Annotated in this window: 90 protein-coding genes, 1 tRNA gene, 1 other RNA gene and 1 pseudogene (1 of these 93 running past the window's edge); 61 read left to right on the top strand and 32 right to left on the bottom strand. The window is 71.9% G+C overall.

Annotated elements, in window-relative coordinates; all coding sequences use genetic code 11:
* Positions 1-135: 135 nt before the first annotated feature.
* From ACFWWU_RS31410 to ACFWWU_RS31430, 5 genes are read right to left on the bottom strand one after another with little or no spacing between them, the layout of a single operon-like run.
* A complete protein-coding gene (locus ACFWWU_RS31410) occupies positions 136-1,446 on the bottom strand; it encodes a DUF58 domain-containing protein (RefSeq protein ID WP_384150556.1) in 1,311 nt (436 codons plus the stop codon).
* A gap of 12 nt (positions 1,447-1,458) precedes the next feature.
* Positions 1,459-2,442 carry an AAA family ATPase gene (locus ACFWWU_RS31415; RefSeq protein WP_384150559.1) on the bottom strand — a complete coding sequence of 328 codons (984 nt, stop codon included), beginning with the start codon at positions 2,440-2,442 and terminating at the stop codon, positions 1,459-1,461.
* Positions 2,439-3,641 carry a DUF4350 domain-containing protein gene (locus tag ACFWWU_RS31420; protein WP_384150562.1) on the bottom strand — a complete coding sequence of 401 codons (1,203 nt, stop codon included), beginning with the start codon at positions 3,639-3,641 and terminating at the stop codon, positions 2,439-2,441. The genes ACFWWU_RS31415 and ACFWWU_RS31420 overlap by 4 nt, the downstream gene beginning before the upstream one ends.
* Entirely contained in the window at positions 3,638-4,330 is a 693-nt protein-coding gene (locus ACFWWU_RS31425) for a DUF4129 domain-containing protein (RefSeq protein WP_384150565.1), read from the bottom strand. The genes ACFWWU_RS31420 and ACFWWU_RS31425 overlap by 4 nt, the downstream gene beginning before the upstream one ends.
* 4 nt (positions 4,331-4,334) lie before the next feature.
* Positions 4,335-5,549: a hypothetical protein gene (locus ACFWWU_RS31430; protein WP_384150568.1), complete on the bottom strand. Its 1,215-nt coding sequence runs from the start codon at positions 5,547-5,549 to the stop codon at positions 4,335-4,337.
* Between the two features lie 330 nt (positions 5,550-5,879).
* Between ACFWWU_RS31430 and mtrA the strand changes: the two genes are divergently transcribed.
* From mtrA to ACFWWU_RS31460, 6 genes and pseudogenes are all read left to right on the top strand, one after another.
* Positions 5,880-6,557, top strand: coding sequence for a two-component system response regulator MtrA (mtrA, locus tag ACFWWU_RS31435; RefSeq protein WP_024758631.1), 678 nt, complete (start codon positions 5,880-5,882; stop codon positions 6,555-6,557).
* Between the two features lies 1 nt (position 6,558).
* A complete protein-coding gene (gene mtrB / locus ACFWWU_RS31440) occupies positions 6,559-8,574 on the top strand; it encodes an MtrAB system histidine kinase MtrB (protein WP_384150572.1) in 2,016 nt (671 codons plus the stop codon).
* Positions 8,564-10,426, top strand: coding sequence for an LpqB family beta-propeller domain-containing protein (locus ACFWWU_RS31445; RefSeq protein WP_384150574.1), 1,863 nt, complete (start codon positions 8,564-8,566; stop codon positions 10,424-10,426). The genes mtrB and ACFWWU_RS31445 overlap by 11 nt, the downstream gene beginning before the upstream one ends.
* Positions 10,427-10,775: 349 nt before the next feature.
* The gene (locus tag ACFWWU_RS31450) at positions 10,776-11,591 is read left to right on the top strand and encodes a ComF family protein (RefSeq protein WP_384150577.1); all 816 of its coding nucleotides are present in this window, start codon (positions 10,776-10,778) and stop codon (positions 11,589-11,591) included.
* A 294-nt stretch (positions 11,592-11,885) separates the two neighbouring features.
* Positions 11,886-12,566 (top strand): ribosome hibernation-promoting factor, HPF/YfiA family, encoded by a 681-nt coding sequence (gene hpf / locus ACFWWU_RS31455; RefSeq protein ID WP_317595863.1) that lies wholly within the window; start codon positions 11,886-11,888, stop codon positions 12,564-12,566.
* A 314-nt stretch (positions 12,567-12,880) separates the two neighbouring features.
* A pseudogene (locus ACFWWU_RS31460) lies at positions 12,881-13,549 on the top strand (response regulator); the annotation flags it as partial.
* Between the two features lie 44 nt (positions 13,550-13,593).
* Here the strand turns inward: ACFWWU_RS31460 and ACFWWU_RS31465 are convergent.
* Both ACFWWU_RS31465 and ACFWWU_RS31470 read right to left on the bottom strand, forming a co-directional pair.
* Positions 13,594-14,763 (bottom strand): winged helix-turn-helix domain-containing protein, encoded by a 1,170-nt coding sequence (locus ACFWWU_RS31465; protein WP_384150580.1) that lies wholly within the window; start codon positions 14,761-14,763, stop codon positions 13,594-13,596.
* A 107-nt stretch (positions 14,764-14,870) separates the two neighbouring features.
* Positions 14,871-15,458 (bottom strand): GNAT family N-acetyltransferase, encoded by a 588-nt coding sequence (locus ACFWWU_RS31470; protein WP_384150582.1) that lies wholly within the window; start codon positions 15,456-15,458, stop codon positions 14,871-14,873.
* A 239-nt stretch (positions 15,459-15,697) separates the two neighbouring features.
* Here ACFWWU_RS31470 and secA point away from each other — a divergent pair, with 239 nt between their 5' ends.
* The gene (gene secA / locus ACFWWU_RS31475) at positions 15,698-18,511 is read left to right on the top strand and encodes a preprotein translocase subunit SecA (protein WP_384150585.1); all 2,814 of its coding nucleotides are present in this window, start codon (positions 15,698-15,700) and stop codon (positions 18,509-18,511) included.
* Between the two features lie 116 nt (positions 18,512-18,627).
* Here secA and ACFWWU_RS31480 read toward each other — a convergent pair whose 3' ends face one another.
* Positions 18,628-19,119, bottom strand: coding sequence for an Rv3235 family protein (locus tag ACFWWU_RS31480; RefSeq protein ID WP_384150587.1), 492 nt, complete (start codon positions 19,117-19,119; stop codon positions 18,628-18,630).
* Positions 19,120-19,392: 273 nt separating this feature from the next.
* On the opposite strand from ACFWWU_RS31480, the gene ACFWWU_RS31485 reads away from it, so the two are divergent.
* Together ACFWWU_RS31485 and ACFWWU_RS31490 are read left to right on the top strand one after the other, a co-directional pair.
* Positions 19,393-19,899 carry a DUF6912 family protein gene (locus ACFWWU_RS31485; protein WP_384150590.1) on the top strand — a complete coding sequence of 169 codons (507 nt, stop codon included), beginning with the start codon at positions 19,393-19,395 and terminating at the stop codon, positions 19,897-19,899.
* 58 nt (positions 19,900-19,957) lie between these two features.
* Complete coding sequence (locus tag ACFWWU_RS31490) at positions 19,958-20,614, top strand: HAD family hydrolase (protein ID WP_384150593.1); 657 nt, start codon at positions 19,958-19,960, stop codon at positions 20,612-20,614.
* 579 nt (positions 20,615-21,193) lie between these two features.
* Here ACFWWU_RS31490 and ACFWWU_RS31495 read toward each other — a convergent pair.
* Complete coding sequence (locus tag ACFWWU_RS31495; RefSeq protein ID WP_384150596.1) at positions 21,194-21,748, bottom strand: DJ-1/PfpI family protein; 555 nt, start codon at positions 21,746-21,748, stop codon at positions 21,194-21,196.
* A gap of 431 nt (positions 21,749-22,179) precedes the next feature.
* Between ACFWWU_RS31495 and ACFWWU_RS31500 the strand changes: the two genes are divergently transcribed.
* On the top strand, positions 22,180-27,147 hold the full coding sequence (locus ACFWWU_RS31500; RefSeq protein WP_384150599.1) for an NAD-glutamate dehydrogenase: 4,968 nt from the start codon (positions 22,180-22,182) through the stop codon (positions 27,145-27,147).
* Positions 27,148-27,195: 48 nt separating this feature from the next.
* On the opposite strand, the gene ACFWWU_RS31505 is transcribed toward ACFWWU_RS31500, so the two are convergent.
* The 3 genes from ACFWWU_RS31505 to ACFWWU_RS31515 are packed head-to-tail and all read right to left on the bottom strand — an operon-like array spanning position 27,196 to position 30,381.
* Positions 27,196-28,608 (bottom strand): glycosyltransferase 87 family protein, encoded by a 1,413-nt coding sequence (locus ACFWWU_RS31505; RefSeq protein ID WP_384150601.1) that lies wholly within the window; start codon positions 28,606-28,608, stop codon positions 27,196-27,198.
* Positions 28,609-28,634: 26 nt separating this feature from the next.
* Entirely contained in the window at positions 28,635-29,468 is an 834-nt protein-coding gene (locus ACFWWU_RS31510; RefSeq protein ID WP_384150604.1) for an ABC transporter ATP-binding protein, read from the bottom strand.
* The gene (locus ACFWWU_RS31515) at positions 29,461-30,381 is read right to left on the bottom strand and encodes an ABC transporter permease (protein WP_384150607.1); all 921 of its coding nucleotides are present in this window, start codon (positions 30,379-30,381) and stop codon (positions 29,461-29,463) included. Before ACFWWU_RS31515 ends, ACFWWU_RS31510 begins: the two co-directional genes overlap by 8 nt.
* 139 nt (positions 30,382-30,520) lie before the next feature.
* On the opposite strand from ACFWWU_RS31515, the gene ACFWWU_RS31520 reads away from it, so the two are divergent.
* Positions 30,521-31,120, top strand: coding sequence for a TetR/AcrR family transcriptional regulator (locus ACFWWU_RS31520; protein WP_384150610.1), 600 nt, complete (start codon positions 30,521-30,523; stop codon positions 31,118-31,120).
* Between the two features lie 94 nt (positions 31,121-31,214).
* Here ACFWWU_RS31520 and ACFWWU_RS31525 read toward each other — a convergent pair whose 3' ends face one another.
* From ACFWWU_RS31525 to ACFWWU_RS31540, 4 genes are all read right to left on the bottom strand, one after another.
* Complete coding sequence (locus tag ACFWWU_RS31525) at positions 31,215-32,156, bottom strand: carbohydrate ABC transporter permease (protein WP_384150612.1); 942 nt, start codon at positions 32,154-32,156, stop codon at positions 31,215-31,217.
* Entirely contained in the window at positions 32,153-33,514 is a 1,362-nt protein-coding gene (locus tag ACFWWU_RS31530; RefSeq protein WP_384150615.1) for a carbohydrate ABC transporter permease, read from the bottom strand. Before ACFWWU_RS31530 ends, ACFWWU_RS31525 begins: the two co-directional genes overlap by 4 nt.
* 7 nt (positions 33,515-33,521) lie before the next feature.
* Positions 33,522-34,883, bottom strand: coding sequence for an ABC transporter substrate-binding protein (locus ACFWWU_RS31535; protein ID WP_384150618.1), 1,362 nt, complete (start codon positions 34,881-34,883; stop codon positions 33,522-33,524).
* Positions 34,884-35,007: 124 nt separating this feature from the next.
* On the bottom strand, positions 35,008-39,093 hold the full coding sequence (locus tag ACFWWU_RS31540) for an FHA domain-containing protein (RefSeq protein WP_384150621.1): 4,086 nt from the start codon (positions 39,091-39,093) through the stop codon (positions 35,008-35,010).
* A 447-nt stretch (positions 39,094-39,540) separates the two neighbouring features.
* On the opposite strand from ACFWWU_RS31540, the gene ACFWWU_RS31545 reads away from it, so the two are divergent.
* From ACFWWU_RS31545 to ACFWWU_RS31560, 4 genes are all read left to right on the top strand, one after another.
* Complete coding sequence (locus ACFWWU_RS31545; RefSeq protein WP_384150624.1) at positions 39,541-41,277, top strand: serine/threonine-protein kinase; 1,737 nt, start codon at positions 39,541-39,543, stop codon at positions 41,275-41,277.
* Positions 41,278-41,384: 107 nt separating this feature from the next.
* Complete coding sequence (locus ACFWWU_RS31550) at positions 41,385-42,641, top strand: serine/threonine-protein kinase (RefSeq protein ID WP_384150627.1); 1,257 nt, start codon at positions 41,385-41,387, stop codon at positions 42,639-42,641.
* Between the two features lie 116 nt (positions 42,642-42,757).
* On the top strand, positions 42,758-43,861 hold the full coding sequence (gene prfB / locus ACFWWU_RS31555; RefSeq protein ID WP_384150630.1) for a peptide chain release factor 2: 1,104 nt from the start codon (positions 42,758-42,760) through the stop codon (positions 43,859-43,861).
* A 410-nt stretch (positions 43,862-44,271) separates the two neighbouring features.
* Entirely contained in the window at positions 44,272-45,093 is an 822-nt protein-coding gene (locus tag ACFWWU_RS31560; RefSeq protein ID WP_384150631.1) for an LPXTG cell wall anchor domain-containing protein, read from the top strand.
* Between the two features lie 117 nt (positions 45,094-45,210).
* Here the strand turns inward: ACFWWU_RS31560 and ACFWWU_RS31565 are convergent, their stop codons facing one another.
* Entirely contained in the window at positions 45,211-45,393 is a 183-nt protein-coding gene (locus ACFWWU_RS31565) for a hypothetical protein (protein WP_317595836.1), read from the bottom strand.
* A 235-nt stretch (positions 45,394-45,628) separates the two neighbouring features.
* Between ACFWWU_RS31565 and ftsE the strand changes: the two genes are divergently transcribed.
* From ftsE to ssrA, 5 genes are all read left to right on the top strand, one after another.
* Positions 45,629-46,318: a cell division ATP-binding protein FtsE gene (gene ftsE, locus ACFWWU_RS31570; RefSeq protein WP_317595834.1), complete on the top strand. Its 690-nt coding sequence runs from the start codon at positions 45,629-45,631 to the stop codon at positions 46,316-46,318.
* A gap of 23 nt (positions 46,319-46,341) precedes the next feature.
* A complete protein-coding gene (gene ftsX, locus ACFWWU_RS31575; protein WP_384150634.1) occupies positions 46,342-47,259 on the top strand; it encodes a permease-like cell division protein FtsX in 918 nt (305 codons plus the stop codon).
* A 78-nt stretch (positions 47,260-47,337) separates the two neighbouring features.
* Entirely contained in the window at positions 47,338-48,510 is a 1,173-nt protein-coding gene (locus ACFWWU_RS31580) for a S41 family peptidase (RefSeq protein WP_384150637.1), read from the top strand.
* An 18-nt stretch (positions 48,511-48,528) separates the two neighbouring features.
* Positions 48,529-49,071, top strand: a complete 543-nt coding sequence (gene smpB / locus ACFWWU_RS31585) for an SsrA-binding protein SmpB (protein WP_384150640.1) — start codon at positions 48,529-48,531, stop codon at positions 49,069-49,071.
* Positions 49,072-49,181: 110 nt separating this feature from the next.
* Positions 49,182-49,574: a transfer-messenger RNA gene (gene ssrA, locus ACFWWU_RS31590) on the top strand.
* A gap of 50 nt (positions 49,575-49,624) precedes the next feature.
* On the opposite strand, the gene ACFWWU_RS31595 is transcribed toward ssrA, so the two are convergent.
* Complete coding sequence (locus ACFWWU_RS31595) at positions 49,625-51,007, bottom strand: MFS transporter (RefSeq protein ID WP_384150643.1); 1,383 nt, start codon at positions 51,005-51,007, stop codon at positions 49,625-49,627.
* 83 nt (positions 51,008-51,090) lie between these two features.
* Here ACFWWU_RS31595 and ACFWWU_RS31600 point away from each other — a divergent pair, with 83 nt between their 5' ends.
* The 7 genes from ACFWWU_RS31600 to ACFWWU_RS31630 all read left to right on the top strand — a co-directional run bounded on the left by ACFWWU_RS31600 (position 51,091) and on the right by ACFWWU_RS31630 (position 60,410).
* Positions 51,091-52,086: a LysR family transcriptional regulator gene (locus ACFWWU_RS31600; RefSeq protein WP_384150646.1), complete on the top strand. Its 996-nt coding sequence runs from the start codon at positions 51,091-51,093 to the stop codon at positions 52,084-52,086.
* Positions 52,087-52,337: 251 nt separating this feature from the next.
* Complete coding sequence (locus ACFWWU_RS31605) at positions 52,338-53,720, top strand: nitrate/nitrite transporter (protein WP_384150649.1); 1,383 nt, start codon at positions 52,338-52,340, stop codon at positions 53,718-53,720.
* 84 nt (positions 53,721-53,804) lie between these two features.
* Entirely contained in the window at positions 53,805-54,944 is a 1,140-nt protein-coding gene (locus tag ACFWWU_RS31610) for a uroporphyrinogen-III synthase (RefSeq protein ID WP_384150652.1), read from the top strand.
* A 33-nt stretch (positions 54,945-54,977) separates the two neighbouring features.
* A complete protein-coding gene (locus tag ACFWWU_RS31615; RefSeq protein ID WP_384150655.1) occupies positions 54,978-55,532 on the top strand; it encodes a GNAT family N-acetyltransferase in 555 nt (184 codons plus the stop codon).
* A 63-nt stretch (positions 55,533-55,595) separates the two neighbouring features.
* Complete coding sequence (locus ACFWWU_RS31620) at positions 55,596-57,953, top strand: HelD family protein (RefSeq protein WP_384150657.1); 2,358 nt, start codon at positions 55,596-55,598, stop codon at positions 57,951-57,953.
* Between the two features lie 390 nt (positions 57,954-58,343).
* The gene (locus ACFWWU_RS31625; protein WP_384150660.1) at positions 58,344-59,768 is read left to right on the top strand and encodes an NAD-dependent malic enzyme; all 1,425 of its coding nucleotides are present in this window, start codon (positions 58,344-58,346) and stop codon (positions 59,766-59,768) included.
* Between the two features lie 360 nt (positions 59,769-60,128).
* Positions 60,129-60,410 (top strand): HU family DNA-binding protein, encoded by a 282-nt coding sequence (locus ACFWWU_RS31630; RefSeq protein WP_017237029.1) that lies wholly within the window; start codon positions 60,129-60,131, stop codon positions 60,408-60,410.
* 127 nt (positions 60,411-60,537) lie between these two features.
* Here the strand turns inward: ACFWWU_RS31630 and murA are convergent, their stop codons facing one another.
* On the bottom strand, positions 60,538-61,878 hold the full coding sequence (murA, locus tag ACFWWU_RS31635) for a UDP-N-acetylglucosamine 1-carboxyvinyltransferase (protein ID WP_150269760.1): 1,341 nt from the start codon (positions 61,876-61,878) through the stop codon (positions 60,538-60,540).
* Between the two features lie 286 nt (positions 61,879-62,164).
* On the opposite strand from murA, the gene ACFWWU_RS31640 reads away from it, so the two are divergent.
* The 15 genes from ACFWWU_RS31640 to ACFWWU_RS31710 all read left to right on the top strand — a co-directional run bounded on the left by ACFWWU_RS31640 (position 62,165) and on the right by ACFWWU_RS31710 (position 79,806).
* Positions 62,165-62,725 carry a YqgE/AlgH family protein gene (locus tag ACFWWU_RS31640; RefSeq protein ID WP_329623175.1) on the top strand — a complete coding sequence of 187 codons (561 nt, stop codon included), beginning with the start codon at positions 62,165-62,167 and terminating at the stop codon, positions 62,723-62,725.
* A 30-nt stretch (positions 62,726-62,755) separates the two neighbouring features.
* Positions 62,756-63,043 carry a DUF3039 domain-containing protein gene (locus ACFWWU_RS31645; protein WP_024761666.1) on the top strand — a complete coding sequence of 96 codons (288 nt, stop codon included), beginning with the start codon at positions 62,756-62,758 and terminating at the stop codon, positions 63,041-63,043.
* 250 nt (positions 63,044-63,293) lie between these two features.
* Positions 63,294-64,604 carry an extracellular solute-binding protein gene (locus ACFWWU_RS31650; RefSeq protein ID WP_384150665.1) on the top strand — a complete coding sequence of 437 codons (1,311 nt, stop codon included), beginning with the start codon at positions 63,294-63,296 and terminating at the stop codon, positions 64,602-64,604.
* A gap of 5 nt (positions 64,605-64,609) precedes the next feature.
* A complete protein-coding gene (locus ACFWWU_RS31655; RefSeq protein ID WP_384150667.1) occupies positions 64,610-65,578 on the top strand; it encodes a carbohydrate ABC transporter permease in 969 nt (322 codons plus the stop codon).
* Positions 65,575-66,414, top strand: a complete 840-nt coding sequence (locus tag ACFWWU_RS31660; protein ID WP_384150670.1) for a carbohydrate ABC transporter permease — start codon at positions 65,575-65,577, stop codon at positions 66,412-66,414. The genes ACFWWU_RS31655 and ACFWWU_RS31660 overlap by 4 nt, the downstream gene beginning before the upstream one ends.
* A gap of 4 nt (positions 66,415-66,418) precedes the next feature.
* Complete coding sequence (locus ACFWWU_RS31665; RefSeq protein WP_384150673.1) at positions 66,419-68,209, top strand: beta-N-acetylhexosaminidase; 1,791 nt, start codon at positions 66,419-66,421, stop codon at positions 68,207-68,209.
* Between the two features lie 80 nt (positions 68,210-68,289).
* Positions 68,290-69,165, top strand: coding sequence for a xanthine dehydrogenase family protein subunit M (locus ACFWWU_RS31670; protein WP_024761671.1), 876 nt, complete (start codon positions 68,290-68,292; stop codon positions 69,163-69,165).
* Positions 69,162-70,520, top strand: a complete 1,359-nt coding sequence (locus tag ACFWWU_RS31675; protein WP_384150676.1) for a 2Fe-2S iron-sulfur cluster-binding protein — start codon at positions 69,162-69,164, stop codon at positions 70,518-70,520. The genes ACFWWU_RS31670 and ACFWWU_RS31675 overlap by 4 nt, the downstream gene beginning before the upstream one ends.
* Positions 70,517-72,844, top strand: a complete 2,328-nt coding sequence (locus ACFWWU_RS31680) for a xanthine dehydrogenase family protein molybdopterin-binding subunit (RefSeq protein ID WP_384150679.1) — start codon at positions 70,517-70,519, stop codon at positions 72,842-72,844. The genes ACFWWU_RS31675 and ACFWWU_RS31680 overlap by 4 nt, the downstream gene beginning before the upstream one ends.
* 119 nt (positions 72,845-72,963) lie before the next feature.
* Entirely contained in the window at positions 72,964-73,434 is a 471-nt protein-coding gene (locus ACFWWU_RS31685) for a hypothetical protein (RefSeq protein ID WP_384150682.1), read from the top strand.
* A 44-nt stretch (positions 73,435-73,478) separates the two neighbouring features.
* Positions 73,479-75,041 carry a hypothetical protein gene (locus tag ACFWWU_RS31690; protein ID WP_384150685.1) on the top strand — a complete coding sequence of 521 codons (1,563 nt, stop codon included), beginning with the start codon at positions 73,479-73,481 and terminating at the stop codon, positions 75,039-75,041.
* Positions 75,042-75,058: 17 nt separating this feature from the next.
* Complete coding sequence (mycP, locus tag ACFWWU_RS31695; protein ID WP_384150688.1) at positions 75,059-76,303, top strand: type VII secretion-associated serine protease mycosin; 1,245 nt, start codon at positions 75,059-75,061, stop codon at positions 76,301-76,303.
* Positions 76,304-76,348: 45 nt separating this feature from the next.
* Positions 76,349-76,768, top strand: coding sequence for a hypothetical protein (locus tag ACFWWU_RS31700; RefSeq protein ID WP_384150691.1), 420 nt, complete (start codon positions 76,349-76,351; stop codon positions 76,766-76,768).
* Positions 76,769-76,819: 51 nt separating this feature from the next.
* Positions 76,820-79,138 (top strand): hypothetical protein, encoded by a 2,319-nt coding sequence (locus tag ACFWWU_RS31705; RefSeq protein ID WP_384150694.1) that lies wholly within the window; start codon positions 76,820-76,822, stop codon positions 79,136-79,138.
* A gap of 38 nt (positions 79,139-79,176) precedes the next feature.
* On the top strand, positions 79,177-79,806 hold the full coding sequence (locus ACFWWU_RS31710) for a hypothetical protein (protein ID WP_384150697.1): 630 nt from the start codon (positions 79,177-79,179) through the stop codon (positions 79,804-79,806).
* Between the two features lie 22 nt (positions 79,807-79,828).
* Here ACFWWU_RS31710 and ACFWWU_RS31715 read toward each other — a convergent pair whose 3' ends face one another.
* From ACFWWU_RS31715 to ACFWWU_RS31725, 3 genes are all read right to left on the bottom strand, one after another.
* Positions 79,829-81,931: a protein kinase gene (locus ACFWWU_RS31715; protein WP_384150699.1), complete on the bottom strand. Its 2,103-nt coding sequence runs from the start codon at positions 81,929-81,931 to the stop codon at positions 79,829-79,831.
* Positions 81,932-81,994: 63 nt separating this feature from the next.
* Positions 81,995-84,196: a protein kinase gene (locus tag ACFWWU_RS31720; protein WP_384150702.1), complete on the bottom strand. Its 2,202-nt coding sequence runs from the start codon at positions 84,194-84,196 to the stop codon at positions 81,995-81,997.
* Positions 84,197-84,270: 74 nt separating this feature from the next.
* Positions 84,271-85,191, bottom strand: a complete 921-nt coding sequence (locus tag ACFWWU_RS31725; protein WP_384150833.1) for a serine/threonine protein kinase — start codon at positions 85,189-85,191, stop codon at positions 84,271-84,273.
* A 569-nt stretch (positions 85,192-85,760) separates the two neighbouring features.
* Here ACFWWU_RS31725 and ACFWWU_RS31730 point away from each other — a divergent pair.
* The 3 genes from ACFWWU_RS31730 to ACFWWU_RS31740 are packed head-to-tail and all read left to right on the top strand — an operon-like array spanning position 85,761 to position 89,237.
* A complete protein-coding gene (locus ACFWWU_RS31730; protein WP_317595790.1) occupies positions 85,761-86,189 on the top strand; it encodes a hypothetical protein in 429 nt (142 codons plus the stop codon).
* A 14-nt stretch (positions 86,190-86,203) separates the two neighbouring features.
* Positions 86,204-88,537, top strand: a complete 2,334-nt coding sequence (locus tag ACFWWU_RS31735) for a hypothetical protein (RefSeq protein WP_384150706.1) — start codon at positions 86,204-86,206, stop codon at positions 88,535-88,537.
* A 25-nt stretch (positions 88,538-88,562) separates the two neighbouring features.
* Positions 88,563-89,237: a hypothetical protein gene (locus ACFWWU_RS31740; RefSeq protein ID WP_384150708.1), complete on the top strand. Its 675-nt coding sequence runs from the start codon at positions 88,563-88,565 to the stop codon at positions 89,235-89,237.
* Between the two features lie 15 nt (positions 89,238-89,252).
* On the opposite strand, the gene ACFWWU_RS31745 is transcribed toward ACFWWU_RS31740, so the two are convergent.
* Both ACFWWU_RS31745 and ACFWWU_RS31750 read right to left on the bottom strand, forming a co-directional pair.
* A tRNA-Cys gene (locus tag ACFWWU_RS31745) sits at positions 89,253-89,324 on the bottom strand.
* Between the two features lie 153 nt (positions 89,325-89,477).
* On the bottom strand, positions 89,478-90,239 hold the full coding sequence (locus tag ACFWWU_RS31750) for a helix-turn-helix domain-containing protein (protein ID WP_384150711.1): 762 nt from the start codon (positions 90,237-90,239) through the stop codon (positions 89,478-89,480).
* A 246-nt stretch (positions 90,240-90,485) separates the two neighbouring features.
* Here ACFWWU_RS31750 and ACFWWU_RS31755 point away from each other — a divergent pair, with 246 nt between their 5' ends.
* From ACFWWU_RS31755 to ACFWWU_RS31790, 8 genes are all read left to right on the top strand, one after another.
* The gene (locus tag ACFWWU_RS31755) at positions 90,486-91,160 is read left to right on the top strand and encodes a DUF4097 family beta strand repeat-containing protein (RefSeq protein WP_384150713.1); all 675 of its coding nucleotides are present in this window, start codon (positions 90,486-90,488) and stop codon (positions 91,158-91,160) included.
* Positions 91,161-91,196: 36 nt separating this feature from the next.
* On the top strand, positions 91,197-92,159 hold the full coding sequence (locus ACFWWU_RS31760) for an ATP-binding cassette domain-containing protein (protein ID WP_384150715.1): 963 nt from the start codon (positions 91,197-91,199) through the stop codon (positions 92,157-92,159).
* On the top strand, positions 92,156-92,941 hold the full coding sequence (locus tag ACFWWU_RS31765; RefSeq protein WP_384150718.1) for an ABC transporter permease: 786 nt from the start codon (positions 92,156-92,158) through the stop codon (positions 92,939-92,941). The genes ACFWWU_RS31760 and ACFWWU_RS31765 overlap by 4 nt, the downstream gene beginning before the upstream one ends.
* Positions 92,942-93,130: 189 nt before the next feature.
* Positions 93,131-94,624: an MFS transporter gene (locus tag ACFWWU_RS31770; RefSeq protein WP_384150721.1), complete on the top strand. Its 1,494-nt coding sequence runs from the start codon at positions 93,131-93,133 to the stop codon at positions 94,622-94,624.
* A 43-nt stretch (positions 94,625-94,667) separates the two neighbouring features.
* On the top strand, positions 94,668-94,868 hold the full coding sequence (locus ACFWWU_RS31775; RefSeq protein WP_384150724.1) for a CopG family transcriptional regulator: 201 nt from the start codon (positions 94,668-94,670) through the stop codon (positions 94,866-94,868).
* Positions 94,865-95,254 (top strand): type II toxin-antitoxin system death-on-curing family toxin, encoded by a 390-nt coding sequence (locus tag ACFWWU_RS31780; protein WP_384150727.1) that lies wholly within the window; start codon positions 94,865-94,867, stop codon positions 95,252-95,254. Before ACFWWU_RS31775 ends, ACFWWU_RS31780 begins: the two co-directional genes overlap by 4 nt.
* A gap of 103 nt (positions 95,255-95,357) precedes the next feature.
* The gene (locus tag ACFWWU_RS31785; protein WP_384150729.1) at positions 95,358-97,148 is read left to right on the top strand and encodes a DEAD/DEAH box helicase; all 1,791 of its coding nucleotides are present in this window, start codon (positions 95,358-95,360) and stop codon (positions 97,146-97,148) included.
* 415 nt (positions 97,149-97,563) lie between these two features.
* Complete coding sequence (locus ACFWWU_RS31790) at positions 97,564-98,205, top strand: IclR family transcriptional regulator (protein WP_056641151.1); 642 nt, start codon at positions 97,564-97,566, stop codon at positions 98,203-98,205.
* A 22-nt stretch (positions 98,206-98,227) separates the two neighbouring features.
* On the opposite strand, the gene ACFWWU_RS31795 is transcribed toward ACFWWU_RS31790, so the two are convergent.
* Positions 98,228-99,421: a winged helix-turn-helix domain-containing protein gene (locus ACFWWU_RS31795; protein ID WP_384150733.1), complete on the bottom strand. Its 1,194-nt coding sequence runs from the start codon at positions 99,419-99,421 to the stop codon at positions 98,228-98,230.
* 86 nt (positions 99,422-99,507) lie between these two features.
* Here ACFWWU_RS31795 and ACFWWU_RS31800 point away from each other — a divergent pair, with 86 nt between their 5' ends.
* Both ACFWWU_RS31800 and ACFWWU_RS31805 read left to right on the top strand, forming a co-directional pair.
* Positions 99,508-100,662, top strand: a complete 1,155-nt coding sequence (locus tag ACFWWU_RS31800) for an alpha/beta hydrolase family protein (RefSeq protein WP_384150735.1) — start codon at positions 99,508-99,510, stop codon at positions 100,660-100,662.
* 9 nt (positions 100,663-100,671) lie between these two features.
* Positions 100,672-101,466 carry a S16 family serine protease gene (locus tag ACFWWU_RS31805; protein WP_384150738.1) on the top strand — a complete coding sequence of 265 codons (795 nt, stop codon included), beginning with the start codon at positions 100,672-100,674 and terminating at the stop codon, positions 101,464-101,466.
* Here the strand turns inward: ACFWWU_RS31805 and ACFWWU_RS31810 are convergent.
* The 4 genes from ACFWWU_RS31810 to ACFWWU_RS31825 all read right to left on the bottom strand — a co-directional run bounded on the left by ACFWWU_RS31810 (position 101,399) and on the right by ACFWWU_RS31825 (position 104,183).
* Positions 101,399-102,829: an MFS transporter gene (locus tag ACFWWU_RS31810; protein ID WP_384150741.1), complete on the bottom strand. Its 1,431-nt coding sequence runs from the start codon at positions 102,827-102,829 to the stop codon at positions 101,399-101,401. The two genes, ACFWWU_RS31805 and ACFWWU_RS31810, sit on opposite strands and share 68 nt — an antisense overlap.
* Entirely contained in the window at positions 102,826-103,023 is a 198-nt protein-coding gene (locus ACFWWU_RS31815) for a hypothetical protein (protein WP_384150744.1), read from the bottom strand. Before ACFWWU_RS31815 ends, ACFWWU_RS31810 begins: the two co-directional genes overlap by 4 nt.
* Before the next feature lie 19 nt (positions 103,024-103,042).
* Entirely contained in the window at positions 103,043-103,624 is a 582-nt protein-coding gene (locus ACFWWU_RS31820) for an ArsR/SmtB family transcription factor (RefSeq protein WP_384150747.1), read from the bottom strand.
* 91 nt (positions 103,625-103,715) lie between these two features.
* Entirely contained in the window at positions 103,716-104,183 is a 468-nt protein-coding gene (locus ACFWWU_RS31825) for an Lrp/AsnC family transcriptional regulator (protein ID WP_384150749.1), read from the bottom strand.
* A 121-nt stretch (positions 104,184-104,304) separates the two neighbouring features.
* Between ACFWWU_RS31825 and hppD the strand changes: the two genes are divergently transcribed.
* Positions 104,305-105,450 carry a 4-hydroxyphenylpyruvate dioxygenase gene (gene hppD / locus ACFWWU_RS31830; RefSeq protein WP_384150752.1) on the top strand — a complete coding sequence of 382 codons (1,146 nt, stop codon included), beginning with the start codon at positions 104,305-104,307 and terminating at the stop codon, positions 105,448-105,450.
* 172 nt (positions 105,451-105,622) lie between these two features.
* Here hppD and ACFWWU_RS31835 read toward each other — a convergent pair whose 3' ends face one another.
* On the bottom strand, positions 105,623-107,143 hold the full coding sequence (locus tag ACFWWU_RS31835) for a tetratricopeptide repeat protein (protein ID WP_384150755.1): 1,521 nt from the start codon (positions 107,141-107,143) through the stop codon (positions 105,623-105,625).
* Between the two features lie 98 nt (positions 107,144-107,241).
* Here ACFWWU_RS31835 and ACFWWU_RS31840 point away from each other — a divergent pair, with 98 nt between their 5' ends.
* Positions 107,242-108,609, top strand: coding sequence for an FAD-binding oxidoreductase (locus ACFWWU_RS31840; protein ID WP_384150758.1), 1,368 nt, complete (start codon positions 107,242-107,244; stop codon positions 108,607-108,609).
* Between the two features lie 44 nt (positions 108,610-108,653).
* Here ACFWWU_RS31840 and ACFWWU_RS31845 read toward each other — a convergent pair whose 3' ends face one another.
* Positions 108,654-109,145 carry an SsgA family sporulation/cell division regulator gene (locus ACFWWU_RS31845; protein ID WP_384150761.1) on the bottom strand — a complete coding sequence of 164 codons (492 nt, stop codon included), beginning with the start codon at positions 109,143-109,145 and terminating at the stop codon, positions 108,654-108,656.
* A gap of 329 nt (positions 109,146-109,474) precedes the next feature.
* Between ACFWWU_RS31845 and ACFWWU_RS31850 the strand changes: the two genes are divergently transcribed.
* Both ACFWWU_RS31850 and ACFWWU_RS31855 read left to right on the top strand, forming a co-directional pair.
* Positions 109,475-110,998, top strand: a complete 1,524-nt coding sequence (locus ACFWWU_RS31850) for an RDD family protein (RefSeq protein ID WP_384150764.1) — start codon at positions 109,475-109,477, stop codon at positions 110,996-110,998.
* Positions 110,999-111,090: 92 nt separating this feature from the next.
* Positions 111,091-111,822 carry an RDD family protein gene (locus ACFWWU_RS31855; protein ID WP_384150767.1) on the top strand — a complete coding sequence of 244 codons (732 nt, stop codon included), beginning with the start codon at positions 111,091-111,093 and terminating at the stop codon, positions 111,820-111,822.
* A 63-nt stretch (positions 111,823-111,885) separates the two neighbouring features.
* Here ACFWWU_RS31855 and ACFWWU_RS31860 read toward each other — a convergent pair whose 3' ends face one another.
* The gene (locus ACFWWU_RS31860) at positions 111,886-112,185 is read right to left on the bottom strand and encodes a hypothetical protein (protein ID WP_384150770.1); all 300 of its coding nucleotides are present in this window, start codon (positions 112,183-112,185) and stop codon (positions 111,886-111,888) included.
* A 328-nt stretch (positions 112,186-112,513) separates the two neighbouring features.
* On the opposite strand from ACFWWU_RS31860, the gene ACFWWU_RS31865 reads away from it, so the two are divergent.
* Both ACFWWU_RS31865 and ACFWWU_RS31870 read left to right on the top strand, forming a co-directional pair.
* Entirely contained in the window at positions 112,514-114,949 is a 2,436-nt protein-coding gene (locus ACFWWU_RS31865; RefSeq protein WP_384150773.1) for an immune inhibitor A domain-containing protein, read from the top strand.
* Positions 114,950-115,071: 122 nt separating this feature from the next.
* Positions 115,072-115,343 carry the 5' portion of a hypothetical protein gene (locus ACFWWU_RS31870; protein WP_024756391.1) on the top strand. 40 nt of this gene lie beyond the right edge of the window, so the window shows 272 of its 312 coding nt (coding positions 1-272); it begins with the start codon at positions 115,072-115,074; the stop codon falls past the right edge of the window.

Here is a 115,343-nt window from a genome sequence, read left to right on the forward strand (position 1 = left end):
GGGGGGACCCTGTGGGAGAGTAGGACGCCGCCGAACAATCATTGTGGGAAAGCCCCGCACCTTATGGTGCGGGGCTTTTCTGCGTTCTGGGGCCGGTATTCCTTTCGGTGGAGTGGGCCGAAGGCGGGATGGTTGTCAGAGGCGGCCGGCTGCTTTCAGGGCGAGGTAGGCGTCCGCCATGGCCGGAGCGAGGGTCTCGGGGGAGGCGTCGACGACAGTGACGCCGTGGCGGCGGAGCTGGTCCGCGGTACGGACACGCTGGGACTGCGTCTGAGTGGCCGCGGCGGCTTCGTAGACGCCTTCGATCGTGCCGCGGGTGCCTGCCATGGCGACGATCTGCGGATCGGCGACGGAGGCCACCAGGACCGTGTGGCGCTGCGCGAGCTGCGGCAGCACCGGGAGGAGGCCCTCTTCGATCGGGGCCGCGTCGAGGGACGTCAGAAGGACGACGAGTGAGCGGCGTGGGGCGCGGGACAGGGCCGTGGCGGCGAGGCCGCGGGCGTCCGTCTCCACCAGCTCCGGTTCGAGCGGGGCGAGGGCGTTGACCACCGCGGGCAGGACGTCACTGGCGGACCGGCCCTGGACCTGGGCGCGGAGACGGCGGTCGTAGGCCACGAGGTCCACGCGGTCGCCCGCTCGGGAGGCGAGCGCGGTGAGGAGGAGGGCGGCGTCCATCGCCGCGTCCAGTCGGGGAACGTCGCCGACGCGGCCGGCCGAGGTGCGGCCGGTGTCGAGGACGATGAGGATGTGGCGATCGCGCTCGGGGCGCCAGGTGCGGACGGCGACCGCGGTCTGTCGGGCGGTGGCGCGCCAATCGATCGAGCGGGTGTCGTCACCCGGGACGTACTCGCGGAGACTGTCGAACTCGGTGCCCTCGCCGCGGGTCAGCACACTGGTGCGGCCGTCCAGTTCGCGGAGGCGGGCCAGGCGGGAGGGCAGGTGCTTGCGGCTGGTGAAGGGCGGCAGGACGCGGACCGTCCAGGGGACCTCGTGGTTGCCCTGCCGGGCGGCGAGGCCGAGAGGGCCGTAGGAGCGGACGGTGATCCGCTCGGCCCGGCGATCGCCGCGGCGGGTGGGGCGCAGGCTGGTGGTGAGGCGGCGGCGTTCGCCGGCGGGGACCGTGAGCTTCTGGCGCGAGGCGGCCTGCTCGGTGCGGGGGAGCCAGCTACTGGGCGGCCAGGCATCGCGGAGCTGGGCGCGGAGGCGGCGGCGGGACGGGTTGGTGACCGTGAGCTGCACCTCTGCCGCGTCACCGAGTCGAACGGATGTGTCACCACTTCGGGTGAATTGGAGCGTTCGTACTGGCGCGGCCAGGGCGTAGTCGCACAGAATTGCTAGTGAGAGGGGCGCGTTCACCGCGAGCATCCCCGCCCAGCTGGGGGCGAGGATGCCGACGGGGAGCGATCCGAGGGCGGCGAGCAGCGCGGTTCGTCCGGTGAGGGCCATGGGGCGCTCTTCTCAGCGGGGGACGGGGACGTGGGCGAGGATCGAGTTGATGACGGAGTCACCGGTGACTCCCTCCATCTCGGCCTCGGGCCGCAGGTGGATGCGATGACGCAGGGTGGGGAGCGCGAGGGCCTTCACGTCGTCCGGGGTGACGTAGTCCCGGCCGGTGAGCCAGGCCCAGGCACGGGCGGTGGAGAGCAGGGCGGTGGCGCCTCGGGGGGAGACCCCGAGCGTGAGCGAGGGGGATTCACGCGTGGCACGACAGATATCGACGACATAGCCGGCGATCTCGGGGGAGACCGCGACCTTGGCCACGGCGGCCCGGGCCGCTTCGAGTTCGGCGGGACCCGCGACCGGGCGGACGCCGGCGGCCTTCAGGTCGCGAGGGTCGAAGCCCTCGGCGTGCCGGGTGAGGACCTGAATCTCGTCGGTGCGTGAGGGCAGAGGGACCGTCAGCTTCAGCAGGAAGCGGTCCAGTTGGGCCTCGGGGAGAGGGTAGGTGCCCTCGTATTCGACGGGATTCTGGGTCGCGGCGACCAGGAAGGGCTCGGGGAGTGGGCGCGGGGTGCCGTCGACGGTGACCTGATGCTCCTCCATGGCCTCAAGGAGCGAGGACTGGGTCTTCGGGGGGGTGCGGTTGATCTCGTCGGCGAGCAGCAGGTTGGTGAAGACCGGGCCGGGCTGGAAGGAGAACTCGGCGGTCCGGGTGTCGTAGACCAGAGAGCCGGTGACGTCGCTCGGCATGAGGTCGGGGGTGAACTGGACGCGCTTGGTGTCGAGTTCGAGAGCAGCGGCGAGTGAGCGAACCAGCAGGGTCTTGGCGACTCCCGGGACGCCTTCGAGGAGTACGTGTCCCCGGCAGAGCAGGGCGACGACGAGACCGGTGACGGCGGGGTCCTGGCCGACCACGGCCTTCGCGATCTCGGTGCGCAGGGCCTCCAGGGAGGCGCGGGCGCTGTCCGAGTTCGTAGCGGTCTCGGGGGTCGGGGCGCTCATGAGGTGCGTACCTCTCTTTCGAGGGCGTCGAGTTGGTCCGCCAGGCGGATGAGGGTGGTGTCGTCGGCGGGAGCCGGGCCGAAGAGAAGCGTTCGGGGGTCCGCTGCGGTCTCGGGGAGACGGGCGGAGAGAGCGGAGAGGAGGTGCTCGGGGGAGTGGGCGTCCTGGACGGGGACGCCGAGGAGGGGGGCGATGCGGGTGCGGGTTGCCGTGCGGAGGACGGTGGCGGCGCGGTCGCGGGCGTTCGCCTTGCGGTAGAGGCGGGCGCGGCCCTCGGTGGTCTCGGAGGCGCGGACGGCGACGGGGAGTCGTTCGGTCACCAGGGGGCCGAGGCGGCGGCCGCGCCAGATGGCGGCGAGCAGGGCGGCGACGGCGAGTTGGAGCGTGCCCCACAGCCAGCCGGAGGGGACGAGCGCGAGGAAGTTGTCCGTGGTGTCGCCGGTAGGTACGTCGGCGGTGGCCGAGGTGTCGGCGAGGGAGGGGAGGTACCAGACGAGATGAGGCCGGGAACCGAGGAGTTGGAGGGCGAGCGAGGCGTTGCCCTGCTGGTCGAGACGGTTGTTGTAGAGGATGTCGGGCGAGCCGAGGAGGACGGTGTCGGCGGTGCCGTCGCCGGGGAGGCGGACCAGGGTCGGTCTGCCGTCGGAGGGGTAGCAGGCGTCGGCCTCGGTGCCGGGGGCGATGACGTAGCGCTCACCGCCGAGCTCGACGCCGCCGGCGCGGGTGGCGGCGGGCAGAGTGCAGGCGGGGGCGCGGTTCGCCACCGGGGTGTCGGCGGCGCTGGTGACTTCCGGGGCCAGCGTGGGGAGGGAGGCACGGCCTGCGCCGAGGAGGACGGTGCGGGCGGCCGAGTGCGTCATCAACGCGCGCAGGGCGGCTTGTTGAGACTCCGTCAGCAGGTCGGGTGTGGTGACCAGGAGGGTGGCTCGGGTGTCCATGGCCGCCGTCGCCTCGTCGAGCGTGGTGGCTGTGGTGACCGTGACGCCGCGGTCCCTGAGGAGCTCGGCTACGGCACGGCTGCCGGTGGGGTCGGCGGAACGGGGGTCGAGGGCGCCGTGGGATTCGGTGGAGCGGACCGTCGCGAGAGCGAGGCCGCCGATGAGGATCAGGGCGAGGACGAGGGCGGCGCCGCGGACGCGGGTCCAGATTTGGCGGGCGGACAGGGCGGTCGAGGTGGACTCGACGGCCGGTCGGCTCATGAGGGCGCCCCTGGGGAAGCGGTGTCGAGGGTGGGGCGGGTCCGCTCCAGGGCGGTGTCCAGTTCCTCGATGCGGCGGTACGCGGGCTCGTCGGCGGTGCGGCCGCCGTATGTCACGTCGTCGAAGGCGCGGGCCGCGAGGCGCAGGTCGTCCGCGTGGGAGGGGATTGAGCGGCTGGCTTCGGCGGCGGCCTCGTCGGCGGTGCGGCCGGGGCGGGGGTCGAGCAGGACGCGCTCTTCGAGGGAGCGGACGATGGCCCGCATCCGTTCCTGGACGGCTTGGTTCCAGTGGCCGGCGGTGGCGTGGCGGGCGGCGGCCGCGCGGTGCTCGTCCGCGGTGCGGGGGCCGTCGGCGAAGAGGGAGTCGCCGGTGGTGCCAGGCGACCGGTGGGGGGTGCCGAGTCGCCACCACAGGGCGGCGACAAGGGCGATGACGACGAGGAAGACGGCGACGAGTCCCACGGCGCCGCCTGGAGTGGCTCCGGAGGCCGCGCCGAACAGGTCGTCGACCCACTCCCAGAAGCGGTCGAGCCCGCGCTGGAGGAGGTTCGGATCGTTCGCGTGGTACATCGGCTCGGACAGCTCCCGCTCCGCCGCCTCGCGGGCGGGGATGCGGGAGCTGTCCACCGGTACGTCGCCGTCGGCGCGCAGGAGCGTGAGTGGTGCGGTCGTTCCCCCCGGGACCGTCACGGCATCAGCCCCCGGTGGTCTCGGCGCCCGGAGTCGGGCCGTAGCCGGGGAGGCCGGCGGCCCGTGCCAGTTCGAGGTCCAGGGCTTCGCGGCGGATGCGCTGGTCCACGTAGAGGAGGACCGTCACGCCGGCCGAGATCGGGTAGGTGACCGCGCTGGTGATCACGCCGCCGATGCCGGTGACGATCAGGAACGGCCAGCCGAAGGAGGTGGACGCACCGGCGAGCAGGCCGGCGAAGCCGTCGCCGTCGACCGCGATGCCGGCGATGGTGAACGGGATCGCGATGATCATGGCGAACACGAAGATCAGCAGCTGGGTGAGCATCGTGATGCCGAAGATCCGCCACCACGAGCCCTGCACGAGCTTGGCCGAGCGCTTCAGCGAGGTCATGATGCCCTGGCGCTCCAGCATCAGGGCGGGGGAGGCGAGGCTGAAGCGGATCACCAGCCAGACCATCGCCGCCGTGGCGCCGAGCCCGAAGAGCAGGATCAGGGCCGCGCCGAGGGCGCCGCCGGTCAGGAGGCCGGGCAGCAGCCCGACCAGCAGGGTGCCCGCGCTCAGTGCTGCCAGCAGCAGGGTCAGCCCCGTGAGCTGGAGCAGGCGCGGTCGGGCCTCGCTCCAGGCCTCGCGGAGCGAGACCGGGCGGCCCACGACGGCGCGGCTGATGACGACCGTCAGCAGGGCGGCGCAGAACAGGGAGGCCATCAGCGTGACGAGCAGGACCGGGCCGAGACCGATCAGGGAGTTCTCGGCCGACTGGATCGACTGCTCCAGCTTCTCGGCGGGTGTCGCGTCGGGGCTGATCGCCGGCGTCGCGGGGACGAGGTACCGCTCGGCCAGAATGCTGGCGATCTGGGAGATCACGGCGACCGTGACCGAGAAGGACAGCACGGTGCGCCAGTAGGTGCGCAGGGTCTTCACCGAGCCGTCGAGGATCTCGCCCATGCCCAGGGGGCGCAGCGGGATCACGCCCGGCTTCGCGGCCGGCGGCTTGCCCCAGTGGGTGTTCGGGGGAGGGGGCCCCCAGTTCCGGCCTGGAGCCGGGGGTGGCGTCTGGCCGGTGGGAGGGGTCCACTGACCGGCGGGCGGCTGGTCCTTGGACCACTGAGGGGTGGAACCGTTCGCGTCGGCGGGAGTGGTGGGCCGGGGGATACCGGAACCGTCCTGGCCGTCGGAGGGAGCGGATCCGGGCGAGGTCCAGCCCGGAGTGTCGTTCACGGTCGTCCACCTCGGGAAAATGGTCGCGGCGCCGGATCGGCGAACCGGCTCGGTCACGGCGGCCGACACCTGACACGGCGGCGGGCCGGGTGCCATCGTGCCACGCGGGGCCCACCTGTGGGCGGGAGCGGCCTTGTCGTTCGTACCTTTGTCCGGACCTTCATTGTCCGGCCGGTAGGCGGCACACTGTGCGAATACCCGACCAGGACGCGCGATCCGTGCGACGGCGGGCCGAGGGGAGCGCGATCCACGAGGTCGTGGCCCGGGCTGAGGGAGTCGCTGTGGGACAGGTCACGGCAGGTAACGATTGGCTAATGGGATGATGTCGATATGAAGGGACGCGTTCTTGTCGTCGACGACGACACCGCACTGGCCGAGATGCTCGGCATCGTGCTGCGGGGTGAAGGGTTCGATCCGTCGTTCGTCGCGGACGGTGACAAGGCGCTTGCCGCATTCAGGGAGGCCAAGCCTGACCTGGTGCTGCTGGACCTGATGTTGCCCGGGAGGGACGGCATCGAGGTGTGCCGGCTCATCAGGGCCGAGTCGGGTGTGCCGATCGTCATGCTGACCGCGAAGAGCGACACCGTCGATGTGGTGGTGGGCCTGGAGTCGGGGGCCGACGACTACATCGTCAAGCCGTTCAAGCCGAAGGAGCTCGTCGCCCGTATCCGGGCGCGGCTGCGGCGGTCCGAGGAGCCGGCTCCGGAGCAGCTCACCATCGGTGACCTGGTCATCGACGTGGCCGGGCACTCCGTGAAGCGGGAGGGGCAGTCCATCGCCCTGACCCCGCTCGAGTTCGACCTGCTTGTCGCCCTGGCGCGCAAGCCGTGGCAGGTCTTCACCCGTGAGGTCCTGCTGGAGCAGGTCTGGGGCTACCGGCACGCGGCGGACACGCGGCTGGTGAACGTGCACGTCCAGCGACTGCGCTCGAAGGTCGAGAAGGACCCCGAGCGCCCGGAGATCGTGGTGACCGTCCGTGGCGTCGGTTACAAGGCGGGGCCGAGCTGACATGACTACAGGCAGTACTGCTCCGGAGCCCGGGGACCCGGGAGTCCGTTCGGGGCGGGCTGCCGGACCGGGGCGGGGGGGCCCGCGTTTCGGCCGTCCGCTGGGCGGGCGGCTCCTCAACGACGGGGCACCTGGTGGACCGGTGTTCCGACTCCTCGCTCGTTGGCTCCGCCGACCGCTGCTGCCCGCTGTGCGGCTGTGGCGGCGGAACATCCAGCTGAGGGTCGTCGCGGGCACGCTCCTGATGTCTCTCGGAGTGGTGCTGCTGCTCGGGCTCGTCGTCATCGGCCAGGTCCGTAACGGGCTGCTCGACGCCAAGGAGAGGGCCGCCCAGAGCCAGGCCGCCGGCGGGTTCTCCGCCGCCCAGGACCGGGCGGCGACGACGCCGTCCGCGCCCGGCCAGCAGGCCGGCGGGCGGACCGGCGCGTCCGTGAACTGGCGCTCGACGCTCGTCGAGCAACTCGCCAGTGGCGGCCAGAGCGCCTTCAACGTGGTCGCGCTCTCCCTCGACAGCGGTGACACCGTGAGCCGTGGCGCCCGCGCCTCCGGCGAGGTCGACCCCACCACGAGCATCCCCACCGACCTGCGGCACTCCGTCGCCCAGGGCGCGAACACCTTCCAGAAGTCGACCCGGATCCACTACACCAGCGGCAAGGCGTCCGAGGCCGGGCTGGTGATCGGCAAGCGGCTGAACGACGCCGACGGCACCCCGTACGAGCTGTACTACCTCTTCCCGCTCACCCAGGAGGAGGACTCGCTCACCCTCGTCAAGGGCACCCTCGCGACCGCCGGGCTGTTCGTCGTGGTGCTGCTCGGCGCCATCGCCTGGTTCATGGTCCGCCAGGTCGTGACGCCCGTCCGGATGGCCGCGGGGATCGCCGAGCGGCTCTCGGCCGGCCGCCTCCAGGAACGGATGAAGGTCACCGGCGAGGACGACATCGCCCGGCTCGGCGAGGCTTTCAACAAGATGGCCCAGAGCCTCCAGCTCAAGATCCAGCAGCTGGAGGAGCTGTCGCGGATGCAGCGGCGGTTCGTCTCCGACGTCTCGCACGAGCTGCGCACCCCACTGACCACGGTCCGGATGGCCGCCGACGTCATCCACGAGGCCCGTGTCGACTTCGACCCGGTCACCGGGCGCGCCGCCGAACTCCTGGGCGACCAGCTCGACCGTTTCGAATCGCTGCTCTCCGACCTCCTGGAGATCAGCCGCTTCGACGCGGGAGCGGCGGCCCTGGAGGCGGAGCCGATAGACCTGCGCCAGGTCGTGCGCCGGGTCATCGGCGGCGCCGAACCCCTCGCCGAGCGCAAGGGCACCCGGATGGTCGTCCTCGGCGACGAGCAGCCCGTGGTGGCCGAGGCGGACGCCCGCCGGGTCGAGCGGGTGCTGCGCAACCTCGTGGTCAACGCCGTCGAGCACGGTGAGGGCCGGGACGTGGTGGTGAAGCTCGCCGCCGCCGGCGGGGCCGTCGCCGTCGCCGTCCGCGACTACGGCGTCGGACTCAAGCCGGGCGAGGCGACCCGGGTGTTCAACCGCTTCTGGCGCGCTGACCCCGCCCGCGCGCGCACCACCGGCGGTACGGGCCTCGGTCTGTCGATCGCCGTGGAGGACGCCCGGCTGCACGGCGGCTGGCTCCAGGCCTGGGGCGAGCCCGGCGGCGGTTCGCAGTTCCGGCTGACCCTGCCGAGGACCGCGGACGAGCCGTTGCGGGGCTCCCCGATCCCGCTGGAGCCCGAGGACTCGCGGCGCAATCGTGAGCAGGCCGCCGACGGACTCGTACAGGAGAGCGCGCGCCGCGTGGCGGTTCCGGCGCAGCCCGTCGGGGACCGGCCGTCGCTCCCCGTATCGCCGAGGCTGCCCGCACCGCCGCGAGCGACCGTCGACCTGACGGCCCTGCCCGGCAGCGGAGCCCGGGTGGTGCCGCGAGCGGCGACGGAGAGCGACGGTGGTGGGGCGAGCACGGCGACGGCCGGGGGATCCGGGAACGCGGAGCGGGAGGACGGGACACGTGGGCGCTGACTCCCGAGAGGGGCGCGCGGGGCGGGGCCGGAGCACACGGGCGGTGGTGCTCGCCGTGTGCGGCGGGCTCGTCGTCACCGGGTGCGCGACCATGCCCGACAGCGGGGACGTGGAGCCGGTCAAGGGAGCGAACCTCGGCGACTCGCAGGTGCGGGTCTACGCCGTCGCCCCGCGGGAGAACGCCCACCCGGACGATATCGTCGACGGCTTCCTGGAGGCCATGACCAGTGACGACCCCGGCTTCGCCACCGCCCGCAAATACCTGACGAAGCAGGCCGCGCGGACGTGGAAGCCGGAGCAGAGCATCACCGTGCTCACCAGCGCGCCCGACCGTGAACCGGCCGACCGCAACGCCGACCCGGACAACCAGGGCCGCGCCTACCCGCTCTCCGGCCGCAAGATCGCGACGGTGGACGCCCGCCACGCCTACCAGCCGAACAGCCCCGCCAAGTACGTCCAGTCCATCCACGTCGTGCAGCAGCCCTCCGCGGACGGGGGCAAGGAATGGCGCATCGACAGCCTGCCGTCCGGCCTGGTGCTCGGCGAGGCCGATTTCCTGCGCAACTACCGGTCGGTCAACAAGTACTACTTCGCCTCCGGGGAGGACTGGGTCGTGGCCGACCCGGTCTACATCCGGCAGCGGCAGGACCCGGTCACCCGGATGGACCCGGTGACACAGACCGTCAAGGCGCTGCTCGAAGGGCCGACGAACTGGCTGAAGTCGGCCGTCGACTCGCAGTTCCCCTCCGGTACGGAGCTGAAGGCGGGCGTCACCTCGCTGACGACGGACGACCAGTCCACGCTGAAGGTGCCGCTCAACGCCAAGGCCGAGCTGGTGAGCGGCGAGGCGTGCCGGCGGATGGCGGCGCAGCTGCTCTTCACGCTGGGCGACCTGACCTCCGTACGCGTCGAGCAGGTCGAGCTCCTGAAGCCGAGCGGGGACTCGCTGTGCCGCCTGGGCAAGGGGCAGGCGGCCGAGTTCGCGGCGGTCCGCAACACCGTGCCGGAGGAGCACCCGTACTTCCTCGACGAGCACGGCAAGCTGATGATGCTCGCGGTCCAGGGCAAGGAGGCCGACGATCCGGCCGAGCTGCCGGGGCCGTTCGGCAGCGGGACGACCCCGCTGTCCTCGGTCGCCGTCGACCACGGCGAGACCCGGGCCGCCGGGGTAGGGGCGAACGGACGCGATCTGTTCGTCTCCTCGATCACCACGGAGCAGGACCCGCTGCCGGCGGTGCTGTCGAGCAAGGCGGCCCGTCCCTCGGACCGGCTCTCGGCACCGAGCTGGGACGGCCGGGGTGACCTCTGGGTCGCCGATCGCAACCTCGCTGAGCCGCGCCTGTGGATGGTGCCGGACGGCTCCGGCGACCCCGTCGAGGTCCGTACGCCGTGGCTGGTGGAGGGCACGCGCGTGGAGGCCCTGCGGGTCTCGGCGGACGGCGTGCGGATCGCCCTGCTGGTCAAGCAGGGGGAGCGCACCACCCTGCAGATCGGCCGGGTCGAGCGGCAGAAGGCGGGGGCGGAGGCCACGGTGTCCGTCGAGGCCCTGCAGCCCGCCGCGCCGCGCATGGAGTCGGTCACGGCCGTCTCCTGGGCCGGGCCGAGCCGGCTGGTCGTCGTCGGCAAGGAGGCGGGCGGCGTCCAGCAGATCCGTTACCTCCAGACCGACGGCTCGACCTCGGCGAGCTCGGTGCTTCCGGGCCTGAACGGGGTGACCTCGGTCGCCGCGCCCAACGGCGACGGGGCACCGGTGGTGGCGAACTCCGGGAACGACGGCATCGTCCGGCTGGCGCCGGGGACGAACTGGCAGCCGGTGGTCAAGGCGGGCGCTTCGCCCGTCTACCCCGGGTAGGGGAGCGGGGAAGGCCCGGCCCGGTCTCCGGGGCCGGCCGGTTTCCGGGCTGTCAGGTCTGCGGGGCCGGCCGGTCTGCGGGCTGTCCGGTCTGCGGGCTGTCCGGTCTCCGCGGCCGTGCCGTGGGTGGATCCCGGACGGACCACCGGGTGTGACCGCGGGCCGTGTCGTACGCCGGGCCGGGAGGCGACCTGACGGACTCGGGGCGTCCGGGCGGGAATCCCCGTGCGGTCCGGCGCGCCCGGCCCGTGGGTCGCCGCGTCCCGCCGCCGTCCCGCTCACGGGAGGGGTGCGCGACCGGTTTTCCACAGGGGTGGTCCGCGGCGCCGGGAGCGCGCACAGTGGAGTCATGCGGGGGTGGTGGCGCGAGATCGCCGGGCTGGTGCTGCCGGTCGCCTGCGGAGGCTGCGGCGGGTCGCGCACCGTCCTGTGCCCGGAGTGCGCGGGCGCGCTGGCCGCGGCCGGACCGCGCAGGGTACGGCCCGCGCCCGAGCCGACGGGGCTGCCGGCGGTCCATGCCGCCGCGCCGTACGCCGGCGCCGTACGGGAACTCCTCCTCGCTCACAAGGAACGCGGGGCGCTGGCACTCGCCGGGCCCCTGGGCGGCGCGCTGGCCGCCGCTGTGGCGGCCGCTGCCGGGCCCGCCACGGGCCTCGTCTCCCCGCCGCTGCTCCTGGTACCGGTGCCGTCCTCACGGCGCTCCGTGCGGGCGCGTGGCCACGATCCGACGCGACGCATCGCGCTGGCCGCGGCCGCCCGGCTGCGGCGCGCGGGACGGGCCGCCCGGGTCGTGCCCGTACTGCGTCAGCGGCGGTACGTGGCGGACCAGGCGGGTCTCGGAGCGCGCGGGCGGCTGGCGAACCTTTCGGGCGCGCTGGAGGTCGTACCGGGTGGTGCGCGTCTTCTCGGGACCGGAAGGGTGGTTCTCGTGGACGACCTGATGACGACGGGCGCTTCGCTCGCGGAGGCGGCGCGCGCACTCGAAGACGTACACCTTCCGTTCATTCCCGGATTACCGCAGGCATGGACGGAAAGATCGCCGGAACGTTCCGCGCAGCATGGATTCGAACAGCGGCGGGCGGCTGTGATCGCATCCTCTCCCGCCTCGTTCGAAATAAACCGGAACTCGTCAGGAACTTGGATCGTTGCAGGTGGTGAGAGGTGAAAGCACCCGAACGCAGGTATGTCGCGGTAGCGGGTGCCGACACCCGTCCGAAGGGGCTATGTTCGGTTGTGAGGAATGGCGAACGCCACTGCCTCGCCGAATACATGGTTGCGCCTACAGGACAGGAGTTCAGGGCGAATTAACCTCTTGTCGATGGGGTGGGGATCTTGTCGACTGGGGAGGAGGAGGTGAAAGTCGCCAAGTCCGAGCTCCGGTAACCACCGGAGTCTGGTGCAAAGGGAGATGCCCGGCGGCCAAGGAGCCGATCAGGGCGATCCGGGAACGGAGTTCTGCGTGGACATCGTCGTCAAGGGCCGCAAGACCGAGGTGCCCGAGCGGTTCCGCAAGCACGTGGCCGAGAAGCTGAAGCTGGAGAAGATCCAGAAGCTCGACGGCAAGGTGATCAGCCTCGACGTCGAGGTGTCCAAGGAGCACAACCCGCGGCAGGCCGACAGGTCCGACCGCGTGGAGATCACCCTCCACTCCCGAGGCCCGGTGATCCGGGCGGAAGCTGCGGCAGGCGACCCGTACGCAGCCCTCGACCTCGCCAGCGACAAGCTGGAGGCCCGGCTGCGGAAGCAGCACGACAAGCGATACACCCGCCGTGGCAACGGCAGGCTGTCGGCAGCGGAAGTCGGGGACGTGGTGCCCGGCGCCGCCCAGCTCAACGGAGACGGCCAGCTGGTCGCCGACGAGTCCGACAAGGTGCCCACCACGATGATGGGCTCGATCGAGGTTCAGGGCGAAGGCCCGCTGGTGGTGCGCGAGAAGACCCACCGGGCCGCCCCCATGACGCTCGACCAGGCGCTCTACGAGATGGAGCTGGTCGGCCACGACTTCTACCTGTTCGTCGACGCCGACAACAAGCAGCCGAGCGTCGTCTACCGGCGACACGCGTACGACTACGGCGTCATCCACCTGGAGAGCGACCCGCTCGCCGAGGGCGGCGGCGCCGGCGGTGCGCTCGGCGGCTGACAGACCGCCACCGCATCACCCACATACACCTCAGGTGTCCCTCACGGTGCCCCTGGAGCGCGGTTCGCGCCCCCAGGGGCACCCCCGTGCGCTCATGGGTAACCCCGCGCGCCGCCAGGGCATGAAATCATGTCGTGTACGCCAACCGGTGCTCGTCGAGCACCGGTTGGAGGACCGGAAACGAATTCAGGCCACGGCCTTCAGGGGGAGGAACGATGGCGGACAGCTTCGGACCGGTGCTCAGGGGACGTGAGCCCTATGGCGCGGTCACTCCGGAGAGCACGTCGGAGGGATTGGATTCGGACAGCGGCGACTGCCGCAAAGAGCCGATTCGGGTCCTCGTCGTGGACGATCACGCCCTCTTCCGTCGAGGCCTGGAGATCGTCCTCGCCCAGGAAGAGGACATCCAGGTCGTCGGCGAGGCCGGTGACGGGGCCGAGGCGGTCGACAAGGCCGCCGATCTGCTGCCCGACATCGTCCTGATGGACGTGCGGATGCCCCGGCGCGGCGGCATCGAGGCGTGCACCTCCATCAAGGAGGTGGCCCCCAGCGCGAAGATCATCATGCTGACGATCAGCGACGAGGAGGCCGACCTCTACGAGGCGATCAAGGCCGGGGCTACCGGCTACCTCCTCAAGGAGATCTCCACCGACGAGGTCGCGACGGCGATCCGCGCGGTCGCGGACGGGCAGTCGCAGATCAGCCCGTCGATGGCGTCCAAGCTCCTCACCGAGTTCAAGTCGATGATCCAGCGCACCGACGAGCGCAGGCTCGTGCCCGCGCCCCGGCTGACGGACCGTGAGCTGGAGGTCCTCAAGCTCGTCGCGACCGGGATGAACAACCGGGACATCGCCAAGGAGCTGTTCATCTCCGAGAACACGGTGAAGAACCACGTGCGGAACATCCTGGAGAAGCTCCAGCTCCACTCCCGCATGGAGGCCGTGGTGTACGCGATGCGGGAGAAGATCCTCGAGATCCGCTGAGGCTCCGGCCCTGGAGATCCGGTAGCCCCGCGGGCCCCGGCCGGTCAGCTCAGGGCCCGTACCAGCTCCGGTACGAGCTCGGGGTGGTTCACACGCTCCGGGACCACGGACACCGCGTCGCAGCCGACCCACTCGGCCGCCTCGCGCAGTGCCCGCGCCACCGCCGGTACGGCCTTGGGGCCGTCCAGGGTGATCTGCCGGGCGACCAGGGTGCCGCCCTCGCGCGCCGGGTCCACCCGGCCGACCAGACGGCCTCCGGCCAGGACCGGCATCGCGAAGTAGCCGTGCACCCGCTTCGGCTTCGGCACGTACGCCTCCAGGCGGTGCGTGAAGCCGAAGATCCGCTCCGTCCGCGCCCGCTCCCAGACCAGCGAGTCGAACGGCGAGAGCAGCGTCGTCCGGTGCCGGCCGCGCGGCTCCGAGGCCAGCGCCGCCGGGTCCGCCCACGCCGGCTTCCCCCAGCCCGCCACCGTCACCGGAACGAGCCCCGACGCCTCGACCACCGCGTCGAACTGCTCCCCCTTGATGCGGTGGTAGTCGGCGATGTCCGCGCGCGTGCCCACACCCAGCGCCTCGCCCGCCTGCCGCACCAGGCGCCGCACGCACTCGGTGTCGTCCAGCTCGTCGTGGAGCAGCGCCCGCGGGACCGCCCGCTCCGCCAGGTCGTAGACCCGCTTCCAGCCGCGCCGCTCGACCACCACCACCTCGCCGTGCATGAGCGCCCGCTCGACGGCGATCTTCCCGTCCGACCAGTCCCACCACTCGCCCTTGTTCTTCGCGCCGCCCAGCTCCGTCGCGGTCTGCGGGCCCTCGGCCCGCAGCTGGTCGATCACCTTGTCGTACGCCCCGGCCGACAGGTCGTGGTGCCAGTGCGGGCGGTCGCGGTAGGCGCGGCGGCGGAACGCGAAGTGCGGCCATTCCTCGATCGGCAGGATGCAGGCGGCGTGCGACCAGTACTCGAAGGCGTGAGCGTCGGTCCAGTAGGCGTCCTCGACCGTCTTACGGCCCACGGCGCCCAGGCGCGCGTACGGGATGAGCTCGTGCGAGCGGGCCAGTACGGAGATCGTGTCGAGCTGGACCTGGCCGAGGGCGCGCAGCACCCCGCGGACCCCGGACCTGCGGTCGGGCGCGCCCAGGAACCCCTGAGCGCGCAGCGCGATCCGGCGGGCTTCGTCGGCGGACAGTTCGGCGGCGGGGCGCGGCGCAGTCGTCATGGAACGCACCCTAGGGCCCGGCACTGACAGTCACGGCTGGGTTCAGGCCTGGGGATCAGGCCTGGGGATCAGGCCTGGGGATCAGGCCTAGGGATCAGGTCTGGGGTTCAGGTCTGGGCGGGCTGCTCGCGGGCCGGGAGGTACGGCAGCGGGCTCGGCAGGCCGAAGTCCGAGGGGAGCAGGGCGCCCACCCAGCAGTCGCGCAGCGTGCCCTTGTTGACCAGGCCGGCGCGCTGGACGCCCTCCAGGGCGAAGCCGACGCGCTCGGCGACCGCGCGCGACCCGGCGTTGCCGAGCTCCGCGCGCCAGACGAGACGCGTACAGCCCAGGCCCGTGAACGCCCAGTGGGCCAGGGCCCGGACGATCTCCGTCATGTAGCCGCGGCCCCGTTGTTCCTGGCGCGTCCAGTAGCCGACCTCCCAGACCCCGGAGCCGCGGCTGGTCAGCGAGACCGCCGCGAGCAGCGGGCCGCCGGCCAACGGCTCGACGGCGAAGGTGTAGTCCGAGTCCTCGCGCCAGCCGTCGGGCACGAGCCGGTTCAGGAAGAACTCGGCGTCCTGCCGGGTGTACGGGTCCGGGACGACCGTCCAGCGCCGAATGTCCGGGTCCTGGCAGATGTCGTAGACGGCGTCGGCATCGCCGGGGACGAAGTTCCGCAGGCGCAGTCGGTCCGTGGTGAGGGTGATCGGCTCCATGCCTGGATTGTGGTGAGCCGCCCGACCGGAAGCGAACACTTTTCGGGTGGGGCGGCACCTTCCGCCCACCTCGTGCGTTCTCTTTGAGGGTGGCCTTGCGGCTCGGGCACTGCGGGCCTCCCTTCGCGAGGGCGGTCTCGCTTACGATGGCCGTTGCGGTGGGGACCACCTGCCGTGCCCGCGCTCGCGTCGATCACAAGACCCAGTGCCAGGCCCGACCGGCAAGGAGACCAGCCTCAGTGTCCGTCTTCAACAAGCTCATGCGTGCAGGCGAAGGCAAGATCCTGCGCAAACTGCACCGCATCGCGGACCAGGTCAACTCCATCGAAGAGGACTTCGTCAACCTCTCCGACGCCGACCTGCGGGCGCTCACCGATGAGTACAAGCAGCGGTTCGCCGACGGCGAGAGCCTCGACGACCTGATGCCGGAAGCCTTCGCGACGGTGCGCGAGGCCGCGAAGCGCGTCCTCGGACAGCGCCACTACGACGTCCAGCTGATGGGCGGCGCCGCGCTGCACCTCGGCTACGTCGCCGAGATGAAGACCGGTGAGGGCAAGACCCTCGTCGGTACCCTCCCGGCGTACCTCAACGCGCTCTCCGGCAAGGGCGTGCACCTGATCACGGTCAACGACTACCTGGCCGAGCGCGACTCCGAGATGATGGGCCGCGTCCACAAGTTCCTGGGTCTGAAGGTCGGCTGCATCCTGGCCAACATGACCCCGGCCCAGCGCCGTGAGCAGTACGCCTGCGACATCACGTACGGCACGAACAACGAGTTCGGCTTCGACTACCTCCGCGACAACATGGCGTGGTCCCAGGAGGAGCTCGTCCAGCGCGGCCACAACTTCGCCTGTGTCGACGAGGTCGACTCGATCCTCGTCGACGAGGCCCGTACGCCGCTGATCATCTCCGGCCCGGCCGACCAGGCCACCAAGTGGTACGGCGACTTCGCCAAGCTGGTCACCCGCCTCACCAGGGGTGAGCCCGGCAACCAGCTCAAGGGCATCGAGGAGACCGGCGACTACGAGGTCGACGAGAAGAAGCGCACCGTCGCCATCCACGAGGCCGGTGTCGCCAAGGTCGAGGACTGGCTGGGCATCGACAACCTCTACGAGTCGGTGAACACGCCGCTCGTGGGCTACTTGAACAACGCCATCAAGGCGAAGGAACTGTTCAAGAAGGACAAGGACTACGTCGTCATGGACGGCGAAGTCATGATCGTCGACGAGCACACCGGCCGTATCCTCGCCGGCCGCCGCTACAACGAGGGCATGCACCAGGCGATCGAGGCCAAGGAGGGGGTGGCGATCAAGGACGAGAACCAGACCCTCGCCACGATCACCCTGCAGAACTTCTTCCTCCTGTACGACAAGCTCTCCGGCATGACCGGTACGGCCATGACCGAGGCCGCCGAGTTCCACCAGATCTACAAGCTGGGCGTCGTCCCGATCCCCACGAACAGGCCGATGATCCGCAAGGACCAGTCCGACCTGATCTACCGGACCGAGGTCGCCAAGTTCGCCGCCGTCGTCGACGACATCGCGGAGAAGCACGAGAAGGGTCAGCCGATCCTCGTCGGCACGACCTCCGTCGAGAAGTCCGAGTACCTCTCGCAGCAGCTCTCCAAGCGCGGTGTGCAGCACGAGGTCCTCAACGCCAAGCACCACGACCGCGAGGCCAGCATCGTCGCCCAGGCCGGCCGCCGCGGCGCCGTCACCGTCGCCACGAACATGGCCGGTCGCGGTACGGACATCAAGCTCGGCGGCAACCCGGACGACCTCGCCGAGGCCGAGCTGCGCCAGGCCGGTCTGGACCCGGTCGACCACGTCGAGGAGTGGGCCGCGGCCCTCCCCGGCGCCCTGGAGCGCGCCGCGAAGGCCGTGAAGGCGGAGTTCGAGGAGGTCAAGGACCTCGGCGGGCTGTACGTGCTCGGCACCGAGCGGCACGAGTCCCGCCGTATCGACAACCAGCTCCGCGGCCGTTCCGGCCGTCAGGGCGACCCCGGCGAGTCCCGCTTCTACCTCTCGCTCGGCGACGACCTGATGCGCCTGTTCAAGGCGCAGATGGTCGAGCGCGTGATGGCCATGGCCAACGTGCCGGACGACGTGCCGATCGAGAACAAGATGGTCACCCGGGCGATCGCCTCGGCCCAGTCGCAGGTCGAGACGCAGAACTTCGAGACGCGTAAGAACGTCCTGAAGTACGACGACGTCCTCAACCGGCAGCGCCAGGTCATCTACGGTGAGCGCCGCCGCGTCCTGGAGGGCGAGGACCTGCACGAGCAGATCCAGCACTTCATGGACGACACGATCGACGACTACATCCGCCAGGAGACCGCCGAGGGCTTCGCGGAGGAGTGGGACCTCGACCGTCTGTGGAACGCCTTCAAGCAGCTCTACCCGGTGAAGGTCACCGTGGAGGAGCTGGAGGACGCGGCCGGGGACCGGGCGGGCATCACCGCCGAGTTCATCGCCGAGTCCATCAAGGGCGACATCCACGAGCAGTACGACGCCCGTGAGAAGCAGCTCGGCTCGGAGATCATGCGTGAGCTGGAGCGGCGCGTGGTCCTGTCGGTCCTGGACCGCAAGTGGCGCGAGCACCTCTACGAGATGGACTACCTCCAGGAGGGCATCGGCCTGCGCGCCATGGCGCAGAAGGACCCGCTGGTCGAGTACCAGCGCGAGGGCTTCGACATGTTCACCGCCATGATGGAGGGCATCAAGGAGGAGTCCGTCGGCTACCTGTTCAACCTGGAGGTCCAGGTCGAGCAGCAGGTCGAGGAGGTCCCGGTGCAGGCGAGCGCTCCCTCGCTCGACAAGACCGACGCGGTGCCGTCCGCCGCCGGGAACGGGCGTCCGGAGATCCGCGCCAAGGGGCTCGACGCGCCGCAGCGGCCGGACCGGCTGCACTTCTCCGCGCCGACCGTCGACGGTGACGGCGGGGTCGTCGAGGGCGACTTCGAGTCCGGCGACGACTCCGGCGACGGGATGACGCGGGCGGAGCGTCGCAAGGCGCAGAAGAACGCGAGCGGCGGGCGTCGTCGCAAGAAGTGAGGCGCTGCCGCCGAGGGCCCTGACGAAGGGTCGCTGACGCGGCGGGTTCGATGTGAGGGGTCGGTCGCCCGATGGGTGGCCGGCCCCTTCGTCGTGCCTGGAGAGGGCGTCGCGAGTCAGGCGTGGTGGGGCGTCACGCCGAGACCGTCGAGCTCGACGGCGGCGCAGCGCCAGCGCTGATCGGCGCCGAGCTCCAGGCGGAACGCCATGGCCCGGACGCGACGGCCGGTGGCGATGCTCGCGAAGGCCTCCATGCTCGTGCGGTGGGGGTCCAGCTGTACGGAGCAGCGGCGCAGGACGGGGCGGGGGCCGAGCGACCGCAGGGGCGTCGCCGGGGCGAGCCGGACGAGCTGCTCGTACGCCTCGCCGACGGTGTGGCCGAGCATCCAGTGGACCGGCCGCTCCCCGCTGAGCACCGCGAGCAGGCGCTCCGCGAAGACGGTGTGCGGGGGGAGTGCGCGGGGCGGGGTGCGGGGGTGGGTGCCCGCGCCGCCGCGGGGGCGGGTGCCGGCGGGGCCGCCGGGGGCGGTGCGAGGGCGTGGGGTGCGGGGGCGGGTGGTGGCCGCGTAGCTGTTGGCCGTGTAGCTGGTGGCCGGGTAGCTGTTCATGGTGAGCCCCTGTCGTTGCGTAACCGATTGGTACCAGTCGGTAACTTCCGTTGGGGATCTTGTACGGGTGGGCTCCGAGCCCCCGCAAGGAGCCCCCGGTCGCGGGGCGCCCCTGTGGGTGAATCACCTATCAGGGTGACGCGGGGGAAAAACCGCTCTTCAGGGCCTTGGCGGGGCGTGGACGGGGTGGACGGGCGGTGCGTTCGGCCCGCCACCCCGAAGGGGGACTCCGCACGTATCCTGAGGGCTCTCCGTCTACGAAAGCGGTCAGCCATGCGCGTGTACGTCCCCCTGACCCTCCCCGGACTCGCACAGGCGCACAAGGCGGGCGAGCTGGGCCCCGGCCCGCTGACCGCCTACGCCGTCACCCCGGCGCTGCGCGAGTGGTACGTCTCCGACGACATCGAGGAGCTGGAGTACGCGGCGCTCAACCGGGCCGCCTCCGCCTCCCTGCGGCTCCTCGCCGGTGACCCCCAGGCGCCCCGGCGCCGGGTCGTCGTCGCCGTCGACGTGGCCGACAAGGACGCCACCGCGGATCCCGACCGCGGGCTCGACGCCGGGTCGGTGGGCGAGGTGCGGATCGCCGGTGCCGTACCGCTGGCCAAGGCCGCGGCGGTGCACGCCGACGCGGACGACGCCGAGGCGGACGTCACCGCGGCGGCTGCCGCGCTCGGGGCGGCGGACCAGGGTGACGACGACGCGCGCTTCGTGGTGGACGGGGCCGAGGACCACGAGCTGCTGTGGTTCGGGGTGCAGGAGATCCCCGGGCTGCTGGGGTAGGCCGGGGCAGCGGGACCGGGTGGGGTCCGCTGTCGGAGGGGGCCGGTACCGTCTTTCCATGGGGAAGCACGGTAAGCATCTGGTCTGGGACTGGAACGGGACACTGCTCGACGACATCGGCGCGGTGATCGGGGCGTCGAACGCGGCCTTCGCCGAGATCGGGCTCGAAGCGATCACGCTGGAGCGGTACCGCGAGCTGTACACGGTGCCGGTGCCGAAGTTCTACGAACGGCTCATGGGGCGGCTGCCGACGGATGAGGAGTGGACCGTCATGGACGGCGCCTTCCACCGGCACTACTGGGCGCGGGCGGAGGCGTGCGCGCTCACGCTCGGAGCGGCGGAGCTGCTCGCGGCGCGGCAGGCCTCCGGTTTCACGCAGTCGCTGCTGTCGCTCGCGCCGCACGCGGAGCTCATACCGCTCGTGCGGCGCCACGGGATCGCCGAGCGCTTCGTCCGGATGGACGGGCGGGTCGGCCACTCGACGGACGGGAAGTCCGGGCACATGGTGCGCCACCTGGAGGCGCTCCGCGTCGCGGCGGACCGGGTCGTCGTCATCGGCGACGCGGCGGACGACGCGGTGGCGGCGGCGCACGTCGGTGCGAAGGCGGTGCTGTACACCGGGGGGTCGCACAGCCGGGCTTCGCTGGAGCGGGTGGGGGTGCCGGTGGTCGACTCGCTGGCGGAGGCGGTGTCCGTGGCGGAGGAGTTGGTGTAGCCGAGGTGGGTGGGGTGCGGGCCGGTGTGGTGCGGGCCGGTGGGGCCCGTGCGGGCCGGTGTGGTGCGCCCGGCCTTCGGCCGGACTGGGGTTCCCACCCGCACCACCCGTACTGCTTTGACGTCGGCCTCGGGTCTTCCCGTGGTGGGCTCGGCGCCGTCGGCGGCTGCCGGTCGACGGCCGGTAGGGCGCGGGGGCCGGGTACGGCCCGGTGGGTGGTTGTGCCCACCCTCCCCCAGAGGGGGACCCCCGGGCCCGGCGGAACGCATGCCCGCCCAGCCACCCGGCGAGTGCATGCCCACAGTCACCCGGCGAGTGCAGGTCCGCAGCCACCTGGCGAGTGCGGGCCCGTAACCACCTGGCGAGTGCATGCCCACGGTCACCTGGCGAGTGCATGCCCGCAGTCACCTGTCGAGTGCCGGTCCGCAGCCACCTGGCGAGTGCGGGCCCGTAACCACTTGGCGAGTGCATGCCTACAGTCACCCGGCGAGTGCTGGCCCGCAGCCACCTGGCGAGTGCAGGTCCGCAGCCCCCGGCGAGTGCGGGCCCGCGGTCACCCGGCGCCGGCCGCTTCGGGGGTCAGGCCTTGGTGCGGAGGACCTTCAGGAATTCGCGCATCCAGGTCGGGTGGTCCGGCCAGGCGCGGGAGGAGACCAGGAGGCCGTCGACCACGGCCGCCGAGTCCTGGAAGGTGGCTCCGGCCGCCTGCATGTCGAGTTCCAGGGCCGGGTACGCCGTGACCCTGCGGCCCTCCAGGCCGCCGACCGCCGCCGTCAGGAGCGGGCCGTGGCAGATCTGGGCCACCGGCTTGTCCGCGTCGAAGAAGGCCTTCAGGATCTTGCGGAGCTCCGGGTCGTTGCGCAGGTACTCCGGTGCCCGGCCGCCCGGGATCACCACCGCCACGTACGCGCCCGGGTCGACCTCCGAGAAGGCCAGGTCCGCCGGCCAGGTGTAGCCGGGCTTCTCGGTGTACGTGTCGAAGCCCGGCTCGAAGTCGTGGACGACGAAGCGGAGCTGCTTGCGGGCGGGGGCGGCGATGTCGACCTCGTAGCCCTCTTCCAGCAGCCGCTGGTAGGGGTACATCACCTCCAGCGACTCCGCCGCGTCCCCGGTCACGATCAGGATCTTCGCCATTGGCTCTCCCAGGTCACAGATGGTCGGTCTGTCGTGCTGTGCCCATGTTCGCGCACACGCCGCCTCCGACGGGCCGCTTTGCCAAGAGGACACGTGTCGCTGTCCATAACGTCAAACTTGGCCCGCTCTTTTGTACGCATACGGCTCATGACGGTTCGGGGGGCGGGGGCGATAGGCTTTTGCCGTGATCAGCGCGATACGCCGTGGGGGCAGCGAAGCCCCCGGCTGCCGCCCGGACCGCGACAGCGGCCGGGTCGACCGTACGTTCGCCGATCCCTCCCGTCCGGACGCGCCACGTTCCGTGGCCGATAACGATCCGGGCATCTCTCATCCGGGCATAACGTCGTCTTCGACCGGAATCACCGCGTCGTGGCGTTGTGCCCTTTCTTCCACCGACGTCACGCAACGGCGCGCGACAGGAGTCAGAGGACATGCAGACCAAGCTGGACGAAGCCAAGGCCGAGCTGCTCGAGAGGGCCGCTCGGGTAGCTGAGCACAGCCCGGTCGGGGGGCGACTTCCGACGGGGCCGGAGGGTGCCGGGGAGCGCCCGGACCGGGACCCCGTGCTCGAATACCTCCAGCGCTACTACCTGCACACCGCGCCGGAGGACCTCGGCGACCGCGACCCGGTCGACGTGTTCGGCGCCGCGCTCTCTCACTACCGGCTCGCGGAGAACCGCCCGCAGGGCACCGCGAACGTGCGCGTCCACACCCCGACGGTGGAGGAGAACGGCTGGACCAGCAGCCACTCCGTCGTCGAGGTCGTCACCGACGACATGCCGTTCCTCGTGGACTCCGTCACCAACGAGCTCTCCCGCCAGGGCCGCGGCATCCACGTCGTGATCCACCCGCAGGTCCTCGTCCGCCGTGACGTCGCCGGCAAGCTCATCGAGGTCCTCGCGGCCCAGATCCAGGGCGAGCTGCCGCACGACGCGATCACCGAGTCGTGGATCCACGTCGAGATCGACCGCGAGACCGACCGCGCCGACCTCAAGCAGATCACCGCCGACCTGCTGCGCGTCCTGTCCGACGTCCGCGAGACGGTCGAGGACTGGGACAAGATGCGCGATGCCGCGGTGCGCATCGCCGAGGGCCTCCCGGCCGAGCCCACCGCCTCCGACCTGCGGCCCACCGAGGTGGACGAGGCCCGCGAGCTGCTGCGCTGGCTCGCCGACGACCACTTCACCTTCCTCGGCTACCGCGAGTACGAGCTCGTCAACGGCGACGCCCTGTCCGCCGTGCCCGGCACCGGCCTCGGCATCCTGCGCTCCGACCCGCAGCACGCCGGCGGCGACGAGGGCCACCACGCGCACCCCGTCTCGCCCTCCTTCAGCCGGCTGCCCGCCGACGCCCGCGCCAAGGCGCGCGAGCACAAGCTGCTGATCCTGACGAAGGCCAACAGCCGCGCGACCGTGCACCGCCCCTCGTACCTCGACTACATCGGGGTGAAGAAGTTCGACGCGGACGGCAACGTCGTCGGTGAGCGACGGTTCCTCGGACTGTTCTCGTCCGCCGCGTACACCGAGTCCGTCCGCCGCGTCCCCGTCGTCAAGCGCAAGGTCCAGGAGGTCCTGGCGGGCGCCGGCTTCTCGCCGAACAGCCACGACGGCCGCGACCTGCTCCAGATCCTGGAGACCTACCCGCGCGACGAGCTCTTCCAGACCCCGGTCGACCAGCTCCGGTCCATCGTCACCAGCGTCCTGTACCTCCAGGAACGGCGCCGGCTGCGGCTCTACCTGCGCCAGGACGAGTACGGCCGCTACTACTCGGCCCTCGTCTACCTGCCGCGCGACCGCTACACCACCCGCGTCCGGCTGCGGATCATCGACATCCTCAAGGAGGAGCTCGACGGCACCAGCGTCGACTTCACCGCCTGGAACACCGAGTCGATCCTCTCCCGGCTCCACTTCGTCGTCCGCGTCAAGCCCGGCACCGAGCTCGCCAAGCTGACCGACGCCGACGTCGACCGCATCGAGTCCCGGCTCGTCGAGGCCGCCCGCTCCTGGGCCGACGGCTTCGGCGAGGCGCTCAACGCCGAGCTGGGCGAGGAGCACGCCGCCGAGCTGCTGCGCCGCTACGGCAACGCCTTCCCCGAGGGCTACAAGGCCGACCACTCGCCGCGCGCGGCCGTCGCCGACCTGGTCCACCTGGAAGCCCTCGCCCGTACGGACAAGGACTTCGCGCTCTCCCTCTACGAGCCCGTCGTCGCGGGCCCCGGCGAGCGCCGCTTCAAGATCTACAAGACCGGCGACCCGATCTCCCTCTCCGCCGTCCTGCCGGTCCTCAACCGGCTCGGCGTCGAGGTCACCGACGAGCGCCCGTACGAGCTGCGCTGCTCCGACCGCACCCACGCCTGGGTCTACGACTTCGGTCTGCGGATGCCGGCCCCGACCGGCAACGGCGGCGACTACCTCGGCGACGACGCCCGCGAGCGCTTCCAGGAGGCCTTCGCCGCCACCTGGACCGGCGAGGCCGAGAACGACAACTTCAACTCCCTCGTCCTCTCCGCCGGGCTCACCTGGCGCGAGGCGATGGTGCTGCGCGCCTACGCCAAGTACCTGCGCCAGGCCGGTTCCACGTTCAGCCAGGACTACATGGAGGACACCCTCCGCAACAACGTCCACACCACCCGGCTGCTCGTCTCCCTCTTCGAGGCCCGGATGGCGCCGGAGCGCCAGCGCGCCGGCACCGAGCTGATCGACGCGCTCCTCGAGGAGCTGGACGCCGCCCTCGACCAGGTCGCGAGCCTGGACGAGGACCGGATCCTGCGGTCCTTCCTCACCGTCATCAAGGCCACCCTGCGGACCAATTTCTTCCAGAACGCGGTGGGCGGGAAGCCGCACTCCTACGTGTCGATGAAGTTCGACCCGCAGGCCATCCCCGACCTGCCGGCGCCGCGCCCCGCCTTCGAGATCTGGGTGTACTCGCCGCGCGTCGAGGGCGTCCACCTGCGCTTCGGCAAGGTCGCCCGAGGCGGCCTGCGCTGGTCCGACCGCCGTGAGGACTTCCGTACGGAGATCCTCGGCCTGGTCAAGGCGCAGATGGTGAAGAACACCGTCATCGTGCCCGTCGGCGCCAAGGGCGGTTTCGTCGCCAAGCAGCTCCCGGACCCGTCCGTGGACCGCGACGCCTGGCTCGCCGAGGGCATCGCGAGCTACAAGACCTTCATCTCGGCGCTGCTCGACATCACCGACAACCTGGTCGCGGGCGAGGTCGTGCCGCCGGTCGACGTGGTCCGCCACGACGAGGACGACACCTACCTCGTCGTCGCCGCCGACAAGGGCACCGCGACCTTCTCCGACATCGCCAACGGGGTCGCCGAGTCGTACGGCTTCTGGCTCGGCGACGCCTTCGCCTCCGGCGGCTCCGCCGGCTACGACCACAAGGGCATGGGCATCACCGCCCGCGGCGCCTGGGAGTCCGTCAAGCGCCACTTCCGCGAGCTGGGCCACGACACCCAGACCGAGGACTTCACGGTCGTCGGCGTCGGCGACATGTCCGGCGACGTCTTCGGCAACGGCATGCTGCTGAGCGAGCACATCAGGCTCGTCGCCGCGTTCGACCACCGGCACATCTTCCTCGACCCGAACCCGGACGCGGCCGTCTCGTACGCCGAGCGCCGCCGCCTCTTCGACCTGCCCCGCTCGTCCTGGGCCGACTACGACACCTCGCTGCTCTCCGCGGGCGGTGGCGTCCACCCCCGAAGCGCCAAGTCCATCCCGGTCAACGCGCAGGTCAGGGCCGCCCTCGGCATCGAGGACGGCGTCACCAAGATGACCCCGGCCGAGCTGATGAAGGCCGTGCTCCACGCGCCCGTCGACCTGCTGTGGAACGGCGGCATCGGTACGTACGTCAAGTCCGCGGTCGAGTCCAACGCGGACGTCGGCGACAAGGCCAACGACGCCATCCGCGTCGACGGCCAGGACGTGCGCGCCCAGGTCATCGGCGAGGGCGGCAACCTCGGCGCGACCCAGCTGGGCCGCATCGAGTTCGCCCGCACCGGCGGCCCCGAGGGCCAGGGCGGCAAGGTCAACACCGACGCCATCGACAACAGCGCCGGCGTCGACACCTCCGACCACGAGGTCAACATCAAGATCCTGCTGAACGGGCTCGTCGCCGAGGGCGACATGACCGTCAAGCAGCGCAACAAGATCCTCGCGGAGATGACGGACGAGGTCGGCACGCTCGTCCTGCGCAACAACTACGCGCAGAACACGGCCCTCGCCAACGCCGTCACCCAGTCGCCCTCGCTGCTCCACGCCCACCAGCGCTTCATGCGCCGCCTGGGCCGCGACGGCAGCCTCTCCCGGGACCTGGAGTTCCTGCCCAACGACCGGCAGATCCGCGAGCTGCTCAACAACGGCCGGGGCCTGAGCCAGCCGGAGCTCGCCGTCCTCCTCGCGTACACCAAGATCACGGTGGCCGACGAGCTGATCGGTACGGAGCTGCCGGACGACCCGTACCTGCGCGGGCTGCTCCACGCGTACTTCCCGACGCTGCTGCGCGAGAAGTTCACCGAGGCCGTCGACAACCACCCCCTGCGCCGGGAGATCATCACCACGGTCCTGGTCAACGACACCGTCAACGCCGGTGGCTCGACCTTCCTGCACCGCCTCCGCGAGGAGACGGGCGCGTCGATCGAGGAGATCGTCCGCGCGCAGACCGCGGCCCGGATGGTCTTCCGTCTCGGCCAGGTCTGGGACGCCGTCGAGGCCCTCGACAACCAGGTGCCCGCCGACGTCCAGACCCGGATGCGGCTGCACTCCCGCCGGCTCGTCGAGCGCGGCACGCGCTGGCTGCTGAACAACCGGCCGCAGCCGCTCCAGATCGGCGAGACCATCGAGTTCTTCGCCGACCGGGTGGAGGAGGTCTGGGGCCGGCTGCCGGAGCTGCTGCGCGGTGCCGACCTGGAGTGGTACCGGTCGATCGTGGCCGAGCTGACCGAGGTCGGTGTGCCGGAGGAGCTCGCGCTGCGGGTCGCCGGCTTCTCGTCCGCCTTCCCGATCCTCGACGTCGTCGCGATCGCGGACCGGACGGGCAAGGAGCCGCTCGCGGTGGCCGAGGTCTACTACGACCTGGCCGACCGGCTGCGGATCACCGACCTCATGGACCGGATCATCGAGCTGCCGCGCAGCGACCGCTGGCAGTCGATGGCCCGCGCCTCGATCCGTGAGGACCTGTTCGCGGCGCACGCCGCGCTCACGCAGGACGTCCTGACGGCGGGCAACGGCACGTCGAGCCCGGAGGAGCGGTTCAAGGCCTGGGAGGAGAGGAACGCGGCGATCCTGGGCCGCGCGCGGACGACCCTGGAGGAGATCCAGGGCTCGGACACCTTCGACCTGGCGAACCTGTCGGTGGCCATGCGGACGATGCGCACGCTGCTGCGTTCGCACAGCTAGGCATGACATGAGGAAGGGCCCCGCCGGTGTTCCGGCGGGGCCCTTCCGTCATTCCGCCGCCGGGGTGGTGACCGTCGAGGTCCACAGGCGGCGGGCGGCGAGCAGCGCCGCCGCGAGGAGCAGGGCGTTGCGGAGCGCCATGACGGTGAGGCCGGCGGGGGTGCCGGCGAGGACGTCCAGGTACAGGACGGGGTACGCGAGCGAGCTCAGCGCGGCCGCCGGGAGCAGCAGCAGGGCCGCCGGGCGCATCACGGTCCTGCGGGAGGTCAGGCAGACGGCGGCGAGCCCGAGCAGCCAGATCATGTACTGGGGGCTGATGACCCGGCTGGTGACGGTGAACAGCAGGACGGCGGCGAAGGCCGCGTCGAGCGGGGTCGCGGGGGTCCAGCGCCGGGCCCGGACGCGCCAGAGCAGCAGCCAGCCGAGGGCGATGACGGTGAGCAGCAGGGCGACGTGGCCGAGGCTGGAGACGTACGGGCCGACGTACTCGAAGGAGCCGTAGCGGAACTCGACCCGGCCCGGCCAGACGCCGGCGGCCCGGGCCAGCGCGAGGGCCGTGCCGCCCAGGGACTCGATCTGGATGCCGCGGTTGCCCTGCTGGCGGAGGAAGCCGAACGACCCGGAGAAGAACAGCGCGAGGGTGGCGACGAGGGCGACCGCGGCGGTGACGGCGGCGGTCCAGGCCTCGCGGGTGGTACGGCCCCGGGGGGTGCCGATCAGGGTGAGCGCCGGCCACACCTTGACCATGGCGCCGATTCCGGCGAGCGCCCCGCCGAGCTGGTGGGCGCCCGTCGAGCGGGCGTTGACGGCGAGCAGGGCGACGACGGCGAGGGCGGTGGTGTGGACGTCGTACCGCGCGAGGGGGAGGTGCAGGAGGAGCGGGAGGCCGCAGACCCAGTACCAGGCGCCGTGGGTGACGCGTTCGCTGTCGGCGCGGGCGAGGGCGAGGGTGATGACCGCGTCCGCGAGGAAGGCGAGGGCGACGAAGGCCTGGAAGTACGTGAGCGAGGGCAGGATGCCCGGGGCCATGATCACGAGGCCCGCGCCGGGCGGGTACTGCCAGGTGACGTCGCCGGGCGGGAAGGTGCCGGTCGCGAACTGCCCGTACCAGTGCTCGTAGAGGGCCACCTCGCGGCCGACCCCGCCGATGCCGAGGTCGTCGCGGAGGAGCAGCAGGAGCATGCCGACGCGGGTGAGGAGCCAGACGGCGGCGAGGGCGAGGGTGGGGCCGCGGCCGACCGTGACGAAGGTGGCGGAGGTGAAGGTGTCCGACGTGAAAGGGGATCCGGTCAGGGAGGGCGGAGGGGGCGCGGTGGCGGGTGGGGGCGCGGGCGCTGGTGCGGGTGCCGGCGCGAGTGGAGCGGCGGGGGATGCGGGCGCGGCGGAGGATCGGGGCTCGGTGGGTGACGGTGGGGCGTTCCGGGCCCGGCGGTGCGGCGGCTGCGGGTGATCGTTCGTCATCCCTCGGCACTCTAGTCCGGTATGCCCTATTTCTTGGGTGTTGTCGCCCTCGTACCCGTGAACTCCTCGTACGCCGCCACCACCTCCTTCGCCGGGCCGTCCATCCGCAGCGTCCCCGCTTCCAGCCACAGCGCCCGCTCACAGGTCTCCGTGATGGTGGAGTTCGAGTGGCTGACCAGGAAGACCGTCCCCGCCTCCGCCCGCAGCTCGTCGATCCGCCGACTGCTGCGCCGGCGGAAACGCGCGTCGCCGGTCGACAGGGCCTCGTCGATGAGCAGGACGTCGTGGCTCCTGGCCGCGGCGATGGAGAAGCGCAGCCGGGCCCCCATCCCGGAGGAGTACGTCCGCATGGGGCGGGAGATGGCGTCGTCCTTCTCGTTGATGCCGGAGAACTCGACGATCCCGTCGTAGCGCTCCCGGACCTCCGCGCGGCTCATGCCCATCGCGAGGCCGCCCAGGACCACGTTCCGTTCGCCGGTCAGATCGCTCATCAGGGCCGCGTTGACGCCGAGGAGGGCGGGCTGCCCGTGGGTGTAGACCTGGCCGTGCTCGACGGGCTGGAGGCCCGCGATGGCTTTCAGGAGCGTCGACTTGCCCGACCCGTTCGAACCGATCAGGCCGATCGCCTCGCCCCGGTACGCGGCGAAGCTCACGCCCTTCACGGCGTGGACCCGCCGGCCGGCCGGAGCCGTACGGCCGCGGCGCAGCATGCGGCCGAGGGCGGCGGTGGCGCTGCCGCGACCGCCGGGGTGCCCGCCGTGGACCGTGTAGGTGATGTGGACGCCGTCGACGACGACGGTGGGGGTTCGGGGGTCTTCCGTGATCTTCGTGAACTCCGTGCACTCAGCGCTCTCAGCCACGGCCGTACGTCTCCTCCGCCTTCCAGAACCAGATGAAGCCGCCCGTGAAGGCCAGCAGGGCCCAGCCGACGGCCAGCGCCCAGACGTGCGGCGGCAGCCGGTCCGCCGTGTAGCTCTCGATCAGCGCGAAGCGCATGAGGTCGATGTAGACCGCCGCGGGGTTGCACTGGAGGGCCAGCACCACGGCGTCCGGGAAGCGGCCGGCGCTCGCCAGGTTCCGGATCGACCACATGACGCCCGAGGCGTACAGCCAGGTGCGCAGGACGAACGGCATCAGCTGGCTGACGTCCGGGGTGCGGGCCGCCAGCCGTGCGAGGACGAGGGCCGCGCCGGTGTTGAACAGGGCCTGGCAGAGGAGCGCGGGAACGGCGAGCAGCCAGCTCCAGGTGGGGAACTCGCCGCAGCAGACGAGGATCACGCCGAGCGCGGTGAGCGAGAGGAGCAGCTGCTGGAGCTGCTGGAGCGCGAGGGAGATCGGGAGGCTCGCGCGCGGGAAGTGCAGAGCGCGGACCAGGCCCAGGTTGCCGCTGATCGCACGGGTGCCGGCCAGGACCGTGTCGGAGGTGAAGGTCCACACGAAGATGCCGGTGAGCAGGAACGGGACGTAGTCGGGGACGCCGTGCTGGGCGTTCATGAGGACGCCGAAGATCGCGTAGTACACGGCCGCGTTGAGCAGCGGCGTCATCACCTGCCACACCTGGCCGAGCCGGGCCTGGCTGTACTGGGCGGTGAGACGGGCGGTCGCGAAGGCGGCGATGAAGTCGCGGCGGGACCAGAGCTGCCGGACGTAGGCGGGGAGGGAGGGGCGCGCCCCGCTGACGGTCAGGCCGTGGCGCAGGGCGAGCGCGCGGAGGTCCTCGGGCGGGGGTCGCCGCCGGTCTTCTCGTACGGGTGGGGCGAGGGTCGTGGTCACGCGGGCCGCTTTCGGCGAAGGGTGCGGGTGTCGTCGGCGATGGAACGGGTCCGTATCGTCGCTACGGGGAGGTTAGGACGTTGGTACGTCGGAACGCAACCGTATCGTCGTGACGTCGCCGTTGGTTAGGATGCCGTTCATGACCGAACCGACCCCCCGCCGCGCCCCCGCCGGAGCCGCCGTACTCCGCGAGGACGTGACCGAGGCCATCCGAGACGCCGTCTTCGAGGAGCTCGCGTCCGTCGGCTTCGCGCGGATGTCCATCGAGGGCATCGCGCGCCGCGCGGGCGTCGGCAAGACCGCCGTCTACCGGCGGTGGAAGTCCAAGCTCTCCCTCGTCCTCGACCTCGTCGGCGCCTTCGCCGCCCAGGGCGTGCCGGTGCCCGCCACCGGGTCCCTGGACGGGGATGTGCGCGCGCTCCTGGAGATGGCCTCGTACGCCCTGCGCCACCCGGTCGCCTCGCAGGTCATTCCCGATCTGCTGGTCGAGGCCGCGCGGCAGCCGGAGATCGCCGACGCCATCCGGGAGGCGCTGCTCGACGGCCAGCAGGGCGTCATGGCCCGGATCGTCCGCGAGGCCGTCGCGCGCGGCGAGCTCCCCGAGGGCACCGACCCGGCCGAGGCCCTCGACCTCGTCGTCGGTCCGCTCTACTGGCGCCTCGTCGTCGTCCGCACGCCGCTGCCCGAGGGGTACGTGGACGGGCTCGCGCGCGCGGCGGTGGCGGCGCTCAAGGCCTGAGGCCGCGACCGACGACCGCCGACGACCGCCGACGACCGCCGACGACCGCCGGGGAGCACGGGGAGCGCGGGGAGCGCGGGGAGCGCGGGGAGCGCTACTTCACCGCGCCCGCCATCACCCCGGACGCGAACTGCCGCTGGAACGCGAAGAACACCGCCAGCGGCACCACCATCGACAGGAACGCCCCCGGCGCCAGCACGTCCACGTTGTTGCCGAACTGCCGGACCTGCTGCTGGAGCGCCACCGTGATCGGCGGCGACTGCGAGTCCGCGAAGATCAGCGCGATCAGCATGTCGTTCCACACCCACAGGAACTGGAAGATCCCCAGCGAGGCGATCGCCGGACCGCCGAGCGGCAGCACCACCCGCGTGAAGAGCCGCACCTCGCCCGCCCCGTCGAGCCGCGCCGCCTCCAGGAGCTCGCGCGGGATCTCCGCGAAGAAGTTCCGCAGCAGGAAGATCGCGAACGGCAGGCCGAACGCGGTGTGGAAGAGGACGACCCCGAGCGTCGTCTCGAAGAGCCCGACCGCGCCGAAGAGCTTCGACACCGGGACCAGCGCGACCTGCACCGGGACCACGAGCAGGGCCACCACTCCCAGGAACCACCAGTCCCGGCCCGGGAACTCCAGCCACGCGAAGGCGTATCCGGCGAACGAGCCCAGGACGAGGACGAGGAGCGTCGCCGGGACGGTGATCAGGACGGTGGAGAGGAGCGATCCGGTGATCGTCCCGTTCGAGAGCAGCTGGGTGTAGTTCTCGGTGGTCAGCTGTGCCGGGGCCGTGAGCACCTCCCACCAGCCGCTCGCCGCGATGTCGGCGGGCGAGCGGAAGGAGGAGAAGAGCAGCCCGGCCGTCGGCAGCAGCCAGAACAGGCCGGCCAGGACGAGGAAGACGCGGACCGCGCCGCCGGCCGCGCGGGCCGCGATCCGGGAGGCGGGTGAGGTCTTCGGGGCGGGTGAGGTCGCTGGGGCAGCTGAGGTGGTCGAGGCGCGTGGGGGCGTCGGGGCGGGAGCGGGCGTCGGGGCGGGCGCGGTCATCGGCGGGTCTCCCTTCGGATGCGGCGGATGTTGACCGCCATCACCGGCAGCACCAGGAGGAGCAGCACGACGGCGATGGCCGAGCCGACCCCGAGGTCCGCGTCCGTGCCGAAGGACGAGCGGTACAGCTGGAGCGCGAGCACGTTCGCGTCGTCCTGCGCCGAGCCCGGCGCGATGACGAAGACCAGGTCGAAGACCTTGAGCACGTTGATCATCAGCGTCACGAGGACGACAGCGAGGACCGGGGCCAGGAGCGGGACCGTGATCCGGCGGAACACCTGCCACTCGTTCGCCCCGTCCACCCGCGCCGCTTCGAGGAGTTCGCGCGGTACGGCCGCGAGCCCGGCGCCGATCAGCACCATCGCGAACCCGGCCCACATCCACACGTACGCCCCGATCACGGCCGGCGTGACGAGCGAGGGGCCGAGCCACTCCACGCCGTTGTACTGCTCCCGGAAATTGCTCGCGGGGAGGCGGAGTACGGCTCCGTCGGCGCGGTCGGCGGGCAGGGTGAAGGTGCCGTCGGCCGCGGCCGTGGCCGTGGCGACCACCTTTCCGTCGCGTACGGCCTCGATCCGCAGGCCGGCGAGGCCCAGTTCGGCCGGGTCGACGACGTTCGGCTTCCCGCCGCCGCCCCGGGTGAAGTCCAGCCAGGCCGTTCCGCCGATCGTGCCCCCGGCGGTCGGCGGCGCCGTCGGCGGCGTGCTCGGTTCGCGGGCCGGGCGGGCCTCCTCCGGCATCCGGCCCGGAGCCACCCCGACGAGCGGGAGCCGGACGGGCTCCCCGGCGCGTACCGCCTCCTTGGTGACGTACGCGCCGCCGCCGGCCGCCGTGAGCGGGTGCACGGGGAGCGGCCGGGCCCGGGGGAAGCCCGAGGACTCGGCGAAGGTGTCGTGGACCCCGACCCAGACGGCGTTGGCGACCCCCCGGTCCGGGTCCTGCTCGTAGACGAGCCGGAAGATGATCCCGGCCGCGAGCATCGAGATGGCCATCGGCATGAAGACGACCAGCTTGAACGCCGTGCCCCAGCGGACGCGTTCGGTCAGGACGGCGAACAGCAGACCGAGGGCGGTGGCGACCGCGGGGGCGAGAACCAGCCAGATCAGATTGTTCTGTACGGCGGTGCGCAGCGAGTCGTCGGTGACGAGCGCGAAGTAGTTGTCCAGGCCCACGAAGGAGGAGCCGGAGCGGTCGAAGAACGAGCGCTGGACGGAGTACCCGATCGGGTAGACGACCAGCGCCCCGAGCAGGAGCAGCGCGGGGAGCAGGAACCCCGCCGCGACCGCCCTGCTTCTGCTGTTGGTCTTGGCGTTGCTTTTGGTCTTGCTCGTGGTGGGGATGCGGGCGGCCTTCGGCATGCGGGCCTCAGCTCTTCGCGGCGGCCCGGTACGCCTTCGCCGCGTCCGCCTCCAGGCGCGCCTGGGCCCCGGCGACGTCCTTCGGGTTCTTCAGGAAGTCCTGGAGCGCCTTCCACTCGCCCTTGCCCGGGGTCCCGCCGAACGACTGCGGCATCTGGTCCGACATGTCGAAGCGGAAGTCGTCACCGGCGCCGATGAGGGCCTTGGCGATCTCGCGCTGGACGTCGTTCGGATACGCGGCCGGGTCCAGGTTCTTGTTGGGGGAGAGGAAGCCGCCCTCGGCCGCCCAGATCCTCGCCGCGTCAGGGGAGGCCAGGAAGGCGAGCAGCGCCTGCGCGCCCTTGGTGTCCTTCAGCGCCACGGCCGCGTCGCCGGCCGTCACGACGGGAGCGATGCCGTCGCCGACCGTCGGGAACGGGAAGGCCTTCGCGTCCGTGCCGATCTTCGCCTTCGTCTGGGCGATGTTGACGGCCGCGAAGTCGCCCTCGAAGACCATCGCCCCCTTGGGCTGGTCGCCGCCCGTGAAGGTCTGGGTGACCGAGACCGGGTACTCGGTCTGCAGCGCGCCGCTCGTCCCGCCCGCGAGCAGCGCCGGCTTCCCGAACAGCTCGGCGAGCGTGGTGAGGGCCGCGGCGACGGACGGGTCGGTCCACTTGATCTCGTGCTTCGCCAGCTGGTCGTACTTGGCCGGGCCCGCCTGGGAGAGGTAGACGTTCTCGAACCAGTCGGTGAGGGTCCAGCCGTCCGCGCCGCCGACCGAGACCGGGGTGACGCCGGACGCCGAGATGGTCTCGGCGGTGGTGAGGAACTCCTTCCAGGTCTTCGGCTCGGTCGCGCCCGCGTTCTCGAAGACCGCGGTGTTGTACCAGACCAGGGACTTGTTGGCGGCCTTGAAGTAGACCCCGTACTGGGTGCCGTCGACCGCGCCGAGCTTCTGCCAGCCGGGCGAGTAGTTCGCGGCGAGCTGGGCCTCGGCCTCGGGGCCGACCGGCTTCAGCCACTTCTGGGCGGCGGCCTGCTGGATCGCGCCGACCTGCGGGAGCATCGCCACGTCGGGCGGCGAGCCGCCGGCGATCTTCGTCCCGAGGAAGTTCACGATCGGGTCCTGGGCGGGCACGAACGTGACGGTCGCGCCGGTGCGCTTCTCGAACTCCTTGAGGACCTTGGTGAAGTTCTCCTGCTCGGGGCCCGTCCAGACGGCGGCGACCTCGATCTTCTCGCCCTTGAGCGAGGTGCCGGGCGTGGCGTCCCCCGGGTCCGGGCGGGCCTCACCGTCGCCCCCGCCGCAGGCCGCGAGGACCAGTGCGGTGAGCGCCGTGAGCGCCGTGGTGGTCACTGCGGCCTTGCGTGGACGAAGAGTTGTCCGCATCGCTGCCCCGTCTCTCCCGTGCGCTTCGCTGTCCCGTGCCGACAGGTCTACGCCGGATGCCGGAGCTCCCGCAATACCGCCTTCCGTGTCAAGTGGGCGATCGTAATGCCGTCGTGACGTGCCGTCAGGCGCGGGTGGCGGGTGCGAGCGGCGGTATCGGCGTCGCCTCGACCGAACGGGCCGCCCGGTCCAGGGCGCTCGCGAGGAGGGCCAGATCCGTCGGGCCGTTGCCCAGCTCACGGACCGGGCGGCGGGTGGGCGGGTCGCCCATCCGCTCCCACTCCAGCGGGACGACCACCGGGCGGAGCGTCGCCGTTCGCGGGATGCGGCCGGTGACGCGGCCCGCCTGGAAGGGGGTCACGCGGCCGTCCGGATGGCCGAGCCTGCCGCGCCCGGCCGCCGGGACGTCCGGGCCCGCGGCCACCGGGGGCGGGTCGAGCACGATCCGCAGCCGGGCCCCGTGGGCCAGCTCCGTGTCGGCGGTACGGTCCGGGCGGGCCGAGGTCGCGACGAGGTGCACCCCGAGCCGCTCGCCGTGCCGGGCGACGGCCTCCAGGGCCCGTACGACGGACCCGGCGGCCGGCCGGCCGGAGGCTCCGAGCGCGGGGGCGACCAGGGCGTCGAAGTCGTCGACGAGGACGACGAGCCGCGGCAGCGGCCCGGCACCCGCCGGCCGGGCGGACCCGGACTCCCCGACGGCGGGCCGCGGAATCCGCCCGCCGGCCTGGTCGCTCGCCCCGGGCTGCCCGCTCGCGGGGTGCGGCACGCGGCCACTCGGGAGGTCGGTGAGGTCGCCGTCGCCCGTGCGGAGGGTGCGGCTGCTCGGGCGGTCGTCCAGGGACCCGCCCTCGCGGCGGGGGAGCCGCCCGCTGGGCGTGTCGGTGAGGAAGACGTCCCCGGCCGCGGACCGCGCCCCACCGTCACGCGCGACGCGCCCGCTGGAACGGCCGCCGAGGTCGTCGGCCCCGGGGTAGGGCACGCGCCCGCCGGCGCGCCCGCCGAGGTCGTCGGCGCCGGGGTACGGGACGCGGCCGCTGGAGCCGTCGTGGAGGCTGCCGTCGCCCGTGCGGAGGGTGCGGCTGCTGGAGCGGCCGTTCAGGTCGTCCGCGCCGGGGTACGGGGCACGGCTGCTGGAGCGGCCGCCGAGGTCGTCCGCGCCGGGGTAGGGCACGCGTCCGTCGTTGCGCCCGCCGCGGTCGTCGGCGCCGGGGTGTTGCGCGCGGCCGCTCGGGCGGTCGCCGATGTCGCCGGCGCCTGTGCGGGGCACGCGCCCGCTGGACCGGCCGCCCAGGTCGTCCGCGCCGGGGTACGGGACGCGGCCGCTGGAGCCGTCGTGGAGGCTGCCGTCGCCCGTGCGGAGGGTGCGGCCGCTGGAGCGGCCGTTCAGGTCGTCCGCGCCCGAGTACGTGATCCTGCCGCTCGGGCGGCCGCCGAGGTCGCCGTCGGGCGTGCGGGCGCCGCGCGCGCTCGGGAGGGAACCGATCGTGCCGTCGCCCGTGCGCAGGGTGCGGCCGCTCGGGCGGTCCGTCAGGTCGCCCGGGTCGGACACGCGGACGGACGCGCGGGCGCCCTGCGGCACGGATTCCGCCGCGCTCGGGGAACGCTGGCCGATCAGCCGGTCGGCTGCGGTGGGCGCGGCACGGGACCCGCGCCGGTCGGCGAAGTGGCCGTCGCCCAGGAGCTCCGCCCTGCGCTTCAGCTCGGCGCCGAGCGCCTGCGCGAACTCCCGCATCCGTACGGGGTCGGAGGCGACGAGGTGCTCGGTGACGTGCGGCAGCTCCGTACAGACCGCGAGGCCTTCGCCGCGGTCGCCGCCCGCCCCGTCCACGAGGAGCAGGCCCAGCCGGTCAGGGCGGCCGCCGGCCGCGAGGGACGCGGCGATCGAGCGGAGCAGCTCCGTGCGGCCGCTGCCGGCGGGTCCTTCGATCAGCAGGTGCGGGCCCTCCTGGGTGAGGTCCACCGACAGCGGACCGCGCGGGCCCGCGCCCAGCACGGCCGTCCCGTCGCCGGCGGAGGCCCAGCGGGCCAGCAGGGAGGCGGGGGTCGCCCGGGCGAGGCCGAGCTCGTCGAGCAGGCGCGCCGACGGGGGCAGCGCGGCGGCCCGGCCGTGCGGCGCCGCCGCCGTCTCCGGACGCAGCGGGGCGAGGGCCCGGCCGAACCGGTCGGCCCAGGCGACGGAGACCGCGTCGACCACGCCGACCGTGCCGTGGCCCGCGACCCGGCCGCCGGAGGTGCGGACCAGCCGCAGCGCCGTCGCCACGTCGCCGCTCAGGAGCGCGGCGGCCCCGCACTCGCGGAAGGCGAGGGACGCGGCGCAGGCGGCCTCGTAGGTGGCGGCCACCGGCGATTCCGGGGTGGCCGAAGGCGCCTCGGCGAGGCACAGGAGGTGGATGCCCGCCGCCGCTCCGGCGCCCGCGAGCCGTGCGACCGTCTCGCGCAGCGCGGCGGAACCGGGGTCGCCGTCGACGATCACGACCGTCGCCGTCCCGGCGTGGCGCGCGGCCGCCTCGGCGACGGACGCGCGGTCGGCGCTGGGCCAGCCGGGGCCGAGGGCACCGTCGTCGAGCCGCCGGGTCAGCTCGGTCGTCCGGGCCTGGGCCTGCTCGCGGTCGTACGCCAGGAGCAGGCGGCAGTCCTGGCCGTGGGCCGGGCGGACGTGCGGGAGCCAGCCGAGCCAGCCCCAGGCGCGGCGCCGCTCCTCAAGGGAGCGGTTCCGGTCGGCGCTGATCAGCACGATCTCCAGATCGGCGGGGGAGTGCAGGGCGGCGAGCTGGGCCACGACCGAGCGGGCGAGCCCGGCGAGCCGGTCGGCGGGGCCGGCGAGACCGAGCGAACCGGCCTCGCGCAGTCCGACAGTGACCGGCACCCCGGAGAGCTCGGCGCGGTCGGTCGTGCCGAGTCGGACCACAAGGGACTCGGCGTGGTCCTGGGCCCGCTCCCAGAGGCGGGGGCCCGGGCCGAGGGCGGTGAGCAGGACGGTGGCCGGGTCGGGCCAGGTGTCGGCCTTGGGGCCGGGGCCGGACCCGGTGGCCGTGCCCCGCCCGCCGGGGCCCGGACGGGCGCCGCTCAGGGCGCCGGCGGGCGTGCCCGCGTGGGTGTCCGGGGCGGACGTGGAGCCGGCGTCCTGGGCCGGGAGGTCCTCGCGGCCGCCCGCGAGGCGCCGGGCCCACGCGCCGAGGCCGCGCTTCCCGCCCGGCCGGCCGGGTGCCGGGGCCGGTTCCGTGCCCTGGCGGCGGGACTGCCGGGTCCTGCTGTGGGCCTCGCCGCCGGTGTGGTCGTGGGGGCCCTGGGGCTCCTCCGCGCGCGCGTGTCCGGCGGAGCCGGGGCGGTCGCCGTAGGCCTCGGCGGCGTACGGATCCGTGTGCGGCTGCGCGTACGGATCCACGTACACGTCGTCGTGCCGGGTGTCCTGGGGGGCGTGGTGAGAGGTGTCGTACGGGACGCCGCGCGCGCCGCCGTGCGTGCTGTCGTCGGCCGCGCGTCCCGAGGGCGCGTCGGGACCGGCGGGCGCCGGCGTCCCGTCAGGCTTGGCCGTCCCGCCCGCGACCCGCAGGTGGCCCTCGCCGTCGGGGGTCGTCGCGACCGTCTCCGTACCGCCGGGTCCGTCGCCGGGGCCGGTCAGTCGGAGGGCGGACTCGCCGAGGCGCAGCAGGGAGCCGGGGAGGAGCCGGACCGGGCGGTCGCCGACGGGCATGCCGTCGAGCGTCGTGCCGTTCGTCGAGCCCAGGTCGGAGACGGTGACGCGGCCGTCGGCGCCGACGGTCACCGTGCAGTGCGCGCGCGAGACGTCCGGGTCGTCGAGCGGTACGTCGGCGTCGACGGAGCGGCCGATTCTGATCGCTCCGCCGTGCAGCAGGTGCACCCCGCCCGCGTCCGGTCCCGCCACCACGTGCAGCCGGACGGAGGCGGCCTCGCCGACCCGGTCGTCGGGGCCGGGGACCTGGAGCGAGAGGACGGCGCCGTCGACGAGCGGAGGCTCGCCGAGCACACAGCGCCTGCTGTCGAGCCGGTCCCCGCCCGCGTAGAGCACGGTCGTGCCCGAGGCGGAGGTGTCGGGGCCGGTGACGGCGGCGGCCAGACCGGAGGCGACGGCGGCGAGCGCCGTCCCGGCGGGGGCCGTGACGAGCACGTCACAGGCGCGCCCGGCGCCGTGGCCGCCGTGGCTGCCATGGCCGGAATGCGGCGCGAGGACGGTCAGCCGGATCTGCATCGCCGTCAGCGGTCCCTTCTGCGCGAGATGCCCGGCAGGGGAACCGCCCTGTGACTCCCCCCACCCGGCACGGACGCGTCGTCCGGTACAGGTCGGCACGGCGCGGGGGGCTCCCGACCCCACCGATGCGACGTGCTGGAGGCATCCTCGCACCTGCCACCGACAACCCGCCCCCGGGTCGGCCACAAGTGATCTTGAATGGTCGGCTGTGGTCCTAAAAATGCCTGGTTGGGCATGCCTTCGGAGCATGCCTGGCAACCGCCGCGGTCCGCGGAGCGTCTTCTTCCGGACAAGTTCGGGGCACGATCCGCCTGTGGACGACCGGCCTGCGACCCGTTCGGCGGCACTAAAGTGGGTCGGACACCCGGACGGGTCACAACAGAGGACAGGGACCCCGGGGACCACACGAGACCACCCCAGGACCACGATCAGCAGGGAGCGCGTGACGTGCGGCCTATCGGCAGCAAGTACCTGCTCGAGGAGCCGCTCGGACGCGGCGCCACGGGCACCGTCTGGCGAGCCCGCCAGCGGGAGACGGCGGGCGCCGAGGCGGCCGTGCCCGGCCAGCCCGGCGAGACCGTCGCGATCAAGGTCCTCAAGGAGGAGCTGGCCAACGACGCGGACATCGTGATGCGCTTCCTGCGCGAGCGGTCCGTGCTCCTCCGGCTCACCCACCCGAACATCGTGCGGACCCGCGACCTGGTCGTCGAGGGCGATGTCCTCGCCCTCGTCATGGACCTCGTCGAAGGCCCCGACCTGCACCGGTACATCAGGGAGAGCGGACCGCTCACCCCGGTCGCCGCCTCGCTCCTGACGGCCCAGATCGCCGACGCGCTCGCCGCCAGCCACGCCGACGGCGTCGTCCACCGCGACCTCAAGCCGGCCAACGTCCTGCTCGCCGAGCAGGGCGGCCAGATGCACCCGATGCTCACCGACTTCGGCATCGCGCGCCTCGCGGACTCCCCGGGCCTGACCCGGACGCACGAGTTCGTCGGCACGCCCGCGTACGTGGCGCCCGAGTCCGCCGAGGGGCGCCCGCAGACCTCCGCCGTCGACATCTACGGCGCGGGCATCCTTCTGTACGAGCTGGTTACCGGCCGGCCCCCGTTCGCGGGCGGCACCGCCCTGGAGGTCCTCCACCGGCACCTCAGCGAGGAGCCGCGCCGCCCCTCGACCGTGCCCGGCCCGCTGTGGACGGTCATAGAGCGCTGCCTCAGCAAGGACCCCGACCGGCGCCCGAGCGCCGAGAACCTGGCCCGCGGCCTGCGCGCCGTCGCCGCCGGCATCGGCGTCCACGCCACGCCCGCCCAGATCGAGGCGGCGGACGGCGTCGGGGCACTCCTCGCCCCGGACCCGGCGCCGGCGCCGGTCCCGGAGACCCCGGGGGCCGCCGACGCCACCCAGGTGCTGCCCAGCGGCGCCGGGAACCCGTTGCAGTACGACCCCGCCGCCGCGACCAGCGTGATGCCGACCAGCGGCCCGGCGGGCGTCGCCGACCCGACGGCCGTCATGCCCCCCGTACCGTCCCAGCCGCCGCAGTCCGAGGACCCGCACCCCTGGCAGAACCAGCTGCGCGCGGCCCGCGACCGCAACGAGCAGACGCAGGTGCAGTACCTCGACCCGAGCGAGGACCCGCTGCGCCGTCGCCCGCAGCGCCCGCAGCAGCAAGGGCAGCCCGGCCAGTACGGGCAGCAGGGCCAGCAGGGCCAGCAGGGGCAACAGGGACAGCAAGGTCAGTACGGGCAGCAGCGGCCGCCGCAGCACCAGCAGCAGCGCCCGGCGCCGCAGCAGTACCAGCAGCAGCACCAGCCGCAGCAGTACGCCCCCCCGCCGCCCCCGCAGCAGTACGCGCAGCCGCAGCAGCCGCCCCAGCAGCAGTACACGCCCCCGCAGCCGCCGCCGCAGGCCCCCGCCCCCCGCGAGCCGCGCCCGCCGCGCCAGCGCAGCGCGAACCCGATGCGGATCCCCGGCCTCGGCTGCCTCAAGGGCTGCCTGTTCACGATCGTCCTGTTCGTGGTCGCGGGCTGGCTCATCTGGGAGCTGACCCCGCTCCAGGACTGGGTCGCCCAGGGCAAGGGCTATTGGGAGGCCATCGGAGACGGCATCTCGACGGTCACGGAGTGGATCTCCACGATCGGCGAGGCCACCGGCTCCGGGGGTACTACCGGCGGTACGGGGCAGTAATACTGCCGATTTATCGACTTCCGAAGGGTGATTTCCGTTCGGAAGTGACGACCGGCGGCTGCGGACGCGTAGCTTTGACGCGAACCGCAGCCGCTGAGGGAGCAGTCTTGGCACGGAACATCGGCAGCCGCTACACCGCCCACCAGATCCTCGGGCGGGGCAGCGCCGGAACGGTGTGGCTCGGCGAGGGGCCCGAAGGGCCCGTCGCCGTCAAACTGCTGCGCGAGGACCTGGCGTCCGACCAGGAGCTCGTCGGCCGCTTCGTCCAGGAGCGCACCGCCCTGCTCGGCCTCGACCACCCCCGGGTGGTCAAGGTCCGCGACCTCGTCGTCGACGGCAACGACCTCGCCCTCGTCATGGACCTCGTGCGCGGCACCGACCTGCGCACCCGCCTGGACCGGGAGCGGCGGCTGGCCCCCGAGGCCGCCGTCGCGATCACCGCCGACGTCGCCGACGCCCTGGCCGCCGCGCACGCCGCCGGGGTCGTCCACCGGGACGTGAAACCCGAGAACATCCTGCTCGACATGGAGGGCCCGCTCGGCCCCGCCGGCGCCCATCCCGCCCTCCTCACCGACTTCGGCGTCGCCAAGCTGATCGACACCCCCGGCCGCACCAAGGCCACCCGGATCATCGGCACCCCCGACTACCTCGCCCCCGAGATCGTCGAAGGCCTCCCGCCGCGCGCCGCCGTCGACATCTACGCCCTTGCCACCGTCCTGTACGAGCTGCTCGCCGGCTTCACGCCGTTCGGCGGCGGCCACCCCGGCGCCGTCCTGCGCCGCCACGTCACCGAGACCGTCGTCCCGCTCCCCGGCATCCCCGAGGAGCTGTGGCAGCTGATCGTGCAGTGCCTGGCGAAGGCCCCCGCCTCCCGCCTGCGCGCCTCCGAGCTGGCCGCCCGCCTCAAGGACGTCCTGCCGCTGCTCAAGGGCATCCCGCCGCTGGACGTGGACGAACCCGACTCGGACCCGGCGCAGGGCACCGCACCGGCGTCGGAGCCGTACGAGGAGGACGCGTACACCGCCGGTACGGGCGCCGGTGAGCCCGGTCCGCGCCGGGCCGCCGTCCCGCTCGTCCCCGGCGCCTCCGCCGACTCCAACCGGGACACCCACACCTCCATGCGGGTCCCGGCCCCCGACGAGCTCTCCGGCGGCCCCCTCGGCACCGCCCGGGCGCCCCGCCCGGCGGGCGCCCGGCGCCCCGGGTCCGCCCGCCACAAGGCGGGCGTGGTCCGCAAGCGCCGGATCACCCTCGCCGTCGCGGCGGTCGTGGTCGCGGGGGCGCTCGGTGCCGGCGGCTACCTGGCGGTCTCCGGCGACGAGGACGCGCCGCCGCAGGACTCGAAGCAGTCCTCCCAGCCGTAAGAGGCAGCCGCACGGCCAGTACGGCCACCAGGGCAGCCGTCCCGCCATAGGGGACGGCCGTACGGCCGTCGCGACCAAAGGTTCGGCTCCTCGCCCGGAGCCGTTACGCTGGACGCGTGGCAGTCGTCGATGTATCCGAAGAGCTGAAGTCCCTCTCCTCGACCATGGGGTCGATCGAGGCCGTCCTGGACCTCGAGAAGCTGAGGGCCGACATCGCCGTGCTCGAAGAGCAGGCCGCGGCCCCGTCCCTGTGGGACGACCCGGAGGCGGCGCAGAAGATCACGAGCAAGCTTTCGCACCTCCAGGCGGAGGTCCGGAAGGCCGAGACCCTGCGCGGGCGGATCGACGACCTCTCGGTCCTCTTCGAGCTCGCCGAGGAGATGGACGACTCGGACGCCCTCGCCGAGGCCGAGACGGAGCTCACCTCCGTCCGCAAGGCCCTCGACGAGATGGAGGTCCGCACGCTCCTCTCCGGCGAGTACGACGAGCGCGAGGCGCTGGTCAACATCCGCGCCGAGGCCGGCGGCGTCGACGCCTCCGACTTCGCCGAGCGGCTCCAGCGCATGTACCTGCGCTGGGCGGAGCGCCACGGCTACGCGACGGAGATCTACGAGACCTCGTACGCGGAAGAGGCCGGCATCAAGTCGACCACCTTCGTGGTGAAGACGCCGTACGCCTACGGCACGCTCTCGGTCGAGCAGGGCACCCACCGCCTGGTCCGCATCTCGCCCTTCGACAACCAGGGCCGCCGTCAGACGTCCTTCGCGGGCGTCGAGGTCCTCCCGGTCGTCGAGTCCTCCGACCACGTCGAGATCGACGAGTCCGAGCTGCGCGTCGACGTCTACCGCGCCTCGGGCCCCGGCGGCCAGGGCGTCAACACGACCGACTCGGCGGTGCGCATCACGCACATCCCGACCGGCATCGTCGTCTCCTGCCAGAACGAGCGCTCCCAGATCCAGAACAAGGCGAGCGCCATGAACGTCCTCCAGGCCAAGCTCCTGGAGCGTCAGCGCCAGGAGGAGCGCGCGCGGATGGACGCGCTCAAGGACAGCGGCAGCTCCTGGGGCAACCAGATGCGTTCGTACGTCCTCCACCCGTACCAGATGGTCAAGGACCTCCGGACGGAGTTCGAGGTCGGCAACCCGCAGGCGGTCCTCGACGGCGAGATCGACGGCTTCCTCGAGGCCGGCATCCGCTGGCGCAAGCAGCAGGACAAGTAGTCTCCCCGGCTGACCCGTTCAGCCGTACGAGTCCGGGCCCCGCACCTTCTCGGTGCGGGGCCCGGACTCGTTCCGTACCGTCGTGCGGATTCGCTGACGCAAGCGGAAGCGGGGCCGTCGAGGTGCTTTGTCGACAAGGGAACTGGTGTCGCCGGGCCCGGAGTTACGGGTTTACGTCACAGTTGCATCGTCTCATGCCGGTCACTAGTGGATCTTTCGGGCATCGCACGCGCAACGGCCTTGACGCTTCATCGGAAACTCGGAAGGGTGACGTACTGGCATGCGCATTTCTGGGGCGCGTGTGAACGGGGGCCGGCCCAGTCGTGACGCCGCCCCTGCTGCGCGGGGCCCCGAGCGCTGCCCCATGACGAGTTTGAGCTACTGGGGGTAGCAGCCAGATGACCAAGCAGATGCGAATCCGATTCGCGCGCATCGCCGCCGGAGCGGTGATCGCCGCCGGAGCTTCGCTGACCGCGGCCGGTGCCGCGCAGGCCGTGGGCGCCTTCGGCGAGAACGAGCCGACCCCGACGGAGACGTGCCTTCCCGGCACCGCCGGTTGCGAAGTCACGCTTCCGCCGACGACTCCGCCGGTCGAGACCACGCCTCCGGTGGAGACGACTCCGCCGGTGGAGACCACTCCGCCGGTCGAGACGACCCCTCCGGTGGAGACGACTCCGCCGGTGGAGACCACTCCGCCGGTCGAGACCACGCCTCCGGTGGAGACCACTCCGCCGGTCGAGACGACTCCGCCGGTGGAGACCACCCCGCCGGTCGAGACCACCCAGCCTGGCGGTGGCGAGACCACCCAGCCCGGCAACGGCAACAACGGCAACAACAACGGCGGCAACAACAACGGCGGCAACGACAACGGCGGCAACGACAACGGCGGTAACGGCAACGGCGGGACCGACCCCGGTTCCACCGAGAGCCCCGTGACCCCGGACGAGGGCACCGACGGTGGCTCCACCGGCTCCGGTTCCGGCGACCCCGGCACCTGCACCGTCGACCTCGACGGCGCCGAGTGCGTGGACACCGGCAACAACAACACCGACACCAACAACGCCGGCTCGCAGCCCGTGCAGCAGGGCCAGGCGAAGGAGGAGCTCGCCGAGACCGGTGCGGCCGAGACCTCGTTCCTGATCATCGGCGCCGCGACCATGATCGCCGGTGGCATCGGCTTCCGCATGCTGCCGCGCCTCGTCGCCGGTGGTGGCGGCGGCGCCGCCGCCTGACGCGACCGCGTGAGCGCGTGAGAGCGCGCGCATGACGAAGGGCCGGGGAGGTCAGTCTCCCCGGCCCTTCGCCGTGCTCCGGCTCGTGTGGCGTCTCTCGGTCCGCCGAGACGCCTCTCAGGCCGCCTGGACCACCGCGAGCAGGGCGATCGCGGCCAGCAGGGCGATCGCCAGCGTCAGCAGCATCGCGGGGGACGGCCCCTGAGGGGTCAGACGCTCCCGGTTCGCGCGGCAGACGGGGCAGCGGCCCTCAGCGACCGGGGCCGCGCAGTTGGCGCACACCAGTCGGTCGTAGGTCATGCGCTCTCCTCCTCCCGCACAGGGATCCACACCAGGACAACGCCCGGAGGGGTCCGGACGTTCCCCCTACCACTGTGCCAGCTCCGGGGCGTTTCGGCGCGCCCCACCGGATTGCCCACCTTCCGCCCCAAAGGGCGAAAAGGATAAAGCACGCAAGCCAGGACCGCGACTGCGCGGGCCATGCCCGTTCGCGTAAGGTCACGCACACCTACTCCCGGCCGACCGTGGTGCATCCGTGATCCGATTCGACAACGTCTCCAAGTCCTATCCGAAGCAGAACCGCCCCGCGCTCCGGGATGTCTCCCTGGAGATCGAGAAGGGGGAGTTCGTCTTCCTCGTCGGTTCGTCCGGCTCCGGAAAGTCGACTTTCCTGCGGCTGCTCCTGCGTGAGGAGCGCGCCAGCCAAGGCCAGGTGCACGTCCTCGGCAAGGACCTGGCCCGGCTCTCCAACTGGAAGGTGCCGCACATGCGGCGCCAGCTCGGCACCGTCTTCCAGGACTTCCGCCTGCTCCCCAACAAGACCGTCGCCGAGAACGTGGCCTTCGCCCAGGAGGTCATCGGCAAGCCGCGCGGCGAGATCCGCAAGGCCGTACCGCAGGTGCTCGACCTGGTCGGGCTCGGCGGCAAGGAGGACCGGCGGCCCGGCGAGCTCTCCGGTGGTGAGCAACAGCGCGTCGCCATCGCCCGCGCCTTCGTCAACCGCCCGATGCTGCTGATCGCCGACGAGCCCACCGGCAACCTCGACCCGCAGACCTCCGTCGGCATCATGAAGCTGCTCGACCGCATCAACAGGACAGGGACCACCGTCGTCATGGCGACCCACGACCAGAACATCGTCGACCAGATGCGCAAGCGCGTCATAGAGCTGGAGAAGGGCCGCCTCGTCCGCGACCAGTCACGCGGCGTCTACGGATACCAGCACTGAGCAGGTAGGGGACAGAACACACCATGCGCGCTCAGTTCGTGCTGTCGGAGATCGGTGTCGGTCTCCGGCGCAATCTCACGATGACCTTCGCCGTCATCATCTCCGTGGCCCTCTCGCTCGCCCTCTTCGGTGGCGCCCTGCTCATGCGCGAGCAGGTCAGCACGATGAAGGACTACTGGTACGACAAGGTCAACGTCTCCATCTTCCTCTGCAACAAGGCCGACGCGGCCGACGGGGCCAAGTGCCCCAAGGGTGCCGTCACGGCGCAGCAGAAGGAGCAGATCAAGGCCGATCTGGAGAAGATGGACATCGTCGAGTCCGTCTACCAGGAGTCGACCGACGAGGCGTTCAAGCGGTACAAGGAGGAGTACGGCGACACCGCCATCGCCTCCGTCATCACGCCGGACCAGATGCAGGAGTCGTTCCGGGTCAAGCTCAAGGACCCGGAGAAGTACAAGGTGGTCGCCACCGCCTTCGCCGGCCGCGACGGCGTCGAGTCCGTCCAGGACCAGCGGGACACCCTGCAGAACCTCTTCGACCTGATGAACGGCATGAACATCGCCGCCCTCTGTGTCATGGGCCTGATGCTGGTCATCGCGCTGATGCTGATCGTCAACACCGTCCGCGTCTCGGCCTTCAGCCGTCGCCGCGAGACCGGCATCATGCGGCTCGTCGGGGCGTCGAGCTTCTACATCCAGATGCCGTTCATCATGGAGGCCGCGTTCGCCGGGCTCCTCGGCGGCGCTGTGGCGTGTGTGCTCCTGATCGTCGGTCGGTACTTCCTCATCGACCACGGCGTCGCGCTCGCCGAGAAGATGCAGCTGGTCCAGTTCATCGGCTGGGACGCCGTCCTCGCGATGATGCCGCTCATGCTCGCCATCAGTCTGCTGATGCCGGCCGGGGCCGCGTTCATCGCGCTGCGCAAGTACCTGAAGGTGTGAGAAGACACCGCTGACGACGGATGGCGCCGTACGGGCAAAGCCCGTACGGCGCCATCCCCTTGTCCTAGAGTGGGCGCCATGCCGGCCGACGCCGATCACCGCCTCTGTATCCGGCCCCGCGGAATGCTCCGTGGGGCCGTTCTGACGCTGGTCTTCACCGGTGTCCTCGCCACCGCCGCCGCCACCGGGTCCCTGCCCCGGCGGGACGCGGGGGACGACCGGTCGCCGGATTCCGCCCGTACGGCCACGGTGGACCGCGCCGCCCTGAACCGGGCCGCCGCCGCGGCCATGGCCGACGGGAAGTCGGGCAAGCAGGCCGCCGAGGAGTTCGTCAGCCGCAGCGGTGACCGCTGGGGCGCGGTGTACGACAAGAAGGAGTACGCCGACTTCGAGCAGGCCCTCGACGGCGCCTACACGGGTGTCGGGCTCTCCGCCGGCCGGGCCGCCGACGGCGGCGCGGTGCGGGTGACCCGGGTCCAGGCGGGCGGCCCCGCCGAGCGGGCCGGGCTCCGGGCCGGCGACCGGCTCGTCTCCGTCGACGGACGCCCGGTCGGCGGGCTCTCCGTCTCCGAGGTCGTCTCCCTCCTCCGCGGCGACGGCGTCCCCGGATCGGCCGTCGCCCTCCGGGTCGAGCGCGGCCGCACCGCCTGGACGGAGACCCTGCGCAGGGCCCGGCTCGCGACGGACCCGGTCACCGTCCGCCGCCTCGACGACGGGGCCGTCCTGATCAAGGTGGCCGCCTTCACCAAGGGCGCGGGCACGCGCGTACGGGACGCGGTACGGGACGCCCCGGCGGGCGCCGGTGTGCTCCTGGACCTGCGGGGCAACTCCGGCGGTCTGGTCGCGGAGGCCGCCGTCGCCGCCTCCGCCTTCCTCGACGGCGGCCTGGTCGCCACGTACGACGTCGAGGGCGAGCAGCGGGCCGTGTACGCGGACGGGGGCGGCGACACCGGCCGGCCCCTGGTGGCGCTGATCGACGGCGGCACGATGAGCGCGGCCGAGCTGCTCACCGGCGCCCTCCAGGACCGGGGCCGGGCCGTCACGGTCGGCTCGCGGACCTTCGGCAAGGGCTCCGTGCAGATGCCGAGCGCGCTGCCGGACGGTTCCGTCGCGGAGCTGACCGTCGGCCACTACCGCACGCCCGCCGGGCACGCGGTGGACGGCCGGGGCATCACCCCCGACCTGACGGCGGCGGAGAAGGCCGAGGAGCAAGCTCGTACGGTATTGAGTGGCCTCGGAGGGGGCTCGTAGTGCGAAAATAGCCGCACTATGGCAAAGGGACTCGTGAACGTGCAGGGCAAGCCTGCGAAGAAGAGCGCGGACAAGGCGCCTGAGCGCAAGCTCATCGCGCAGAACAAGAAGGCGCGCCACGACTACCACATCGTCGACACGTACGAGTGCGGTGTGGTCCTCATGGGCACCGAGGTGAAGTCGCTGCGGATGGGCCGGGCGTCGCTGGTCGACGGCTTCGTGCAGATCGACGGCCACGAGGCGTGGCTGCACAACATCCACGTGCCGGAGTACACCCAGGGCAGCTGGACGAACCACTCGGCGAAGCGCAAGCGCAAGCTGCTGCTCCACCGCGAGGAGATCGACAAGCTGGAGGCGAAGTCGAAGGAGACCGGTCACACGATCGTGCCCCTCGCGCTGTACTTCCTGGGCAGCCGGGTGAAGGTCGAGATCGCGCTCGCCAAGGGCAAGAAGGAGTTCGACAAGCGTCAGACGCTCCGCGAGAAGCAGGACACGCGAGAGACCAGCCGGGCGATCGCGGCGGCGAAGCGGAAGCAGCGGGCGGCCCAGGCCGGCCAGTAGGCGGCCGGCAGCGGCCGGTGGCGGTTAATACGCTGGCGACGGCGGCCGTCGGTCACGTACGATGGGCCGTGCACACCTCGCAAGGGGTGCGCACGTTGAAAACAAAACATGGGGATGATCGGTTTCGACAGCGGATACCGATGCAGAGGAAGCGTGTCGAGGAAGCGGCAATGATCTCGTTAACCATATGTCGCAACCAATAATCGCCAACTCCAAGAGCGATAACTCCCGCTTCGCCCTCGCTGCCTAATTTTAGGTAACGACAAGAAGCCTCTGTGAGGAGCGTCAGCCCGGGGGTGGTCCCGACCCGGATCCTGGCGTCATTTAGGGATCTAAACCTCTCACCCCGGTCACGGGGGTAAGAGGGAAATCAAACAGTGACTGAGCCCGTCGGAGACTTGTCCGCGTGATCTCCGGGGCTGAGAAACTCGTAGCGGACTGCACACGGAGAAGCTCTGCTTCCGTACCGTTGGACGCGGGTTCGATTCCCGCCATCTCCACTCATCCCATGTTGGGCAGAGGCCCGGCAGTCGTCACGACTGCCGGGCCTCTGTCATGCCCGGAGGCGCGGGGCCCGGCCGACCCGCGTGACCGCGCACAGCGCCAGGGCCAGCGTCGCCGCCGTCACCGGGACGAGGAAGCCGAAGCCGGGGAAGGGGGCGTGGTCGGCGGACCAGCCGCCGGTGGCGGAGCCCGCCGCGAGGCCGGCGAGGAGGGCGGTCACCGCGAGGGTCATGCCCTCGTTGAGCTGGGCCGTGGGCGTCAGGCGCTGGACCAGGCCCATGCCCGTGACCAACGTCGGGGCCGTCGCCATGCCCGCCAGCAGCAGGCCGCCCGCGAGCGCGAGGAGCGAGCCGGTCGTGGCGCCGAGCAGCGGCATCGTCATCAGGACGGCCATCGCGGCCAGGCAGGTGCGGAGCCGGGCGGTGCGGCGGGCGCGGCCGTAGAGGAGGCCCGCCGCGCAGGAGCCGGCCGCCTGGAGGGCGAGGACCGGGCCGGCGACGGGGCCGTCCACGTACGCCAGGGTCACCACCTCCATGGAGCCGAAGACCGCCCCGGTGGCGAGGAAGACCGCGAGCAGCGGAACCATGCCCCGGGTCCGCAACGGGGAGCCCGCGGCCGTACGGGGGGCGATCGGGGGCTCGGTGGAGCGCTGGGCGGCGAAGAACAGGACGCCGGTGAGGAAGAGGGCGGCGGCCGCGAGGGTGCCCGCCTCCGGGAAGAGCGTCGAGCAGAGGAGCGCGGCGAGCACCGGGCCGAGCATGAAGCAGAGCTCGTCGGTGGCCTGCTCGAAGGAGTTGGCGGTGTGCAGGGCGTCCGGGTCGCCCCGCAGGAGGTGCGCCCAGCGGGCCCGGGACATGCCGCCCGTGTTCGGGGCGGTGGCGGTGGTGGCGGCGACGAGGAAGAGCGCCCAGACGGGGGCCTTCTCGTGGACGCAGAGGACCAGGAGCAGATGGCCCAGGACCGCGTACGCCGTGGCTGGGACCGCGATGCGGGCCTGGCCGTGCCGGTCGACGAGCCGGGCGATCCAGGGGGCGGCGAGCGCCCCGGCGGCGAGACCCGTGGCGGTCACCGAACCCGCCAGGGCGTAGGAGTCGTAGCGGCCCGCGATCATGATCACGGCGCTCACGCCGAACATGCCCATGGGTAGCCGGGCGATCAGATTGCCGGCGGTGAACGCGCGGGTGCCGGGGAGGGTGAAGAGGCGGAGGTAGGGGTTGCGGGGTGGTCCCTGGCGTTCGGCGGTCCGGCGGGCGGAGGCCGGGTGCTCGGCGGTCCGGCGGGCGGAGGTCGGATGCTCGGAGGCCGGGTGTTCGGCGGTCCGGCGGGCGGAGGTCGGATGCTCGGAGGCCGGGTGTTCGGCGGTCCGGTGTTCGTTGTAGCGAGGGGCGAGAGCCGGGCCCGCCGGGGTGAGGGTGAGGTCCGGTTGCGGCATGGATCAAGGTTCGTGGGCGGGGGGCCGGTGGGTCCAACACCTGATCGGTAGCCATTCACGCACCTGTGTTGTTAAATGCGTCGGTGAGCTTCTCAGGCACCTCGTACGACATCGACCCCCGCCTCCTGCGCGCCTTCACCGCCGTCGCCGAGGAGCTGCACTTCACCCGCGCCGCCGCCCGCCTCTACCTCGCCCAGCAGGCCCTCAGTCGCGACATCCGGCGCCTGGAACGGGAGTTGGGCACCGAGCTCTTCGTGCGGACCACCCGACAGGTCTCCCTCACCCCCGACGGTGAACGCCTCCTCCCGTACGCACGGCGGGTGTTGGCCGCCCACGACGAGCTCGGCGACGCCTTCCGCGCCGCGCCCCGGCCGCTGCTCGTCGACCTCAACACCCCCGGCCTCGCGCAGGAGCGCATCCTGCACCGGGCCCGCGAACTCGCCCCCGAGCAGGAGCTGATGGCCCGCTACGAGAGCGGACTGACCGGCGCCGCGCGGGAGATCATCGCCGGACGCCTCGACACGTCCTTCGGCCGGTACGGAGGGCTGGCCGCCGACCTCAGGGCGCGGCTCGACTTCCAGTTCGTGCGGTACGAGCGGATGGCCGTGATCCTCCCCGAGGACCACGAGCTCGCCGCCCTCCCCGAAGTGCCGCTCGCCGGGCTCGCGGGGGAGCAGGTCTACGCGGGCGCGGGCAACGACCGCACGCCCGAGTGGACCGACCTCGCCGTGCGGCTCTTCGCCGGGCGCGGGATCGAGGTCGCCGCGTCGTGGCCGCTCGCGATCGGCCACGAGGAGTTCCGGCGGATCATGGCCAAGTACCGCAACCCGGTCCTCGCCGTCGTCGACTTCCCGCCCATGCCGGGCTGCGTCCTCCGGCCGCTCGTCGACCCCGTACCCCTGTCACCCGTGAGCCTGGTGTGGCGCAAGGGACTGCGCCACAGCGGCCTGGACGCCCTGCGGACCGCCGCCGCGGAGATCGGCGCCCGCGAGGGCTGGCCGGCCCGCCCGCCCGGCTCCTGGCTCCCGGAGGGGGAGCCGGGGATACCCCGGAACCAGCCACCCAGGGCCGGCGAGTGAGCCGAAGGGGCGCGCCGGGGGAACATCCCCGAGCACGGTCGGGGATGTGAGCCCGGCTGTAGCGCCCCGGAGGCGAACCGAGCCTCGAAATGAAAAGGGAGGCGCTCACAGAGCCGTCGCGCGCCGGGTGAGAGCAAGGTTCCGTCCCCGTCACCTCGCGGCACCGGGCTGAAACGCGGCCTCCCTAGCGTCTGTGTCAGGTGGACCGGGGCTGTGGACGCCCCAGGACCCGACATCCGCGGAGGTACGACATGGGCGGCGGCCGGTGGATCGAACAGTGGGAGCCGGAGGACGAGACCTTCTGGCGTGAGAAGGGGGAACGGATCGCGCGGCGGAACCTGCTCTTCTCCGTGCTCTCCGAGCACATCGGCTTCTCCATCTGGAGCCTGTGGTCGGTCATGGTGCTCTTCATGGGGCCGCAGTACGGCGTCGACCCGGCCGGCAAGTTCTTCCTGATCGCGACCGCGACCTTCGTCGGCGCGCTGATCCGGATCCCGTACACCTTCGCCGTCGCCCGCTTCGGCGGTCGCAACTGGACCGTCTTCAGCGCCCTGTTGCTCCTGCTGCCCGCCGGCTTCGCCTTCGCGGTGATGGAGCCCGGCACCTCGTACACGACGTTCGTCCTGGTGGCCGCGCTCACCGGCGTCGGCGGCGGCAACTTCGCCTCCTCCATGACCAACATCAACGCCTTCTTCCCCCTGCGGAAGAAGGGCTGGGCCCTCGGGCTCAACGCGGGCGGCGGCAACATCGGCGTCCCCGTCGTGCAGCTCGTCGGCCTGCTCGTCATCGGCACCGCAGGGGCCATGCACCCGAGGATCGTGCTCGGCGTCTACCTGCCCCTGATCGTGGTCGCCGCCGTGTGCGCCGCGCTCTTCATGGACAACCTCGCCCCCGTCAAGAACGACACGGGCGCCGCGAGGGAGGCCGTGAAGGCCCGCCACACCTGGATCATGGCCTTCCTGTACATCGGCACCTTCGGTTCGTTCATCGGCTACAGCTTCGCCTTCGGGCTCGTGCTCCAGACGCAGTTCGGACGCACCCCGCTCCAGGCCGCCTCGCTCACCTTCGTCGGCCCGCTCCTCGGTTCCCTCATCCGGCCGATCGGCGGCTCCCTCGCCGACCGGCACGGCGGCGCCCGCATCACCCTGGGGACCTTCGTGGCGATGGCCGCCGCGACCGGGGTGGTGATCTACGCCTCCGTCGTCGAGTCGCTCGCCGTCTTCCTCGTCGGCTTCATCGGCCTCTTCGTCCTCAGCGGCCTCGGCAACGGCTCCACGTACAAGATGATCCCGGCGATCTTCCTCGCCCAGGGGCACCGCAAGGGCCTCTCAGGGGAGGCGGCCGAGGCCTACGGGCGGCGGCTCTCCGGGGCCTCCATGGGCCTCATCGGGGCCGTCGGGGCGCTCGGCGGGCTCGGCATCAACCTCGCCTTCCGCCAGTCCTTCCAGACCGCCGGCACGGGCACCGGCGCCTTCGTCGCCTTCCTCGCCTTCTACGCCGCCTGCATCGTCGTCACCTGGGCGGTATACCTTCGGCGGCCGACGGCCGTGCCCGAGACCGCGGAGGGGGCCGCGGACGGCGCCACCGGAGAGGTCGTCGACGAGCGGACCCGGCCCGGATACGCGAAGGTGTGATCCACGGTGCCCGGCGCGGACCGTAACGACCAGGAAATACGCGCGAACCGAGTCCGTCACGCATCCCCGTCAGGCTCTGGCCCCATGGACGAGCAAGAACACGGCCCTCTCGCCGGCTTCACGGTCGGCGTCACCGCGGCGCGGCGCGCGGACGAACTCATCGCGCTGCTGCGCCGGCGCGGCGCGGCCGTCGTCCACGGCCCCGCCCTGCGGATCGTGCCCCTCGCGGACGACACCGAGCTCCTCGCCGCCACCAAGGAACTCATCGACCACGCCCCGGACGTCGTCATCGCCACCACGGCGATCGGCTTCCGGGGCTGGGTCGAGGCCGCCGACGGCTGGGGGTACGGCGAAGACCTCCTCGCCGTCCTGCGGGAGGTCGAGCTCCTCGCCCGGGGCCCGAAGGTCAAGGGAGCCGTACGGGCCGCCGGACTCACCGAGTCCTGGTCGCCCTCCTCGGAGTCCATGGCCGAGGTCCTCGACCGGCTCCTCGCCGAGGGCGTGGCCGGCCGGCGCGTCGCGCTCCAGCTGCACGGGGAGCCGCTGCCCGGCTTCGTGGAGGCCCTCACGGCCGGCGGCGCCGAGGTCGTCGGCGTCCCCGTCTACCGCTGGATGCCCCCCCAGGACCTCGGCCCGCTGGACCGGCTCCTCGACGCGGCCCTCGCCCGCACCCTGGACGCGGTGACCTTCACCAGCGCCCCGGCCGCCGCCTCCCTCTTCTCCCGGGCGGAGGAACGGGGGGTACGGGCCGAACTCGTCGCCGCGCTCCGGCACGACGTGCTCGCGGTGTGCGTGGGGCCCGTGACGGCGCTCCCGCTCCAGGCCGAGGGCATCGACACGTACCAGCCGGAGCGGTTCCGGCTGGGGCCGCTCGTCCAGCTGCTCTGCAAGGAGCTCCCGGCCCGCGCCCGGGTCCTGCCGGTCGCCGGCCACCGGGTGGAGGTCCGCGGCCACGCGGTCCTCGTCGACGGTGGCCTGCGCCCGGTCCCGCCCGCCGGGATGGCCCTCCTGGGGCTCCTCGCCCGCCGCCCCGGCTGGGTCGTCTCCCGGGCCGACCTGCTGGGCGCGCTGCCCGGCGCCGGCCGCGACGAGCACGCGGTGGAGACGGCGATGGCCCGTCTCCGGACGGCGCTCGGCACCCCGAAACTGATCCAGACCGTGGTCAAGCGCGGCTACCGACTGGCCCTGGACCCGGCGGCGGACGACAAGTACGACACGCCGTAGAGCCTCTCGGGAAACGGGCGTTACGGTACGGGGATGATCGCCGAAGGACTCCGCATCCGCCCCGCCGACGCCGCCGACGCGCCCGCGCTCGCCGCCGCCCTGCTGCGGAACCGGGAGCACATGAAGCCCTGGGAGCCCTACCGGCCCGAGCGGTACTACACCGCCGAGGGGCAGGCCGAGCGGCTCGCGGACGGCGGGGTGCGGTGGTTCGCGGTCGACGGGGACAGGGTGGTCGGCGCCGCGATCCTCTCCGGGATCGTCCTCGGGCCCTTCCGCAGCGGCTCCCTCGGCTACTGGGTCGATCACGAGTACACCGGGCGCGGCGTGGCCACCGCGCTCCTCGAGGAGGCCTGCCGCGCCGCCCGCGAGGAGCTCGGCCTCCACCGGATCGAGGCGTGCACCGTCCTCGACCACCACGTCTCCCAACGGGTCCTGGCCAAGGGCGGGTTCGCGCAGATCGGCACCGCGCCCCGCTACCTCCACATCGCCGGGGAGTGGCGCGACCACCACCTCTTCCAGCGGCTCCTGCACGACGACCCGCCGCCCGGCTTTCCGGGCTCACTCCCCGTGAACGGTGATCGCGCCTGACACGGTGCCTTCCGGTGGCGTACGCTCGACGGCTGCCCAGTGCACGTCAGAAGGGGGCCTTAGGTGGCCGCGCAGGAAGCCGTGGACACGGTCAGAGACCGTGAGATCGGTGTCGAGCAGGAACATCTGGATCAGGTCTACCGCCGGCTGGAGGAGAAGATCCACGAAGCGGAGTTCCTGATGAGCGACGCCGCCCAGCGGGGGCAGGTCGGCACGCCCGGCGCCCTCGCCGAGCGCGACGCCCAGGTGTTCCGCGCCGGCATCCACCTCAACAGGCTCAACAACGAGTTCGAGGACTTCCTCTTCGGCCGGATCGACCTGCTGTACGGCAAGGACGGCAAGAAGGGCCCCGACGGTGCCTACACCTCCGTGGAGCCCGCCGAGGACGCCGTACGCCCGGACAACACGGCCGACATCGGCGAGACCCTCCACATCGGGCGGATCGGCGTCCTCGACTCCGACTACGCCCCCTTGGTGATCGACTGGCGTGCGCCCGCCGCCGCGCCCTTCTACCGGTCGACCCCGGTCGACCCCGGCCGGGTCGTGCGCCGCCGCGTCATCCGCTCCAAGGGCCGCAGGGTCCTCGGCGTCGAGGACGACCTGATGCGCCCCGAGCTGCGGGCCACCCTCGACGGGCGCGAGCTGCCCGTGATCGGTGACGGCGCCCTGATGGCCGCCCTCGGCCAGGCCCGCAGCCACACCATGCGGGACATCGTCTCCTCCATCCAGGCGGAGCAGGACCTCGTCATCCGCGCGCCCGCCGCCTCCGTCACGTACGTGGAGGGCGGCCCCGGCACCGGCAAGACCGCCGTAGCCCTGCACCGGGCGGCCTACCTGCTCTACCAGGACCGGCGGCGGTACGCGGGCGGCATCCTCATCGTCTCGCCGACCCCGCTCCTCGTCTCGTACACCGAGGGCGTCCTGCCCTCCCTCGGCGAGGAGGGCCAGGTCGCGATCCGCGCCGTCGGCAGCCTCGTCGACGGCTGCGAGGCCACCGCCTACGACGAGCCGGCCGTCGCCCGCATCAAGGGCTCCTCCCGCATGCTCCACGTCCTGCGGAAGGCGGCCAGGGGCGCCCTGGAGACCCCGGCGCCCCGCCGGCCGGGCGGGGACCAGCTGGAGTTCGGCGAGGAGCCCGCCGAGCCCACGGGCACGCCCACCCGGCTCCGGGTCGTCGCCTTCGGCCGCCGGATCGAGCTGGAGGCCGACGACCTCCGGCGCATCCGCCACAACGTCCTCGGCGGCACCGCCCCCGTCAACCTGCTGCGCCCGCGCGCCCGCCGGCTGCTCCTCGACGCGCTCTACGCCAAGTCCGGCGCCGTCGGCCGGCACAGCGACCCCGAGCTCGCGGCCGAGTTGCGCTCCTCCTTCGACGAGGACGTCTCCACCGAGGACTCCTTCCTCGGCTTCCTCGACGCCTGGTGGCCCGAGCTCACCCCGCGCAAGGTGCTCGACGCGATGGCCGACGAGCGGCGGCTCGGCCGCTGGGCCCGCCGGATCCTCAACCCGGGCGAGGTGCGGCGGCTCGCCCGCTCGCTGCGCCGCCGGGAGCTCTCCGTCCACGACGTGGCGCTCCTCGACGAGCTGCACACCCTGCTCGGCGCGCCGGCCCGGCCCCGCAAGAAGCGCGAGTACGACCCGCTGGACCAGCTCTCGGGCCTGGAAGAGCTCATGCCCGTACGGGAGGAGACGCAGCGGGAGCGGGCCGAGCGGCTCGCCGCCGAGCGCACCGAGTACGCGCACGTCATCGTCGACGAGGCGCAGGACCTCACGCCCATGCAGTGGCGGATGGTCGGGCGGCGCGGCCGGCACGCGACCTGGACGGTCGTCGGCGACCCGGCGCAGTCCTCCTGGTCGGACCCGGACGAGGCCGCCGAGGCGCGGGACGAGGCTCTCGGCAGCCGGCCGCGGCGCCGCTTCGAGCTGACCGTGAACTACCGGAACCCGGCGGAGATCGCCGAGCTCGCCGCCAAGGTCCTCGCCCTCGCCATGCCGGGCAAGGAGTCGCCGCGCGCGGTTCGCTCGACGGGTGTCGAGCCCCGGTTCGTCCCGGTTCGGGAGGCGGCGGGGAAGGACGGATGGTCGGATTTGGCCGAAACCGTACGGTCCGAGGCCGCCCTGCTCCTGGAGCGGGTCGAGGGCACGGTGGGCGTCGTCGTCGCCATGAACCGGCGCGCCGAGGCCGCCCGCTGGCTCGCCGAGCTGGGCGACCGGGTGGTGGCGCTCGGCTCCCTGGAGGCGAAGGGTCTGGAGTACGACGCGACGGTGGTCGTCTCGCCCGCGGAGATCGCGGACGAGTCGCCGGCCGGTCTGCGGGTGCTCTACGTGGCGCTGACGCGTGCGACGCAGCAGCTCACGGTGGTCGCGGGGGCGGGGGACATGCCGGACGAGGCGGGGGTGCCGGACCTGCTGCGGGACTGAGCTCCCACGCCGCCCCAGGGGTTGATTTCCGGTCAACCTGTGGCGCTGGAATCACTATCCAGGGTGGTTTGTTAGCCTTGTCGTGGCACCGGCTCGATCCAAGCCCCCGGGCCCAACCTTCGTCCCTTAGAGGGACCACTTGCCGCGAGGCGAGCATGGCGGGTCGGTGCCATTTAGACATACGTACAAAGAAGAGGCTCCAGTCACCTCCGGTGACTGGAGCCTCTTCTGTTCCCCCGAGACTTCTCGTATGGTGGAAACTACTTTCCGAAAACAAAATGACCGCATTACCTGCTACCGGCAGGTAGGTGCGACCATCGGAGGGCGCCGCCAGGCAACCAGCCGGGGCGGCGTAGCAACGAAGCTCAGGGAAAGCAGAGGAACTCGGCCATGGCAACGGCGCCCAGCGTCTCGTATTCGATGACGGTCCGGCTGGAGGTTCCCGCGAGCGGAACCGCGGTCTCCCAGCTCACCACGGCGGTGGAGTCCCACGGCGGATCCGTCACCGGCCTCGACGTGACCGCCTCCGGCCACGAGAAGCTGCGGATCGACGTCACCATCGCCGCCACCTCCACGGCGCACGCCGACGAGATCGTCGAGCAGCTGCGCACCATCGAGGGTGTCGTCCTCGGCAAGGTCTCCGACCGTACGTTCCTGATGCACCTCGGCGGCAAGATCGAGATGGCGTCCAAGCACCCCATCCGCAACCGTGACGACCTCTCCATGATCTACACCCCGGGCGTCGCCCGGGTGTGCATGGCGATCGCCGAGAACCCCGAGGACGCGCGCCGCCTCACCATCAAGCGCAACTCCGTCGCGGTCGTGACCGACGGCTCCGCCGTCCTCGGCCTCGGCAACATCGGGCCCATGGCCGCCCTGCCCGTCATGGAGGGCAAGGCCGCCCTCTTCAAGCGCTTCGCCGGCATCGACGCCTGGCCGATCTGCCTGGACACCCAGGACACCGACGAGATCGTCGCGATCGTCAAGGCGATCGCCCCCGGCTTCGCGGGCATCAACCTGGAGGACATCTCCGCGCCCCGCTGCTTCGAGATCGAGGCCCGGCTGCGCGAGGCCCTTGACATCCCCGTCTTCCACGACGACCAGCACGGCACGGCCATCGTCGTCCTCGCCGCCCTCACCAACGCGCTGCGCGTGGTGGGCAAGAGCGTCGGTGACGTACGGGTCGTCATGTCCGGTGCCGGCGCGGCCGGTACGGCCATCCTCAAGCTGCTCATCGCGGCGGGCGTCAAGCACGCCGTCGTCGCCGACATCCAGGGCGTCGTGCACGCGGACCGCGCGGACCTCGTGGACGCCCCGGCCGACTCGCCGCTGCGCTGGATCGCCGACAACACCAACCCCGAGGGCGTCACCGGCACCCTCAAGCAGGCCGTCGTGGGCGCGGACGTCTTCATCGGCGTCTCGGCCCCGAACCTGCTGGGCGCCGAGGACGTCGCCGCCATGGCGGAGGGCGCCATCGTGTTCGCGCTCGCGAACCCCGACCCGGAGGTCGACCCGGCCGCCGCGCGCCAGACGGCCGCCGTCGTCGCCACGGGCCGCTCGGACTTCCCGAACCAGATCAACAACGTGCTGGTCTTCCCGGGCGTCTTCCGCGGTCTGCTCGACGCCCATTCCCGTACCGTCAACACGGAGATGATGCTGGCGGCGGCCTCGGCCCTCGCCGACGTGGTCACCGAGGACGAGCTCAACCCGAACTACATCATCCCGTCGGTCTTCAACGACAAGGTCGCGGGCGCGGTCGCGGGAGCCGTGCGCAACGCGGCCAAGGCCGCGGGCGCGGGGGCGAACGGGCGCTGACGGCCCGTGCCGGGCGCGCGCCGACCGGACGTGTCGAGCGCGCGCTGACGGCGCGTCGCGATTCGCGCTGCCGCAAACCCGCCTTTAGGGTGGCTTTTCGGCTCCGCACGGAATTCGTGGAGTCGACGGAACGTCACCACTACGGGGCTCCGGCGCTTTTCGTGTGACCCCAGGGGGTGCCGGATTGGCGTTCCCGCCGCTGGTGGGGGCAGGATGCGTGTTTGGGCGCGAGGGTCTGTCATTAGACCCGGGTCCGGGGACTGTCCGAAGGCCCTGGCAGCATCGGCTTCGCTGTACCCAAACACGCGGCTTCCGCCGCGTGGCACGCCTCACAGGCAAGAAGAACACGGGAGTAACAACATGAACCGCAGTGAGCTGGTGGCCGCCCTGGCCGACCGCGCCGAGGTGACCCGCAAGGACGCCGACGCCGTGCTGGCCGCTCTCGCCGAGACCGTCGGTGAGGTCGTCGCCAAGGGCGACGAGAAGGTCACCATCCCCGGCTTCCTGACCTTCGAGCGCACCCACCGTGCCGCTCGCACCGCTCGTAACCCGCAGACCGGCGACCCGATCAACATCCCGGCCGGCTACAGCGTGAAGGTCTCCGCGGGCTCGAAGCTCAAGGAAGCCGCCAAGGGCAAGTAAGGCAGCCTGTAGGCACAGAAAGGGCGGCCACCCTGTCAGGGGGTGGCCGCCCTTTCGTTCGCGCCTCAGAAGGCGCTGTACGCGCGCGTGGGGGCCGCGGGGGCCGGCACGCGCGCGTACGGGGCCGCTAGACCAGCGCGCTGCCCGGAAGCTCGACCTTCGCGCCGAGCTCGACGAGCTTCTCCATGAAGTTCTCGTAGCCGCGGTTGATCAGTTCGATGCCGTGGACCCGGGACGTGCCCTGGGCCGCGAGGGCCGCGATCAGGTACGAGAAGCCGCCGCGCAGGTCGGGGATGACCAGGTCGGCGCCCTGGAGCTTCGTCGGGCCGCTCACGACCGCCGAGTGCAGGAAGTTGCGCTGGCCGAAGCGGCAGTCGGAGCCGCCCAGGCACTCGGGGTAGAGCTGGATGTGCGCGCCCATCTGGTTCAGCGCGGAGGTGAAGCCGAGGCGGGACTCGTACACCGTCTCGTGGACGATGGAGAGGCCCGAGGCCTGCGTCAGGGCCACGACCAGCGGCTGCTGCCAGTCCGTCTGGAAGCCGGGGTGCACGTCCGTCTCCAGGGCGATCGCGTTGAGCGAGCCGCCCGGGTGCCAGAAGCGGATGCCCTCGTCGTCGATCTCGAAGGCGCCACCCACCTTCCGGTACGTGTTGAGGAAGGTCATCATCGAACGCTGCTGGGCGCCGCGCACGTAGATGTTGCCCTCGGTCGCCAGCGCCGCCGACGCCCAGGAGGCCGCCTCCAGGCGGTCCGGGAGCGCCCGGTGGGTGTAGCCGTCGAGGCGGTCGACACCGGTGATCCGGATGGTCCGGTCGGTGTCCATGGAGATGATCGCGCCCATCTTCTGCAGTACGCAGATGAGGTCCTCGATCTCGGGCTCCACGGCCGCGTTCGACAGCTCGGTGACGCCCTCGGCGAGCACCGCCGTCAACAGCACCTGCTCGGTCGAGCCGACCGAGGGGTACGGGAGGCGGATCTTGCAACCGCGAAGACGCTGGGGGGCCTCCAGGTACTGCCCGTCCGCCCGCTTCTCGATCGTGGCGCCGAACTGGCGCAGGACGTCGAAGTGGAAGTCGATCGGCCGGCCGCCGATGTCACAGCCGCCGAGGCCCGGGATGAAGGCGTGGCCCAGGCGGTGCAGCAGCGGGCCGCAGAACAGGATCGGGATGCGGGACGAGCCGGCGTGCGCGTCGATGTCGGCGACGTTCGCGGACTCCACGTGCGTCGGGTCGAGGACGAGCTCGCCGGGCTCCTCGCCCGGACGGACCGTCACCCCGTGCAGCTGGAGCAGTCCGCGGACCACGCGGACGTCGCGGATGTCGGGAACGTTGCGCAGTCGGCTGGGACCGCTGCCGAGCAGGGCGGCGACCATCGCCTTGGGCACGAGGTTCTTCGCGCCGCGGACGCGGATCTCGCCCTCCAGCGGGGTTCCGCCGTGGACAAGCAGGACATCGTCTGTGCCGGTCATGAATCTCGCGTTCCGGTGGGGTCGGTCGGGTGGCCAGAGAAAAGGGTAAGGGGCCATGAGACCCCGATCGGGTGTGTCGGGGGGTCTGGCAGATGTAATGAATTCGGCACAACACCCTCTGTTCTCGTGATCTTGCGGAGCGTCACCGTCCGCTTGTGCCGGTTCGTCCGCGCGGGAAGACCTCCCGCGCCCTTCTGAACTGCGAAGGCCGTCGACTTCCCGCCACCGCACCCGTATCGCGCCCGGCGGTGCCCGCGAACGCCGAAGATGCGGGATCATGTGTCGCATGACCGAGGTGTCCTCGCTCACAGGACGGCTGCTCGTGGCCACCCCCGCGCTGGCGGACCCGAATTTCGACCGCGCGGTCGTCCTGCTGCTCGATCACGACGACGAGGGCTCGCTCGGCGTGGTCCTCAACCGGCCGACGCCGGTGACCGTCGGCGACATCCTCGCGCCCTGGGCCGGGCTCGCCGGCGAGCCCGGCGTCGTCTTCCAGGGCGGCCCCGTCTCGCTCGACGCGGCGCTCGGCGTCGCCGTGATCCCCGGCGACGAGGGCCCCCTCGGCTGGCGGCGGGTGTTCGGGGCGATCGGCCTCGTCGACCTGGAGGCCCCGCCCGAGCTGCTCGGACCGGCCCTCGGCTCCCTGCGGATCTTCGCCGGGTACGCCGGCTGGGGCCCCGGCCAGCTGGAGTCCGAGCTGGGCGACGGAGCCTGGTACGTGGTCGAGTCGGAGCCCGGTGACGTCTCCGCGCCGCACCCCGAGACCCTCTGGCGGCAGGTCCTGCGCCGCCAGCGCGGCGAGCTCGCCATGATCGCGACGTACCCCGACGACCCGTCCCTCAACTGACCCCCACGGCTTTCAGTACCCTTGGCGGTTATGAGCACTCTCGAGCCCGAGCGCGGGGCAGGTACGGGAACCCTCGTGGAGCCGACTCCGCAGGTGTCCCACGGTGACGGCGACCACGAGCGCTACGCCCACTACGTCCAGAAGGACAAGATCATGGCGAGCGCCCTCGACGGGACTCCCGTCGTGGCGCTGTGCGGAAAGGTCTGGGTACCGGGGCGCGACCCCAAGAAGTACCCGGTCTGTCCCATGTGCAAGGAGATCTACGAGTCCATGGGCGCCGGCGGTGGCGACAAGGACAAGGGCGGCAAGGACAAGTAAGCGGGGATCCTTCAGGTCCTGACGTCGGGGACGGCCCCCGTCGTGCGTGCTTCGGCACGCGCGACGGGGGCCGTTTCGCGTTTCCCGGCCCCTCGCCGTTGCACAGGGTGCTTTCTCCGGTCACGGAGTGGTTGAGGTGGTCGAGACCTCTTGTCGGCTCACCGGAACCCCGCCTAACCTCACGCGTGTTGTGCAGAACGAAACGCCCATTGCGCATGTTGCAACGCACGCATCCGGAGGGGATCCGCCCATGAAGCTTCCTGCCCGCCTCGCCGCCCCGGCCGCCGTCCTCCTGCTCACCGGCCTCACCGCCACCGCCTGCGCGCCCCAACCGCAGACGTCGCACGGCAAGGCGACGACGGACGAGAAGAGCGGCACCCTGCGCGTCTGGCTCTTCCAGGAGGTGGGCAACACGCCCAAGGAGCAGGTCGTCGACCAGGCCGTCGCCGCCTTCGAGAAGCGCAACCAGGGCGCGAAGGTCGAGATCGAGTACATCCCCGTCGAGACCCGCGCCCAGCGCGTCAAGGCCGCCTTCAACGACCCCAAGTCCGCGCCCGACCTCATCGAGTACGGCAACACCGACACCGCCGGATACGTCAAGGACGGCGGACTCGCCGACATCAGCACCGAGTTCGCCGCCTGGGACGAGGCCAGGGACACCGACCCGACGGCGAAGCAGTCCGTCACCGTCGGCGGCAAGGTCTACGGCGCCCCGCTCTTCGTCGGCCTCCGCGCCCTCTACTACCGCACCGACGTCTTCAAGGAACTCGGCCTCACCGCCCCCAAGAGCCAGGCCGAACTCGTCACCACCGCGAAGAGGATCCGCAAGGCGAAGCCCGACCTGTACGGCATCGCCGTCGGCGGCGCCTACACCTACGGCGCCATGCCCTTCGTCTGGGCGGCGGGCGGCGAACTCGCCACCGAGAACAACGGCTCCTACACGGCGGCGATCAACAGCGAGGCCGCCCTCAAGGGCATCACCACCTACACCTCGCTCTTCGGCGACGACAACTGCCCGGCCGCCAAGTGCGCCCAGATGGGCGGCAACGCGACCGTCACCGCCTTCGCCTCCGGCAAGGCCGCCATGGCCATCGGCGGCGACTTCAGCCACGCGGCCGTCGAGGCCGGCACGGTCAAGGGGAAGTACGCGGTCGTCCCGCTGCCCGGCACGGCCCCCGGCTCGATCGCCCCGGCCTTCGCCGGCGGCAACAACATCGGCGTCCTCAAGAGCACCTCCCACCGGACCCTCGCCGTCGACCTCCTGAAGTCCCTCACCGGCAAGGACACCCAGGGCAAGCTCTTCGACGCGATGGGCTTCCTCCCCACCTACACCGACGTACGGGCCGCCGCCGCACAGCGCCAGCCCTTCGTGAAGCCCTTCATCGACACCCTCGACGCCGGCACCAGGTTCGTCCCCGCGTCCCCCGGCTGGGGCCAGGTCGACTCCTCCCTCGTCCTGCCGACGATGTTCCAGGAGGTCGTGAGCGGCCGTAAGGACGTCAAGGCGGCGGCCGACGACGCCGCGAAGAAGATGGACGCGGCCTTCGCGCCGGCGAGCTGAGACGCATGACGACCCAGCTCGACCTCACCGGGAAGCGGACCGGTACGACCGCGCGCCCGGCCCCCACGGGCCGCGCGCGGACCCCCCGCACCGCCCGGCGCACCAGCCCCTGGACCCCCTGGCTGTACCTCCTGCCCGCCCTCGCCGTCATCGGCGGACTCCTCGTCTACCCCGTCTACCAGCTGGGCCTCATCTCCTTCCTGGAGTACACCCAGGCCCAGGTCAGCGGCGGCGAACCCACGTCCTTCAAGGGGTTCGGCAACTACACGACCCTCTTCACCGACCCCCAGTTCTGGCACGTCCTCCTCGCCACCGTCCTCTTCGCCGCCGCCTGCGTCGTCACCACGCTCGCCGTCGGCTGCGCCCTCGCGGTCCTCCTGACCCGGGTCCGGGCCCTGCCCCGGCTCGCCCTGATGGTGGCCGCGCTCGGCGCCTGGGCCACGCCCGCCGTCACCGGCTCCACCGTCTGGGTCTTCCTCTTCGACCCCGACTTCGGGCCGGTGAACCGGCTCCTCGGCCTGGGCGACTTCTCCTGGACGTACGGGCGGTACAGCGCCTTCGCCCTCGTACTCCTCGAAGTCGTCTGGTGTTCCTTCCCGTTCGTGATGGTCACCGTCTACGCCGGCATCAAGGCCATCCCGTCCGAGGTCCTGGAGGCCGCCGCCCTCGACGGCGCCTCGCAGTGGCGGATCTGGCGCTCGGTCATGGCGCCGATGCTCCGGCCGATCCTCGTCGTCGTCACCATCCAGTCGATCATCTGGGACTTCAAGCTCTTCACCCAGATCTACGTGATGACCAACGGCGGCGGCATCGCCGGCCAGAACCTCGTCCTCAACGTGTACGCGTACCAGAAGGCCTTCGCCTCGTCCCAGTACAGCCTGGGCTCGGCGATCGGCGTCGTCATGCTGCTGATCCTGCTGGCCGTGACCCTGGTCTACCTGCGGCTCCTGCGACGCCAGGGAGAAGAACTTTGACCGCGCTCCGTATACGCCGGCCCGGGCGGCTCGCCGCCGAGGCCGTCACCCTGCTTGTCGCCGCCGCCGTCGCCTTCCCCCTGTACTGGATGGTCCTCTCGGCCCTCAAGCCGGCGGGCGAGATCCAGTCGACCGACCCCCGGCCGTGGACCCTCTCCCCGTCCCTCGACTCCTTCCGGCGCGTCTTCGACCAGCAAGACTTCGGCCGCTACTTCCTCAACTCGCTCATGGTGGCGGGCACGGTCGTCCTCGCGTCCGCGCTCATCGCCTTCCTGGCGGCGACGGCGGTCACCCGGTTCCGCTTCCGGTTCCGGACGACGCTCCTCGTCATGTTCCTGGTCGCCCAGATGGTGCCGGTCGAGGCGCTCACCATCCCGCTGTTCTTCCTCATGCGGGACTTCGGGCAGCTCAACACCCTCGGCTCGCTGATCCTGCCGCACCTCGCCTTCTCGCTCCCCTTCGCGATCTGGATGCTCCGGGGCTTCGTCAAGGCGGTCCCGGAGGCCCTGGAGGAACAGGCCCAGATCGACGGGGCGAGCCGCACCCGCTTCCTGTGGCAGATCCTCTTCCCGCTGGTCTTCCCCGGCCTGGTGGCGACGAGCGTCTTCTCGTTCATCTCGACCTGGAACGACTTCCTCTTCGCGAAGTCCTTCCTCATCAGCGACACCTCGCAGTCGACCCTGCCGATGGCGCTGCTCGTCTTCTTCAAGCCGGACGAGAACGACTGGGGAGGAATCATGGCCGGGTCGACCGTGATGACGATCCCGGTGCTCGTCTTCTTCGTACTCGTACAGCGCCGCCTGGTCTCGGGACTCGGCGGAGCGGTGAAGGACTGACGTGATGACAGCTACGGATCTGATCCCCGCACCCCTGTCGGTCGAGTGCCGGGGGAGCGCCCCCGGGTACGTCTCGCTCGACGAGCGGACGACGCTCGACGCCGGCGCGGGCACCGGGAGCACCGCGCGCTGGCTGCGCGCCGCCCTGGGCGCCGCCACCGGGCTGCCGTTCACCGACGGCGCCGGACCGCACGCCGTCCGGTTGCGGATCAGCGAGGAGGTGGCGCGGGAGCACGGCCCCGAGGGCTACCGCCTCTCCACCGACGGCTCGGTCGCCGACGCGGCCGTCGTCATCGAGGGCGGCGGCCCCGCCGGGGTGTTCTGGGGAGCCCAGACCCTCCGGCAGCTCCTCGGCCCGGACGCGTACCGCAAGGCGCCCGTGACGGCGGGGGAGTGGAGGCTGCCCCGGGTCACCGTCCGGGACGCGCCCCGCTTCGGCTGGCGCGGGCTCCTCCTCGACGTCTCCCGGCACTTCCTTCCCAAGGACGACGTCCTGCGCCAACTCGACCTGCTCGCCGCCCACAAGCTCAACGTCTTCCACTTCCACCTCACCGACGACCAGGGCTGGCGCATCGAGATCAAGCGCCACCCCAAGCTGACCGAGGTCGGCGCGTGGCGGTCCCGCACCAAGTGGGGACACCGGGCCTCGCCCCTCTGGACCGAGGCCCCGCACGGCGGTTTCTACACCCAGGACGACATCCGCGAGATCGTCGCCCACGCCGCCGAACGGCACATCACCGTCGTCCCCGAGATCGACCTCCCGGGGCACGCGCAGGCCGCGATCGCCGCGTACCCCGAACTCGGTAACACCGACGTCGTCGACACCGCCGCCCTCACCGTCTGGGACACCTGGGGCGTCAACCCGAACGTCCTCGCCCCGACCGAGGCCGTCCTGCGCTTCTACGAGGGCGTCTTCGAGGAGGTCCTCGGCCTCTTCCCGGGCACCTTCGTCCACGTCGGCGGCGACGAGTGCCCCAAGGACCAGTGGAAGGCCTCCCCGGCCGCCCAGGCCCGCATCAAGGAGCTCGGGCTCGCCGACGAGGACGGGCTCCAGTCCTGGTTCATCCGCCACTTCGACCGCTGGCTCGCCGCGCGCGGACGCCGCCTGATCGGCTGGGACGAGATCCTGGAGGGCGGCCTCGCGGAGGGCGCGGCCGTGTCGTCCTGGCGCGGCTACGCGGGCGGGATCACCGCCGCCGAGGCCGGTCACGACGTCGTCATGTGCCCCGAGCAGCAGGTGTACCTGGACCACCGTCAGGCGCCGGGCGAGGACGAGCCGATGCCCATCGGGTACGTCCGCACCCTGGAGGACGTCTACCGCTTCGAGCCGGTCCCGCCGGGGCTCTCGCCGGAGGCCGCCGCCCACATCCTGGGAACCCAGGCCAACGTCTGGACCGAGGTCATGGAGAACCGGGCCCGCGTCGACTACCAGGTCTTCCCGCGTCTCGCCGCCTTCGCCGAGGTCGCCTGGTCCGCGCTGCCCGCCCCCGACGACCGCGACTACGCGGGCTTCGAGCGCCGGATGGACACCCACTACCGGCGCCTCGACGCCCTCGGCGTCGACTACCGCCCGCCCGCCGGACCGCACCCCTGGCAGCGGCGCCCAGGGGTGGTCGGCCGGCCCTTGGAAGGGGCGCCCCGATCGTGTGAGGCACCTCGCGTCCCCGGTTCACCCAAGAGCGGCGAAACGGAAGTTACCGTCGCTCCTGGGGCGTCCCGGACGGAACAGTCCTTCGCGGACCCTCGCGCCGGACGGCTCGGAAGATGTGCCAGAGTTGCCACGTCCGGCCTGTGAGCACGTACGGTACGCCCACACGCAGGCGCGACCGCCGGGCACAGTCGGGGACCACCGGGACACCGGGAAGGGGCAGCGGGTTGACCACGCACGCACCACAGACGGCGCAGTCCGTGACGCTGCCCGCCTCGCTCGACGAGGCCGTGGCGGCGCTCACCGCCATGCCGGCCGCCGTGCCCGTCGCCGGCGGCACCGACCTGATGGCCGCCGTCAACCGAGGACAGCTCCGCCCCGCCGGACTCGTCGGCCTGAGCCGCATCAACGAGATCCGCGGCTGGCAGTACCAGGACGGCCACGCCCTCCTCGGCGCGGGCCTCACCCACGCCCGGATGGGCCGCCCCGACTTCGCCGCGCTCATCCCGGCCCTCGCCGCCGCGGCGCGCGCCGCCGGGCCGCCCCAGATCCGCAACGCGGGCACCCTCGGCGGCAACGTGGTCACCGCCGCGCCGACCGGCGACTCGCTGCCCGTGCTCGCCGCCCTGGAGGCCGACCTCGTCGTCCTGGGCCCGCTCGGCACCCGCGAGATCCCCGTCTCCCACCTGCTCGCGGGCCGCGACCTGCTGGCCCCCGGCGAACTCGTCGGCTTCGTCCGCGTACCGCTGCTCCACGCCCCCCAGGTCTTCGTCAAGGCCACCGGCCGCACCGGCCCGGCCCGCGCCACCGCCTCCGTCGCCGTCGTCCTGGACCCGGCCCGGCGCGGGGTGCGCTGCGCGGTCGGCGCCGTCGCCCCGATGCCCCTGCGCCCGCTGGAGGCGGAGCGCTGGATCGCCTCGCTGGTGGACTGGGACAACGACCGGGGCCTGGCCCCGGAGGCGCTCGCGGCGTTCGGCGAGTACGTCGCCGCCGCCTGCATTCCGGACCCGCCGGGCGACGAACAGCTGCCGCCCGCCGTACTGCACCTGCGGCGCACGGTCGCCGCACTCGCCCGACGGGCACTGGGGAGGGCACTGGCATGAGCAACGACGAACAGCACGGGAACCCGGGCGGCTGGGAGCCGATCCCGCAGAGCGAGGGGTACGACGGCGACGCCACCGCCTTCGTCCAGCTGCCGCCCGACTTCATGCTGGACGGCGTGCCCCTGGAGGCGCCGGGCCACGGCTACGTACCGCCGATGATCATGCCGCTGCAGCCGCTCACCCCGACGGCGGCGACCGATCCGTCGGCGACGGGCACGTGGACGGCCTACCTGCCCGCGGATGCGGATCAGGTCCAGCACTTCGACCAGGTCGAGCACGTGGACCACGAATTCGGCCACGGCCGGGGGGCCGAGTACTTCGAGCGGGGCGAGTACGTCCAGCCCGTCGAGGAGTTCGGTCAGGACCCGCACGCGACGGCGGAGTGGAACTTCGCGGGCACGGGGTCCACGGGCCAGTGGGAGATCCCGGTCGCACCCGAGGTGGCCGTACCCGAGGTGGCCGTATCCGAGGTGGCCGAGCCCCCGCTCCCCACCGCGTACGACCAGGCCCCGGCGACCCTGCCGGGCGGCGCGCCCGCGCCCTGGGCGCTGCCGGAGGAGCCGACCGCCGAGGAGCCGGTCGTCGAGGAGCCGGTCGCGGAGACCGAGGTCGTCGACGCCGGCGAGGCGGAAGCAACCGCAGGAGTCGAAGAGGAAGCCGAGCCGGAAGAGGCCCAGGCGGCGGTCCCCGTGGACGCCGCGGCCGACGCTCCGGCCGAGGGGCCCGACGCGACGGCCTCCGTGCCCGGCGGCGCCTACGCCTCCACCGACAGCGACGAGCACCCCCACACCTCGTACACCCTGCGGGTCAACGGCACCGACCGGCCCGTCACCGGTTCCTGGATCGGCGAGTCCCTGCTCTACGTCCTGCGCGAGCGCCTCGGCCTCGCCGGGGCCAAGGACGGCTGCTCCCAGGGCGAGTGCGGCGCGTGCAATGTGAAGGTCGACGGCCGGCTCGTCGCCTCCTGCCTGGTCCCGGCGGCGACCGCCGCCGGCTCCGAGGTGCGGACGGTCGAGGGGCTCGCCACCGACGGCGAGCCGTCCGACGTGCAGCGCGCGATGTCCAAGTGCGGCACCGTCCAGTGCGGCTTCTGCATCCCGGGCATGTGCATGACCGTGCATGACCTCCTGGAGGGCAACCACGCCCCCACCGAGTTGGAGACCCGCCAGGCCCTCGCCGGCAACCTGTGCCGCTGCTCCGGCTACCGGGGCGTCCTCGAAGCCGTACGCGACGTCGTCGCCGAGCGCGAGGCGAGCGCCGCGGCCGCGGCACACGCCGCTCCCGACGCCGCCGGGCCGACCGGACCCCGCGTCCCGCACCAGATTCCCCACCCGCACGACGGAGGCATGGCGTGAGCAGCGACGCGACCACCGCCGTTCCCGGTCCCGTGGTCCTGGACACCCCCGGGGCACTGGACCAGGAACCGGCCGCGCACGGCCTCGGCACCTCGCTCCCGCAGGCCGAGTCACGGGCGAAGACCGAGGGCACGTACCCGTACGCCGCCGACCTGTGGGCGGAGGGCCTGCTCTGGGCCGCGATCCTGCGCTCCCCGCACCCGCACGCCCGGATCGTCTCCGTCGACACGTCGGCCGCGACGGCCATGCCGGGCGTACGGGCCGTGGTGACGGCCGCCGACGTGCCGGGCGCGGCGACGTACGGCCGCCGCGTCGCCGACCGGCCCGTCTTCGCCTCCGACCTGGTCCGGCACCACGGCGAGGCCCTCGCGGCCGTCGCCGCCGACCACCCCGACACGGCCCGGCTCGCCGCGGCCGCGATCAGCGTCGAGTACGAGGTCCTCGACCCGGTGACCGACCCGGAGAAGGCCTTCGCCGCCGAGGCGCTGCACCCCGACGGCAACCTGATCCGGCACATCCCGCTGCGCTTCGGCGACCCGGAGGCCACCGGCGAGATCATCGTCGAGGGCCTGTACCGGATCGGCCGCCAGGACCCGGCGCCGATCGGCGCCGAGGCGGGCCTCGCCGTGCCGCGCCCCGACGGAGGCGTCGAGCTCTACACCGCGTCCACGGACCCGCACACCGACCGGGACCTGGCCGCCGCCTGCTTCGGCCTCCAGCCCGAGCAGGTCAAGGTGGTCGTGACCGGCGTCCCCGGCGCCACCGGAGACCGGGAGGACCCCGGCTTCCAGATCCCGCTGGGCCTGCTCGCGCTCCGTACCGGCTGCCCCGTGAAGCTCACCGCCACGCGCGAGGAGTCCTTCCTCGGACACGCCCACCGCCACCCCACCCTGCTGCGCTACCGCCACCACGCGGACGCGGAAGGGCGCCTGGTGAAGGTGGAGGCGCAGATCCTGCTCGACGCGGGCGCGTACGCCGACTCCTCGTCCGAGTCGCTCGCGGCGGCCGTGGCCTTCGCCTGCGGCCCGTACGTCGTCCCCCACGCCTTCGTCGAAGGCTGGGCGGTCCGCACGAACAACCCGCCGTCCGGCCATGTGCGGGGCGAGGGCGCGATGCAGGTGTGCGCCGCCTACGAGGCGCAGATGGACAAGCTCGCGGCCAAACTGGGCGTGGACCCGGCCGAGTTGCGCATGCGGAACGTGATGGCGACCGGCGACATCCTGCCGACCGGCCAGACCGTGACCTGCCCGGCCCCGGTCGCCGAACTCCTGTCCGCCGTACGCGACTTCCCGCTCCCGCCGCTCCCCAAGGACACCTCGGAGGACGACTGGCTGCTGCCCGGCGGCCCCGAGGGCGCGGGCGAACCCGGCGCGGTGCGGCGGGGCGTGGGCTACGCCCTCGGCATGGTGCACATGCTGGGCGCGGAGGGCATGGACGAGGTCTCGACGGCGACCGTACGGGTCATGGACGGGGTCGCCACGGTCATCTGCTCGGCCGTGGACACCGGTTCGGGCTTCTCCACGCTCGCCCGCCAGATCGTGCAGGAGACCCTCGGCATCGACGAGGTCCAGGTCGCTCCCGTCGACACCGACCAGCCGCCGTCGGGCCCGTCCGCCCACGGCCGCCACACGTGGGTCTCGGGCGGGGCGGTGGAGCGCGCGGCCAAGATGGTCCGTACGCAGCTCCTCCAGCCGCTGGCCCACAAGTTCGGCATGTCGACCGAGCTGCTCCAGATCACCGACGGCAAGATCACCTCGTACGACGGCGTCCTGTCGACGACGGTCACGGAGGCGATGGACGGCAAGGAACTCTGGGCGACCGCCCAGTGCCGCCCCCACCCCACCGAGCCCCTCGACGAGGACGGCCAGGGCGACGCCTTCGTCGGCCTCGCCTTCTGCGCGATCCGCGCGGTGGTGGACGTCGACATCGAACTCGGCGCCGTACGGGTCGTGGAGATGGCCGTCGCCCAGGACGTCGGCCGCATCCTCAACCCGGCCCAGCTCACCACCCGTATCGAGGCGGGCGTCACCCAGGGCGTCGGCGCGGCCCTCACGGAGAACCTCCGCACCGCCAGAGGTCTGGTCCGGCACCCCGACTTCACCGGCTACGCACTTCCGACATCCCTGGATGCCCCGGACATTCGCATCGTGAAACTCGTCGAGGAGCGCGACGTCGTGGCCCCGTTCGGCGCGAAGGCGGCGAGCGCGGTCCCGGTCGTCACCTCACCCGCCGCAGTGGCCTCAGCGGTGCGCGCGGCGACCGGACGACCCGTCAACCGGCTCCCGATCCGCCCGCAGGCGGCAGTCGCCGTGCCCAATTCGTAACCATGTGATGTCCGTTGCTTGTGCAACCCGGAGGTGCGCACTGTCGTCGTTCCTGACTACAGTGAACTCCTAGACTTGGATTGACGCGGCACGGTAGTTCACACGGGGGAGGAGCGGGCATGCAAGCCTCGTTGGGTGGGATGGCGTCCGGGATGCGGGCGCAGGCCGTCAAGTACAGCGCCGACTCCATGGAGACGTTCAGGAAGCAGGTCGAGGGGCTCATCGAGCAGCTCCAGGGCTCGCAGGCCGGAACCGGGAAGCTGAAGGCCGACCCGGTGACCCGAACCCAGTTCGGCGGCGGCGGGGCGGCCTGGGGCGAGGCCCAGAGCGCCTACGCGGCGTACGACGGGACGCTCTCGCGCCTGGTGGAGCTCTCCGGTCTGCTCAGTGACTGCCTGGAAGGCCTGGGGATCGCGGTCGTCGCCTCCAAGAACGGCTTCGAGGAGATGGACGACGACATCAAGCGCAAGATGATCGGGATCCACCAGCGGACCTTCGACGCCAAGGAGAAGGCGGACAAGGAAGCGGGCCGCGGAGCGCCGGCGAGCGAAGGCGGCAAGACCACCGAGAGTGGCGGCAACTTCCAGTAGGCGGGCGCGGACGGAATTTCGGGGACACGGGGAAGAGGCGAGAGATGAGGCCTGCAGAGGGCGGCGGCGTCGGCGGAGGCGTCGGCGGAACGAACTTCCGCGGCATGAAGCACGAGCAGATGCTGGCGTGGCTCGACGAAGCCAGCAGCTACAACATCGGCAGCGCGGCGGACCGGCTGAAGGTCGTCTCGCAGCAGTTGGAGGTCATCGCCAGTCAGTTGCAAGCCAGCATGGGGCGCATGGACTGGGAGGGCGAGGCCGAGAAGGCCTTCGTCGAGTGGGCCAACAACGTGGCCAATTCGACGAAGGGTCTCGCGGACTACAGCGAGCGCGGAGCCATCTGGATGACGGAGAACGCCGCCGCGATCTCCTTCGCGCAGAGCGCCATGCCCCGGTACGCCTCCCACGAGTCCGCCAAGGCGAACCTGGAAGCCGCGACGAAGTACCGCAACGACCCCGACTCGGCGACCGTCGCCCGCAACTCCCGGAATGCCATGGCGGCCAGCGAAGAGCTCGCGGCCATCGAGGCCAAGGAGGAGGCGAACCGGCAGGCGGCGGCGGACGAGATGATCCGCCTGTCGCAGGCGTACCAGTGGTCGAGCTTCCACATGGGGACCACGGAACCGCCGACGTTCCCGCCGCCGCCGGGGGCGTTCGTGCCGGAGAACCCGGATGTGCGGGACGACTCTTCCTACATCGGCTCCACTCCGCAGGGCGACAGGTCCGTCGGTACGGACACGACCACGGGCCGACAGCGGACAGGCACCCAGCCGGATGGTCACCGGTCCACGCCCGACACGACCGTGACCCCGCCGAAGGGTGACACGGACGGGCCGACTCAGGTGATCAGGCCCGAGGACACGACCGTGGTCCCGCCTGGCGCCCGGCCTGACGTCAGGCCCGACGTTCCCGTGGACCTGGGCATCGACAGCGTGGACACGCTGCCGGCACAGACCACGACCACCGGTCCGGGGCCGACGACGCAGGGCACACCGCCGCCGATCACGAAGGACGGCGGTACGCCTCCGTTCGTGACCACCGGCATGCCTCCGGTGGTCACGAAGGGCGGGCCGGGTCCCCTGGCCCCCACCGCTCCCGTCACCGGAGGCGGTGGAAACCACCGCGGTCCGGTGACCGGCGGCCAGCGCACCGGGCTCAACGTTCCCCGCGAGGGCATCAGCGGCGGTCGCCAGGTGCAGAGCACGCACGGGCGTCCCGCGACCGGGATCCCGCGCAGCACCGTCATCGGCACGGAGCAGGGTGGGCGTAACGGCGCGGGCATGGGCCGCGGCCCCATGGGCGGCGGTATGGGCACCTCCATGGGTGGTGGCACGGGCGCAGGGCAGAACGGCATCAGCGGCGGTCGCCGCCTCGCCGGTGAGACCGGCGGGGTCGTCGGCGGCAAGGCGCAGCGCCCCGGCGCGGCCGGTGCCGCGGGCGGCGCGCGTCCCTTCACGCCCGGCGGCTCCGGCCTCGTGCGCGGAGCCACCACACCGGCCGGTCGCGAGCCCGAGGACACCAACGGAGAGCGTCCCGACTACCTGGTCGAGGACGAGGAAACCTGGCAGCAGGGCAACCGCCGCACGGCGCCGCCCGTCATCGACTGATCAGCGCGAGGAAGCAGATGTCTACCAGCACTATTCGTCGGAGCCGTGCCCGAGTCACCGCCTCGGCCGCCTTGGGGATGCTGCTGGTGGGCATCGCTCCCGTCCCCGCCCACGCGGAGGACTTCCGTGCCCAGCAGTGGCACCTGGATGCTTTCGGCGCCGAGGAGATCTGGCAGCTCAGCACGGGCAAGGGCGTCACCGTCGCGGTGATCGACTCCGGTGTGGACAAGCAGAATCCGGATCTCCGGGGGCAGGTGCTGGAGGGCAAGGATTTCGCGGCCTCCGTCCAGTCCGGCGACCAGTTCACCGACTACACCGGGCACGGCACGGGCATGGCAGGCCTCATCGCGGGCACCGGTGAACGTGACGGTGGCAACGGGGCGTTCGGACTGGCCCCCGGTGCCAAGATCCTTCCGGTCCGCGTTCCCGGGTTGGACGACAACGGGGTCAGCAAGGCCGAGGGCGGGAAGGACTTCAACCGTGTCCTCCCTCCAGCGATCAGGTACGCGGCTGACGCCGGCGCCAAGGTCATCAACATCTCCCTCGGCAACGAAGCGGGCTCGCAGGAACTCACCGACGCGGTGAAGTACGCCCTCGGCAAGGGATCGCTCGTCTTCGCCGCCGTCGGTAACAGCGGCGACAAGGGCAACCCCGTGGAGTTCCCGGGTGCGACTCCCGGTGTCGTCGGGGTGGGCGGCGTCGACAACAAGGGGGCGCGAATCTCCAACTCCCAGCATGGCGACCAGGTCGACATCGTCGCCCCCGGCAAGGACACCGTGCACGCCTGCGGAGGTGGCACGGGCATGTGCAAGTCCACCGGTACCAGTGACGCCACCGCCCTGGCCTCCGCCGCCGCCGCGCTCCTGTGGTCGAAGCACCCCGACTGGACCAACAACCAGGTCCTGAAGGTCATGCTCAACACCATCTCCAAGCCCGTGGGCGACAAGCGCAGCGACTTCCTCGGGTACGGCGCCATCCGCCCGCTCCGTACGCTGAAGACGCCCGGCGACCCCGGCCCGGCCGACGTCCGGCCCATCGACGACCTCACCGAGGTCGCGACCGCCACGCCTTCCGCCCCCGAAACCCGGCCCTCCGACCCCGGTCCGGTAGAGGCCACCACCGCCGCCCCCGCGCCGGCCCCGCAGGCCGCAGCCTCCTCCGAGGGCGGCAACACCGGGCTCTGGATCGGGCTCGGGATCGGTGCGGCCGTGCTGCTCGGTGTCGGCGTCGCCGTACCCGTACTCCGTTCGCGGCGAGGCTGAGTCAGCCCGTACCGCCGAACGTCCGTGACTCACGTGGGGAAGTAGATGTCGTTCGACGAGGAGTGGACCCAACTCCGCAGCGAGACCACTGCCATGAGGCTCAACGGCGTGCCCGCCGAATCCGGCGGGGGCAGTGGTGGCCCCAGCGACTACAAGGTGACGTCCGCCGACCTCAAGGCCATCGGCAACGAGGCCCAGGAGCTCTTCCACTGGTTCGAGCGGGACGCCTTCCACGCGGGCGCCCAGACCGGCACGGCGGCCAATAGCCTCGACGGCGACGGATTCCTGACCGGATCCGCGATGTGGACCATGTGGGACACCTGGCGCGACCAGGCCGAGACGCTCCTCAGCGCCTGCGCGCACATCCACAACCACCTTGAGGACACGGTCATCAGCCACGCCAACCATGAAGAAGTGCTGGTCACGAACTTCTCCATGTCCACGATCGACGAGCACTTCAAGTAAGCCGACGGCACGGCACCGCACGGCGCTGCAATGGCTGACGAGGGACGTTAGATGCTGAAGTTCGACCAGGTCCTCCACGCCCGGCTCGGCAGCCTCAAGGAGGCTGTCACGGGCTGGTCGGAGGCGGTTTCCAAGCTGGAGAAGTCCAAGGAGAAGGCCGACACCGGCCTCAGGGGCAAGGCGGAGAAGGCCGACTGGAAGGGCGAGAACGCCGGGGTGACCCAGGCGTTCGTCCGGAAGACCGCCAAGGAGTTCGGCGACGCCCTCACCGAGGCGACCAGCATCCGCAACATCCTGCGGGACGCGGAGAGCGAGTTCCAGGCCGCGAAGAGCGAGCTGGAGAAGCTGGTCGCGGAGGCCCCGGGCAAGGGGATCCGCATCGACCAGGACGGCGTCGTCAGCCACCTGATCCACCCCGACCGCCGCGCCAAGGACTACGACGGGCCCAAGCCCGAGCAGGCCGACTTCGAGGCGATGCGCTCGGCGATCAAGGCCGCGGTCGACCGGGCGAACAACGCCGACGACGTGGCGTCGAGGGCGCTGCGCGGCCTCGTCGGCTCGGACAGGAACAACTTCTCCGGCACGAGCTACGACTCGCTCGCCGCCGCCTCGAAGGCGCAGGACGCCGAGGACGCGCACGCCGCCTACGAGCTGTACAAGAAGGGCGACGAGGCAACCCCGGCGGAGATCGACAAGCTCAACGCCCTCTTCAAGGCCAACCAGAAGGACCCGTACTTCGCCGAGAAGTTCGCCCTGGAGGTCGGGCCGAAGGGCAGCATGGAGTACTGGGCCGACATGGGCGACCCGAGCGACGGCTCGCGCCTCGGCGTCGACCACCGCGACAAGCTGAAGGAGCTCCAGACGAACTGGAGCATGACGCTCGCCACCGCCACCCACTCCACGAGCCCCGAGATGGAGCAGTGGAAGTCCGACGTCATCAAGGCCGGCAGCGAGCCCATCCAGACGCGCGGCACCAGCCCGTACGGCTTCCAGGTCATGAGCAACCTGATGCGGGTCGGCGACTACGACGACAAGTTCCTGAAGGACTACGGCAACGGTCTCGTGGTCACCGAGCGGAAGATGACGCACGACGGACGGCTGCCCGCCGACCGCGCCTGGCAGCAGATGAGCGGCATGCCGAGCCACCTGAACTGGCAGGGCGGCGACCTGGGCAACGACCCCATGATCGGCTTCATGGAGGCGCTCGGGCACAACCCCAAGGCGTCGACGGAGTTCTTCAACAGCAGCATCGACGTCACGCCCGAGAACACCAAGGACAACAAGAAGCTCGACCCCTTCGACTACTTCTCCAAGGACCGCCAGTGGCCCGAGGAGCTGAACGACAAGGGCGACAGGACCAAGGAGCCCGGCTACAACGCGCTCGGCCACGCCCTGGAGTCCGCGACCACCGGCCATCCGTACGACGCCGAGGCCGAGGGCCTCAAGGACGTGCGGACCAAGGAGAACGCGGAGGTCATGCAGAAGGTCGTCGAGCGGTACGGCAGCGAAGCCAAGTACATGCACCAGCAGCCGGGCATCGACGACAGCCTCGGCAAGATGGGCGCCGCCTACATCGACGAGCTGAACCGCTCCCTGGAGACGGACAGCGACACGACGATGGAGGAGAAGACGAACTCCCCCTTCGGCTACAACGACGACAAGGGCAAGTCCCGGTTCGGCGAGGAGTTCGACACCGGGCTGCTCTGGAACCGTGGCGACGCCGTCAACTTCATGGGGATCGTGTCGCAGAGCGAGACCGGCCACGCCACGCTCTCGGCGGCCGAGATGCTGTACACGACGAGCGTCCTCGACGAGGTGGGCCCCAAGCCCGGATCCACCTTCGAGGACCGGGACCTCACCGACGCCCGGACGACCCTGCGCATCGGGTCCGAGGCGCAGGGAATCATGGACGAGTCCCGCATGGCGCAGATCGACAAGGACTACGAGAAGGACTCCGAGGAGCACAAGAAGGCCGTCGGCAAGACGACCGAGTGGGTCAAGTTCGGGGTCGGCGCGGTCGCGGCGGGCGGTGTCGTCGCGCTGACCGGCGGCGCCGGTGGCGTACTCGTACCGCTGGCCGCCGAGACGGTGGGCGGCGCCGTGGTGACCTTCATCGCCATGGAAGCCGACGACATGGCCCAGAAGTACGAGAAGGACGAGCTGCTCAAGAAGAAGTCGGACGACCTGAAGGACGAGGCACTGGCCATGGGCAAGGAGAACTCGCTCAGGCCGGGCATCGCCTACGCGAACGCCCCCGGCTGGAGCGAGCGGGACCGGAACTACCTCGACGAGGAACTGGTCAAGTACGTCCGCGACTCGCGCATGCACTCCCGCGACAACTCGCTCCCCGACCCGTACGAGAAGAAGTGACCGACATGCGGTCTGCGTTGACGCGACTTGGTACGGCCGTGGCCGTGGCCGCCCTCCTCGGCGGCTGCTCCGGCGGCGACGGCGGGGAAGCCCCGAAGGAACCGGAGGGACTGGCGGCGGCCGAGGTCTGCGGGGGATTCGCCAAGGAAGCGCCCGCTGCGGCGGCGCTCAAGGCAGTCCTGGGCAGCGAGCGTTTCGAGGACGACCTGTCGAAGCCGGACAAGGCTCTGTCCAGGCTGCGTGACGCCGCCGCCGCGCCGTGGGCCGACTCCTACCGGCCGCAGGCGGTGCGGTATTGCGGCCTCCGGCCCGCCGAGGGCGGTCAGAAGGACCTCAGGATCGAGGTGGGCGCGGTGGGGAAGGGCCCGTACCTGGGACCGCAGCTCGCCAAGTCGGTGACCTCCTACGTGTCAGGCCTTGAGGCCTTCACTTCCTCCGGCCTAGGCCATGTCTACTTCTCCTGCCGGCTCAAGGAGCCCGCCCACACGATCGTCGTAGAGACGACCATCTGGGGCCCCGCCGGAATCCCGGACACGGACCTGGAGCAGCGGACCCGCCTCATCACCCTCGCCAACGCGGCGGCCCGGCAGGTGTCCGGGGAGCTGGGCTGCGAGGACGACGGGCTCGCTGCGGGCGTGCCCTCGCCGACCGCGCACCCGACGTCGTAAGGCGGCGGGGCGGGGCGCCGACTCACCGGCCGTAGACCGGCACGGCGTAGATCCGGCCGGCTCGGGCGATGAAGACGCGGTTGCCGTCGCTCGCCAGCTGGTAGGCGCCCTCGCCCTTCATCTTCGCGACGAAGAGCCGCTCGTGGGTGGTCTTGTGGAGGACCTGGACCTCGCTGTTGTCGGGCTTGTGGAACCAGACCGTCGAGCCCGCCACAGCAATGGGGTTGAGGGTGCCGGCGCCCGAGCCCAGGCCATCCAGGGAGTCGTACCAGTCCGAGACCGGGTGGCGGGTGTCCGGCATGGTGCTGAAGCGATAGACGCTGTAGCCGCGGTTGGCCAGGACATAGTCGCCGTCCACCGCCGGGGTACCCCAGCCGTATGACTCAGTGAGGGGCTCTTCCTCCCAGAGGAAGTCGCCGCGGTCGAGCCGACGGGCCATGAACGTGCGGCCGACGAGGTAGGCGATGTTGTCGCCGAGCACGGGGGGCTGACCGTCGGTGCCCTGGTTCTTGACCTCCCAGTCCGTCTCGCCCGTCTCGGTGTAGAGCCCGGCGACGTAGCCGTCCCTGCCGTGGATCACGAGCCGCTTCCTGCCCACGGCGGCCTTCGCGGGGCCGTTGTGGGAGCGGGGGGACGTCATCGGGCGCGTCCAGGTGGTGGCGAGGGTCCAGGCGTTGACCGCGCGGAGCTCGTTGTCCTTCGACACCAGGTAGACGTGGGTGTCGTCGGCGGCGAGGAGGTCGTCGACGTCGTTCTGGGTCTGCCAGACGGGCTTTCCGGTGGAGGCGACGAAGGCGTGCGCCACGCCGTTCTTGTCGACGCCCACGACGAGCCGGTCGGCGACGGAGACGTAACCGGCGTCGGCGTCGATCTCCTTGGCCCGCCACCGCTCCTTGCCGGTGGTGACGGAGAGCGCGAGCAGGCCGCCCGTCCTCGCCTGCACGATCACCACGTCCCGTACAGGCAGGGGGAGCTGTCCGCCTGTCGCCGTGACGTCCTGGGGTCCCCACAGGGGCGTGGGGGTCTTGCCGTACGGGTTGTCGATGATCGAGATGAACGCCGCCTCGGGGGTCGCCACGGCGGGCGGCACGTCGGCGGTCGGGGACTTCTCCTCGCCGCGGTTCAGCCACCAGGCCCCAGCCCCGCCACCCGCGCCCAGGACCGCCACGCCCACGGCCGCGCCGGTGAGGAAGCGGCGCCGGGTCGGCCGCCCGCCGGGTACGGCGGTCTCCTCGGGCGCCGCCAGGCGCTTCGTCGCGGTCTCGCGCCGCTTGATGTCCTCGGCCAGCGGGCCCTTGCGCCAGGCGCGGTCGGCGCCCTTCGGAGGGGCGAAGGCCTGGGCCACCTGCGGGGGAGCCGGGCGGTACGCCGGGTCCTTCGCCAGGCACGGGCCGATCAGCTCCTGGAGCTCCGGCGGGACCATGCTGAGGTCCGGGGCGCCGTGGACGACCTCGTACTGCACCGCCGCCACGTGGGCCGCGTCGAAGGTGCGCCGGCCGCTCGCCGCGTACGCGAGGACCGCGCCCAGCGAGAAGACGTCCGAGGCCGGGCCGACACGCTGACCCAGGACTTGCTCCGGCGCCCCGTACCCCGGGGTGACCGGGATCTGCCCGGTCGTCGTGAGGGTGAGCCCGTGCTCGGGGCGGGCGATGCCGAAGTCGATGATCCGCGGACCGGTCGAGGTCAGCACGATGTTCGCGGGCTTCAGGTCGCGGTGGACGAGCCCGGCGGCGTGGATGTCGTGGAGCGTGCGCGCGAGGTGGGCGGCGAGGGCGCGGACCGTCGGCACGTCCATCGGCCCGTACGCGCGGACGGCGACGTCCAGCGTCGGCCCGGCGAGGAACTCGGCGGCGATCCACGGCCGCCCGCCCTCCGTCTGCGCGTCGAGGACCCGGGCCACGCCGTGGCTCGTGACGGCCCGCGCCATGTCGGCCTCGCGGACGAAGCGCTGGGCGAGGTGCTGGTCGTGGGCGAGCTCGGGGCGGAGGACCTTGACGGCGGCGGGGGCTCCGGAGGAGTCACGGCCGACGTACACCTTGCCCATGCCGCCCTCGCCGAGGACGCCGAGGAGGCGGTACGGGCCGAGCCGGAGCGGGTCGCCGGTGGCGAGGGGCTGCGTGGTCACGAGGGTTCTTTCCGGTGCGGTGGGGCGTGGTGAGGGGGGAGACCGAGGGCGAGGGGCGGGCTGTCAGGCGAAGGGGATGGCCACGACGGACGACTTCCCGGCGCCGATGATCCGGGTCCGGTCCTTGTCGACGACGTAGCGGGTGGCGTCCGTCGGGAACACCCAGGCGGAGAGGCCGCTGTCCAACTCGACCGCGCTCAGGCCGCCCCGCACGGGCGCGTACACGTACCTGTCGCCGACCACAGGGGCGGCGAAGAAATCGGGAGTCAGGGAGCGGGGCGAGGGCGACTCGTTCCAGTGCCGGGCACCGATCACGGCCCTGACGACCACGAGACCCGGCTCGTCCCTCGCCTCGTGCGCGTAGACGAACCCACGCGAGACAGCTGGTACGCCGTAGTTGGTGCTGCCGGTGCCGGTGCCGGAGCCGTACTCCCAGGCGATGCCGCCGTCGGTGAGCCGCAGTGCCCGGAGCCGGTCGCCGCCAAGGTAGACGTGCCGGTCGTCGGTCGCGAGGTGGCCGGGGATGAACGCGGAGGAGTCCTTCAGCGGGAGCCGCCGCTTCCACAGCTGCTGCCCCGTGCGCACATCCCGTGCCTGGACGAGGAAGGAGTCGAGGTCCCCGCTGTTCTTGCCGAGGATCAGCCGGTCGCCGACGACCTGGGCGAGCCACGGCCGGACACCGTCCCACTCGTACGGCTGCCGCCAGGCCTCCTTGCCCGTGCGCAGGTTGACGGCGAGCAGGTGCCAGCCGACCTTGTCCAGGTCCGAGTCGAGCTCCCGCTTGCCCAGGCGCGAGGCGGTGAAGAGGATGCCGCCGGTCGCGGTGAGGAGCTGCGTGGTCGTCCCGTCCAGGCCCTTCAGCTCGATCGTGCGGGCCGCCTCCTTGCCGGTGCGCGCCGCGAGCGTACGGATCTTCAGGGCCCCCGGGCCCTCGTAGGGGCCGTCGGACAGGTAGTAGTTCGTGCCGTCGGTGGTGACCTGGTGGGGCTCCATGACCGCGCGGTCGGCCCAGAGTTCGCTGCCGCTCTTCGTGTCCACGGCGCGGAAGGAGACGGTTTCGGCGAAGCCCACGACGTCACCGGCGATCAGCGGGGTGATCCTCTCCTCGCGGTCGAGGACTTCGTCCTGCCACAGCGCCGCGGGCGAGCCGTCGGCGGCCGTCGTCGCGGGGATGGCGGTGGGGCCGGTCGGGGTCGGGGTGCCGCCCGTGGCCGTACCGCCTTCCGTGTCCCGGGAGTTCAGCCACGTCCACACCCCCGCGCCCGCTCCCGCGAGGCCCAGCAGGGAACCTCCGCCCAGAGTCAGGGCGCGGCGGCGGGAGAGCGGGGTGTCCGGGGCGGTCTCCGCGAACGCGGCTCCCGCCGGGACCGGGAGGCGGTGCGGCGCGTGGAGCCAGACGTCCGTCGCGCGGCGGGCGATGTCGGCGAGGAGGAGCGGGGGGAGATGGTCCGCGAACTCACCGTGTCCGTCGTGGAGATGGTCGACCAGGACGCCCGTCGTCGGGCGGGCCGCCGGGTCCTTGGCGAGGCAGGCCGTCAGGAGCGGCAGCAGCGCCTCCGGTACGCCGGTGAGGTCGGGCTCGGCGTAGCGCACGCGGTACAGGAGGTCGGCGGGGGAGCCCGTACCGAAGGGGCCGTGGCCGGTGGCGGCGAAGACCAGGACGCCCGCGAGCGCGAACACGTCGCCGGCCGGGGGGTGTTCCTGGCCGCTCGCCTGTTCCGGCGACATGAAGGCGGGGGTGCCGGCCGCCGCTCCCGTACGGGTCAGGTGGTCGTCGCCGGCCGCGCGGGCGATGCCGAAGTCGATGATCTTCGGGCCGTAGGCGGTGACGAGGACGTTCGACGGCTTCAGGTCGCGGTGGACCACGTCCGAGGAGTGCAGCTGGGCGAGGGCTCCGGCGAGCGCGGCGCCGAGGGCGCGGACGGTCGGCTCGGGGAGCGGGCCGCCGAGCGCGACGGCGTCGTCGAGCGGCGGGCCGAGGACGTACTCGGTGGCCAGCCACGGGGTCTCGGCCAGCGGGTCGGCGTCGACGACGGCCGCGCCGTGGCGCGCGCCGATGATCCGCGCCGCGTCCGTCTCCAGCCGGAAGCGGGCGCGGAAGGCGGGGTCGGTGGCGAGCCGGGCGTGCACGGTCTTGAGGGCGACCGTCCGGCCGCCGGGCGTGCGCGCCAGGTAGACCGTGCCCATGCCGCCGGAGCCGAGGCGGGCGAGGAGGCGGTACGTGGCGACCGCGGCCGGGTCGTCGTGGGTCAGAGGCGACAGCATGAGGTCAGGTCCGTCGGATCGAGAGCGGGGCGGGGGCAGGGCAGGGGGAGGGTGGGGACCGTCGGCTGTGGGCGTCAGGCGCGTACGGGCGTGGCGGGCTCGGCGGGTTCCGCCTGCTCGGGTGTCACGGGCAGCTCCGCGGCCAGCAGCTCCGCCGACTGGCGGGCGAGTGCGGCGACCACCCGGCCCGGCAGCCAGCCGGGGGTGAGCAGGGTGCCGGCCGAGTTCAGCACCGTCTGGTGCGCGGTCGGCGGCGCGAGCGCGGACATCAGGGCGGCCGCCGTGGGGCGGTCGGCGGGGTCGCGGGCCAGACAGGAGGAGACCACCTGGCGCAGGGCGGGCGGGAGTTCCTCGCGTTCGGGGACGGTGTGGCCGGTGGCGGCGTACGCGAGGACGGCGCCGAGCGCGAAGACGTCGCCCGGCGGTCGCGGGCGGCCGCCCGCAGCCTGTTCGGGGGCGAGCGACCCCGGGTCGAGGCCCGGCAGGCCGGTGCGCGGCTCGCCGTCGGCCGCGGCGGCCCGTACCGCGCCGAAGCAGCTCAGCCGGGGGCCGTCGGCCGTGAGGAGGACGGCGGCGGGGGAGACTCCGGCGTGCGTGAGGCCCTGGGAGTGCGCGGCGGCGAGCGCCTCGGCGAGGGCGGCGCCGACGGCCCGGACGGTGGTCTCGGGCAGCGGGCCGCCGTGGACGGCGAGGGCCACGGGGAGCGGGAGGGCGGGCACGTACGGGCTCGCGTACCAGGCGGGGCCCGACCGGACAGGGCCCGACCGGAGAGGGCCGGCTGCCGGTTCGGCCACGTCCGTCACCGGGGCGATCCACGGGCCGAGGAGGTGGCGGGCCGCGCCGGCCTCGGCGGCGAAGCGGGCCGGGTCGGTGCCGGGCAGCGGGGCGCTCAGGAGGACCGTACGGCCGCCGTCCGGGGTGCGGGCGACGAACCGGCGGCAGGGGACGGCGGAGCCGGGCGGGTCGAGGCGGGTGATCAGCCGATACGGGCCGATCCGGCGGTCCGGGGCGGCCGGGTGGTTCGGGGTGGCCGGGTGGTTCGGGGTGGCTGGGTGGTTTGGCGTGGCCGGGTGTTTCGGGGTCGCCCGCTGCTCCTGGGGGGCCTGCTGCTCCTGGGCCGCCCGCTGCTCCTGAGTCGTCCGCGCCGCCGCCCCGGATGGCGCGGAGTCCCCTTGCGTGCGCGACCGTTCCACCGGTGATTCCCCCTGTTGCTACGACGGGTGTTGCGACGCTCCCGGGGCGACCCGGGGGCGGGTCGAGCCTACCGAGGCGACGGGGCGTGGCGGCGGGGCGGGGCCCGGCCCCCACGCCCGCCAGGTACCGGGCCGGGAAACGGGGAGCCCGGAACGTCCGAGGCTGTCCGAGTTGCGAAGGTGAAGTGGGCCTGTGCGTGCGGTGAAGCGTCGTGAAGATCTCGTTCCGCCAGGGAATTCCGGGTGGGGAGTGCTCGAACGCAGGACTGCGGTACTACGATCGCCGTGATTCCGTGGGCACGGAACTTGCTGAGGCGAAGCCGGAACGATCACCACGCGATCACCGGCACGATCACCGCGCGGGGGAGAACATGTCGTTCGAAGAGGAGTGGGCGTCCGTCCGGTCCACCTCCACGGCCAGCGTGAGCATGAGGCTCAACCAGGTCGCTCCGGAGCCCGGCGGGGGCGGCGGCGGCAACGCCGACCTCAGCGTCGACCAGGACAAGCTCGGGGCCATCGGCAGCGCCGCCTACGCGCTGCACGGCCGGCTCGTCAAGGACGGGAACCACGCGCGTACGAACACCACGGAGGCGGCGACGGGGATGTCGAGCAACGGCTTCCTCACGGGCTCCGCGATGTCGACCGTGCAGGAGACGTGGAGCTCGCAGCTGAACACGCTGCTCGACGCCTGCGCCAACATCTCCAACCACCTCGACTACAGCGCGGCCTCCCACGCGAAGGAAGAGGAAGACATCAGGGCGGCGATGGCGGCCTCCAAGATCAACGAGTACTTCAAGTAGGCGGGGGCCCTCCTGTGTTGACCTACGACAACGTGCACCACGCGCCGCTCGACAAGATGAAGGCGGCGGCGGACGACTGGTCCGCGATGAAGGGCAAGCTGGACAAGCTCGCCGACGACGCCCGTACGACGATGGCCGCGAAGGCCAAGGACGACTACTGGCGCGGTGTGAACGCCGAGGTCACGAAGCCGTTCGTGGACAAGACCGCCAAGGAGTTCGAGGACGCCGCGAAGGCCGCCGACGGCATCCACAAGGTCATGGCGGACGGCTACAACGCCTTCAAGAAGGCGAAGGACGACCTCAGGACGATCGCCGAGACCGACGCGCCCGCGAAGGGCTTCCGGGTGAAGCCCGACGGCACCGTCGAGGCCAGGGAGCCGCTGTCGTCCACCAAGGACCAGGGCATGCGGCACGACCCCGACTTCCAGGACCTCGTGCGCAAGGAGCGCGCCGACATCCAGGCGATGGAGGAGCGGATCAAGGCCATCCTGGAGGTCTGCACCGAGGCCGACGTGGCCTGCTCCAACGCGCTCAAGGCCAACATCACCGGCGACAAGCACAACTTCAGTGCCCCGAAGTACGCGAGCCTCGACGCCGAGGAGGCACAGCGCGCCGTCGACCTGGCCAAGAAGGGCCGGGACATCTCGCACGAGGAGCTGATGCGCCTCAACGAGCTGCTGAAGGACAACAGCGGCTCGAAGGAGTTCTCCAGGACCTTCTACGACGGCCTCGGGCCCAAGGGCTCCCTGGAGTTCTTCGGGCAGCTGTCGACGGACACGTACGACTACGCGAAGGTCGACAAGCAGCGCCTCGCGGACGTCCAGGAGCTCCAGAAGAACCTGGGCCTCAACCTGGCGACGGCCACGCAGGGCGGCGACGCCTGGACCGACAAGTGGTCCACGGACATGCGCAAGCTCGGCACGGAGCGCATCCCGCTCGTCAAGTACGACAACAACCCGGCCTTCGGCTACCAGTTGCTCGGCGGCATCATGCGCTACGGCAACTACGACCCGAAGTTCCTGGTCCCCATCGCGGAGCACGTCACCCAGCTCCACGCCAAGGACCCGTACCTCTTCGCCGACAGCAAGTCGATGATCAACGGCGGGCTGAAGAACCAGTACAACCCCTCGGGCGTCAACGGCGCCGGCTACGACCCGATGGTCTCGATGCTGGAGGCGCTGGGCCACAGCCCGGAGGCGGCCAAGGAGTACTTCTCCAAGGACCCCACGTCGTACAACAAGGACGGCAGCCTCGGCGGGTCGGTCGACCTGAACGGGAAGGAGGACGGGAAGCAGACCAGCTACCTGGACTACTTCGCCAACGACAAGTACGACTTCTTCCCCGACATCGACGGGCACGACCCCGACGACGCCAAGAAGTCCGCGGACTACATGCCCGACGCCTTCGGCCACGCCCTGGAGGCGGCGACGCTCGGCCACGGCTGGGACGACCCGAAGCCGGAGCTGAAGCGCGACGAGACCAGCGCGGAGATCATGTCGCAGGTCGTCGAGAAGTACGGCAGCGACCCGGAGCTCCTGAAGAAGTACCAGTCCTCGATGGCGGACAGCCTCGGCAACATGGGCGCCGGGTACATCGACGACCTCAACTGGGCTCTCACCAAGAACGACCCCGAGAGCGTCTTCGCGCCGTCGAGGATGCCCGGGGCCCACCCGGAGTTCGGGCGGGAGGGCGCGATCGACTTCCTGAGCACGCTCGGCCAGCACCCGGACGCCTACGCCACGGTCTCCACCGCCGAGCGTCTCTACACCACCAGTGTGCTGGAGTCGCAGGTCGGCCCCGGCGGGAAGATCGACGAGGGCGGCGCGCGCGCCACCGTGTACACGGGGGCCACCCTCCAGGGCGTCCTTGACGAGTCGCGAGCCAACCAGGTCGAGGCCGAGGGCATGAAGAAGCACGAGGAGTACGAGAAGGCGGCGGCGGCGAAGGCCGGCTGGGTGGAGCTCGGCGCCACGGTCGGCATCGCGGCCGGCGTCGCCTTCCTGCCCGCCACCGCGGCGGTCGGCGCGGCCGCCGTCCTCGTACCGCTCGCGGTCGACACCGGCTCCGGAGTCATGGAACAGCTGGCCGGCCAGGTCATCGGCGACTGGTCGGACAAGTCCGTGGACGACCACAAGGGCAAGACCGAGGAGCAGATCCACGACGACAAGAAGGAGCTCTACACGGCGGGTCGCTACAGCGCCGAGTCGCCGATGGAGCGGTTCCTCGCGCAGCACAGCGGTCAGGTGAGCAGCGAGTTCAAGCAGGACATGATCGAATCCGTGGACGGCGGCTACGCGAAGGGCAACGACCACGCGAACCAGACGGGCAACAGCCCGGAGACCGGCTGAGTCGACGTCATCGCGAGGAATCCTGATGAGAAGAGCATGCGCATCCGTATCGACCGTGCTGGCCTTGGGCCTGCTCCTCACCGGTTGTGGCAGCGGTGGGGAGGAGCCACCGCAGGCCGCGCGGCAGTGCGACGGGACGCTCTCGCCGGCGGCGGTCGGCGCGCTCGAGTCGGTGCTGGGCACGAAGGAGTTCCGCTCGGCCGGTACGGGGCTGGAGCCGACCGTGAAGGTGCTGATCGAGGACCAGGCGAGGGAAGGCAGGCCGCCGGGGCGTCCCGCCATGTGCGAGGTCGGCACTGACGGCGACTCGCGGCTCGGTGTCACGATCGGGTTCAGGTGGTACGAGGACGCCGACCTGCACGACGACGGCACCGAGTGGACGGACGCCGGCCGGTACCTCTACGCGATGGGCCGGGAGGCGAGCACCGACGACAAGACCGCACGCGTCTTCCTGGGGTGCTCCAGCCCTCGGCTGAAGGGGTCGGAGACGGAACCGGCTCCCCTCGAAGGGATGCTCAGTTTCGAGAAGCCGGCGAAGGGGGCCTACCCCGCCAACACCCCGGCCACCCGTGAGGCGTACCTCACCGTCCTCCACTCCGTCACGCTGGCGGTCGTCAAGGAACTGGGCTGTGAGAACGACGCCGGGCTCGGCGAGAAGCCTGTCCTGAAGGTGAAGAAGTGGCGCGGGGAGCAGGAGTAGCGACGGTGATCGTAGAGACCGTGATCGGAATCGAACCGACGTAACTCGCTTTGCAGGCGAGTCCCTGAACCACTCGGGCACACGGTCGTGTTGTGCACTGGTACGACCGTAGGGCGGGGGCCGGGAGGGGCTCAAGGGTTCCAGGGGCCGTGCCATACGACTGCAACGGGGCTGCCACACCCCGTTCACAGTCGGGCCCGGGGCACGAGGGAGCCGGGTCAGGCGGACGAGGGAGCCGGGTTAGGCGGACGAGTCGGCCTGGGGTGTTTCCGGGGCTGTTTCCAGGGGTGTTTCCGGGCTCGTGTGGAGGATCGCGCGGGCCTGCTCCGCGGCGCGCACGGAGCTCTCGCTGACGAAGTCGAGGAAGCGGGCGATGTTTTCGAGGCGCGTGCCGGCCGGGGTGTCGGGACCGAGGACGCCGGCGCCCTGCCGGGCGGTCTCGACGATCCGGGCGGTGGCCCGGGCGCTGGCCATCATCGACTGGTACCAGACGTCGGCGTCGACGGTGTAGCGCTCGCGTCGGCCTTCGTCGCGTTCCCGGCGGACGAAGGACTGGCCCTCCAGGAAGGCGATCGCCTTGGAGACGGTCGCCGGGCTGACGCTGAGGCGCTGGACGAGTTCGGCCGCGGTGAGACTGCCCGAGTCGCTGATGCAGAGGCACGCCATCACCCCGGACATCATCTTGGGCATGCCCGACTGCATGAAGACGGTGGTGAGGACTTCCTCGTACTCGCGCACGGCCTCGGGATCACGTCCGTGGGCCTGCGGGAGCGCCTCCGGGCTCCGGGGCGTGGCCTGCCTGCTCCGGTGGGCCCGGCGTTCGGTGGCGCGGTGGGCCAGGTCGGCGCGGTAGCCGGTGGGACCGCCGTTCCGCATCACCTCACGCGTGATGGTCGAGGTCGGACGGTCGAGCCGTCGGGCGATCTCGGCGTAGGCGAGGCCGTCGGCCAGCCCCAGCGCGATCTGCTGACGTTCCTGCTGGGTGAGCCGGCCACCTGGCATCGCTGTCTCCTTCGTGCTCCTCGAATGTCGCCACTATAGCGTTCACGTGCATTTCATTGCAACGCAATGGTGTGCCTTGTTGCGTTAGCCCGCATGATGGTTGCAATGAAATCCCGGCTTTCACCTGCGGTGATAGGGATTTGATGCAACGTGACCGTTGCTCGATCCTTGAACGCAACGTAGCGTTTCTCTTGTCAGAAACGGCGCGGGCAAGGAGTCCGGGCCGGAAAACACAAGGAGCGCATCATGCAGAAGTTCGCCACCACCGCCCCGGTCTCCGTCGTCCTCGCCGTCCCGGCGGGCCAGATCCGCTTCATCGCCGCCGACCGGACCGCCGACGCCACGGTCGAGGTCCTCCCCGCGAACGCCGCGAAGAGCAACGACGTGAAGGCCGCCGAACAGGTCACCGTCGCCTACACCGACGGAGTGCTGCGGATCGAGGCCGCCGAGCCGAAGAGCCGGATCCTCGGCAACTCCGGTGCGGTCGAGGTCACCGTCCAGCTGCCGGCCGGATCCCGCGTCGAGGCCAAGACGGCCGCCGCCGACTTCCGGGGCGTCGGACGCCTGGGTGACGTGACCATCGAGAGCGCGCAGGGCACGGTCAAGCTCGACGAGACCGCAGCCGCGCACCTCACCCTCCAGGCCGGTGACATCACCGTCGGCCGCCTCGGCGGCCCCGCTGAACTCCGTACGCAGAAGGGTGACATCCGCATCACCGAGGCCCTCGGCGGCGCGGTCGTGCTGCGCACCGAGTCCGGCGACCTGGAGGTCGGCGCCGCCCGCGGTGTCTCCGCGACCCTCGACGCCGGCACCACCCTCGGCCGCATCACCAACACCCTCCAGAACAGCGAGGGTTCCGCCGCCGGGCTGACCATCCACGCCACCACCGCCCACGGCGACATCACCGCCCGCAGCCTCTGACCCCCACCCCCCTCAGCTTGTGAAGGAGTGCGTCTCATGACCGGCTTGGCCATCGCGGCGAACGGGCTGCGCAAGTCCTACGGTGACAAGGTCGTCCTCGACGGCATCGATCTGGCCGTCCCGCAGGGAACGGTGTTCTCCCTGCTCGGTCCGAACGGTGCGGGCAAGACCACCGCCGTCAAGATCCTCTCCACGCTCGTCTCCCCGGGCCCCGGCTCGGGCGACATCCGCATCGCGGGCCACGACCTGGCCACCGCCCCGCAGGCGGTCAGGGCCGAGATCGGCGTCACCGGTCAGTTCTCCGCCGTCGACGGCCTGATCACCGGCGAGGAGAACATGCTCCTCATGGCCGACCTGCACCACCTGTCCAAGCGCGAGGGACGCCGGGTCACCACCGAACTCCTCGAACGCTTCGACCTCGCCGAAGCCGCGAAGAAGCCCGCCTCCACCTACTCCGGCGGCATGAAGCGCCGCCTCGACATCGCCATGACCCTCGTCGGCGACCCGCGCATCATCTTCCTCGACGAGCCCACCACCGGCCTCGACCCGCGCTCCCGTCACACCATGTGGCAGATCATCCGCCAACTCGTCACCGGCGGCGTCACCGTCTTCCTCACCACCCAGTACCTCGAAGAAGCCGACGAACTCGCCGACCGCATCGCCGTCCTCAACGACGGAAAGATCGCCGCCGAAGGCACCGCCGACGAACTCAAGCGCCTCATCCCCGGCGGGCACGTCCGCCTCCGCTTCACCGACCCCGCCACCTACCGGCACGCCACCCACGCCATCGGCGAAGCGGCGAAGGACGACGAAGCGCAGACCCTTCAGCTCCCCAGCGACGGCAGCCAGCGCGCCCTGCACGCCCTCCTCGACCGCCTCGCCACCGCCGGTATCCAGGCGGACGAACTCACCGTCCACACCCCCGACCTCGACGACGTCTTCTTCGCCCTCACCGGCGGAACCGCCATCCCCCACCAGCCGAAGGACGCAGTCCGATGAGCTCTCTCTCCCTCGCCGTCCGCGACTCGTCCACGATGCTCCGCCGCAACCTCCTGCACGCCCGCCGCTACCCCTCCCTCACGCTGAACCTGCTCCTCACCCCCGTCATGCTCCTGCTGCTCTTCGTCTACATCTTCGGCGACACCATGAGCGCCGGCATCGGCGGCGGCGACCGCGCCGACTACATCGCCTACCTCGTCCCCGGCCTGCTCCTGATGACCATCGGCAGCACCACCATCGGCACCGCCGTCTCCGTCTCCAACGACATGACCGAGGGCATCATCGCCCGCTTCCGCACCATGGCCATCCACCGCCCGTCCGTCCTCGTCGGACACGTCGTCGGCAGCGTCCTGCAATGCGTGATGAGCGTCCTGCTCGTCGGCGCCGTCGCCCTCGCCATCGGGTTCCGCTCCACCGACGCCACCGCCCTGGAATGGCTGGCCGCCCTCGGACTCCTGGTCCTGTTCGCCACCGCCCTCACCTGGATCGCCGTCGGCATGGGCCTCATCAGCCCCAACGCCGAAGCCGCCAGCAACAACGCGATGCCCCTGATCTTCCTCCCCCTCATCTCCAGCACCTTCGTCCCCATCGCCTCCATGCCCGGCTGGTTCCAGCCCATCGCCGAATACCAGCCCTTCACCCCCGCCATCGAAACCCTCCGGGGCCTCCTCCTCGGCACCGAGATCGGCCACAACGGATGGCTCGCCATCGCCTGGTGCGTCGGCCTCACCGTCCTCGGCTACCTCTGGTCGACCTCCACGTTCAACAGCGACGCGAAGTGACCGATCCGCACCCGATCCACCCCAGGGCGGCGTACACCGACAACCACGTCGGAGTACGCCGCCCCGTCGGTGTTCCCGGCGTTCCCGTGTTTTCCCGGCGTTCCCGGCGGGACCGGGACCAGAGACCGAGGACCAAAGGACGGGAATCTGACAGGGGTCATTCGGCGATTGACCTCTTACTCTGGGGGGATGAGTGCCCTCGAACCCCGTGACGCCGATATCGACGCCGATGTCGACGTCGCCGCCACCCCCAGCCCCGGACCCCGTGCCGCACACGACGACACCAAGGGGTCCGTCCTCGACGGCGACCACCGGGCGCTCAGCATCGGCATCGTCTCCGTCGTCCTGCTCATCGCCTTCGAGGCGACCGCCGTCGGTACGGCGATGCCCGTCGCCGCCCGCGAGCTGAACGGCGTATCCGTGTACGCCTTCGCCTTCTCCGCGTACTTCACCACCAGCCTCTTCGCCATGGTCCTGGCCGGCCAGTGGTCCGACCGGCGCGGCCCGCTCGCGTCCCTCACCGCCGGCATCAGCGCCTTCGCCGTCGGACTGCTCCTCTCCGGGACCGCCGGCGGCATGTGGCTGTTCATCCTCGGCCGGGCCGTGCAGGGACTGGGCGGCGGCCTCGTGATCGTCGCGCTGTACGTGGTGGTCAGCCGGGCGTACGCGGAACACCTCCGGCCCGCGATCATGGCCGCGTTCGCCGCGAGCTGGGTCGTCCCCTCCGTCGTCGGACCGCTCGCCGCCGGAACGATCACCGAGCACCTCGGCTGGCGCTGGGTCTTCGTCGGCATCCCCGTGCTCGTCGTCTTCCCGCTCGCCCTCGCCCTCCCCGCGATACGCCGGACCGCCTCCGGCCCCGCCGACCCGGCGGCGCCGGTCGCCCCCTGGGACCGGCGGCAGATCGGACTCGCGCTCGCGATCTCGGCCGGTGCCGGGCTGCTCCAGTACGCGGGGCAGGAGCTCCGCTGGCTCTCCCTGCTCCCGGCCGCCGCGGGCGTCGCGCTCCTCGTGCCCGCCATCCGCGGGCTGCTGCCACGCGGCACCGTCCGCGCGGCGCGCGGCCTGCCCTCGGTCATCCTGCTGCGCGGCATCGCCGCCGGCTCCTTCATCGCGGCCGAGTCCTTCGTCCCGCTGATGCTGGTCACCCAGCGCGGCCTGAGCGTGACCCTGGCCGGGCTCTCGCTCGCCGTCGGCGGCCTCACCTGGGCGCTCGGCTCGTGGATCCAGTCCCGGCCGTGGACGGAGCCGTACCGCGAACGCCTGGTCGTCCTCGGCATGGTCCTCGTCGCGCTCGCCATCGCGGCCGCGCCGAGCGTGCTGATCACGGCGGTGCCGGTCTGGGTGGTCGCGGTGGCCTGGGCCTTCGGCTGCCTCGGCATGGGCGCGGTGATCGCCTCGACGAGCGTGCTGCTGATGAAGCTGTCGCCCCCGGAGGAGGCGGGTGCGAACTCGGCGGCCCTCCAGATCTCGGACGGCCTCTCGAACGTCCTGCTCCTCGCCGCCGGAGGCGCCGCCTTCGCGGCCCTCGGCGGCGGCGCGGTGGGCCACGCGGTGAGCTCCCACGCGGCGACGGGCTCCCACCCGGCGGCCTTCGCCGCGGTCTTCCTGCCGATGGCGGGGGTGGCGGCGGTGGGGGCGTGGGTGGCCACGCGGCTGCGGGCGGAGTCGACTCAGGCGTGAGGTAGCCAGTACCAGAATGACCCCACGGCGGTGTCGTTCCGATATGGCCATGAACCTGCGTCTCCGCGACGACCAGACCGAGGCGCTGAGGCGGCGTGCCCAGGAAGAGGGCGTCAGCATGCATGCGCTCGTACTCCGGGCAGTGGACGACTACCTCGTGCGGAGCGCACACGAGGCGAGGGTGAAGCAGATTTCTCGCGAGCAGGCGGCCAAGTGGGGCGAACTCCTGGAGCGTCTCGCGTGACGTGCGTCTACCTCTCGGCCGAGGACGTCGTCGGGATCGCCGAGAACGCGTGCGGAGACACACCGCTCGTGCGCGACCTGGGGCTCGTCGCGGAGGCCGCCTTCAGGCCGACGTCGGTTCACGGCGGCGAGGACGTCTACCCGGGTGCCGTGGAGAAGGCCGCGGCCCTCCTCCAGTCGCTGGCCTTCCGCAGCCCTTTCGTCGGCCGAAACAACAGCACGGCCTGGCTGTCCTGCGTCACCTTCCTCGCCATGAACGGCGTCCAGCTGCGTTCCGACATCGATGCGGCGGAGCGCCTGGTCATCGCCGTGGCGACCGGTGAGACCGACGAGGTCGAGGCGATCGCGCGCGGGCTCCGTGAGCTGATCTCCCCCGACGTGAGCTGAATCGCAACACCCCTTCCCCGCCTGGTTTCATACGAGGTTCAGGCCGGGCCGCCGGTAAGGTGGCCCGGTTGTCATATCTGGACGAGCGTCGAACCCGGAGATCGTGACTACTACCACCACCTCCTCCCATCACCTCTCTCCCGCCTTCCCCGGACGGGCCCCTTGGGGTACCGCCGGCAAGCTGCGAGCCTGGCAGCAGGGCGCCATGGACAGGTACCTCCAGGAGCAGCCCCGAGACTTCCTCGCCGTCGCCACCCCCGGCGCCGGCAAGACGACCTTCGCCCTGACCCTCGCGTCCTGGCTGCTGCACCACCACGTCGTGCAGCAGATCACCGTCGTCGCGCCCACCGAGCACCTCAAGAAGCAGTGGGCCGCCGCCGCCGCGCGGATAGGGATCAAGCTGGACCCGGACTACAGCGCCGGGCCGCTCAGCAAGGAGTACGACGGGGTCGCCATCACCTACGCCGGCGTCGGAGTCCGGCCCATGCTCCACCGCAACCGCTGCGAGCAGCGCAAGACCCTCGTCATCCTCGACGAGATCCACCACGCCGGAGACTCCAAGTCCTGGGGCGAGGCCTGTCTGGAGGCCTTCGAGCCCGCCACCCGGCGACTCGCCCTCACCGGCACCCCGTTCCGCTCCGACACCAACCCCATCCCCTTCGTCACGTACGAGGAGGGGAACGACGGGATCCGCAGGTCCTCCGCGGACTACACGTACGGCTACGGCAACGCCCTCGGCGACGGCGTCGTCCGGCCCGTCATCTTCCTCTCCTACAGCGGCAACATGCGCTGGCGCACCAAGGCCGGCGACGAGATCGCCGCACGCCTGGGCGAGCCGATGACCAAGGACGCCGTCTCGCAGGCCTGGCGCACCGCGCTCGACGCCAAGGGCGACTGGATGCCGAACGTCCTGCGCGCCGCCGACCAGCGCCTCACCGAGGTCCGGAAGTCGATCCCCGACGCCGGCGGTCTCGTGATCGCGAGCGACCAGGAATCGGCCCGCTCGTACGCCAAGCTCATCCGCGAGATCACCGGCACCAAGGCCACCGTCGTCCTCTCCGACGACACCGGCGCCTCGAACCGCATCGACGAGTTCAGCGAGAACACCGACCGCTGGATGGTCGCCGTCCGCATGGTGTCCGAGGGCGTCGACGTCCCGCGCCTCTCGGTCGGCGTGTACGCGACGACCATCTCGACCCCCCTCTTCTTCGCGCAGGCCGTCGGCCGGTTCGTGCGTTCGCGCAGGCGCGGCGAGACCGCCTCCGTGTTCCTTCCGACGATCCCCAGCCTCCTCGGCTTCGCCAACGAGATGGAGGTCGAGCGCGACCACGTCCTCGACAAGCCCAAGAAGCAGGGCGAGGAGGACCCGTACGCCGAGTCCGAGAAGGAGCTCGCCGAGGCCGAGCGCCAGCAGGACGAGGACACCGGCGAGCAGGACATGCTGCCGTTCGAGGCGCTGGAGTCCGACGCCGTCTTCGACCGCGTCCTCTACAACAGCGCCGAGTTCGGCATGCAGGCCCACCCCGGCAGTGCGGAGGAGCAGGACTACCTCGGCATCCCCGGCCTCCTCGAACCCGACCAGGTCCAGCTGCTCCTGCAGAAGCGCCAGGCCCGGCAGATCGCGCACAGCCGCAAGAAGCCGGACGACGAGGCGGACCTGCTGGAGCTTCCGGCCGAGCGGCGTCCCGTCGTTTCCCACAAGGAGCTCCTGGAGCTGCGCAAGCAGCTCAATACGATGGTCGGCGCCTACGTCCACCAGACCGGCAAGCCCCACGGCGTGATCCACACCGAGCTGCGGCGGGTGTGCGGCGGGCCGCCGAGCGCCGAGGCCACCGCCGGCCAGATCCGCGAGCGGATCAAGAAGGTCCAGGAGTGGGCCACCCGCATGCGGTGAGCACCCACCCGAAGATGTCAGTGAGGCCCGTACGCGTCTGCGCGTACGGGCCTCACGCATCCCGCGGGGACGGGACACGGCCCGGAGGCAGGCCCCCACGGTCGGCCTCCGGGCACCGTCCACGCTAGACGCACGACAAAGCCGATCTTGTCAGCCAAAGTCCCTCGTCCGGCCGACGAAGGTCCCGAACCGTCTCCATCCGGACCCTGGCGCCCGGATTCTGGACGAGGTCTTCCGCTGAGCGGAGCGGGTCGCTACTGTCCCGGCTCAAAAGCAATCGCCCCGTGGCAGCGCCGCCGCGGAGCGCAGCCGGTGTACCCCTTCCTGCCGGCGGCCTCTGACGTGCGTCGCCGACGGGACCGGCGTCGTCATCCCGTGAGAGCCCGCCGCCACTCACTCCGAAGGAGAGGGCGTCGTGACCGCGGAAACCTCCCAGACGCTCGACCGGGGACTCAGAGTCCTCAAACTGCTCGCCGACACCGACCACGGCCTGACGGTCACCGAGTTGTCCAACAAACTCGGTGTCAACCGGACGGTGGTCTACCGTCTGCTGGCCACGCTCGAACAGCACGCCCTCGTCCGCCGTGACCTCGGTGGCCGCGCCCGCGTCGGCCTCGGCGTGCTCCGGCTCGGCCGCCAGGTGCACCCCCTGGTGCGCGAGGCCGCCCTGCCCGCGCTGCGCTCGCTCGCCGAGGACATCGGCGCCACGGCCCACCTGACGCTCGTCGACGGGGCGGAGGCGCTCGCCGTCGCGGTCGTCGAACCGACCTGGACCGACTACCACGTCGCCTACCGGGCCGGCTTCCGCCACCCGCTCGACCGGGGCGCGGCGGGCCGCGCGATCCTCGCCGCCCGTCAGGGCTCCCTGACCGAACCCGGCTTCACCCTCACCCACGGTGAGCTGGAGGCCGGTGCGAGCGGAGCCGCCGCGCCGCTGGTCGGCGTCACGGGCGTCGAGGGCAGCGTCGGCGTCGTGATGCTCGCGGACGCGGTCCCCGAGCGCGTGGGCCCCCGCGTCGTGGACGCGGCCCGCGAGGTCGCCGACGCGCTGCGCTAGAGCACGCGCCAGGGCTGCCTCCTCATGGGCTGTCGCCCACGACGAGACGGCCCAGCGGGGTCCGCTCGTGGTGGACCGACCTGCCCGTGCGGGTCGTCGTGATCAGGCCCGCCGCGCGGAGGGCCTGGGCGTGGGCCGAGGCCGTCGCGTTGCTGACGCCGAGCCGGCGGGCCAGGCCCGTCGTCGTCCTGGCCTCCTCCAAGGCGTGGAGCAGCTCGGCCCGGGTCCTGCCGAGGACCCCCACGAGGGCCTCCTCGGACGTGCCGCCGCCGTCCGGGGCGAGCGGCAGGCCCCGGCCCGCCGGGTAGGCCAGGACCACGGGGCGCCCGGGCAGGTCCTGGACGAGCGGCCCGCCCCGCCAGTGGAACGTCGGCAGCAACACGAGCCCCCGCCCGTCGAGCCGCACGTCCCGGCCACCCGTTCCCCTCGCCGACGCCTCCGCCACCCGCGGCCCGGGCGCGGCACTCGAAGCCTCGGCCCGGCCCGGTACCTCGGCCCGGCCCGGTACCTCGGCCCGGTCAGGTACGTCGGCCCGGTCAGGTACGTCGGCCCGGCCCGGTACGTCGGCGTCGGCCCGGCCCGGTACGTCGGCGTCGGCCCGGCCCGGTACGTCGGCCCGGTCCGACGCCTCGGCAAAGTCCGCCCCCTCTCCCTCCGGCACCTCCCACACCCCGTCCCGCAGCCTCGACCCCGGGGCCGCCGCCGTCAGGGCGGCGCCGAGGCCCTGTTCCGCGACCGTCAGCGCGTGCCGGGTGAACTCCGCCCGGTGCAGGTCCTGGACCAGCGGCCACACCGGGGCCAGGACCGTCTCGTACGCCGCCGCCTGCGCGCGGTCCAGCGTGCGCCACGCCCCGGCGTCCCCGCCGTGCAGGGCGCGGATCCACGGCGGGGCCGGGCCCCCGCCCGCGTACACCCGCTCCAGCTCCGACCGGACGAACTCCGGGCGGCTCGCGCGGATCAGCGCGAATCCCTCCGCCCGCGTCCCGCCGAGGACGTCGAGGAAGTACGGGGCCACCCCGCCCGGCACCAGGTCCGCGAGTGGCTCGGCCGTCGCCGGCAGGGCGCGCGACAGCCTGCCCCGCCAGCGCCCGAAGAGCAGCCCCTCGTGCGGTGCGCCCAGCATCATGAGGGCCGCGTGCAGCTCCGGCACGGGCGAAGGGCGGGGCGCGAACCGCACCCCGGCGAGGTCGTCCGCGGTGAAGTGGATACGCAGCACCTGTCCGAACTCCTCGCCGTCCGCCACCCTTTCGGGCCTGGCCTGAACCTTCGCGCGCGGCCCCGCCCCGCCCAAGGATGCCGTGCATGACCCCACACCCCGCACCCAGCCGCCGCACCGCCGCCAAGGGCGCCCTTCTCGCGGCCGCCGCCACCCTGCTCGGCCCCGCCGCCGCGCGGGCGACCGCCCGGCCCGCCGCGCGAGCCGGCGGGCCGGCCGTCCTCCGTCTGCCCGCGCCGACCGGCCCCCACCCCGTCGGCCTGCGCACCTTCGTCCTGACCGACACCTCCCGCGACGACCCCTGGGTGCCCGGGACCGGCGTACGGGAGGTGAAGATCACCGTCCTGTATCCGGCCCGTACCGTCCGCGGCCGCCCGCGCGCCCCGCAGCTCACCCCGGTCGAGGCCCGGTACTTCGCCGAGCTCGCGCCCTTGGTCCGCCCCGGGCTCCCCGCCGCGGGCACCGTCGACTGGGGCGCGACCCTCACCCACGGGCACACCGACGCGCCCGCCCTCCCGGGGCGCCGCCCGGTACTCCTGTACAGCCCCGGCGGCGGAGACTCCCGCACCCTCGGCACGACCCTCGCCGAGGACCTGGCGAGCCACGGCCGGGTCGTCGTCCTGATCGACCACCCCGGTGACGCGAGCCAGGTGGAGCTCCCGGGCGGCGTGCGCGTCACCGTCCTGCGCGGGGACCCGGACCCGGCGACCTTCCGCACCATGATCGACACCCGGGTCGCGGACCTCCGCTTCGTCCTCGACCGGCTCGGAAGCCTCCCCCTCGCCCCCGTCATGGACCTCCGTCGAATCGGTGTCTACGGGCACTCGGCGGGCGGCACCGCCGCCGTGCACGCGCTGGCCGCCGACGCCCGGCTCGCCGCCGGAGCGAACCTGGAGGGGTACCTCGACCTGGACCCGCTGAACGGGTTCGACCGGCCCCTCCTCATGGTCCGCACGGACGGCTTCGACGGCGCGGAGCGCCGCGAACGCTCCTGGGAGCGGCTGCGCGCCCGGCGTGTCCTGCTGACCGGCAGCGACCACTGGGTCTTCACCGACCACGCCTTCCTCGTCCCCCAGCTCCAGGCCGCCGGGCTCCTCACCGCGGAGGCGCGGGCCGCGCTCATCGGGGCCGCCGACCCGGCCGCGGCGGTCGACGCCCTGCGGCGCGGGACGCGGTCCTTCTTCGCCCGCCGCCTGTCGGCGCCCGTGCCCCCGGCCCGGGGGAGGGGCGCGTCCCAGTAGATTGGGGGCGTGCTCTCCAGCCTTCCTCGTCACCGTGCCCTCGCGCTCTGCGCCCTGCCCGTCGCCGCGCTCTTCGCCGTCGTCGGGCTCGCGCCGCTGCCGTACGCGATCGCGCAGCCCGGCACGACCGCCGACGTGCTCGGCAAGGACAAGGGGCGCGAGGTCATCACCATCACGGGCGCCCCGGTCCTGCCGACCACGGGGCAGCTGCGGATGACGACCATCGTCGCGACCGGGCCGTCCACCGAGGTCGACCTCGGGGACGTGGCCGACGCCTGGTTCCGCACCGACCGGGCCGTCCTGCCGCACGACGCCGTCTACCCGTCGGGGAAGTCCGACGCCGAGATCCAGAAGCACAACCTCGGCCAGATGAAGCAGTCCCAGGACGCGGCGACCCTCGCCGCCCTCGGCCACCTCAAGCTGGACCCCGAGGAGGTGAAGGTGACCCTGCACCTCGCCGACATCGGCGGGCCCAGCGCCGGGCTCCTCTTCTCCCTCGGCATCGTCGACAAGCTCGACGGCGACGGGGACGGCGGCGACCTCACCGGCGGCCGGATCGTCGCCGGTACGGGAACGATCGAGGCGGACGGCACGGTCGGCGCCGTCGGCGGCGTCTCCCTCAAGACCCAGGCCGCCGCGCGGGACGGGGCCACCGTCTTCCTCGTACCGGAGGCGGAGTGCTCCGACGCCCAGGCCGAGCAGCCGAAGGGCCTGCGGCTCGTTCCGGTCACCGCGCTCAGCGACGCCGTGGCGTCCCTCCGGGCCCTGGAACAGGGACAGGAGTCGAAGGTCCCGAGCTGCTGACGGTCCCGGTACCGGGTTCGGGACCGGTCTCCGGCGCGTCGCCGGAGGGTCCGAGCTCGGTCGGACCGCCGGCGGGTATGTGCGGCGGGGTGATGTCCATGCCCCGCCAGGCGGGGAAGACGAGCGGTGAGAGCGTGGCGAGGAAGTAGAGCGCGCCGATTCCGAGGAGCGTCGCCGTGAGGCCGGCCCGCTCGACGAGGAGACCCGCCGCCAGACCTCCGAGCGGGGTCGTGAGCAGCACCCCGGCGGTGCTCGCGCCCATGACCCGGCTGCGCAGCGCGTCCGGCACCTGCTCGTACATGACCGTGGTCAGGATCGGGTTGAGGACCCCGGCGCCGAACCCGGCCGCCATCACCGTCACGAGCAGCGGCGCGGTGGTCTCGGTGAGGGCGGCCACCAGGTACGGCGGGGCGCCGCACAGCAGGAAGCCCACGGTGAACACGGCCCGGCGCGGGAAACGCTCCCCGACGGCCCCGTAGAGCAGCGCACCGGCGAGGGCGCAGCCGGCGAAGACCGAGACGAGCAGGCCCTGCGAGGCGGGACCGCCGAGCTCCTCCCTGGCGTGGACCGGAAGGAGTACCGAACTCCAGCTCTGGCTCAGGCCGTTGGTCACCATCACCATGACGGTGATGCCGAGCAGCAGCCGGGCGCGGAACAGGAAGGCGTACCCCTCGCGCAGGTCGGCACGGTACCGGGCGGGGGAGAGGCGGGGCCCGTCGCGCATCGGCTCCGCCGAAGGCACCCCGCGCAGACCCACCGTGACGAGCAGCGCGGAAAGGCCGAAGGTGGCAGCGTCGAGGAGCAGGACCGTGTCGGGGCCCATGAACGCGACGAGCAGTCCGGCGATCGCGGCGCCCGCCATCCGGGCCCCGCGCGCCACCGCGTCGTACAGGCTGGCCGCCCGGGTGAGCGAGGTCCCGGCCCGCCCGGCCAAGTCGGGGACGAGCACGTGCCGGGCCATCTCGCCGGGTGCGTGGAACAGGCCCGTGACCGCCATCAGCGCGCACAGCATCCAGAACCGGAGAGCCCCCGAGTGGTGCAGCAGCGGGATCGCGGCGAGCGCGAGACCGCAGATCAGGTCGGAGGCGATGCTGACCCGGCGGCGCCCGAGGCGATCGATGACCGGGCCGCCGGCGATCGCGGCGAGGACGACGGGAACGGCCGCGCAGAAGGCGACGAGTCCAGCCTTGCCGGGGCTTCCCGTGGTCTCGAGCGCGAACCACGGGACGCCGATCAGTGTGAGTGAATTACCGGTGATCGAGACGGCGTTGGCGGTCAGGACGGTGGCCAGCGGGCCACGGACGTCCTTCGCCGCACCGGCATCGGTATCGACGGCGGCTTCTTTTCCCCCCGGAACGGTCATGCGGCCAAGGTGACCGGACGGTTCGCCGGTGTGGCCATCCGAAGGCCCAACTCGACGAGCTTCCATCCCAGTTGGACGCGGAGGGTGGGGGCGGGCGGGTGCGGGGCGGCGTGCGCGCGGGCCGAGGCGGCGGTCTCGCGGTGGAGTTCGGCGGCCTGTAGCCGGTGGAGCTGAAGATGGATGTCGGCGTGCATGGCTCCGTGGTTCCTTCCGTCAGTCGTCTTGCTGGGGGAACGCGTGCAGGTGCACCCGTACGCGCTCGGCGCCCGGCGCGTCCGCGTCGGCGGTGTCGCGGTAGGTGTCGATCAGCTCGTGGACCTTCTCGTTCAGTTCGCGCAGCTTCTCGGCCGGCAGTCGCAGCGTGAAGTCACTCATGTCCGAGGCGCCGTGCCACTTCTCGTCCCAGTCGTGCCGGGTGCCGAGGTACGTGTTCATCTCCTGCGTGTGGATGGTCGCCACCTCGTACAGGTAGACCTCGATGGCGCCCTGCACCTCGGGGTCGGGGTTCCTGTGGAGCGTCTCGTCCAAGGACGTCCCCTGCTGGGCCGCCTTCCACCAGCGCTCCCGGCCCTTGCCGCGCGTCGGGTCGTCCTCGACGAAGCCCACGGCCGCGAGCTGGCGCAGGTGGTAGCTGGTCGCGCCGCTGGACTCGCCGAGCCGCTCGGCCAGTTGGGAGGCGGTGGCGGGTCCGTAGCGGCGCAGGGCGCGCAGCAGCTGGATGCGCAGCGGGTGGGCGAGCCCGCGCAGGGAGCGGGGGTCCAGGGTGTGGCTCAGATGCTTCTCGGGCTCGGACATGACTCAACCCTAGAGTTGCAAAGAAGAGGTTGCAAGGGGTTCTTTGCAACCTCTTCTTTGCAGAGACCTTTTTGCAGAGACTTCTTTGCTTCTACTCCTGCGCCGCCTGCTCCACCAACGGGATGATCCGCAGCGGCACCGGGTTCTCCATCACGATCGCCGTCGACGCCCGCACGATCCCCTCGAAGCCCACTACCTTGTCGATCACCCGCTGGAGGTCGGCGTTGGAGCGGGCGACCAGCCGGCAGAGCATGTCGCCGTGGCCCGTCGTCGTGTGCAGTTCGAGCACCTCCGGCACCGTCGCCAGGTGGCCCCGTACGTCCGCCCCCTGGCCCTGCTTGATCTCCAGCGTCGCGAAGGCCGTCACCGGATAGCCCAGTGCCGCCGGGTCCACCTCCGGCCCGAAGCCGCGGATCACCCCGCTCTCCTGGAGGCGGTCCAGGCGCGCCTGGACCGTCCCGCGCGCCACTCCGAGGCGGCGGGAGGCCTCCAGGACCCCTATGCGCGGCTCACGCGCGAGAAGCGTGATCAGCCGGCCGTCCAAATGATCGATCGCCACGACGGTCTCCTCATGGTCAGGATGTGCAAGTCGCACGGCCATACTCGCCTGTCGCTGTACAGATTGACCAGCAGATCAGCAAACTCTTGCGCACCTTGCCGAACGGCGGGACATTGCTGCCATGACTGAGACCCTCGATCACACCCCTTCCACCGCGCGTAAGGCCGATCCCTTCCCGGTCAAGGGAATGGACGCGGTCGTCTTCGCCGTCGGCAACGCCAAGCAGGCCGCGCACTACTACTCCACGGCCTTCGGCATGAAGCTCGTCGCCTACTCCGGACCGGAGAACGGCAGCCGGGAGACCGCCAGCTACGTGCTCACCAACGGCGCCGCCCGTTTCGTGTTCACCTCCGTCATCAAGGTCTCGACCGACCGGGGCCGCTTCCTCGCCGACCACGTCGCCGAGCACGGTGACGGCGTCGTCGACCTGGCCATCGAGGTGCCGGACGCCCGTGCCGCGTACGCCTACGCCGTCGAGCACGGCGCCACCGGCATCACCGAGCCGTACGAGCTGAAGGACGAGCACGGCACCGTCGTCCTCGCCGCGATCGCCACCTACGGCAAGACCCGCCACACCCTCGTCGAGCGCTCCGGCTACGACGGCCCGTACCTGCCGGGCTTCGTCTCCGCGAACCCGATCGTCGAGCCGCCGGCCAAGCGCACCTTCCAGGCCATCGACCACTGCGTTGGCAACGTCGAGCTCGGCAAGATGAACGACTGGGTCGGCTTCTACAACAAGGTCATGGGCTTCACGAACATGAAGGAGTTCGTGGGCGACGACATCGCGACCGAGTACTCGGCGCTGATGTCGAAGGTCGTCGCGGACGGCACCCTCAAGGTGAAGTTCCCGATCAACGAGCCGGCGATCGCGAAGAAGAAGTCGCAGATCGACGAGTACCTGGAGTTCTACGGCGGCGCCGGCGTCCAGCACATCGCCCTCGCCACCAATGACATCGTCGCCACGGTCCGCGCGATGCGCGCGGCGGGCGTGTCCTTCCTCGACACCCCCGACTCGTACTACGACACGCTCGGCGAGTGGGCGGGCGAGACCCGCGTGCCCGTCGAGATCCTGCGCGAGCTGAAGATCCTCGTCGACCGCGACGAGGACGGCTACCTGCTGCAGATCTTCACCAAGCCGGTGCAGGACCGCCCGACCGTCTTCTTCGAGATGATCGAGCGCCACGGCTCGATGGGCTTCGGCAAGGGCAACTTCAAGGCCCTGTTCGAGGCGATCGAGCGCGAGCAGGAGAAGCGCGGCAACCTCTAAGGGGCGCTGTCCGGGGCCGCGGCCCCGGACTCCCTCACATGTGTGCCGACCGACCGGGCCGGCCCGGTGCCCGGCTCGCCGGGCCCGGACCGGCCCTCGGGCGTCCCGGCGGGACACGGGGCCTGCCCGGGACGCCTTGCTCTTCACCACGGTCATCGGTGTGGCCTGCGCGCTACGTCCCCGCCGGCTTCTCCCCGGCCGTGGCCGCTTCCCCGGCCGTGGCCGCTTCCCCGGCCGTGGCTGCCTCCCCGGCCGTGGCCGCTTCCGCAGCCGTGGGCTGGGCCGCCGCCGCGGCCTTGGTCGTGGGCTCGGCCGTCCGCGCCGGCTTCTCCGGCCGCAGCTCCCGCGGGAGTTCGTCCGCCGGTTCGCCCAGCGCCGCCACCGCCTCCGCCGCCTTCGGCGCGAGCAGCGGCGAGAAGCGGGGGTTGATCCGCAGCGCCTCCGCCAGATGGCGGCGGGCCGGTCCGAGCTGCCCCAGAGTCCGCTCGATCTCCCCCCGGTGGTACGCGAAGAGCGCGCTCCGCTGCCCCTCGTCCGTGGCCCGCTTCGCGTACTCCAGCGCCTCCTGCGGCTTCCCGGCCCGGTACAGCGCCCACCCCAGCGCGTCCGCCACCGCCACCGAGCGGTGCCCGCGCGCCCACTCCGCCCGCAGCCGCGTGACCGCCGCCGCCGGGTCGCCGTGGTCCGCGTCGAGCAGCCCCAGAGCCACCTCCGCCCGCACCCACACACCCGTCCGCAACCGCTCGTACAGCGCCCGCGCGTCCCCCGCCAGGCCCACAGCCTCGGACAGCTCGCCCGCCTCCAGGACGTACTCCGGCAGCGGCAGCCGGGCCAGCGCCGCCCGCCAGTCGCGCAGCGCCTCATCCGTACGGTCCAGGCCCGCGAGCGCCCGCGCACGCCCCGCGAGCGACGGCCCGTGGTCCCGTACGAGCCGCAGCGCCGCCCCGTACCGGGAGAGGGCCTCCTCCGCCTCTCCCCGCTCCCACGCCAGGTCCCCGAGCCGCGCGAGCGACGCCGCCTTGTCCGCGTCCGCCTCCGCCAGCGCCGCCGCGTCCAGGGCCGCGGCGTCGGCGTCCTCGCGCCAGCCACGGTTCCGGTACATCTGCGACGCACGCGCGCGCACGACCGCGCCCGCGTGCAGCTCCTCCAGCTTCTCCGCCGCCTTCCCGGCCGCCTCGTAGTCGCCCAGGCCGTTGTACGCGTCGATCAGGACCGGGTACGCGGGCCAGCGCCCCGGCGCCGCCTTCCGCACCCGCTCGCCCCACTCCTTCGCGGACCGCCAGTCGCCGCGCGCCCCCGCGAGCGCCCCGAGACCCAGCTGCGCGTCCACGTTGCCCCGGGCGGCCGGCCGTTCGGCCAGGGAGCGCTTCAGCGCCCGCTCCGCCCTCGGGTAGTCCCGTACGTCACCGATCCGCGTCCCGCGCTCCGTGTACGCCGCGCCGAGCACCGCCCAGGACGCGTCGTCGTCCGGGTGGGCCCGCAGCCACTTCTCCCGGTCGGTGATCAACGCGGCCAGGTCCGGCAGCGCGGCCTGCGCGCCGGCGTGCGCCGCGATCGTCGCCCGCTCCGCCGGACCGGGCGGGCGCGGCGGCCCCTGGCCGACGAACTCGGGGACGTACAGCAGGGCCGTCGCCGCGAGGACCGCGCCCACTCCCGCCGCCAGGACCGTCCTCGACACGTTCTGGGTCTTCATGGCGCTCACTGTGCGCCCGTACGCACCTGTACGAAGAGCACACGAAGCGCCCGCTCCGGCGGGTTCACACCGATGGCCCCGGGTGCCACGCTGGACGCATGGACGATCTTCTGACGCGGCTGCGCGCCGGGCTACCCGCCGAGGCGCTCCTCACCGACCCGGACGTGACGGCCTCCTACTCCCGCGACATGGCGAGCTTCTGCGCGGCCGGCACCCCCGCGGTCGTCGTGCTCCCGCGCACCGTCGAACAGGTCCAGCACGTCATGCGGACCGCGACCGAACTCCGTGTCCCCGTCGTGCCCCAGGGAGCCCGCACGGGCCTCTCCGGCGGCGCCAACGCCTCCGAGGGCTGCATCGTGCTCTCCCTGGTCAAGATGGACCGCATCCTGGAGATCAACCCGGTCGACCGGATCGCCGTCGTCGAACCGGGCGTCGTCAACGCCGTGCTGTCACGGGCCGTCGCCGAACACGGCCTGTATTACCCGCCGGACCCCTCCAGCTGGGAGACGTGCACCATCGGCGGGAACATCGGCACCGCCTCCGGAGGTCTGTGCTGCGTCAAGTACGGCGTCACCGCCGAGTACGTCCTCGGCCTCGACGTCGTCCTCGCCGACGGCCGGCTCCTGACCACCGGCCGCCGCACCGCCAAGGGCGTCGCCGGATATGACCTGACCAGGCTCTTCGTCGGATCCGAGGGCAGCCTCGGCATCGTCGTCGGCGCCGTGCTCGCGCTCAGGCCGCAGCCCCCGGCACAGCTCGCGCTCGCCGCCGAGTTCCCTTCCGCGGCCGCCGCCTGCGAGGCCGTCTGCGCGATCATGGAGCGCGGCCACACCCCGTCGCTGCTCGAACTCATGGATCGCACCACCGTCCAGGCCGTCAACAAGCTGGCGCGCATGGGTCTGCCCGACACGACCGAGGCGCTCCTCCTGTGTGCCTTCGACAGCCCGGACCCGGCGGCCGATCTGGCCGCCGTCGGCGAGCTGTGCACGGCGGCGGGCGCCACCGAAGTCGTCCCGGCCGCGGACACTGCCGAGTCCGAACTCCTCCTCCAGGCGCGCCGGCTCTCCCTCACGGCCCTGGAGACGATCAAGTCCGCGACGATGATCGACGACGTGTGCGTGCCGCGGACGAAGCTGGCCGCGATGCTCGACGGCACGACGGCGATCGCGGAGAAATATGACCTGACCATCGGCGTCTGCGCGCACGCGGGGGACGGCAACACCCATCCCGTCGTCTGCTTCGACCACGCCGACGAGGACGAGTCGCGGCGGGCACGGGAGTCCTTCGACGAGATCATGGCGCTCGGGCTCGCCCTCGGCGGCACGATCACCGGCGAGCACGGCGTGGGCGTCCTCAAGAAGGAGTGGCTGGCCAGGGAGTTGGGTCCGGTCGGTCTCGAACTCCAGCGCGGGATCAAGCACACCTTCGACCCGCTGGGGCTGCTCAACCCCGGAAAGCTGTTCTGAGACGTCCGGTACGAGGGGTACGAGCGTCAGGTACGGCACGCGGCTCACAGCTCACCGTCCTGCGACTCGTCCGACGGCCACGGGTCGCGCAGCCACAGCTCGTCGGTGATCACGGTGGTCGCCAGGAGTTCGGCGAGCCCGTCGTCCATGCCGAGCCGCTCGGACTCGGTGCCCGGCGGCACCGCGCGCAGGGTCCGCTCCAGCCAGGCGGACACCTGCGCGGAGGGAGCTTCGAGCAGGGCGTCGCCGTCGGGGGAGGAGAGCGCCATCAGGACGACGCTGCGCCCCTCGACCTTCGTCGGCCAGATCCGGACGTCGCCGTGGCCGCACGCCCGGAAGACGCCCTCGACGAGCAGCTCGCGCGCGAAGGTCCAGTTGACCGGGTGGTCCGTGCCGACGTGGAAGGTGATGTGGACGGCGTACGGGTCGTCGGTGCGGTAGGCGAGCCGGGCGGGGACGGGGACGGCGCGCTCGGGGGAGAGCACCAGCTTCAGCTCCAGCTCGCGCTCAACGGTGGTGTTGTCGGTGTTCTGCATGGTCGTACGTCCTCTCGCGGCGGGCCCCGGAGGGGCCTTCATCAGGAGAGAGCGGGGTCCACGCCGTTCATTACGCGACTTCGGGAAGTTTTTTCGGAAAGTTTTTGAGGGCTCTCCGCAGACCCCCACCGACGCCCGCATGCCCCGGATGCGTCGGCCCGAACATCACCATGAGTGACCGATTCCGGTCTCTGTCGCCCGAAGGCGGCCTTTCTCGTGGGCTCTTTCTTCCCTCGGGGACGTTCTTCGTTACTGTCCTCCTTGGGCGCGGCATGCCCGGGGGTGCGGCCGTGGGATCAAAGGCGTTGTGACTGAACGGAGTCGGGGCAGTGGCTACTCCTCCTGGAGGCGGCGGAGAGGTACCGCAGGCGGGGTACTACCCGGACCCGTCCATTCCCGGGTACATCCGGTACTGGAACGGGGGCGCCTGGGTGCCCGGTACGAGCCGGCCGGCGCCCAAGGACGGCGAGGGCACACCGAACCCGCCGGCCGGGGCGATCCCCGCGGGTCCGATCCTGGCCTCCGGCCCGGCGCCCGCGCCGGTGGTCCCGCACTACCCGGCGGCGGCGGAGAACCTCGCGCCGGCCCAGAGCCGGGCTCCCGCACCGAGCCCCGCCCAGAGCGCGACACCGGGCGCGGCCCAGAACGCGGCCCAGCACGCGGCACAGAACCAGGGCCACAGCCCGGCTCTCGCCGCGGCGCCCGTCCCGGCTGCCCTGCCCGCGGCCTCCGTACCGGCGGTCGAGGAGACGGGACCCGTCTTCTTCGAGGACTTCGACGAGGCGCCGGTGCCGGAGCCCTCCTCGGCCTGGCAGGCGGACACCGCCCGGCAGACCGGCTTCGGTGGCGAACGCGACCAGCGGGTCGCCTGGGGCGCGCCCCAGGACCAGCCGGAGGCGCAGGTCCAGGCCCCCGCCCAGCCTCAGCCCCAGCGGCGGGCCCCCGTCGTCCCCGACCCGCGCACCCCGGCCGAGTGGCCCGTCGCGGGCGCGAGCGAGCCGGCCGAGCCCCGCGCGGCTGCCCCGGCCCCCGCCCCGGCGGCGGACCCCCGGTCGACCGGGGGAGCCGCACGCCTCGGCGGAATGCCCGTCACCCCCGTGCCCACGCCCGCGCCCTCTCCGGCGCCCACACCCGCGCCCGCCCCGGTGCAGCAGCCGGCGCCCGAGCCCGTGGCCCAGGCCCCCGCCCCGGCCCCCGCAACGCCCTCCTGGGCACAGCAGCCGCAGCCCCAGCCCCAGCCCCGACCTCAGCCCCAGGCACAGCAGCAGCCCCAGGCACAGCAGCAGCAGCCCCAGGAGCAGCAGCCGCCGGTCCTGCCGTGGAAGCCGCCGGTCGAGGACGTGTTCCAGCAGGCGGCCCGCGCCCAGGCCTCCGCCCGCCCCGCGGGTCTCGGCAGGCGCCTGCTGGCCCGGCTGATCGACACCGTCGTCCTGGGCGCGCTCGTCGGCGCCGCGGCCGTCCCCTTCGTGACCGCCGCCCTCGACCACATCGACGGCAAGATCGAGGCGGCCAAGCAGTCCGGCACCACCGTCCAGGTCTGGCTCCTGGACTCGACGACGTCCGTGCAGTTCGGCATCGTGCTCGCCTCGCTGTTCGTCATCGGCATCCTGTACGAGGCGCTGCCCACCGCCAAGTGGGGGCGGACCCTGGGCAAGAAGCTGTGCGGGCTCGAGGTGCGGGACATCGAGGCGCACCAGCCGCCGCGGTTCGGCGCGGCCCTGCGGCGCTGGCTCGTCTACAGCGTCCTCGGGCTTCTGGTCATCGGCGTCTTCAATGTCCTGTGGTGCCTCTTCGACCGCCCCTGGCGCCAGTGCTGGCACGACAAGGCGGCCCGCACCTTCGTCGCGCGATAGGCGGGCCGCGGTACGAGCCCGTTCGGAGGGGGGGTCCCCCGAACGGGCGATGATTCCTTGCGGGGTGGTCGCCCCCGGGATGCACTGCCCCCATGAGCACCGACCAGCCGCCGTCCGGCCAGCCGCCCGAGGAGGACCCGTTCCTCAAGAGGCCGCAGGAGCCCACGCCGCCCTCCGCCGGCCAGCCACCGCCCGACGGAACGCCCCCGCCAGGACCCCCTCCGGGAGGGCCGCCGCCCGGGAACCCGTACGGTTCCCCGCCCGGCTCCCCGTACGACAACATGCCCCCGCCCCCGCCCCCGTACGGGAGTGGTTACGGCGGTGGCTACGGCGGGACCGACCCGCTCTCCGGGATGCCGCCGCTCGCCGAGTCCGGCCGGCGCATCCTGGCCCGCGTGATCGACTGGCTGATCGTCGCGGTGCCGCTGGCGATCATCGGCATCCCGTTCGACATCTACAGTCGGGCGACCGAGGACGGCAACGACTTCGGCGACACGGTCAACAGCCTCAACGGCGGCAGCCAGCTGGTCTTCCAGCTCATCACGATCGTCGCGTACGTCGCCTACGACACGGTGATGGTGGCCAAGAACGGCCAGACGCTCGGCAAGAAGCTGATGAAGCTCCGGGTCGCGATGCTCAACGACGGCTCCACGCCCCCGATGAGCCAGTCGCTGCTGAGGGCCGTCGTGCTGTGGCTGCCCGCGCTGATCTGCTGCGCCTGCCTGTGGCCGCTGCTCCTGCTGATCCTCATCCTGGTCGACAAGCCCTACAAGCAGGGTCTGCACGACAAGGCGGCGAAGACCGTGGTGGTCACCGCTTCCTAGGCCCGACGAACCTGGGCCCGACGAACCTGGGCCCGACGAACCAGGGCCCGACGAACCAGGGCCTTACGAACCGATCCGGGTATCGGCGCCCGCGCCCACGCGCGGGGTCGGTATCCGGATCTCTTCGTTCCCGGGGATGGAGGGAGCGAGAGGAGCCGCCGGAACCGGCGGCGCGGAGGTCTTGACGGACCTCACCCGTACCGGCATCGTCACCGCCACGAGAACGCCGAGCAGCAGGCCCGCGGCGCAGATCACCGCGATCCCGAGGGTCGTCGTCGTACGGGAGAGCAACAGCAGGGCGACGGTCGCGAGGGCGACGGTGGCCGAACCGTAGGTGAGCTGTGCGGCGTTCGGTCGCTGCATGACAGGTACCGCCCCCTCAGGACATCGGTTCGACTCTATGACGGTGGATGCCCGGAGGGAACGAGTAGTAAGCGTGACCTAACCCACCGTGCCGGTGCACAGGGGGCGCACGGAGTCACGCGACCCTCGACCACCGGCCGTGATGCGCCTGCGGGACGCCCGATTATCGGAAATCCGATCCCACATAGTGCAGTTGGTATGTGCAAGTCAAGATCTGTCTTTTCTTGCGCCACTCCGGTCAAATGTCGTCACTTGTGACGCGCGACCCCCGCTGGACGGACTCCCCACCTCAGTCCGGATGCGTGGGCGCCGGGGAGGACTACATCAAGTGACCAACAGACGACGGGCGATCAGAGCGTCCGCAGTCGTCGTGGCGCTCGCGGCCACCGCCGCCACCGCCTCGACCTTCTCCACCGCCTGGGCCGACAGCAACGGCGTGACGTCCGTCGACGTCCGCCACGACCCGGCGCCCGGCGCCGGGATCGACAAGACGGCCGTCGACCACGACCTCGAGGGGCCGTTCAGCGAGCAGCAGGCGCAGCAGCGCAAGGCCGCCCTGGAGCAGGTGCTGAGCGGCGAGGCCAAGGTCGAGCGCCGTGGCGGCTCCCAGGTGGTCAAGCTCGACAGCAAGAAGTACGTCGAGCTCGGCCGCGAGAAGACCGACAAGATCTTCACGATCCTCGTCGAGTTCGGCGACAAGGTGGACACCACCACCCTGGTCGACCGTGCCGACGACGACACGACCGAGCCGAAGCCGAAGTTCGGCGGCGAGCCCGGCCCGCTGCACAACCAGATAGCCGAGCCGGACCGTGCGAACGACAACTCCACGGCCTGGCAGGCGGATTACAACCAGCAGCACTTCCAGGACCTGTACTTCGGCACCGGCAAGGACGCCGAGGGCAAGCCCAAGGAGTCGCTGAAGACCTACATGGAGAAGACCTCCTCCGGCCGGTACTCGGTCGAGGGCGGCGTCTCCGACTGGGTCAAGGTCGAGTACAACGAGGCCCGTTACGGCTCGAACTACTGCGGCAACAGCAACTGCTCCAACGTCTGGGACGCGGTCCGCGACGGCGTCACCGCCTTCGTCGCCGACCAGAAGGCCAAGGGTCGTACCGACGCCCAGATCAAGGCCGACATGGCCGAGTACGACAAGTGGGACCGGTACGACTTCGACGCCGACGGCAACTTCAACGAGCCCGACGGCTACATCGACCACTTCCAGATCGTCCACGCGGGCGAGGACGAGTCGGCGGGCGGCGGCGCCCAGGGCGGCGACGCCCTGTGGGCCCACCGCTGGTACGCCTACGGCACCAACGCGGGCAAGACCGGCCCGGCGGACAACAAGGCCGGCGGCACGCAGATCGGCGACTCCGGCATCTGGGTCGGCGACTACACGATGCAGCCCGAGAACGGCGGCCTCGGCGTCTTCGCGCACGAGTACGGCCACGACCTCGGCCTCCCGGACCTGTACGACACCTCGGGCCTCAAGGGCGCCGAGAACTCGACCGGTTTCTGGTCGCTCATGTCGTCCGGTTCCTGGCTCGGCCGCGGCAAGGACGCCATCGGCGACCTGCCCGGCGACATGAACTCCTGGGACAAGCTCCAGCTCGGCTGGCTCAACTACACCAAGGTGAGCAACGAGCAGCGCGGGACGAAGTCCACCCACAAGCTGGGTGTGGCCGAGTACAACACCAAGAACCCGCAGGCGCTCGTCGTCGAGCTGCCGAAGAAGCCGGTCACCACCGATGTCGTCGCGCCCGCCGAGGGTGCCACGCAGTGGTGGAGCGACATGGGTGACGACCTCAAGAACACCCTGACCCGCTCCGTCGACCTCACGGGCAAGACGTCCGCCTCCCTGGAGCTCCAGGGCTGGTACGACATCGAGGCCGAGTACGACTACCTCTACACCGAGGTGTCGACCGACGGCGGCGCCAGCTGGACGGCCCTGGACGGCACCGCCGACGGCGTGGCGCTCCCGCGCGACGCGAGCGGCGCCCCGGCGCTGACCGGCGTCTCGGAGAAGCACAAGAAGCTCGTCTACGGCCTCGACGCCTACGCGGGCAAGAAGGTCGACCTCCGCTTCCGCTACCAGACGGACGGCGGCGCGGGCGGCAAGGGCTTCACCGCCGACGCCGTCACGCTGACCGCGGACGGTGCCGCCCTCTTCTCGGACAACGCCGAGAACGGTGACAACGGCTGGGTGGCGAAGGGCTTCTCGCGCGTCGGCAAGGGCTTCACGAAGGAGTACGAGCAGTACTACATCGCGGAGAACCGCCAGTACGTCTCGTACGACCAGACCCTCAAGGTCGGCCCGTACAACTTCGGTTTCGCGGGTGAGAAGTCCAGCTGGGTCGAGCACTACCCGTACCAGAACGGCCTGCTCGTCTGGAAGTGGGACCTCTCCCAGAAGGACAACAACACGGCCGTCCACCCGGGCAAGGGCCTGATCCTTCCGGTCGACGCCCACGCCACCCCGCTGAAGTGGACCGACGGCACCCTGATGCGCAACCGCGTCCAGGCGTACGACTCCACCTTCGGCACCTACCGGACCGACGCCCTCAAGCTCCACAAGGCGGACGTCCCGGTGTGGGTCAAGTCGCAGCCGGGCAACCCGGTCTTCGACGACCGCAAGGGCACCTACTGGTACCAGGAGACCGAGCGGGCCGGTGTGCAGGTAACTGACACCAACACCAAGATCCAGGTCGTCAAGGAGCCGAAGAACGGCCAGACGATCACGGTCCAGGTGGGTCCGTCCACCAAGTAATTGGTAAAACTGCAGGTCAAAGCATGATCGGCCGTCGCCCTCTAGCGGGCGGCGGCCGATCGTGTTTAGGTGCGTCTGACGCAGTTCTTATTGACATCTGATCCACGGGGGAGTGGTGCCGCATGCCCAACGGAGGGTTCTGCAAGTTGCCGGGAGGCAGCGTGGTCGTCGCGATAGGGCTGCCCAGCCCGGCCCGCGACGGGGCCTCGGTCCGCTTCCTGGTCCATGCCGCCAACCGTGCCCGCGCCCTGACCCGGCTGCGGAACCTCGGCCTGCGCGCGGTCTACCTCCGCGGCAACAGCGAGCCGCCCACCCCGGACGAGATCACGGCCGTCCTGCACCACCCCGACGGCCTGCTCTGGAGATCCGCGCCCGGCGCCGCCCAGGAGCTCTG

Source organism: Streptomyces sp. NPDC058650, assembly GCF_042717315.1.
In the GTDB taxonomy this organism is placed as follows: Bacteria; Actinomycetota; Actinomycetes; order Streptomycetales; family Streptomycetaceae; genus Streptomyces.

Bases quoted from the DNA above. Each gene is read 5' to 3' on its own strand.
- ACFWWU_RS31525 (WP_384150612.1), bottom strand. From the start codon at position 32,156: ATGACCGCGCCCGCCCCGACGCCCGCTCCCGCCCCGACGCCCCCACGC.
- ACFWWU_RS31500 (WP_384150599.1), top strand. From the start codon at position 22,180: ATGCAGACCAAGCTGGACGAAGCCAAGGCCGAGCTGCTCGAGAGGGCC.
- ACFWWU_RS31485 (WP_384150590.1), top strand. From the start codon at position 19,393: ATGCGCGTGTACGTCCCCCTGACCCTCCCCGGACTCGCACAGGCGCAC.
- ACFWWU_RS31690 (WP_384150685.1), top strand. From the start codon at position 73,479: ATGAGGCCTGCAGAGGGCGGCGGCGTCGGCGGAGGCGTCGGCGGAACG.
- ACFWWU_RS31730 (WP_317595790.1), top strand. From the start codon at position 85,761: ATGTCGTTCGAAGAGGAGTGGGCGTCCGTCCGGTCCACCTCCACGGCC.
- ACFWWU_RS31415 (WP_384150559.1), bottom strand. From the start codon at position 2,442: ATGAGCGCCCCGACCCCCGAGACCGCTACGAACTCGGACAGCGCCCGC.
- ACFWWU_RS31615 (WP_384150655.1), top strand. From the start codon at position 54,978: ATGATCGCCGAAGGACTCCGCATCCGCCCCGCCGACGCCGCCGACGCG.
- ACFWWU_RS31535 (WP_384150618.1), bottom strand. From the start codon at position 34,883: ATGCGGACAACTCTTCGTCCACGCAAGGCCGCAGTGACCACCACGGCG.
- ACFWWU_RS31845 (WP_384150761.1), bottom strand. From the start codon at position 109,145: ATGCAGAACACCGACAACACCACCGTTGAGCGCGAGCTGGAGCTGAAG.
- ACFWWU_RS31465 (WP_384150580.1), bottom strand. From the start codon at position 14,763: ATGACGACTGCGCCGCGCCCCGCCGCCGAACTGTCCGCCGACGAAGCC.
- ACFWWU_RS31630 (WP_017237029.1), top strand. From the start codon at position 60,129: ATGAACCGCAGTGAGCTGGTGGCCGCCCTGGCCGACCGCGCCGAGGTG.
- ACFWWU_RS31410 (WP_384150556.1), bottom strand. From the start codon at position 1,446: ATGGCCCTCACCGGACGAACCGCGCTGCTCGCCGCCCTCGGATCGCTC.
- ACFWWU_RS31520 (WP_384150610.1), top strand. From the start codon at position 30,521: ATGACCGAACCGACCCCCCGCCGCGCCCCCGCCGGAGCCGCCGTACTC.
- ACFWWU_RS31605 (WP_384150649.1), top strand. From the start codon at position 52,338: ATGGGCGGCGGCCGGTGGATCGAACAGTGGGAGCCGGAGGACGAGACC.
- ACFWWU_RS31595 (WP_384150643.1), bottom strand. From the start codon at position 51,007: ATGCCGCAACCGGACCTCACCCTCACCCCGGCGGGCCCGGCTCTCGCC.
- ACFWWU_RS31840 (WP_384150758.1), top strand. From the start codon at position 107,242: ATGGACGATCTTCTGACGCGGCTGCGCGCCGGGCTACCCGCCGAGGCG.
- mtrB (WP_384150572.1), top strand. From the start codon at position 6,559: ATGACTACAGGCAGTACTGCTCCGGAGCCCGGGGACCCGGGAGTCCGT.
- ACFWWU_RS31530 (WP_384150615.1), bottom strand. From the start codon at position 33,514: ATGCCGAAGGCCGCCCGCATCCCCACCACGAGCAAGACCAAAAGCAAC.
- ACFWWU_RS31755 (WP_384150713.1), top strand. From the start codon at position 90,486: ATGCAGAAGTTCGCCACCACCGCCCCGGTCTCCGTCGTCCTCGCCGTC.
- ACFWWU_RS31750 (WP_384150711.1), bottom strand. From the start codon at position 90,239: ATGCCAGGTGGCCGGCTCACCCAGCAGGAACGTCAGCAGATCGCGCTG.
- ACFWWU_RS31770 (WP_384150721.1), top strand. From the start codon at position 93,131: ATGAGTGCCCTCGAACCCCGTGACGCCGATATCGACGCCGATGTCGAC.
- ACFWWU_RS31800 (WP_384150735.1), top strand. From the start codon at position 99,508: ATGACCCCACACCCCGCACCCAGCCGCCGCACCGCCGCCAAGGGCGCC.
- ACFWWU_RS31675 (WP_384150676.1), top strand. From the start codon at position 69,162: ATGAGCAACGACGAACAGCACGGGAACCCGGGCGGCTGGGAGCCGATC.
- ACFWWU_RS31705 (WP_384150694.1), top strand. From the start codon at position 76,820: ATGCTGAAGTTCGACCAGGTCCTCCACGCCCGGCTCGGCAGCCTCAAG.
- ACFWWU_RS31480 (WP_384150587.1), bottom strand. From the start codon at position 19,119: ATGAACAGCTACCCGGCCACCAGCTACACGGCCAACAGCTACGCGGCC.
- ACFWWU_RS31775 (WP_384150724.1), top strand. From the start codon at position 94,668: ATGGCCATGAACCTGCGTCTCCGCGACGACCAGACCGAGGCGCTGAGG.
- murA (WP_150269760.1), bottom strand. From the start codon at position 61,878: ATGACCGGCACAGACGATGTCCTGCTTGTCCACGGCGGAACCCCGCTG.
- ACFWWU_RS31580 (WP_384150637.1), top strand. From the start codon at position 47,338: ATGCCGGCCGACGCCGATCACCGCCTCTGTATCCGGCCCCGCGGAATG.
- ACFWWU_RS31855 (WP_384150767.1), top strand. From the start codon at position 111,091: ATGAGCACCGACCAGCCGCCGTCCGGCCAGCCGCCCGAGGAGGACCCG.
- ACFWWU_RS31470 (WP_384150582.1), bottom strand. From the start codon at position 15,458: ATGGAGCCGATCACCCTCACCACGGACCGACTGCGCCTGCGGAACTTC.
- ftsX (WP_384150634.1), top strand. From the start codon at position 46,342: ATGCGCGCTCAGTTCGTGCTGTCGGAGATCGGTGTCGGTCTCCGGCGC.
- ACFWWU_RS31495 (WP_384150596.1), bottom strand. From the start codon at position 21,748: ATGGCGAAGATCCTGATCGTGACCGGGGACGCGGCGGAGTCGCTGGAG.
- mtrA (WP_024758631.1), top strand. From the start codon at position 5,880: ATGAAGGGACGCGTTCTTGTCGTCGACGACGACACCGCACTGGCCGAG.
- smpB (WP_384150640.1), top strand. From the start codon at position 48,529: ATGGCAAAGGGACTCGTGAACGTGCAGGGCAAGCCTGCGAAGAAGAGC.
- ACFWWU_RS31650 (WP_384150665.1), top strand. From the start codon at position 63,294: ATGAAGCTTCCTGCCCGCCTCGCCGCCCCGGCCGCCGTCCTCCTGCTC.
- hppD (WP_384150752.1), top strand. From the start codon at position 104,305: ATGACTGAGACCCTCGATCACACCCCTTCCACCGCGCGTAAGGCCGAT.
- ACFWWU_RS31560 (WP_384150631.1), top strand. From the start codon at position 44,272: ATGCGAATCCGATTCGCGCGCATCGCCGCCGGAGCGGTGATCGCCGCC.
- ACFWWU_RS31450 (WP_384150577.1), top strand. From the start codon at position 10,776: ATGCGGGGGTGGTGGCGCGAGATCGCCGGGCTGGTGCTGCCGGTCGCC.
- ACFWWU_RS31720 (WP_384150702.1), bottom strand. From the start codon at position 84,196: ATGCTGTCGCCTCTGACCCACGACGACCCGGCCGCGGTCGCCACGTAC.
- ACFWWU_RS31565 (WP_317595836.1), bottom strand. From the start codon at position 45,393: ATGACCTACGACCGACTGGTGTGCGCCAACTGCGCGGCCCCGGTCGCT.
- ACFWWU_RS31835 (WP_384150755.1), bottom strand. From the start codon at position 107,143: ATGAAGACCCAGAACGTGTCGAGGACGGTCCTGGCGGCGGGAGTGGGC.
- ACFWWU_RS31625 (WP_384150660.1), top strand. From the start codon at position 58,344: ATGGCAACGGCGCCCAGCGTCTCGTATTCGATGACGGTCCGGCTGGAG.
- ACFWWU_RS31700 (WP_384150691.1), top strand. From the start codon at position 76,349: ATGTCGTTCGACGAGGAGTGGACCCAACTCCGCAGCGAGACCACTGCC.
- mycP (WP_384150688.1), top strand. From the start codon at position 75,059: ATGTCTACCAGCACTATTCGTCGGAGCCGTGCCCGAGTCACCGCCTCG.
- ACFWWU_RS31810 (WP_384150741.1), bottom strand. From the start codon at position 102,829: ATGACCGTTCCGGGGGGAAAAGAAGCCGCCGTCGATACCGATGCCGGT.
- ACFWWU_RS31765 (WP_384150718.1), top strand. From the start codon at position 92,156: ATGAGCTCTCTCTCCCTCGCCGTCCGCGACTCGTCCACGATGCTCCGC.
- ACFWWU_RS31490 (WP_384150593.1), top strand. From the start codon at position 19,958: ATGGGGAAGCACGGTAAGCATCTGGTCTGGGACTGGAACGGGACACTG.
- ACFWWU_RS31665 (WP_384150673.1), top strand. From the start codon at position 66,419: ATGACAGCTACGGATCTGATCCCCGCACCCCTGTCGGTCGAGTGCCGG.
- ACFWWU_RS31760 (WP_384150715.1), top strand. From the start codon at position 91,197: ATGACCGGCTTGGCCATCGCGGCGAACGGGCTGCGCAAGTCCTACGGT.
- ACFWWU_RS31740 (WP_384150708.1), top strand. From the start codon at position 88,563: ATGAGAAGAGCATGCGCATCCGTATCGACCGTGCTGGCCTTGGGCCTG.
- ACFWWU_RS31655 (WP_384150667.1), top strand. From the start codon at position 64,610: ATGACGACCCAGCTCGACCTCACCGGGAAGCGGACCGGTACGACCGCG.
- ACFWWU_RS31815 (WP_384150744.1), bottom strand. From the start codon at position 103,023: ATGCACGCCGACATCCATCTTCAGCTCCACCGGCTACAGGCCGCCGAA.
- ACFWWU_RS31860 (WP_384150770.1), bottom strand. From the start codon at position 112,185: ATGCAGCGACCGAACGCCGCACAGCTCACCTACGGTTCGGCCACCGTC.
- ACFWWU_RS31540 (WP_384150621.1), bottom strand. From the start codon at position 39,093: ATGCAGATCCGGCTGACCGTCCTCGCGCCGCATTCCGGCCATGGCAGC.
- ACFWWU_RS31640 (WP_329623175.1), top strand. From the start codon at position 62,165: ATGACCGAGGTGTCCTCGCTCACAGGACGGCTGCTCGTGGCCACCCCC.
- ACFWWU_RS31420 (WP_384150562.1), bottom strand. From the start codon at position 3,641: ATGAGCCGACCGGCCGTCGAGTCCACCTCGACCGCCCTGTCCGCCCGC.
- ACFWWU_RS31820 (WP_384150747.1), bottom strand. From the start codon at position 103,624: ATGTCCGAGCCCGAGAAGCATCTGAGCCACACCCTGGACCCCCGCTCC.
- ACFWWU_RS31505 (WP_384150601.1), bottom strand. From the start codon at position 28,608: ATGACGAACGATCACCCGCAGCCGCCGCACCGCCGGGCCCGGAACGCC.
- ACFWWU_RS31685 (WP_384150682.1), top strand. From the start codon at position 72,964: ATGCAAGCCTCGTTGGGTGGGATGGCGTCCGGGATGCGGGCGCAGGCC.
- ACFWWU_RS31645 (WP_024761666.1), top strand. From the start codon at position 62,756: ATGAGCACTCTCGAGCCCGAGCGCGGGGCAGGTACGGGAACCCTCGTG.
- ACFWWU_RS31610 (WP_384150652.1), top strand. From the start codon at position 53,805: ATGGACGAGCAAGAACACGGCCCTCTCGCCGGCTTCACGGTCGGCGTC.